At 53.8% G+C, this 113839-nt stretch carries 116 protein-coding genes, 2 riboswitches and 2 other annotated features (2 of these 120 cut by a window edge); of the genes, 39 read left to right on the top strand and 77 right to left on the bottom strand.

Translation table 11 applies throughout. The annotated features are described in order from the left end of the window. Positions 1-1279, top strand: the 3' portion of a protein-coding gene (locus KNP67_RS04985; RefSeq protein ID WP_214714464.1) for a methyl-accepting chemotaxis protein. The gene continues 20 nt to the left of window position 1, outside the view; 1279 of the gene's 1299 nt are visible here — the last part of the coding sequence; the start codon falls outside the window, past its left edge; the stop codon is at positions 1277-1279. A 38-nt stretch (positions 1280-1317) separates the two neighbouring features. On the opposite strand, the gene KNP67_RS04980 is transcribed toward KNP67_RS04985, so the two are convergent. The 7 genes from KNP67_RS04980 to KNP67_RS04950 form a co-directional block, all read right to left on the bottom strand. Continuing rightward, the gene (locus tag KNP67_RS04980) at positions 1318-3447 is read right to left on the bottom strand and encodes a (Fe-S)-binding protein (protein ID WP_021066085.1); all 2130 of its coding nucleotides are present in this window, start codon (positions 3445-3447) and stop codon (positions 1318-1320) included. Positions 3448-3537: 90 nt separating this feature from the next. Beyond that, entirely contained in the window at positions 3538-4254 is a 717-nt protein-coding gene (locus KNP67_RS04975; protein WP_131471467.1) for a hypothetical protein, read from the bottom strand. A 6-nt stretch (positions 4255-4260) separates the two neighbouring features. After that, entirely contained in the window at positions 4261-4776 is a 516-nt protein-coding gene (locus tag KNP67_RS04970; protein WP_029594648.1) for a GNAT family N-acetyltransferase, read from the bottom strand. Between the two features lie 133 nt (positions 4777-4909). Beyond that, on the bottom strand, positions 4910-5338 hold the full coding sequence (locus KNP67_RS04965) for a hypothetical protein (RefSeq protein ID WP_021066082.1): 429 nt from the start codon (positions 5336-5338) through the stop codon (positions 4910-4912). Further along, positions 5335-5754 carry a YwiB family protein gene (locus KNP67_RS04960; protein WP_021066081.1) on the bottom strand — a complete coding sequence of 140 codons (420 nt, stop codon included), beginning with the start codon at positions 5752-5754 and terminating at the stop codon, positions 5335-5337. The genes KNP67_RS04965 and KNP67_RS04960 overlap by 4 nt, the downstream gene beginning before the upstream one ends. Positions 5755-5940: 186 nt before the next feature. Continuing rightward, positions 5941-6600 (bottom strand): Type 1 glutamine amidotransferase-like domain-containing protein, encoded by a 660-nt coding sequence (locus KNP67_RS04955; RefSeq protein ID WP_021066080.1) that lies wholly within the window; start codon positions 6598-6600, stop codon positions 5941-5943. Between the two features lie 93 nt (positions 6601-6693). Continuing rightward, entirely contained in the window at positions 6694-8403 is a 1710-nt protein-coding gene (locus KNP67_RS04950; protein WP_285800917.1) for a glycoside hydrolase family 13 protein, read from the bottom strand. A gap of 213 nt (positions 8404-8616) precedes the next feature. Here KNP67_RS04950 and KNP67_RS04945 point away from each other — a divergent pair, with 213 nt between their 5' ends. Together KNP67_RS04945 and KNP67_RS04940 are read left to right on the top strand one after the other, a co-directional pair. After that, positions 8617-9081, top strand: a complete 465-nt coding sequence (locus tag KNP67_RS04945) for a GNAT family N-acetyltransferase (protein WP_029594645.1) — start codon at positions 8617-8619, stop codon at positions 9079-9081. A gap of 47 nt (positions 9082-9128) precedes the next feature. Next, entirely contained in the window at positions 9129-9893 is a 765-nt protein-coding gene (locus KNP67_RS04940) for a MerR family transcriptional regulator (RefSeq protein WP_029594644.1), read from the top strand. A 26-nt stretch (positions 9894-9919) separates the two neighbouring features. On the opposite strand, the gene KNP67_RS04935 is transcribed toward KNP67_RS04940, so the two are convergent. The 6 genes from KNP67_RS04935 to KNP67_RS04910 are packed head-to-tail and all read right to left on the bottom strand — an operon-like array spanning position 9920 to position 16157. Continuing rightward, a complete protein-coding gene (locus KNP67_RS04935; protein WP_029594643.1) occupies positions 9920-10573 on the bottom strand; it encodes a hypothetical protein in 654 nt (217 codons plus the stop codon). Between the two features lie 35 nt (positions 10574-10608). Then, positions 10609-11610 (bottom strand): polysaccharide deacetylase family protein, encoded by a 1002-nt coding sequence (locus KNP67_RS04930; protein WP_035385634.1) that lies wholly within the window; start codon positions 11608-11610, stop codon positions 10609-10611. A 19-nt stretch (positions 11611-11629) separates the two neighbouring features. Next, on the bottom strand, positions 11630-12214 hold the full coding sequence (locus KNP67_RS04925) for a hypothetical protein (protein ID WP_021066075.1): 585 nt from the start codon (positions 12212-12214) through the stop codon (positions 11630-11632). 12 nt (positions 12215-12226) lie between these two features. After that, positions 12227-13369 (bottom strand): DegT/DnrJ/EryC1/StrS family aminotransferase, encoded by a 1143-nt coding sequence (locus KNP67_RS04920; protein ID WP_131471479.1) that lies wholly within the window; start codon positions 13367-13369, stop codon positions 12227-12229. Beyond that, complete coding sequence (locus KNP67_RS04915) at positions 13366-14208, bottom strand: NAD-dependent epimerase/dehydratase family protein (protein ID WP_131471481.1); 843 nt, start codon at positions 14206-14208, stop codon at positions 13366-13368. Before KNP67_RS04915 ends, KNP67_RS04920 begins: the two co-directional genes overlap by 4 nt. Positions 14209-14237: 29 nt before the next feature. Then, complete coding sequence (locus KNP67_RS04910) at positions 14238-16157, bottom strand: polysaccharide biosynthesis protein (RefSeq protein ID WP_131471483.1); 1920 nt, start codon at positions 16155-16157, stop codon at positions 14238-14240. Between the two features lie 420 nt (positions 16158-16577). Here KNP67_RS04910 and KNP67_RS04905 point away from each other — a divergent pair, with 420 nt between their 5' ends. Next, positions 16578-17330 carry a homing endonuclease associated repeat-containing protein gene (locus tag KNP67_RS04905; protein WP_021066071.1) on the top strand — a complete coding sequence of 251 codons (753 nt, stop codon included), beginning with the start codon at positions 16578-16580 and terminating at the stop codon, positions 17328-17330. A gap of 37 nt (positions 17331-17367) precedes the next feature. Here KNP67_RS04905 and KNP67_RS04900 read toward each other — a convergent pair whose 3' ends face one another. The 4 genes from KNP67_RS04900 to speE all read right to left on the bottom strand — a co-directional run bounded on the left by KNP67_RS04900 (position 17368) and on the right by speE (position 20600). Next, positions 17368-18318 (bottom strand): sodium-dependent bicarbonate transport family permease, encoded by a 951-nt coding sequence (locus KNP67_RS04900; RefSeq protein ID WP_029594638.1) that lies wholly within the window; start codon positions 18316-18318, stop codon positions 17368-17370. Between the two features lie 193 nt (positions 18319-18511). Continuing rightward, positions 18512-18880, bottom strand: a complete 369-nt coding sequence (locus KNP67_RS04895) for a Na-translocating system protein MpsC family protein (protein ID WP_021066069.1) — start codon at positions 18878-18880, stop codon at positions 18512-18514. A gap of 2 nt (positions 18881-18882) precedes the next feature. Further along, on the bottom strand, positions 18883-19764 hold the full coding sequence (gene speB, locus KNP67_RS04890) for an agmatinase (protein WP_021066068.1): 882 nt from the start codon (positions 19762-19764) through the stop codon (positions 18883-18885). Continuing rightward, positions 19761-20600 carry a polyamine aminopropyltransferase gene (speE, locus tag KNP67_RS04885; RefSeq protein WP_029594637.1) on the bottom strand — a complete coding sequence of 280 codons (840 nt, stop codon included), beginning with the start codon at positions 20598-20600 and terminating at the stop codon, positions 19761-19763. The genes speB and speE overlap by 4 nt, the downstream gene beginning before the upstream one ends. A 206-nt stretch (positions 20601-20806) precedes the next feature. Between speE and KNP67_RS04880 the strand changes: the two genes are divergently transcribed. Next, a complete protein-coding gene (locus KNP67_RS04880; RefSeq protein ID WP_029594636.1) occupies positions 20807-21727 on the top strand; it encodes an EAL domain-containing protein in 921 nt (306 codons plus the stop codon). 39 nt (positions 21728-21766) lie between these two features. Here the strand turns inward: KNP67_RS04880 and KNP67_RS04875 are convergent, their stop codons facing one another. Further along, entirely contained in the window at positions 21767-21907 is a 141-nt protein-coding gene (locus KNP67_RS04875) for a hypothetical protein (protein ID WP_021066065.1), read from the bottom strand. Positions 21908-22045: 138 nt separating this feature from the next. Here KNP67_RS04875 and cls point away from each other — a divergent pair, with 138 nt between their 5' ends. Continuing rightward, positions 22046-23569 (top strand): cardiolipin synthase, encoded by a 1524-nt coding sequence (cls, locus tag KNP67_RS04870; protein WP_241764564.1) that lies wholly within the window; start codon positions 22046-22048, stop codon positions 23567-23569. Here the strand turns inward: cls and KNP67_RS04865 are convergent. From KNP67_RS04865 to ypfJ, 9 genes are all read right to left on the bottom strand, one after another. Next, positions 23545-24078, bottom strand: coding sequence for a TVP38/TMEM64 family protein (locus tag KNP67_RS04865; RefSeq protein WP_021066063.1), 534 nt, complete (start codon positions 24076-24078; stop codon positions 23545-23547). The genes cls and KNP67_RS04865 overlap by 25 nt on opposite strands. A 61-nt stretch (positions 24079-24139) precedes the next feature. Beyond that, the gene (locus tag KNP67_RS04860) at positions 24140-25402 is read right to left on the bottom strand and encodes a dicarboxylate/amino acid:cation symporter (protein ID WP_131471485.1); all 1263 of its coding nucleotides are present in this window, start codon (positions 25400-25402) and stop codon (positions 24140-24142) included. 158 nt (positions 25403-25560) lie between these two features. Further along, positions 25561-26064, bottom strand: a complete 504-nt coding sequence (locus tag KNP67_RS04855) for a YwhD family protein (RefSeq protein ID WP_021066061.1) — start codon at positions 26062-26064, stop codon at positions 25561-25563. 57 nt (positions 26065-26121) lie between these two features. After that, positions 26122-27174 carry a DUF871 domain-containing protein gene (locus KNP67_RS04850; protein WP_131471487.1) on the bottom strand — a complete coding sequence of 351 codons (1053 nt, stop codon included), beginning with the start codon at positions 27172-27174 and terminating at the stop codon, positions 26122-26124. 54 nt (positions 27175-27228) lie between these two features. Next, positions 27229-28602 carry a PTS transporter subunit EIIC gene (locus tag KNP67_RS04845; protein WP_131471489.1) on the bottom strand — a complete coding sequence of 458 codons (1374 nt, stop codon included), beginning with the start codon at positions 28600-28602 and terminating at the stop codon, positions 27229-27231. A 12-nt stretch (positions 28603-28614) separates the two neighbouring features. Continuing rightward, the gene (murQ, locus tag KNP67_RS04840; protein ID WP_256442315.1) at positions 28615-29508 is read right to left on the bottom strand and encodes an N-acetylmuramic acid 6-phosphate etherase; all 894 of its coding nucleotides are present in this window, start codon (positions 29506-29508) and stop codon (positions 28615-28617) included. Between the two features lie 163 nt (positions 29509-29671). Beyond that, entirely contained in the window at positions 29672-30127 is a 456-nt protein-coding gene (locus KNP67_RS04835; RefSeq protein ID WP_214756093.1) for a GNAT family N-acetyltransferase, read from the bottom strand. Further along, the gene (locus tag KNP67_RS04830; RefSeq protein ID WP_021066056.1) at positions 30124-30972 is read right to left on the bottom strand and encodes a MurR/RpiR family transcriptional regulator; all 849 of its coding nucleotides are present in this window, start codon (positions 30970-30972) and stop codon (positions 30124-30126) included. The genes KNP67_RS04835 and KNP67_RS04830 overlap by 4 nt, the downstream gene beginning before the upstream one ends. A gap of 108 nt (positions 30973-31080) precedes the next feature. Beyond that, entirely contained in the window at positions 31081-31938 is an 858-nt protein-coding gene (ypfJ, locus tag KNP67_RS04825) for a KPN_02809 family neutral zinc metallopeptidase (protein ID WP_029594630.1), read from the bottom strand. 164 nt (positions 31939-32102) lie between these two features. On the opposite strand from ypfJ, the gene KNP67_RS04820 reads away from it, so the two are divergent. Beyond that, positions 32103-32291 carry a 2-hydroxymuconate tautomerase gene (locus KNP67_RS04820; protein WP_012727443.1) on the top strand — a complete coding sequence of 63 codons (189 nt, stop codon included), beginning with the start codon at positions 32103-32105 and terminating at the stop codon, positions 32289-32291. Between the two features lie 40 nt (positions 32292-32331). Here KNP67_RS04820 and KNP67_RS04815 read toward each other — a convergent pair whose 3' ends face one another. Both KNP67_RS04815 and KNP67_RS04810 read right to left on the bottom strand, forming a co-directional pair. Continuing rightward, complete coding sequence (locus tag KNP67_RS04815; protein ID WP_214756091.1) at positions 32332-33918, bottom strand: Na/Pi cotransporter family protein; 1587 nt, start codon at positions 33916-33918, stop codon at positions 32332-32334. 23 nt (positions 33919-33941) lie between these two features. Then, complete coding sequence (locus tag KNP67_RS04810) at positions 33942-35237, bottom strand: HD domain-containing protein (protein WP_214756088.1); 1296 nt, start codon at positions 35235-35237, stop codon at positions 33942-33944. Positions 35238-35337: 100 nt separating this feature from the next. Between KNP67_RS04810 and KNP67_RS04805 the strand changes: the two genes are divergently transcribed. Continuing rightward, complete coding sequence (locus tag KNP67_RS04805) at positions 35338-36186, top strand: lipoate--protein ligase family protein (protein ID WP_214756086.1); 849 nt, start codon at positions 35338-35340, stop codon at positions 36184-36186. Between the two features lie 4 nt (positions 36187-36190). Next, entirely contained in the window at positions 36191-37036 is an 846-nt protein-coding gene (locus KNP67_RS04800) for a DegV family protein (protein WP_214756084.1), read from the top strand. Between the two features lie 51 nt (positions 37037-37087). Here KNP67_RS04800 and KNP67_RS04795 read toward each other — a convergent pair whose 3' ends face one another. Further along, entirely contained in the window at positions 37088-39037 is a 1950-nt protein-coding gene (locus KNP67_RS04795; RefSeq protein ID WP_214756082.1) for a glycoside hydrolase family 3 protein, read from the bottom strand. 325 nt (positions 39038-39362) lie between these two features. Here KNP67_RS04795 and lipA point away from each other — a divergent pair, with 325 nt between their 5' ends. Beyond that, positions 39363-40262 carry a lipoyl synthase gene (gene lipA / locus KNP67_RS04790; protein ID WP_353048252.1) on the top strand — a complete coding sequence of 300 codons (900 nt, stop codon included), beginning with the start codon at positions 39363-39365 and terminating at the stop codon, positions 40260-40262. Positions 40263-40280: 18 nt separating this feature from the next. Then, positions 40281-41111, top strand: a complete 831-nt coding sequence (locus KNP67_RS04785) for a lipoate--protein ligase family protein (RefSeq protein WP_214756080.1) — start codon at positions 40281-40283, stop codon at positions 41109-41111. Between the two features lie 27 nt (positions 41112-41138). Here the strand turns inward: KNP67_RS04785 and amyS are convergent, their stop codons facing one another. The 5 genes from amyS to KNP67_RS04760 all read right to left on the bottom strand — a co-directional run bounded on the left by amyS (position 41139) and on the right by KNP67_RS04760 (position 45984). Then, positions 41139-42656 (bottom strand): alpha-amylase, encoded by a 1518-nt coding sequence (amyS, locus tag KNP67_RS04780; RefSeq protein WP_251130813.1) that lies wholly within the window; start codon positions 42654-42656, stop codon positions 41139-41141. Positions 42657-42854: 198 nt separating this feature from the next. Then, a complete protein-coding gene (locus tag KNP67_RS04775) occupies positions 42855-43382 on the bottom strand; it encodes a DUF2812 domain-containing protein (protein WP_214756077.1) in 528 nt (175 codons plus the stop codon). Continuing rightward, a complete protein-coding gene (locus KNP67_RS04770; protein ID WP_214756075.1) occupies positions 43379-43711 on the bottom strand; it encodes a PadR family transcriptional regulator in 333 nt (110 codons plus the stop codon). The genes KNP67_RS04775 and KNP67_RS04770 overlap by 4 nt, the downstream gene beginning before the upstream one ends. Positions 43712-43825: 114 nt before the next feature. Next, entirely contained in the window at positions 43826-44953 is a 1128-nt protein-coding gene (locus KNP67_RS04765) for a YfbR-like 5'-deoxynucleotidase (protein ID WP_214756074.1), read from the bottom strand. After that, positions 44953-45984, bottom strand: coding sequence for an ion channel (locus KNP67_RS04760; protein ID WP_214756072.1), 1032 nt, complete (start codon positions 45982-45984; stop codon positions 44953-44955). Before KNP67_RS04760 ends, KNP67_RS04765 begins: the two co-directional genes overlap by 1 nt. A 103-nt stretch (positions 45985-46087) precedes the next feature. Here KNP67_RS04760 and KNP67_RS04755 point away from each other — a divergent pair, with 103 nt between their 5' ends. The 6 genes from KNP67_RS04755 to KNP67_RS04730 all read left to right on the top strand — a co-directional run bounded on the left by KNP67_RS04755 (position 46088) and on the right by KNP67_RS04730 (position 49680). Further along, positions 46088-46546, top strand: a complete 459-nt coding sequence (locus tag KNP67_RS04755) for a hypothetical protein (RefSeq protein ID WP_021066042.1) — start codon at positions 46088-46090, stop codon at positions 46544-46546. Further along, on the top strand, positions 46543-46908 hold the full coding sequence (locus tag KNP67_RS04750; protein ID WP_021066041.1) for a hypothetical protein: 366 nt from the start codon (positions 46543-46545) through the stop codon (positions 46906-46908). The genes KNP67_RS04755 and KNP67_RS04750 overlap by 4 nt, the downstream gene beginning before the upstream one ends. Then, a complete protein-coding gene (locus KNP67_RS04745) occupies positions 46905-48128 on the top strand; it encodes a glutathionylspermidine synthase family protein (protein ID WP_029594613.1) in 1224 nt (407 codons plus the stop codon). The genes KNP67_RS04750 and KNP67_RS04745 overlap by 4 nt, the downstream gene beginning before the upstream one ends. Continuing rightward, entirely contained in the window at positions 48125-48538 is a 414-nt protein-coding gene (locus KNP67_RS04740; protein ID WP_021066039.1) for a DUF350 domain-containing protein, read from the top strand. The genes KNP67_RS04745 and KNP67_RS04740 overlap by 4 nt, the downstream gene beginning before the upstream one ends. A gap of 61 nt (positions 48539-48599) precedes the next feature. Continuing rightward, positions 48600-49109 (top strand): hypothetical protein, encoded by a 510-nt coding sequence (locus KNP67_RS04735; protein WP_029594611.1) that lies wholly within the window; start codon positions 48600-48602, stop codon positions 49107-49109. A gap of 22 nt (positions 49110-49131) precedes the next feature. Next, positions 49132-49680, top strand: coding sequence for a hypothetical protein (locus tag KNP67_RS04730; protein WP_029594610.1), 549 nt, complete (start codon positions 49132-49134; stop codon positions 49678-49680). Between the two features lie 61 nt (positions 49681-49741). On the opposite strand, the gene KNP67_RS04725 is transcribed toward KNP67_RS04730, so the two are convergent. Further along, on the bottom strand, positions 49742-50842 hold the full coding sequence (locus KNP67_RS04725; RefSeq protein ID WP_058764904.1) for a globin domain-containing protein: 1101 nt from the start codon (positions 50840-50842) through the stop codon (positions 49742-49744). A 189-nt stretch (positions 50843-51031) separates the two neighbouring features. On the opposite strand from KNP67_RS04725, the gene KNP67_RS04720 reads away from it, so the two are divergent. Beyond that, positions 51032-51472 (top strand): RrF2 family transcriptional regulator, encoded by a 441-nt coding sequence (locus tag KNP67_RS04720; protein WP_021066036.1) that lies wholly within the window; start codon positions 51032-51034, stop codon positions 51470-51472. 42 nt (positions 51473-51514) lie between these two features. Here KNP67_RS04720 and KNP67_RS04715 read toward each other — a convergent pair whose 3' ends face one another. Both KNP67_RS04715 and KNP67_RS04710 read right to left on the bottom strand, forming a co-directional pair. Further along, on the bottom strand, positions 51515-52012 hold the full coding sequence (locus tag KNP67_RS04715) for a hypothetical protein (protein ID WP_214756069.1): 498 nt from the start codon (positions 52010-52012) through the stop codon (positions 51515-51517). 29 nt (positions 52013-52041) lie between these two features. Continuing rightward, positions 52042-52974: a ring-cleaving dioxygenase gene (locus KNP67_RS04710; protein ID WP_214756068.1), complete on the bottom strand. Its 933-nt coding sequence runs from the start codon at positions 52972-52974 to the stop codon at positions 52042-52044. A gap of 119 nt (positions 52975-53093) precedes the next feature. Between KNP67_RS04710 and KNP67_RS04705 the strand changes: the two genes are divergently transcribed. The 5 genes from KNP67_RS04705 to KNP67_RS04685 all read left to right on the top strand — a co-directional run bounded on the left by KNP67_RS04705 (position 53094) and on the right by KNP67_RS04685 (position 58079). Further along, positions 53094-53303 carry a helix-turn-helix transcriptional regulator gene (locus KNP67_RS04705; RefSeq protein ID WP_214756067.1) on the top strand — a complete coding sequence of 70 codons (210 nt, stop codon included), beginning with the start codon at positions 53094-53096 and terminating at the stop codon, positions 53301-53303. Then, a complete protein-coding gene (locus tag KNP67_RS04700; RefSeq protein WP_021066033.1) occupies positions 53300-53764 on the top strand; it encodes a hypothetical protein in 465 nt (154 codons plus the stop codon). Before KNP67_RS04705 ends, KNP67_RS04700 begins: the two co-directional genes overlap by 4 nt. 133 nt (positions 53765-53897) lie before the next feature. Next, positions 53898-55226, top strand: a complete 1329-nt coding sequence (locus KNP67_RS04695) for an MATE family efflux transporter (protein ID WP_214756066.1) — start codon at positions 53898-53900, stop codon at positions 55224-55226. After that, positions 55210-57501 carry a bifunctional glutamate--cysteine ligase GshA/glutathione synthetase GshB gene (gene gshAB, locus KNP67_RS04690; protein WP_029594606.1) on the top strand — a complete coding sequence of 764 codons (2292 nt, stop codon included), beginning with the start codon at positions 55210-55212 and terminating at the stop codon, positions 57499-57501. Before KNP67_RS04695 ends, gshAB begins: the two co-directional genes overlap by 17 nt. Positions 57502-57578: 77 nt before the next feature. Next, on the top strand, positions 57579-58079 hold the full coding sequence (locus tag KNP67_RS04685) for an SRPBCC family protein (RefSeq protein ID WP_029594605.1): 501 nt from the start codon (positions 57579-57581) through the stop codon (positions 58077-58079). Between the two features lie 85 nt (positions 58080-58164). Here the strand turns inward: KNP67_RS04685 and KNP67_RS04680 are convergent, their stop codons facing one another. From KNP67_RS04680 to KNP67_RS04660, 5 genes are all read right to left on the bottom strand, one after another. Continuing rightward, the gene (locus KNP67_RS04680) at positions 58165-59238 is read right to left on the bottom strand and encodes a threonine aldolase family protein (protein ID WP_029594604.1); all 1074 of its coding nucleotides are present in this window, start codon (positions 59236-59238) and stop codon (positions 58165-58167) included. A 49-nt stretch (positions 59239-59287) separates the two neighbouring features. Beyond that, positions 59288-60268, bottom strand: coding sequence for a zinc-binding dehydrogenase (locus KNP67_RS04675; protein ID WP_131471521.1), 981 nt, complete (start codon positions 60266-60268; stop codon positions 59288-59290). Positions 60269-60326: 58 nt separating this feature from the next. Further along, positions 60327-60584, bottom strand: a complete 258-nt coding sequence (locus KNP67_RS04670) for a hypothetical protein (protein WP_029594602.1) — start codon at positions 60582-60584, stop codon at positions 60327-60329. A gap of 29 nt (positions 60585-60613) precedes the next feature. Next, on the bottom strand, positions 60614-61504 hold the full coding sequence (locus tag KNP67_RS04665) for an acyl-ACP desaturase (RefSeq protein ID WP_029594601.1): 891 nt from the start codon (positions 61502-61504) through the stop codon (positions 60614-60616). Positions 61505-61657: 153 nt separating this feature from the next. Then, entirely contained in the window at positions 61658-62038 is a 381-nt protein-coding gene (locus tag KNP67_RS04660) for a VOC family protein (RefSeq protein WP_029594600.1), read from the bottom strand. 79 nt (positions 62039-62117) lie between these two features. On the opposite strand from KNP67_RS04660, the gene KNP67_RS04655 reads away from it, so the two are divergent. After that, a complete protein-coding gene (locus tag KNP67_RS04655; RefSeq protein WP_029594599.1) occupies positions 62118-62603 on the top strand; it encodes a GNAT family N-acetyltransferase in 486 nt (161 codons plus the stop codon). A gap of 9 nt (positions 62604-62612) precedes the next feature. Here the strand turns inward: KNP67_RS04655 and KNP67_RS04650 are convergent, their stop codons facing one another. The 5 genes from KNP67_RS04650 to mtnK are packed head-to-tail and all read right to left on the bottom strand — an operon-like array spanning position 62613 to position 68240. Then, complete coding sequence (locus KNP67_RS04650; RefSeq protein ID WP_051627667.1) at positions 62613-63614, bottom strand: ABC transporter permease; 1002 nt, start codon at positions 63612-63614, stop codon at positions 62613-62615. A gap of 1 nt (position 63615) precedes the next feature. Further along, positions 63616-64989, bottom strand: coding sequence for a sugar ABC transporter ATP-binding protein (locus KNP67_RS04645; RefSeq protein ID WP_051627666.1), 1374 nt, complete (start codon positions 64987-64989; stop codon positions 63616-63618). Then, on the bottom strand, positions 64989-66065 hold the full coding sequence (locus KNP67_RS04640) for a sugar ABC transporter substrate-binding protein (protein ID WP_029594596.1): 1077 nt from the start codon (positions 66063-66065) through the stop codon (positions 64989-64991). Before KNP67_RS04640 ends, KNP67_RS04645 begins: the two co-directional genes overlap by 1 nt. Further along, positions 66058-67092, bottom strand: coding sequence for an S-methyl-5-thioribose-1-phosphate isomerase (gene mtnA, locus KNP67_RS04635; RefSeq protein WP_029594595.1), 1035 nt, complete (start codon positions 67090-67092; stop codon positions 66058-66060). Before mtnA ends, KNP67_RS04640 begins: the two co-directional genes overlap by 8 nt. Beyond that, complete coding sequence (mtnK, locus tag KNP67_RS04630; RefSeq protein ID WP_029594594.1) at positions 67089-68240, bottom strand: S-methyl-5-thioribose kinase; 1152 nt, start codon at positions 68238-68240, stop codon at positions 67089-67091. The genes mtnA and mtnK overlap by 4 nt, the downstream gene beginning before the upstream one ends. Before the next feature lie 81 nt (positions 68241-68321). Beyond that, positions 68322-68424, bottom strand: a riboswitch (SAM riboswitch). A gap of 205 nt (positions 68425-68629) precedes the next feature. Then, positions 68630-68731: riboswitch (SAM riboswitch) on the top strand. Between the two features lie 69 nt (positions 68732-68800). Here mtnK and KNP67_RS04625 point away from each other — a divergent pair. The 4 genes from KNP67_RS04625 to KNP67_RS04610 are packed head-to-tail and all read left to right on the top strand — an operon-like array spanning position 68801 to position 71766. Further along, positions 68801-69958: a 2,3-diketo-5-methylthiopentyl-1-phosphate enolase gene (locus KNP67_RS04625; protein WP_029594593.1), complete on the top strand. Its 1158-nt coding sequence runs from the start codon at positions 68801-68803 to the stop codon at positions 69956-69958. Then, positions 69955-70605, top strand: coding sequence for a 2-hydroxy-3-keto-5-methylthiopentenyl-1-phosphate phosphatase (locus KNP67_RS04620; RefSeq protein WP_021066016.1), 651 nt, complete (start codon positions 69955-69957; stop codon positions 70603-70605). Before KNP67_RS04625 ends, KNP67_RS04620 begins: the two co-directional genes overlap by 4 nt. After that, positions 70602-71219, top strand: coding sequence for a methylthioribulose 1-phosphate dehydratase (locus KNP67_RS04615; protein WP_021066015.1), 618 nt, complete (start codon positions 70602-70604; stop codon positions 71217-71219). The genes KNP67_RS04620 and KNP67_RS04615 overlap by 4 nt, the downstream gene beginning before the upstream one ends. Before the next feature lie 13 nt (positions 71220-71232). Further along, a complete protein-coding gene (locus KNP67_RS04610; RefSeq protein WP_214756064.1) occupies positions 71233-71766 on the top strand; it encodes a cupin domain-containing protein in 534 nt (177 codons plus the stop codon). Positions 71767-71803: 37 nt separating this feature from the next. On the opposite strand, the gene KNP67_RS04605 is transcribed toward KNP67_RS04610, so the two are convergent. Beyond that, positions 71804-72637: a TerC family protein gene (locus KNP67_RS04605; protein ID WP_021066013.1), complete on the bottom strand. Its 834-nt coding sequence runs from the start codon at positions 72635-72637 to the stop codon at positions 71804-71806. A 267-nt stretch (positions 72638-72904) separates the two neighbouring features. Between KNP67_RS04605 and folE2 the strand changes: the two genes are divergently transcribed. Continuing rightward, positions 72905-73813, top strand: coding sequence for a GTP cyclohydrolase FolE2 (gene folE2 / locus KNP67_RS04600; RefSeq protein WP_021066012.1), 909 nt, complete (start codon positions 72905-72907; stop codon positions 73811-73813). Between the two features lie 36 nt (positions 73814-73849). Here folE2 and KNP67_RS04595 read toward each other — a convergent pair whose 3' ends face one another. From KNP67_RS04595 to pta, 4 genes are all read right to left on the bottom strand, one after another. Continuing rightward, positions 73850-74038: a hypothetical protein gene (locus KNP67_RS04595; protein ID WP_125317988.1), complete on the bottom strand. Its 189-nt coding sequence runs from the start codon at positions 74036-74038 to the stop codon at positions 73850-73852. Continuing rightward, positions 74014-74313 (bottom strand): rhodanese-like domain-containing protein, encoded by a 300-nt coding sequence (locus KNP67_RS04590; RefSeq protein ID WP_021066010.1) that lies wholly within the window; start codon positions 74311-74313, stop codon positions 74014-74016. Before KNP67_RS04590 ends, KNP67_RS04595 begins: the two co-directional genes overlap by 25 nt. 36 nt (positions 74314-74349) lie before the next feature. After that, complete coding sequence (locus KNP67_RS04585) at positions 74350-75069, bottom strand: DUF2711 family protein (protein ID WP_029594590.1); 720 nt, start codon at positions 75067-75069, stop codon at positions 74350-74352. A 76-nt stretch (positions 75070-75145) separates the two neighbouring features. Then, positions 75146-76135 carry a phosphate acetyltransferase gene (gene pta, locus KNP67_RS04580; protein WP_029594589.1) on the bottom strand — a complete coding sequence of 330 codons (990 nt, stop codon included), beginning with the start codon at positions 76133-76135 and terminating at the stop codon, positions 75146-75148. 338 nt (positions 76136-76473) lie between these two features. Here pta and hemQ point away from each other — a divergent pair, with 338 nt between their 5' ends. Beyond that, a complete protein-coding gene (gene hemQ / locus KNP67_RS04575) occupies positions 76474-77247 on the top strand; it encodes a hydrogen peroxide-dependent heme synthase (protein ID WP_021066007.1) in 774 nt (257 codons plus the stop codon). A 239-nt stretch (positions 77248-77486) separates the two neighbouring features. Here hemQ and KNP67_RS04570 read toward each other — a convergent pair whose 3' ends face one another. After that, the gene (locus KNP67_RS04570; RefSeq protein ID WP_029594588.1) at positions 77487-78422 is read right to left on the bottom strand and encodes an ATP-grasp domain-containing protein; all 936 of its coding nucleotides are present in this window, start codon (positions 78420-78422) and stop codon (positions 77487-77489) included. A 154-nt stretch (positions 78423-78576) separates the two neighbouring features. Here KNP67_RS04570 and KNP67_RS04565 point away from each other — a divergent pair, with 154 nt between their 5' ends. Further along, complete coding sequence (locus tag KNP67_RS04565) at positions 78577-80073, top strand: potassium/proton antiporter (RefSeq protein ID WP_029594587.1); 1497 nt, start codon at positions 78577-78579, stop codon at positions 80071-80073. Positions 80074-80186: 113 nt separating this feature from the next. Beyond that, a complete protein-coding gene (locus KNP67_RS04560) occupies positions 80187-80630 on the top strand; it encodes an Hsp20/alpha crystallin family protein (RefSeq protein ID WP_021066003.1) in 444 nt (147 codons plus the stop codon). Between the two features lie 26 nt (positions 80631-80656). On the opposite strand, the gene trpA is transcribed toward KNP67_RS04560, so the two are convergent. From trpA to trpD, 5 genes are read right to left on the bottom strand one after another with little or no spacing between them, the layout of a single operon-like run. After that, a complete protein-coding gene (trpA, locus tag KNP67_RS04555) occupies positions 80657-81433 on the bottom strand; it encodes a tryptophan synthase subunit alpha (RefSeq protein ID WP_029594586.1) in 777 nt (258 codons plus the stop codon). After that, positions 81433-82614 carry a tryptophan synthase subunit beta gene (gene trpB, locus KNP67_RS04550; RefSeq protein ID WP_021066001.1) on the bottom strand — a complete coding sequence of 394 codons (1182 nt, stop codon included), beginning with the start codon at positions 82612-82614 and terminating at the stop codon, positions 81433-81435. The genes trpA and trpB overlap by 1 nt, the downstream gene beginning before the upstream one ends. Next, complete coding sequence (locus tag KNP67_RS04545; protein WP_214756063.1) at positions 82596-83168, bottom strand: phosphoribosylanthranilate isomerase; 573 nt, start codon at positions 83166-83168, stop codon at positions 82596-82598. The genes trpB and KNP67_RS04545 overlap by 19 nt, the downstream gene beginning before the upstream one ends. Then, positions 83144-83905, bottom strand: coding sequence for an indole-3-glycerol phosphate synthase TrpC (gene trpC / locus KNP67_RS04540; protein WP_214756061.1), 762 nt, complete (start codon positions 83903-83905; stop codon positions 83144-83146). Before trpC ends, KNP67_RS04545 begins: the two co-directional genes overlap by 25 nt. After that, a complete protein-coding gene (gene trpD, locus KNP67_RS04535; RefSeq protein ID WP_214756057.1) occupies positions 83902-84891 on the bottom strand; it encodes an anthranilate phosphoribosyltransferase in 990 nt (329 codons plus the stop codon). The genes trpC and trpD overlap by 4 nt, the downstream gene beginning before the upstream one ends. Before the next feature lie 56 nt (positions 84892-84947). Further along, positions 84948-85172, bottom strand: a binding site (T-box leader). A gap of 50 nt (positions 85173-85222) precedes the next feature. Further along, positions 85223-85452 (bottom strand) — a binding site (T-box leader). 189 nt (positions 85453-85641) lie between these two features. Between trpD and KNP67_RS04530 the strand changes: the two genes are divergently transcribed. Next, on the top strand, positions 85642-87009 hold the full coding sequence (locus KNP67_RS04530) for an amino acid permease (protein ID WP_483298425.1): 1368 nt from the start codon (positions 85642-85644) through the stop codon (positions 87007-87009). A gap of 96 nt (positions 87010-87105) precedes the next feature. Here KNP67_RS04530 and KNP67_RS04525 read toward each other — a convergent pair whose 3' ends face one another. The 3 genes from KNP67_RS04525 to KNP67_RS04515 form a co-directional block, all read right to left on the bottom strand. Beyond that, the gene (locus KNP67_RS04525) at positions 87106-88641 is read right to left on the bottom strand and encodes a murein hydrolase activator EnvC family protein (RefSeq protein WP_029594579.1); all 1536 of its coding nucleotides are present in this window, start codon (positions 88639-88641) and stop codon (positions 87106-87108) included. Between the two features lie 459 nt (positions 88642-89100). After that, entirely contained in the window at positions 89101-89466 is a 366-nt protein-coding gene (locus tag KNP67_RS04520; RefSeq protein ID WP_029594578.1) for a DUF423 domain-containing protein, read from the bottom strand. 14 nt (positions 89467-89480) lie between these two features. Continuing rightward, a complete protein-coding gene (locus KNP67_RS04515; RefSeq protein WP_029594577.1) occupies positions 89481-90080 on the bottom strand; it encodes a trimeric intracellular cation channel family protein in 600 nt (199 codons plus the stop codon). Between the two features lie 100 nt (positions 90081-90180). Between KNP67_RS04515 and KNP67_RS04510 the strand changes: the two genes are divergently transcribed. Then, positions 90181-91818, top strand: coding sequence for an ABC1 kinase family protein (locus KNP67_RS04510; protein ID WP_214756052.1), 1638 nt, complete (start codon positions 90181-90183; stop codon positions 91816-91818). Here the strand turns inward: KNP67_RS04510 and KNP67_RS04505 are convergent. Both KNP67_RS04505 and KNP67_RS04500 read right to left on the bottom strand, forming a co-directional pair. After that, positions 91757-93349 carry a GNAT family N-acetyltransferase gene (locus tag KNP67_RS04505; RefSeq protein WP_051627664.1) on the bottom strand — a complete coding sequence of 531 codons (1593 nt, stop codon included), beginning with the start codon at positions 93347-93349 and terminating at the stop codon, positions 91757-91759. The two genes, KNP67_RS04510 and KNP67_RS04505, sit on opposite strands and share 62 nt — an antisense overlap. Further along, positions 93342-93857, bottom strand: a complete 516-nt coding sequence (locus tag KNP67_RS04500) for a glycerol-3-phosphate acyltransferase (protein WP_029594574.1) — start codon at positions 93855-93857, stop codon at positions 93342-93344. Before KNP67_RS04500 ends, KNP67_RS04505 begins: the two co-directional genes overlap by 8 nt. An 88-nt stretch (positions 93858-93945) precedes the next feature. Here KNP67_RS04500 and KNP67_RS04495 point away from each other — a divergent pair, with 88 nt between their 5' ends. After that, positions 93946-95358 (top strand): NAD-dependent succinate-semialdehyde dehydrogenase, encoded by a 1413-nt coding sequence (locus KNP67_RS04495; protein ID WP_131471525.1) that lies wholly within the window; start codon positions 93946-93948, stop codon positions 95356-95358. Between the two features lie 38 nt (positions 95359-95396). On the opposite strand, the gene KNP67_RS04490 is transcribed toward KNP67_RS04495, so the two are convergent. Further along, complete coding sequence (locus KNP67_RS04490) at positions 95397-96029, bottom strand: HAD family hydrolase (RefSeq protein WP_214756050.1); 633 nt, start codon at positions 96027-96029, stop codon at positions 95397-95399. 205 nt (positions 96030-96234) lie between these two features. Between KNP67_RS04490 and KNP67_RS04485 the strand changes: the two genes are divergently transcribed. Further along, entirely contained in the window at positions 96235-97563 is a 1329-nt protein-coding gene (locus KNP67_RS04485; protein ID WP_214756048.1) for an alkaline phosphatase, read from the top strand. 62 nt (positions 97564-97625) lie between these two features. On the opposite strand, the gene KNP67_RS04480 is transcribed toward KNP67_RS04485, so the two are convergent. The 5 genes from KNP67_RS04480 to KNP67_RS04460 all read right to left on the bottom strand — a co-directional run bounded on the left by KNP67_RS04480 (position 97626) and on the right by KNP67_RS04460 (position 100960). After that, positions 97626-97991, bottom strand: a complete 366-nt coding sequence (locus KNP67_RS04480; protein WP_214756046.1) for a rhodanese-like domain-containing protein — start codon at positions 97989-97991, stop codon at positions 97626-97628. Between the two features lie 105 nt (positions 97992-98096). Next, complete coding sequence (locus KNP67_RS04475; RefSeq protein WP_058764957.1) at positions 98097-98369, bottom strand: DUF5327 family protein; 273 nt, start codon at positions 98367-98369, stop codon at positions 98097-98099. Positions 98370-98438: 69 nt separating this feature from the next. After that, a complete protein-coding gene (locus tag KNP67_RS04470; RefSeq protein ID WP_214756045.1) occupies positions 98439-99734 on the bottom strand; it encodes a DUF2252 domain-containing protein in 1296 nt (431 codons plus the stop codon). A 13-nt stretch (positions 99735-99747) separates the two neighbouring features. After that, entirely contained in the window at positions 99748-100698 is a 951-nt protein-coding gene (gene msrA / locus KNP67_RS04465; RefSeq protein ID WP_214716380.1) for a peptide-methionine (S)-S-oxide reductase MsrA, read from the bottom strand. A 79-nt stretch (positions 100699-100777) separates the two neighbouring features. Beyond that, on the bottom strand, positions 100778-100960 hold the full coding sequence (locus KNP67_RS04460) for a hypothetical protein (protein WP_214716382.1): 183 nt from the start codon (positions 100958-100960) through the stop codon (positions 100778-100780). An 88-nt stretch (positions 100961-101048) separates the two neighbouring features. On the opposite strand from KNP67_RS04460, the gene KNP67_RS04455 reads away from it, so the two are divergent. The 3 genes from KNP67_RS04455 to KNP67_RS04445 all read left to right on the top strand — a co-directional run bounded on the left by KNP67_RS04455 (position 101049) and on the right by KNP67_RS04445 (position 103217). Next, positions 101049-101384, top strand: a complete 336-nt coding sequence (locus KNP67_RS04455; RefSeq protein ID WP_214716401.1) for a hypothetical protein — start codon at positions 101049-101051, stop codon at positions 101382-101384. Positions 101385-101474: 90 nt separating this feature from the next. Continuing rightward, positions 101475-102545 (top strand): diguanylate cyclase, encoded by a 1071-nt coding sequence (locus tag KNP67_RS04450; RefSeq protein ID WP_214716391.1) that lies wholly within the window; start codon positions 101475-101477, stop codon positions 102543-102545. Positions 102546-102692: 147 nt separating this feature from the next. After that, positions 102693-103217, top strand: a complete 525-nt coding sequence (locus tag KNP67_RS04445) for a hypothetical protein (protein ID WP_058764968.1) — start codon at positions 102693-102695, stop codon at positions 103215-103217. A 247-nt stretch (positions 103218-103464) separates the two neighbouring features. On the opposite strand, the gene cydC is transcribed toward KNP67_RS04445, so the two are convergent. The 7 genes from cydC to argF all read right to left on the bottom strand — a co-directional run. Further along, on the bottom strand, positions 103465-105180 hold the full coding sequence (gene cydC / locus KNP67_RS04440) for a thiol reductant ABC exporter subunit CydC (protein ID WP_214756043.1): 1716 nt from the start codon (positions 105178-105180) through the stop codon (positions 103465-103467). Further along, positions 105177-106901: a thiol reductant ABC exporter subunit CydD gene (gene cydD / locus KNP67_RS04435; protein WP_214716395.1), complete on the bottom strand. Its 1725-nt coding sequence runs from the start codon at positions 106899-106901 to the stop codon at positions 105177-105179. Before cydD ends, cydC begins: the two co-directional genes overlap by 4 nt. A gap of 128 nt (positions 106902-107029) precedes the next feature. Further along, the gene (locus KNP67_RS04430; protein WP_214716397.1) at positions 107030-107716 is read right to left on the bottom strand and encodes a Crp/Fnr family transcriptional regulator; all 687 of its coding nucleotides are present in this window, start codon (positions 107714-107716) and stop codon (positions 107030-107032) included. Positions 107717-107850: 134 nt separating this feature from the next. Continuing rightward, positions 107851-110193: a glycoside hydrolase family 31 protein gene (locus KNP67_RS04425; RefSeq protein ID WP_214756042.1), complete on the bottom strand. Its 2343-nt coding sequence runs from the start codon at positions 110191-110193 to the stop codon at positions 107851-107853. A gap of 179 nt (positions 110194-110372) precedes the next feature. Then, on the bottom strand, positions 110373-111335 hold the full coding sequence (gene arcC, locus KNP67_RS04420; RefSeq protein ID WP_029594557.1) for a carbamate kinase: 963 nt from the start codon (positions 111333-111335) through the stop codon (positions 110373-110375). Positions 111336-111350: 15 nt separating this feature from the next. Further along, a complete protein-coding gene (gene arcD, locus KNP67_RS04415; protein WP_214715650.1) occupies positions 111351-112826 on the bottom strand; it encodes an arginine-ornithine antiporter in 1476 nt (491 codons plus the stop codon). A gap of 53 nt (positions 112827-112879) precedes the next feature. Further along, positions 112880-113839, bottom strand: partial view of an ornithine carbamoyltransferase gene (gene argF, locus KNP67_RS04410; RefSeq protein WP_214715651.1) — the 3' portion only. It continues 69 nt past the right edge of the window; only the last 960 of its 1029 coding nucleotides appear in the window; its start codon lies beyond the right edge, outside the window; it ends in the stop codon at positions 112880-112882.

Here is a 113839-nt window from a genome sequence, read left to right as displayed (position 1 = left end):
AAAACCTACCGCTTACACCGCGTCGATCGGCTTCCCTGATGTGGCTAAGACCGCACGACCGACCGATCCAAATTTGAACGGGCGCACCCATTATATGGGTTATACGGCGTCGCAAGTGAAGCGACTCCAAGACATGGCCCCGCTCGTCGAGTCCGTGTTAGACGATGTCCTCGAAAACGTCCTTGACCACTTGATGTTGCAGCCTGAGATGGTCCAAATCGCCAACGCCTCGTCGACACGTGAGCGGCTTAAAAAAGTGTTCGCTGACTACTTCCGGAGCCTATTGACCGGGAACATCGATGACAAGTTTCTCGCGATGCGCAAACGGATGGGACAGACGCATCACCACTACGCGGTGCCAGTCGTCTGGTTCCTCGCGACGTATTCCGCCTTCAACACGTTGCTCGTCCCAAAAATCGTCGAGACGTATCAACACGACCCGGCCACATTGACCGAATCGCTCCTCGCATTGTCCCATGCGATGAACTTGGACGCCCAAATCGTCACTGAGCAGTACGTCGATGCGCGTCTCGATGAGATTGAATCGGCAAACGTCGCCCGAGCGACGCTATTGAACGATGTCAGTCGCGTCAGCACGGAAGTCGCGACGACGATGGAGCAGACCGGTCACGCCATGTCCGAGACGAGCAAGCGAGCCCATCAAGTGTTGTCCGAGACCGAGCAGACGGAGAAGATGAGCCGTCACTTGATGAGCTTGACGCATACGAACGGCGAGCAAATCGAACAGATGGAATCCGAGTTCAAACAGTCGGCGACGTACGTCGACGCCTCGCTCGATCGCATCACCGCGCTCAAGGACGGCTCGCAAGAAATCGTCAGCATGACCCGGAGCATCGAACAGATTGCCAACCAGACGAACTTGCTCGCCTTGAACGCATCAATCGAAGCGGCCCGAGCCGGTGAGCACGGCAAAGGCTTCGCCGTCGTCGCGACCGAAGTGCGGACGCTCGCCGAGAATGCGAAACAGCTGAGCAGTCAAATCAACGTCCTCATCCATGAGAATGAAGCGAACATCGCCGCCCTGCTCGATCAAATGGGACAGATGCATCGAACGAACGACGAGGCAATGCGTCAACTCGGTGCCGTCAAAGCTGGCTTCTCGACCGTCAAAGACGAGATGGGCAATTACGTCATGTCGTTCGAACGAAACAAGCAAGACCTCGGCCAAATGGTCGAGACGATTTCGGCCATCAATGAGACGACGCAAGGACTATCACACCTGACGTCTTCCTTATTGGCCACTTCCGAGATGCACTAACGACAAACAAGGCACGGTCCGCGGACCGTGCCTTGTTTTTATTGGACAATCGGTTCTGGTACTTCGATTGGAGCGAGGGAGCGATCAAGCAATTCGACGACGTCGAACGTACCGACCGTCTCATCGACTTCTTTCGCTTTCGTCCCGTCCGAGAGCATCGTCAAACAGTACGGACATGCCGACCCGATGACCGTCGGTTTCGTCTCGAGCAACTGCTCGGTCCGGGCCACGTTAACGCGCGTCCCGACTTTCTCTTCTTGCCACATGAGACCGCCACCGGCGCCGCAGCACATGCCGTTCTCACGGTTCCGCTCCGCCTCGACGAGTTCGACACCTGGGATGCGTTCCAAGACGAAACGTGGGGCGTCGTAAATACCGTTATAGCGTCCGAGATAACATGAGTCGTGATAGACGACACGCTCGTTCACGGAGAAGTCCGGTTTGACCCGGCCCGTATCGAGCAGCTCGGCGAGGAGCTCGGTATGGTGATACACTTTCACACCCGTGAGTCCAAAGTCCGGATACTCGTTTTTGAACGTGTTATACGCGTGTGGGTCGACCGTGACGATTTTCGTGACCCCATACTTCTCGAACAGTTTAATGTTCGCTTCGGCGAGCTCTTGGAACAACAGCTCGTTTCCGATACGGCGTGGCGTATCCCCTGAGTTCTTCTCTTCATTCCCGAGGATGGCGAACGAGACGCCGGCCTTGTTCAAGACGCTCGCAAAGCTTTGGGCGACTTTTTGGCTACGGCTGTCGTATGAGCCCATCGCTCCGACCCAGAAGAGGAATTCAAACTCTTCGCCGGCCTTTTTCTTCTCTTTCGCCGTCGGGATGACGAGTTCTTCCCGGTCTTTGCGCCAATTCTCACGCTCTTTCCGGTTCATCCCCCACGGGTTGCCTTGACGTTCGATATTGGCGACCGTACGCTGCGCTTCTGGATCCATCTTGCCTTCCATCATGACGAGGTAACGGCGCAAATCGATAATCTTGTCGACGTGCTCGTTCATGACCGGACATTGGTCCTCACAGTTGCGGCACGTCGTACATGCCCAAATCTCTTCTTCAGTGATGACGTTGCCGATCAACTCATCGGCGACGAGCATATGTCCGTCTTGGGCCGCGGCGGCAATCTCGGCCCCTTGCGTGTTTTGGAACAAGAGCGCCGGTGCCCACGGTGACTTCCGGGTGACGGCGGCCCCTTTCATGTTCATATGGTCGCGCAGCTTGACGATGAGGTCCATCGGCGACAGCATCTTACCGGTCCCGGTCGCCGGGCAGACGTTCGTACAGCGTCCGCACTCGACACAGGCATACAAATCGACGAGTTGTTTTTGGTTGAAGTCTTCGATTTTATTGACCCCGAAGACGACTTCTTCGTCCGACTCCTCGGCTTCTTCCATCGCCGAGAAATCGACCGGAGCGAGACGACCGACCTGGTGCGTCCGTCCGAGCCAGACGTTGAGCGTCCCGGCGATCAAGTGGGCGTGCTTGCCTTGCGGGATATAAATCATGAAGCTGAGCAAGAACAAGAGATGAAGCCACCAGAAGACGACGAACAAGGCGAAGGCGACCCCTCCCGGTACCCAAGCAAACGCCGAACCGATGAGCGTCGCGACCGGTTCACCCCACATCGGAAGTTCTTCCTTATAGACGAGGTAGAACCCGTTCCCGAACAAGACCGATACCATCAGCCCACCGATGAAGATGAGGGCGAGGCCGGCCAAGAAGTTTCGTTTCAAGCGCACGAGCTTCTCGATGTAACGGCGGTAGAATCCCCAAACGACCGCGACAAGAATCATGAGCATGACGATTTCTTGCATGAACGTGAAAATTGGATAGAGCGGACCGAGCGGGATGTGCGGGAAACGTGTCCCGACAGCAAGCCCTTTCCAGATGAAGTCGATGGCCCCGAACTGGACGAGGATGAACCCATAGAACATCATGACGTGAATGATGCCGCTCTTCTTGTCTTTTAACAATTTCTTTTGGCCGAACACATTGATCATGACCTGTTCGAGCCGTTCCTTATTCGTTTGGCTCCACTCTGCCTGCTTCCCGAGCTTGATGAACGTATAGCGCTGATAGACCAGCGAGGCGAACAAATACAGTCCATAGCCGAGGACGAGCAAGAATAGAATCCAGTTGACGATTAAAAATGTAGACATCCCCAAAACTCCCCCTTATGAAAACGGATTCAATCTTGAATTCAGTATATCAAACAATGAATGAACAGTCATTCATTTTTATCGAAGGGGTCAAAAATTGAGCACATGCTTCAAGAATAAGAGGATGCCGCCATACCCGACTACCGCGAGGACGAACGTCCGGAAGTGGAGGTTGCGGTCGGCTGGAAGTTCGAACTTGACGATATTCAGAATCATCGCCCCGGCGACAAACGCGAACAAGATGGCCTCGACGTGCGAGGCGAGATCGATGAAACGGGAAAATAAACCGCCGATGAGGATGCCGCCGCTCAACAAATAACGTCCTTGCCGAAGGTAGCGTTCCCCGTAATGGCGATACAAGTCGTGACCGACAGCGAGGAAGTGGACGCCGAGCGCCGTTGCGTAGAAGCTGCGGGCGACGAACGTGACGGATGATGCCGTAACGACGTAAGCCGAGAACGACATATATGCCGTCAACAGCGTCACTTGGAGCCAATACGACACGTTCTGATCAATCGTCTCGTCTTTGAAGTGTGGCGTTCGAACGACACGCATCGTCCCATAAAAGAAGGTGAAGCCGAGCAAGCTGATGACATAAATCTCCGACGGCAAGGCCAGGTCGAGCCATTCGACCCGGAGCGTGTCTTGCCGCTTATTCAAAGACGGCAAGAGATACATGAAAAAGTACGTGATGGCGATCCCGCTCGAAAACGAGAACCATTTTTGAGACGGTACCCGGTCTCGTGGAAACAGATAGATTCCCCAAAAATTGATCAGTGCTAAATAGACCACGATCCAATTCGCCATCTCACGTCATCCTTTCAGTTCAATCCAAAACCGCTCGACGATTTTCCCGCCTTCCGCTGTGAACGGTGTGTCCGGTATTCCTCCGTTATTCAAGATGACTTGGCGTGACGCCACGTTCGTCCGGTCACACGTAATCAACGCCCGCTCAATCCCGAGTTCTTTCGCTTTCTCGAGCGCGAGCTCGAGCTGTTTCGTTGCCAGACCGCGTCCACGTGCGCTCGGCTTGATGCCGTAACCGATGTGGCCCCCAAAGTTGAGGAGGTTGTCATTCAATTCGTGGCGGATATTCGCTGCCCCAAGCAACTCGTCCCCGTCCGTCAGCCAATACGTCGTGCTCGGCACCCAACTGACGTTGTTCACCCGTATCTCTTTATCACGAATCTGTTTGACGTACGACGCAAAGTCAGACGCGTCGCGGTCGACCGCGTTCGGGACGATCGTCTCTTCCCGCTCCCGCCACTCCTTTAAAAATTCGAGTACTTGCGCTTGTTGCGCCATCGTTGTTTTGACGAGCTGTAGCATCTGACGTCCCCCTAATTGATTGGTCTCTCTTCATCATAACGAAGCCGATTCACGTTGAAAACAGACGTTCCTGTGACGAGATGTCGCCTTTTTCATAGAATCATCTAGCAAAAAACCCGCAATCGATTGCGGGTCAGTCTTCTAATCCTAGTCGTTTTGGCATCTGTGGGGCGAGCGTACGGGCCTCGTCTAAACGGCCAGCCTCGACGAGCGTGTGGAACCGTAAAAATTCCTCATGTGTCGCGTCACCGATGGCCGCCAAATAATCGATATAGCGTTCGTACACCGACTTGTCTTCCGGCCGCGCCTCGATCAACGCGACGTAAAGCCGGACCGTATCTTCTCCATAAAGAAGCGGGAACTCATCGTTCAACTGGAGCAACTTGTCGACCGAGTCCATATCAACACCGGTCTCGTTGTCATAGTGCCCAACGACCTGCTCAGCATGGTCCTCGAGGCGGCCACGCCACTCTTCATACTCGTCCTCGTTCGTCTCGAGCATCTCGAACCAATCCTCGTTCAACATCTCTTCAATCTTTTTCACGCGTTCTGCAAAATTCATGCGAACTCTCCTCCTTCAAACGTCCATGTGACGTCGACGTCATAATTTCCCGCCACGTCTTCGTTCATCGATAATTCGTAGACGAAGCGGCAACGGCCGTCCGCGACATCGAGTCGCTCTGTCGTCGTCGCCATCGTCATCGACATATATGGGTTTTTATATAGGCTTTGCGTCAAACGTCCTTCAATAAAGGAATGATTCATCTCGATCGGTCCTTTACAGATGAGCGCGAGCCGGCCTGTCGTATATTTGATTGTCGTCGGAACGACACCGTCTTCCCGTTCTTGATCGAACGTCAAGATGAAGCCGGTCTTCAATTCATAATAGAGCCCCTCGGCTTGCAGCTCGATCGGTTCCGCGATCTCACTGATCGTCGTCTTTTGGCGCACACGTACGCGTTTCGGTTCAATTGCCATGGTGATTCCCCTTTCCGCTGTCCCATCGTACCATATCTCGCGAACGGTCCGGAATCGGTAACTTTTTCTTTCACGGTTCGCACGCGCTTCACACGTCGGGCCCGATCAATTTTATATTATGTGCGTGCAAGAAGTCCGCTTCAAGCAAAAGACCGCGGATGTGATCATCCGCGGCCGTTCGTTTCGTTAAAACTTCAGCCAATTCCCTTCCGAAATCACGTCTACACGACCGTCGACGACTCGAATCGCCGTCTCGTCATCGATGGCGTAGCTCGGCCCAGCCAACATGCCTGCCCATTCGGTCGCATGCTCGGACGTGTTCTCCGGCAACATCTCATGATCGAGGTGAGGGAAAATCGAGAAATCGACATACCCTAGTGTCTTATCGCCCTGCTCGCCTGGCGCCTGCCAACCGACAAACGCCTCCCCGATGCGCGGGGTCATGACCATGCTGCCGGCACTCAAACCGACATAGACGCCATTCCAATCCGGTAACAGCTGCGCGACACCGGACTGCTGCATCCAATAATGCAAGAACAGGGGGTCGCCTCCGTTGACCAACAACACATCCGCCTCGTCGAACGCCGGTCTCCACACCGTTTCATCAAGGCTTGGGAGGGCACTCAATTCGAGGACCCCGACCGACTTCCACCCTAACTCACACATCGGCGTCGAGAAATCACCGTTGAAAAAGTTCCACGCGTGATTCGTCCCACCCGGCAACGCGTAAATCGCGGTTGGGATACACAGGGCGGTACACTCCTCGATCGGTTTCCCTAACAACTCGAGTAACGCTTGTTTAATCCGGTCATTTTTAATCCCGGCCGATGTCAGTAACAGTCTCATTCCAACCCCTCCTCGTCTTGTCTATATATGAATTCGTGCTCTCTCGTCATTTCCCTGTACGCAAAAAAAGACAGGGAACGTCCCTGTCTTCGATTAACTCATTTTATAGACGCGCCCCTCGAACGGCTTCAAGTGGACGAGTGTCGTCTCATCATGCGGCTCGAGCGGCATATTTTGCAAGACGACGTCTTCCGAGCGAAGCGTGAGCTCCGTCGCAAAGATGGCTTCTTTGCCCGTCAAGTTCGTCATGACGAGGTATTGCGAGTCACCGAGCGTGCGCGTGTACGCGTAAATCTCCGGGTGTTCCGGCAAGACGATGTCATACGTCCCGTAAACAAACGTCTCGTCTTGCTTGCGAAGACGAATCATCTCTTTATAGAAATTGAGAATCGAGTCGTCGTCTTCGAGCTGGGCGTCGACGTTGATGTCCGTGTAGTTCGGGTTGATGCCGAACCAAGGCGTCTCGGCGAACGTGAAGCCCGCGTTCGGGGCATCGCTCCACTGCATCGGTGTGCGCGTGTTATCACGTGACGAGTTCCACGTGATGTCCATCATCTCCTCATGGCTCTTGCCATGTTCGAGACCGATGTAATAGCGGTTTCGTGTCGCGATATCATCGTACTGGTCGATCGAGTCGAACTTCACGTTCGTCATGCCGATCTCTTGGCCTTGATAGATGAACGGCGTCCCTTGCATGAGGAAATACATCATCGCAATCGATTTCGCGCTCTCTTTCCAATAGCGCTCGTCATCACCCCATGACGACACGGTCCGTGTCTGATCGTGGTTCTCGACATAGAGGGCGTTCCAGCCGTCTTCTTCGAGACCTTTTTGCCATTTCGTCAGGACGTTCTTCAAATGGACGACGTCGAGCTTCGACTCGGCGTCTTCGCGCCAAAGACCCATGTGTTCGAATTGGAACACCATGTTCATCTTGCCTTCCTTCTCGCCGACCCAAAGGTGAGCGTCGTCAGGCGACACGCCGTTCGCTTCCCCGACCGTCATGATGTCGTGCTTGTTGAACGTCTCGTCGCGAAGCTCTTCCAAATAACCGTGAATCCCATCGACGTTCATGTGCATCTCGAACGATGGCACGAAGTCGAGGCCTTCTGGGTTCGGCAAATCGCCGAACGATGGATGTTTGCGGATGTGGCTGATTGCATCGACACGGAAGCCGTCGATGCCTTTGTCGAGCCACCAGTTGATCATGTTATAGATCGTCTGGCGCATCTCGGCGTTCTCCCAGTTCAGGTCCGGTTGTTTCTTCGAGAAGACGTGCAAGAAATATTGCTCCGTCGTCTCATCGAACTCCCAGGCCGACCCGCCAAAGATTGACTCCCAGTTGTTCGGTTTCGAGCCGTCGGGTTTGCCGTCACGCCAAATGTACCAGTCACGCTTCGGATTGTCTTTCGAGCTCTTCGATTCGATGAACCATGGGTGCTCGTCCGACGTATGGTTGACGACGAGGTCGAGCAACAACTTCATGCCGCGTGCATGGACTTCCGTCAACAGTCGATCGAAGTCTTCCATCGATCCGAACTCGTCCATGATGTCCTGATAGTCGCTAATGTCATAGCCGTTGTCATCATTCGGCGACTTATACATCGGACAAATCCAGATGACGTCGACGCCGAGGTCTTTCAAATAGTCGAGCTTATCGATGATGCCTTGGATGTCGCCGATTCCATCGCCGTTCGCATCGTAGAAGCTGCGCGGGTAGATTTGATAAGCGACGGCTTCTTTCCACCAGTTTCGTTTCAGTGTTTTCGTTTGTGTGTGTTGGTCACGTTGTAAAAGTTGCATGTCTCAATGATACTCCCTTATCCCTAAACTCACTGCGCATCCTATATACTAATATCAGTGCTGTTCTCTCTATATCGCATTAGCGCAATCGTTTGCACGATGCACTACGTTTATCTTAACAAAAATTCGAAATCAATACAAAGAGTGTTTCAACAGCTTACTCACCGTGTACCCTACACGAATTTGAAATGAAATGAAAGTGAGGCGACTTATATGATTCGTTTGGCCACACAGGCCGATCTTTCGGCAATCGATCAACTAATTTTACAGAAAGCCCAAGCTTTTCAGGCAGCCGGAAAAACGCAATGGGTGAAATATTTGGAACCGAGCCGGACCGATTTTGTGACTCATGACGTCACGAACGGGACCGTGTATGTATATGAAACAAATGGAACCATCACCGGGTCGGTCAGTTTGATTCCGCCGACGGCTTGGGATGAGAATTTATGGGACGATTCCCGGGGGGCCGTCTATTTACATCGGCTCGTCGTCGACGACCGAATGAAAGGCCAACAAATCGGCGAACAGCTGATGCGTCATGCACTCGCAGCAACGTCGGACCGGATTCGCCTCGACTGCGTCGCCACGAACTCTTTTTTGAACGCCTATTATCCCCGCTTCGGCTTCCGGTACATCGGCGAACGGGATGGTTTTTCTTTGTTTGAAAAAGAGGCTTGACCTTGACGCGACGTCAACGTGTACGCTGAATCCAAGGAGGTGAGGACATGTATACGATTCAACAGCTCGCCACGCTCGCTGGCACGACCACACGGACGCTACGGCACTATGATGCGGTCGGTCTGCTTGTTGCCGAGCGTGACGCCAACGGGTATCGCCGTTACTCGTCACATGACGCCGAGCGTTTACAGTCGATTCTGCTATATCGCTCGCTCGACTTTCCACTCGAGACGATTCAGGCGTTGCTCGAAGCCGAACCGTTCGATCGGACCCGTGCCCTCGAGGAGCAGGTGACCGCCCTGCGCGCGAAGGCCGCCTATTTCGCGACACTCGCCGAGACGGCGGAATCGACGCTCACCTCACTTAGAGGAGGAATTTCAATGGAAGACAAATCGTTGTTCAACGGCCTGTCGTTTGACGAACTGAAAGCCCATGAAGCGAAACACGAACCCGAGGTCGTGGAGCGTTGGGGCGAGAGCGAGGCGTACAAGACGTCACGTACGCGCGCCGACAAGCGCTCGAAAGAAGACTGGGAAGCTCTCAGTCAACAGCAAGTCGATCTCGTCAAACCGCTCGTCGACTTGTTCACGGCCGGTGTCCCGGTCGAAGACCCACGTGTCCAAGCGGCCGTCCAGGCGAACCACATGTTCATCAACGACCAGTTCTATGACTGCTCGCTCGACATGTTCAGCGGACTCGGACAGATGTACGTCATGGACGAGCGTTTCACCGCGTTTTATGACAGGTACGCCCCAGGACTTGCCGTCTACTATAATGACGCCATCCAACACTATTGCATCACCCAAAGCTAAACGGCCAAAGCATCGCGCTTTGGCCGTTATTTCGCCGTTCGGCGGTCATAGACATCTTCCTTTAACAGCAACTCGATTTGCCGTCTCAGGAGCGGGAGCGCTGTCGTGAGCTGTAAATACGGGTACGTGGCAAAGTTATCCGTCCCACCGATATAGAGCACGGCCCGGTCGACCACAGACCAGCCCCGCTCGGTCCACTGTTCGATTCGTGCCTCACAGACGTCCGGTTTGGCCCGAAACGCCCAGTATGCCTCAATCTGCCCTTCGGCGATCGTCGGTTTGACCGTCAGCACCGGACAATCGAATCGAGCGAGGACACTCGGGTCAATCGGTCCCGTCTCATGGGTGACGATCAGTTGTGGGTCGAGACGATCGAGCCACATCGTCGTCTTCGCATCGTTTAACGAAGTGACTCGCAGGATGTGATGGAACGGAATCGGCTCGTCGTTCAACGGATAGCGACCTTTCAATTCTCGAATCCGGGCCCGGCTGGATACGCGCATGAGAGGCGCCATCGACCGGACATAAGCGTGTGTCAGCCAATGGTTGAGCGATTCGGGTCGATGCTCGCTCGGACCATCTTCTCGAATCACATGGGTCACCCCTAGATTGCGAATCGCCTGATAGACGTAGGCGGATGTGCGATGTTCCCCGACAAGTAACACGATTGGTCGGCCCATGGCGTTTCCCTCCTTCCATTTTCCTAAAACAACGCTCATCCGTGACGCTCCTGCGTCGAGACGACGACCGGGCGGCACCGGTCAGCCACTTCTTCCATCGATAAACTTTCGAATTGGTATGTCTGGTGGAGCTTCTCATAATGAGCGACGATTTCGCTCAACATCGCCATATTTTCCGATAAGTGCTTCCCGAAGTTATGCGGGTGCCACCAGAGATGGAACACTTGTCCGGTCTTGGCCGCATGCGTCATGCTGCGCTTGATACGACGCAATTTGAGACGGTCGAGGAAGCGGAGCGCCGACACGTACGGACGGAGGAAGCGGCTCGAAGGCACGTTATACGGAGACGACTGTCGAATGGATTCCCATGAGACGGTGTGATGCCCGGTCAAGTTCACGTAGGCGTCCAACAGTCGAAGGGCCCGTCGGCCTAACCCCTCATCCCCTCTCGCATCGGCCCGATAAATGTAATGGGTCTCATTGCCCCGATAGACATCGATTCCGACTTCTTGAGCTGCCTTGAAATGCGCCGGACTCGATTGATTACGTGGATAGACGATACTTTGAATCGGGACATCCCGCCGCGCCGCCACACGCTTCGCCGCCTCAAGGTCGGCCTTGAACGCCTCGATGGTCACACCTTCCTCGAGACAAGAGAGATGACAATACGTATGAGTTCCAATCGTTTGGCCAGGGGTAGCGATGATTTGATCGACGAGTGACTTACCGAAGTGATACGGATCGGTCGCCTCGTCCGCCCCGACGTGCTGCATCCAGTTGTACGAAGAATATTCGGGATGACGGTACGCCGGCTGAATCGTCGGCAAGTCTTTCAACAGTTCCGCTTTCGTCTCATAGAACAGGAAGCCGACGGTCGCCCACGTCACATGAATCTGATGCGCGGCGAACAAGTCGAGCAGGCTTGGAACGACTTGCCGTACCCCGAGTAGATTCTCGCCATACGCCTCGATCGTCGTGCCGTCAAACGTGCCCCAGTTCAATTCGAAATCTAACGAGATGACAAATGCTCCGTTCATCGCGATTCCTCCTCCATGTTCACTTCTTTCCATCACACGACTCACGAAGCTCCAACTCGGCGAGTGCCCGTTTCCAAGAGCCATACCGCCGCGATATTTTGGCAACACTCGGTCGTTTATGTTGTTTGGCCCATTTCTGATACGTGACGGCGTTGAATGGGACCACGACCCGGCTTGCTTCGAGTAACGATTGGACGATTTCTGCTTTTTCACGTTCTGGTTGGACGGTAAAATGGAGTTCTTCTAAACGCTCAACCGTTTTCACGGCCAGACTCCAAGACCCGAAGTGGGAAATAATATCACCTAGGGAAGGGGCAACTTGACCTTTGGCCCACTGTTGATAGTGGGTGCTCGTCAATCTCCCTTCCTGTTCAAGTGCGAGCCGAAGCGCAGCGATGAGTTCTTGTTGGGTATACTGTTTGCGGGATTCGACGAGCCCGGCCGCTTTTAACGCGCCGGTCCATGACCCATAAAAATTGAGAACGTCGAGGAACGTCGGGACGTCTCGGTCTCGGCTCCAGAGCTGATATTGTTTGACAGTGAGGGTCGGAGTCAGAGATGCAGCGGCTCGAAGCGACTGGATAATCTCTGCTTCCCGGTTCATCGTTCGTCCTCCTCAGACACTTTGTTCGGTCACGATTGTACGTGTATCGAGTACCGTCTGGATGACTTGCTGTTGTTCTCCGAGCGTCAAATCAGATCCCGACGGAAGACAGATGCCGTTTTCGAAGAGTCGGCGACTGACGTCTTCTCCGTCGACCGACACGTATTCCGCATCGCGGTAAACGGGCTGTAAGTGCATCGGCTTCCAGACGGGACGCGATTCAATCCCGGCCGTGGCGAGCCGCTGCATCAATGTGTCACGATGCAAGTCGGTTTGGTCCAATTGCATGGCCGTGAGCCAACGGTTGGCCCGTGAATATGGGACCTCTTGTTGATACGTCGTCCCAAGTTGCCGGAACATGCGCTCGTAGCGGGAAAAGACGCGACGTCTCGCTTGGACGCGCTGTTCAATCACTTCGAGCTGTCCCCGACCAATACCGGCCGAGACATTGCTCAATCGATAGTTGTACCCGACTTGTTCATGCTCATAATGCGGCGCGTCTTCCCGGGCTTGCGTGGCCAACTTGAGCGCTAACTGTTTCGTTTCCGCATTCGGCACCATGAGCATGCCGCCGCCTGAGGTCGTGATGATTTTGTTGCCGTTGAACGAATAGAAGCCGATGTCGCCGATCGTGCCCGTCATCTGCCCGTGCCATGTCGAACCTAGTGATTCGGCCGCATCTTCAATCAACGGGACACCATACTCGCGGCAAATGTGGCGAATCTCACCTATTTTCGCGACGACGCCATAGAGATGCACGACGATGACTGCTTTCGGAAGTTTCCCTTTCGTCGCCGCTTGGACGAACGCTTTCCGGAGCGCGTCCGGCGACATGTTCCACGTCGTCGTTTCCGAATCGATAAAGACCGGGATCGCCCCGACATAACGGATCGGGTTGACCGATGCCACGAACGTGAGCGATTGACAGAAGACTGTGTCATTCGTCCCGACACCGAGAGTAAGTAGCGCTAAATGGAGGGCGGCCGTGCCCGAACTTGTCGCCAAGGCGTGAGGATGGTCCGCATATGCAGCCACTTCCGCTTCAAACGCATTGACGTTCGGGCCGAGCGGCGCAATCCAATTGCTTGCGAACGCCTCTTCGATATAAGCCATCTCACGTCCGGACATATGCGGCTTTGATAATAAGATGTTCATTTGATGCCCTCCTTCATCATGTTTTTATACGAGATATACCAGTCGACGACTTGCTCGAGCCCTTCAAATAGCGATGTACTCGGGCTGAAACCGACTAAGGTATCGAGCGTCGGAATGTTCGACTGCCGGAGCACGGATGTTCGCATCGGCAACGACGTCTTGGCTGATTTGTTGAGGATGTGCCCGATATCGGACAGTAACGTTTGAACGGTCACGTAGTCCGAGGCTGGAATTTGAAAGTAGCCGACGGGCGACAGTCCCGTTTGAACCAAACGCAATAGCCGAACGACCGACTCGACGACGTCATCGATATAGGAGACGTTGATGATGTCCGTCGCATAATAACCGGAAAGACGGACGCCGCGATCGACCGCGACAATCGCTTTGGACACGAGTGTCGAGGCGTCATCCCAAGGTCCGAAGACGTCTTCCGTGAATAAGTGGATGGCAGGATCTTCTTCGCTCACTTCCTTTACCGGGAGGTCGAACGTGATGAACGACTCGAGCGAGACTCGTGTCGTATGCAGCGCGATATACCGCTTCATCAACTCATATCGTTCGAGCGGGTCGTCGACGGTACGGGTCGAACATAAGATGATGTGGCTTGGTTCATGTCGCTTCAAGATGCTGCGCATGACCGTCTTGTTCGCGAGTGTCGTACGAATCAACTGAAACTGCGGGTGCGTCAGGACGTAGAGACGTTGTTTGGCAATTCTCGTCTTATGCCGCCCTTCATCGTCGATTCCGACGACGTCAAACCCTTCCTGTAACAGTCGACGTGCCAGATGGAATCCTTGAAAGCTGGCGACGCCGACGATGAGCACTGTTTGATCGACCATCGTTCTCCCCTCCTCGCTCGTAGTGGCGTTCAGTTCCCATCGGCGAGACGTGATGCGGCGATATGAGGACGCATCCGTTTCACCCCGTGTGTGAACAGCCGTTCGACGTCTCGATCGAGGTCGTCGCTGTTGGCGATGAACAGCAACAGATACATCAACGCGTCACGGTCATCACGGAACGTTTCAATCAAATGCAAGACGGAGGAGACGGTCTTGAACGGCCGGGTCCGACCGACAAAGATTTTTGGGAAGACGTTCGCTTCCGGACCGAGCTCACTTTCGTCCAGCAGTTCTTCGTATAACTTCTCACCAGGACGAATCCCGGTGACCTCGATTCCAATCTGGTCGGTCGTGAAACCGCTCAACTCGATCATTTTCTTCGCCAAATCGATGATTTTGACCGGAGCACCCATATCGAGCACGAACACTTCACCACCTCGCGATAAGACGCTCGCTTGAATGACGAGACGACTCGCTTCCGGGATGGTCATGAAGTAACGGGTCATCTCGGGATCGGTGACGGTGATCGGACCTCCGCGTAGAATTTGTTCTTTAAACAGCGGGACGACCGAGCCACGGCTGCCGAGGACGTTACCGAAGCGGACGACCGCAAAAATCGTATCACTGGAACGAGCTTTCTCTTGGACGACCATTTCGGCGATTCGTTTCGTCGAACCCATCACGTTCGTCGGATTGACCGCCTTGTCCGTCGAGATCATGATGAAGCGATTCACTTTGTGACGGGCCGCGACGTCGACCATATGTTTCGTCCCGTAAATGTTGTTTTTAACGGCTTCGAGCGGATTGTCTTCCATGAGTGGAACGTGTTTGTGGGCAGCGGCGTGATAGACGATGTCCGGTTTATACATCCGGAACACTTCTTCAAGCCGGGCCTCATCCTGCACATCACCGATGACGGGATAAAGCACCGTGTCCGTCCCGAGTTCGCGCAGCTCTCGTTCAATCAAGTAAATACTGTTCTCGCCGTGACCGAGGAGAATCATTTCAGCCGGGGCGAATTTGATGAGCTGACGGCACAGTTCCGAACCGATGGATCCGCCGGCACCTGTGACGAGTACCGTCGCTCCTTCCACATGACTAGAAATTCCAGATATGTCCAACTGGACCGGTTCTCGGCCTAGCAAGTCTTCGATTTTCACTTCGCGGATTTCACTGATGGACACCTTCCCGGTCGCGAGCTCCGAGATCATCGGTAACGCATGGGACTCAGCACCCGTCTTCTCAATCCGTTTGAGCAAGGCAAGGCGTCGCGCATAGGACAGGCTTGGGATGGCCAAAATCACGACTTCAATCCCGTGCTCTTGGATGATGCGCTCTAAATCGTCCGTCACCCCGAGCACTGGAACACCGTGCACGTAAAGCGACTGTAGGTGTGGGTTGTCATCGAGTAGACCGACTACGCAGAGGACGGTCGTCCGATGTTCTTTCAACTCACGGACAATCAACTGGCCCGAATCACCAGCCCCGATGATGAGCGCTTTTCGTCCGGGATGATTGGAGTGCGGTTTGAACACATCGAATACGTGGTTGCGGGCCAAGAATCGCGTGAACAAAATCAAGTTGAAGGCGAGCAACCCTTGGACAGCGATGATCATGCCGAGCCCTGCCCCGAAGTGGAACTGGTTGTAGGCGTACAACACCAAGTCACTGCTCAGTAAGGCGATAGCGACTTGTTTCATCTCATGGACCGAAGCGTAACGCCAGTCGATACGATGGATTTTTAACACCGTCCCGACGAGACTGAAACTGATGATTTTGATACCGACCATCATCAACATTTCGCTCGATTCGAGCGCCGCGTACGACGTAATCGTCGAGAACAGCAATTCAAACGTCGCATAGAGCACAAATGAGACGATCAAGATGTCGAGACATAAGAACAGCAAATTCCGTTGATTCTTCCGATACACGTTCACAAGTGTTGCCATGGTAGTTCGCACCTCCAAGAGTCTGAGTTGTTCGTTCGTGGTGTGGGTTGGAATGCGCAAAAGATGCGTCGATGCTAGTAAACTACCCGACTCTTCTCGACAAATTTAAAGATAAAACAAGCTTTTTCTCATGAACGACACGGATGGCAACAAAGGAGTTCACGAAATTATTATCATGATTTCTTTCACATAATGAATAATTGTCGGACAAACGGGAAATGGGAATATACATAACCCGAATTGGGTATCGTTTACATTATTTTGCATCTCATCAAAACAGAGCATAAGGAGGTAAAAATCGATTTCAAGCATTCTTTTTGACTAGCTCGTTGACTCTTCCAACCAATACAAGCTGTTCATTCACACCAAGAGACCTTCCGAGACGCTCGCTGCGTCTCCCTCCAAAGGAGAGACACCAAGATGAAAAAATGGACACGCCCTCAAATCGTACAAGCATTGCAGTTAGCTGCTCAAGAACATGCCGAGCTCGATTCGAAACGGTACAGTGTTTGGTCGCAAACCAAAAACGTGCCGTCCCTTTCCACCGTCATCCACCAGTTCGGGTCTTGGCGCGAGGCACTCGTCGCCGCCCAAATTCAAATGTCGTTCCATTACTATTCCGATGAAGATATCCTTCGGGCATTGAATCAAGCCGCCGAAGAACTTTCGCTCTTCACGAGCCAAACGTATCGGGAGTGGTCGAAAGTGACCCGTTCCCCGTCGCTCACGTTAATCAGCAGCCGGTTCGGCTCTTGGTCGAACGCGCTCCGGGAAGCGAAACTTCAGACGACCGCGGCGAAAAATAATGAAGAACGGATTATTCAAGCGTTGATTGAAGCGTCAGAGGAACTCGAGCGTCTCACATCCCAGCATTACGCCATCTGGGCCCAAGAGCGCGGCTATCCAACGGTCGCGACGATTGCGCGGAAGTACGGATCGTGGAGCTACGCCTTGTTCGTCCTCGATATCGCCCCACCGAAGCGGAAATGGGATGAAGAAGATGTTATCGAGGCGCTTCGGGTCGCCAGACAAGAGTTGTCTCACTTCAGCATCCTCCATTATCGGAAATGGGCCGAAGGACGAAATGTGCCGAGCACATCGACCATCAACGCCTTATTCGGCAGTTGGACGGCGGCGTTAAAATGTATGGAAGAACAAAAAGTGAATCAATAAAAACAGGCCCGGTCTCCTCGTGAGAACGGGCCTGTTTTCAGGTGACGATTGAAATGAATAGCGGGATGCCGACGAGCAGATTGAACGGGAACGTGACGGCGAGGGCGAGCGTCAAATAAAACGACGGCTCCGCTTCTGGTACCGACGCCTGGAGCATGGCCGGGGCGGCGATATACGACCCACTCGCGGCGAGCGTCATGAAGAGAATCGTCCCCCCGTCCGACAGTCCGGCCATCCCGGCCGCGATGTAACCGATGACGGCCCCGACGAGAGGAAACGTCATGCCAATGACTAAAAACTTGAGGCCATAGGACGGCACCGCCTTCAACTGATGACCGACCTTGACGCCCAGGCTGAGCAGGAACAAGAGCAAGACGCCCGGGAACAAGTCGATGAAAAACGGTTCGAGCGCCGATGTATCCGGTGTGACGATTCCGACGACGAGACCGGCCAACAACAGCAGAATGCTCTTCGAAAGCAGACTGTCGCGGATGACCGTGAGCGATTGAGTCGGGGCCGCCGTAATCCCGAGGACACGGCTCTGATTGTAGAGCAACAGCGCGACGACGAGACCCGGAATCTCGAGCACGACGACGAGCGTCGTCATGAACGGTTCATAGACGATACCAAGACGTTCGAGCTGGGCCGTCGCGGCGACATATGTCACGAGCGAGACCGAGCCGAACGTGGCCGCCATGGCGATCCGTTCCGGGAACGTGAATTTGAGTAGCGAGCCGATTCCAAAGGCGACGAGCGGCAAGATGATGCCGACGACGAGCGTCACTGCCAGTGGGAGTGCCAACTCGTCCATCGACACCGAGGCGAGACCGATTCCCCCTTTCAACCCGATGGCGAGCAGTAAGTACAAGTTGAGCGTGATGCTGAGCGACTCCGGGATTCGTAAATTCGATTTTCCGAGAGCGGCAATCACACCGGTCACGAATAGGAGCACCGGGGCGCTCGTCAATAAAAACGTCAATAGTTCCATACATTTCCTCCTAGACGACAAAAGCGCACACCAAAGAAAGGTGTGCGCTGCATGCCGACGGCTCGAACACGTTCGCTCCGTCTAGCCGACAACTGTCGGATGTGTAGTTAGTCAGCTCCGGGTCAGGACGACGGGGATGTCTCGCGGACACCACCAATCCTGAACCGTCTCTGCTTCTAGTGTAAAAACGTCGTCACGGCTTGTCAATCCCATTCTCCCACGGCGCATCGAGGCGAAAGACGATAAGGCGTTCCCCTGTCTTCGTGCTGATGTCCGTGTGGAGCGAGACGAGTCGCCGCCCGAGTACGTCGTGCACGATGGCCTCGAGCTGAGGCCGACCGGATTCGACGAGGTTGTTGCGGTACTTCTTCAATTGCTCGCGTCCGGCCGATTTGGCGGCCAGTTCGTACTCGGCCGGGGTCAAGACGCCTTGGAGCGTCACGATCGCCAGGTCGCGGAGCAAATCTGCTTTACACGTCAAGGAACCGCGTCCGAGATACTCTTTCTCCCATTGGGTGATGCGAGCACTCAGCTCCATCTCGAGCTGACCTTTTTTCGGCATCGTTACTTCACGAACCCGATCATCATCTCGCGAAGAATCTTCGCGGCGGCGATGGCCGTCATGTCCGACTGATCGTACGCCGGTGACACTTCGACGAGGTCGGCCCCGATGACGTCGACGTCAGCGTTCGCGATGGCGTGGACCGCTTCAAGCAATTCTTTCGTCGTGATGCCACCGATCTCTTGCGTTCCCGTTCCCGGTGCAGCCGATGGGTCGAGGACGTCGATGTCGATCGTGACGTACACTTTCTTCCCGGCGAGCGTCGGCAACACGCGTTTGAGCGGTTCGATCACTTCATATTTATACATGTTATAGCCGACTTCTTTGACCCAGTCGAACTCTTCTTTCATCCCAGAACGAATTCCGAACGAGTAACAGTTCGATGGCCCAATTAAGTTGGCCGCTTTTTTGAGCGGTGTCGAGTGCGACAACGGCTCGCCTTCGTATTCGTCACGGAGGTCCGTGTGCGCATCGAAGTGAAGAATGACGAAATCGTCGCCGTATGCATCGTGCATCGCCTTGATGACCGGCCAAGTGACGAGGTGTTCCCCACCCATACCGAGCGGGAACTTGCCTGCTTGGATGACGTCCTTGACGAATGACTCGATCATGTCGAGCGACTTTTGTGCGTTCCCGAACGGAAGCGGGATGTCACCGGCGTCATAGACGGCGGCTTCACTCAAGTCCCCATCCAAGTACGGGCTGTACTCTTCAAGCCCGATTGAGACTTCACGGATCCGGTTCGGGCCGAAACGTGAACCCGGACGGAAACTGACCGTCCAGTCCATCGGCATCCCGTAAAGGACCGTCTTCGCGTCTGCGACTTCTGGCAGGCTCGCGATGAACACTTTGCCTGAATAGGCTTCATCGAAACGTTTAATCATTTCGTCAAGTCCTCCACGAATTTAGGCAGGACGAAGGCCGCATTGTGAAGCTTCGGCGTGTAGTACTTCGTCTCGATGTCATGGAAACGCTCCGGAGCCACTGCTTCCGGATCATACTGCTTCGAACCGATTGTGAACGTCCACATGCCGCTCGGGTACGTCGGTACGTTCGCAGTGTAGAGCTTCGTGATCGGGAAGATTTCTTTCACGTCACGTTGGACTGTCTGGATGAGCTCTGGCGTGAACCATGGGTTGTCCGTCTGCGCGACGAAGATTCCATCGGCTTTGAGCGCTCTCGAGATTCCGGCGTAGAATCCTTTCGTGAACAAGTTGGCCGCTGGGCCGACTGGTTCTGTCGAGTCGACCATGATGACGTCGTACTCGTTCTCAGACTCAGCGATATGCATGAAGCCGTCGCCGACGATGACTTCAACGCGTGGGTTGTCGAGTTCGCCTGCGATGTTTGGTAAGTATTTCTTCGAATATTCAATGACTTTCCCGTCGATGTCGACGAGAACTGCTTTTTCGACTGATGGGTGTTTCATAATCTCACGGATGACGCCGCCGTCTCCGCCGCCGACTACGAGCACATGCTTCGGATTCGGGTGCGTAAAGAGTGGGACGTGAGCCACCATCTCGTGATAGACGAATTCGTCCTTATCCGTCGTCATGACCATTCCGTCAAGTAACAACATTGTTCCGAACTCGTCCGTTTCGACCATTTCTAGTCGTTGAAACTCCGTTTGTTCGCTCTCATAAACGTGGTTTACACGGAACGTGATTCCGTAATCTTCTGTCTGGTGCTCCGTAAACCATAATTTTAATTTTTGGTCCATCGATAGAACCCCTTTCTGATTAAAAAGTTGTTCGTATGCGAGTGGCGTTTTGAGGCGCTTCTTATTCATACGATAGGAAGTATACAAAAACTACCCGCAATTTGCACGATTTTTTTATTTATTTGTCCTACCATGTGAGTTTTATGTGAGTTTTATCCGATAAACTAAATAGAACCAACTTTATCTCTTGGAAAGGAGGAATGTACATGTGGTCTCCCTGTACCGCCTGCTCCACGAACATCCCGTTCTTTGAGCGCGGCCTTGTCGTCGTCAACGACACGTTCCATCCGTATGAATCGTTAGATGAATTAAGCGCACACCTCTCTACCGTCGAGGAGGACGTCTATTGCGTCGATCAAGTGACGAAACGTCAAACCGCAATCATCTCGGCGAGTAACCTACTCGAACAAATCGCCAACCGTGATACGATCGAACTCATTCAACACGGTGAATTCGAGAGCCATCTGCAACCAATCGTCCATCTCGATACCGGTGAACGATTCGGTTACGAAGCGTTACTCCGCAGTCGCAATAACGTCTCTCCCGGAGAACTGTTCCGCGCGGCCAACCGTTTCGGCCTGCATTCCAAGCTTGACCAGCGCGCTCGCGCCGAGGCGATTAAAGCGACCTATCATGCCGTCGCCCCGCACGAAAAGACGTTCATCAACTTCTTGCCGTCGACGATTTATAACCCGGACTATTGTCTTCAACACACGTTCGAGATTATCGATCAATACGGGCTTAGTCCCGACCGTTTCATCTTTGAAGTCGTCGAGACGGAGAAAGTGCAAGACGTGGCCCACTTGCAGCACGTGTTCTCTACATATAAGAAGCGCGGCATGAAAGTCGCCCTCGACGATGTCGGGGCCGGCTTCTCGACGCTCAATATGTTGAAACGCCTCGAACCAGACTATGTCAAAATCGACCGGTCGTACATCTCGTTTTGCGATCAAGACGCCGAAAAACGGACATTCTTGAAAAATGTACGTCAATTGACCAAATCGATGGACATCACGATTCTGGCCGAAGGCATCGAACGCGCCGAAGAAGTCGACGTCTGTCGTGAACTCGGATTCGACCTCGCCCAAGGCTATTACTTTGGCAAACCGTCCCCGTATTCGCTTTGACGCAACGAAGGCCTAGAGCATCCGCTCTAGGCCGTTTTTTTAATCGTCTTCTTCTTCATCCATATCTTCTTGCATTTCTGTATCTTCATTGTTCATCGGTTCTTCGTCTGCTCCCCCGCAAGCCCCGAGAATGATGCCTGTCGCCAAGAGCGACGCGGCCAATGCACCTTTCTTCTTCATCGCTAACACCCCTTTTAAGTTGTGTCGTACAGTTACGATAATTCCCTTCGCCCATATCGTGAAACGTAATTTTAGATTAACAATGTGTAAACGGTGGAATGAATTCAGTGATGACAACTGAACAGAAAGAAGGTGTACGTGTTGAAACGACGCGTCTGGCAACTCCTCACCATGATTGTACTCGGCCTCCTCCTTCTCCTCGTCCTCTACTCCGTGGACGGATTGATCCCATTCCTGATTGGTCTCGCGATCGTGGCGCCGCTCCTCGTCGGCTGGCATATTTTATTCGACCAGGTTCAACCGCAGGCCAAGCTCGCTTGGCTACTCGCCGTCCTGTTCATCCCGTTCCTCGGCGCCCTCGCCTGGGTACTATTCGGACGGACACCGCGACGCCACCGTCGGATTAAACGGACTTCGACCGAGATTCGTATGTTCCGCCAAGCGATTGAAGAGGAACGCGTCGAGACGTCCAATGACGTATCCGATTGTTATCCGCTCACGCGCACGCTCGAAAAACTCGGGGCGACCGGCGCGGACGGCCACACGTCGACGAAACTACTCGTCAATGGCGAGGAAAAATTCGATGCAGTGATTAAAGATATCGAGCAAGCGACCCATCATATCCACGTCCAGTATTATCTGTTCCGGACCGATGAAATCTCGCTCAAGATTCGTGACGCTCTCATCAAGCGATCCAACGAGAACGTCACCGTCCGCTTCTTGTATGACGGCCTCGGCAGTCAAGAGATTAGCGAAGTGTTTCTCGAACCACTCCGCGAGTCCCGTGTCCACGTCGAGGCGTTCGACCCGGTCGTCCACCCGCTCCTCGTCTTTAATGCCAACTTCCGCAATCATCAGAAGTTGATCGTCATCGATGGACGAATCGCTTACACGGGTGGCCTGAACGTCGGAGATGAATATTTGGGCAAACATAAAAAGCTCGGATTTTGGCGCGATACCCATCTGCGTCTCGAAGGGCCGCTCGTCCGGGAATTGCAGCGCCTGTTCGTCGAGAATTGGCTGTATGCCGGTCATGAGGAAGACAAAGAGACGTGGGACTTGTTTGCCGACAGCAAACACTTACCGGAATACTTTATCGATGAGCCGCAACAAGAAAACGGGGCGACGCAACTGCTCGTCACATCACCAGGGAAAGATGTGACGATTCGAGACGGGCTCATGGCTCTGTTGATGCAGGCGAAAGAATCGATTTGGATGACGACCCCTTACTTGATTCCGCCTCCCGAAATGCTCGCGCTGTTAGAAGTCGCCGGCAAGCGAGGCATCGACGTCCGAATCGTCGTCCCCGGAAAAGGAGACGAATGGTTCAGTTTCCATGCGACCGAGTATTATTTTGAGCAATTGCTCAAACGGAACATCCGGATTTATAAATACAATCGTCATTTTATCCACGCAAAAACCGTCCTCATCGATGGCAAGATTGCGCTCGTCGGGACGGCTAACTTTGATTTTCGGAGCATGTATTTGAACCATGAGATGACCATCGCCCAGTTCGAGACGTCATCCATTCAAGAGTTGCACGAAGCGTTCTTGAACGACTTCGATGAATCGATTCTCGTCGACTGGTCGATGATGCGTAAGAAATCGAACGGCAAACGCTTCGTCGAAGCGTTCTGTCATATCTTCTCGCCGCTTCTCTGAGACAAACGCCACACGGCGTACAGCACGGCGAGAACGGCGACGAGAACGAGTTGCCACCCGCTCGCCACGGTCAGGACGGCCGTGACGGCAAGCGCCTCAATCAATAGCGCCGGGACTTTTCCAATCGTGCTCGCTACAGCGAACGAGGGGAGCGACATCCTGCTGAAGGCGGCCGACAGCGTGACGAGACCAGACGGCACGAACGGTAACAGCCGGAGCCCGAGGACGAGGAACCAAGCCTCGACCCCTTCGGCTTCACGGAGACGCCGCAGCCGCTTTCCGTCCGGTGATGTGTAGCGATGGAGTGCCTGCCGATACAGGATAAAGCTGAGCACGGCGCCGACGGCCTCACCGACGATGGAGACGGCGACCCCTGGTCCAAATCCTAGCAGTTGAACGTTCAGTGCCGTCAAAAAGGCGCTCGGCAACACGCCCGCGATGGCGATGATGCTGTTTAAGATGATGCTGACCACGACAAACAGCGGAATCGGCAGAACTTCCCATTCCATGTATGAAAACCTCACTTCATTTGAAAAGGCTGGCCCGGTATGAACCGGGTCAGCCTTTAGGTTATTTTGCGTCCACTTCATCCCACGAGTCTTCGTCGACTGCAGGAAGATGTTTCTCTTCGAGTTTCGAGACGACGACCGCACACGCGGCGTCACCTGTAATGTTGACCGACGTCCGGAGCATATCGAGGATCCGGTCGACACCGATGATCAGGGCAATCCCTTCGACCGGTAAGTTGACTGATTGTAAGACGAGCGCGAGCATGACAAGTCCGACACCTGGTACGCCCGCCGTCCCGATTGAGGCGAGTACCGCTGTGATGACGACCGTTGCGAGCTCCGTGATTGTCAAATCAGCATTAAACACTTGCGCGATGAAAATCGTTGCGACCCCTTGCATGATGGCTGTTCCGTCCATGTTGACCGTCGCACCGAGCGGTTGGACGAACGACGAAATCGAGCGCGGGACACCGAGTTTCGTTTGAGCCACTTCCATCGACACGGGGAGCGTCGCGTTCGACGACGATGTCGAGAATGCGAACGTCATCGCCTCATAGAAGTTTTTAAAGAAGAAGACGGGATTCATTTTCCCGAGGATGGCAACTGCCCCCCCATAGATTAAAATTGAATGTAGTGCCAGTGTAAATACGACCGCAAACATGTACCATGCCATCGCTTGGACAGCCTCTAATCCAATGCCACCGATGGCTGAGGCGATCAAAGCGAACGCACCGTACGGCGCAAGTTTCATGACCAAATGAATCAAGTACATCATGATGCGGTCACCTTGTTTGACGAATCGGCGCCATGTGCGCGCTTTTTCACCGAGTGCGATCATCGCGAATCCGATGAGTGCCGCAAACACGATAATTTGAAGCATATTGCCTTCGGCAAGTGCTTGGACCGGGTTCGTTGGAATCATGTTGACGAACGTCTGCACGATATTCGACGATTCTTCCGAACCTGACGCATCAAACTCTAATCCCGTCGTCGGGAAATCTCCACGTTCTCCTGGTTGGATGACATAAGCGACACCCATCGCCAAGACGATGGCGAGCGCCGTCGTCGTCAAGAAGAAGAGCAATGATTTCGTTCCGACACGACCGAGTTCTTTCGGGTCACCGAGACCCATGACACCAAGAATGATCGAGAAGAAGACGATCGGGACGACTAACATTTTAATTAAGTTCAAAAATACGGTTCCGACTGGCGAGAGGACATACGTATTGGCCATATCATAAATATTGCCCGGTAATCCTGCTAATGCTAAACCGACGGCTACCCCCAACAGTAGCCCAATCATAATTTTCTTAGTTTCACTCATCGTGTCACCCTTTCTCTTTTACACAAGTGCGTTTAGTATAGCATAATGCTGAATATTCATACAATTACGGTGAAATCACAACATCATAACAAATTCATGTTCCCAAATCGGGGCACATGAAAACAAAAAAGATTGGAGACCGAAACGGTCCAATCTTTTCACTCGGCGCTCAAACGCTCAAGCTCGGTTTGAAGTTCGGTCGATTGTTCCCAGATTTCAGGACGATGTTCTTTCAAAAAGGCAGCGAGCACGTCGCGTGACGGTGCATCCATCATGTCAATCAAGATGCGGCCTTTGAGCGACTTGTCCATCTGGTTGACGTGATACGGCAACAGTTTATAGCCGCGCCGTGCCTCGAGGTCGATCGACATGTCACAAGCTGCGACACCGCCGTAATAGAATCCTTCTGGCTTTCGTCCGACCGTGACCCAGACGATCCAATACGGTTTTCCGTTCGGCACCGCTTCTGGATCCGTCAAAAATTTGATGCGTTTCTCGATCGCCGATTTGGCATGCATGGCCCCCATATCGATGACCGCGGTCCCCGCCTCGACATCGATGATGACGGGAGACATATTGTTCAAACTGAGCGAACCGACCCCAAAACCGCCGTGGCCATCGGTCGAATCGTCAGCGACGATGTTAAAATTAATCTCTTTCATGGCATTCCCTCCCTCTCTACTGTACACAAAGACGAGGGAATGTGGCAATCCGGAACGTCAGCACCACTCGATTCGAAACTTCGTGCCCGGTCCGATCGATTGGATGAGCGGCCGGTCTGCCTCGATGACGCGCCCAAGGACGTTGACCCGTTCGTCCGCCAATAAATCGCGTTTCGTCACTTGCAGCTCACCGGCATAGCGCCCGTATTTCGCATTATCGACCGTGATCGTTCCGAGCGGACGCGGTCTTGCTGCCATCGGCTCGAGCAAGCGGTCCCCCGGACGTCCATAGCCCCTCGATTCGACCGAGCGGACGACGTCACGTGCCGGGTCCATCCGGTTCGTCTGGACACGATAGAAGGCGGCCTCAATCGTCGTCTCCGCTTCGGCCCGAAGGACGAGCATTTTGTCGGCGTGTGAGGCGAACTGTTCAATCGTCTCATCAGTGAGTCCCGGGTCGCCGATTAAGATGCGATCGACCGAATCCATGAGGTCCATGTAGCAGGCGAACGTCGACAACAGGCGATGGTCCTCGAGCGTCGGCAGCCGTTCGAACAGCGGTCCTCGGAGTGTCCCGTCACCAGGGATGAACGCCTGGACGCTCAACCCTTGCCGCTTCAGCCAATCGTTCTTGGCATCGAACCAGTTACGATCGAGCCCCGTCTCCGGGCGCGGATAGAAGTTGTGCCACGCCTCGACGTTGTCCGTCACGAGGCCGTGTTGCTTCATCTCTATGAGTTCCGCTTCAGACAGCGTACTCGCGTTCAAGGCGACTGTCATTCGGGTCGACAAGTCGGCGACTTGTTTCGGCGTCACGCCGTAATCGACGCGCAGCCCCGTCACGCCCCAATCGAGAAGTGTATGGGCATCGTCCCACGTCTTGCCGAGCGCGGCGAGCGACGTCGGTGCGATATCCGCAAACAGTTCCATGTCGAGTTCTCGTGCGAGCGTCCCGAGGTCACGAAGCCGTTCCGTATACACCGACGTGTCGTCCTCGGGGATATGCAGTGACGTGAACATCGAGGTGAAGCCAATCTCGCGCATGCGTCCGACCCATATCTTGAACTGCGGTGTGAGCGGTTCGCTCAAATAAACCGATAATCCCTTCATCAGAAATTCCTCCTCATCAAATGAAAAGGCGACTCCAAAGAGCCGCCTCAGTTGTTAAATCCCGTCTGCCATTTCTTCTTTGAAGCCGAAGAAATATGTGAAGATGAAGCCAGCCGTATACGAAATGACAAGACCTGCGATGTACGTCAAGTACATGCCGTTATCGATGAGCGGCGTAAGCGAGAGACCCGAGACCCCAATCCCGAGTGCTGCCGTCTTCATCGTCGCTTGGAAGGCACCGCCGACCGCGGCCCCCATACAAGCCGTCAGGAACGGACGGCCAAGCGGGAGTGTGACCCCGTAAAGGAGCGGCTCGCCGATTCCAAGGAATCCGACCGGGATGGCCCCTTTGATGATGTTACGGAGACGTTGGTTGCGCGTCTTCACGAAAATCGCGAGCGCCGCCCCGACTTGTCCAGCCCCTGCCATCGCCAGGATTGGCAAGAGTGCCGTGTTACCGACCGTGTTCAAGAGTTCCAAGTGAATCGGTGTGAGTCCGTGGTGCAACCCGACCATGACGAGCGGAAGGAAGAATCCAGCAAGGACAGCCCCTGCTACCGGTCCACCGACTTCAAGCACGGCGTTCAATCCTTGCATGATCCCGTCTGACAAGATGCCTGCGACCGGCATGATCGCATAGAGCGCCGTGAAACCGACGACGAGGACCGTGAGAAGCGGTGTAAAGATGATATCGACCGCCGTCGGCATGAAGCGACGAACGTGTTTCTCGATGTACGTCATGAGCCAAGCGGCAAAGATGACCCCGAACAGTCCACCCCGCCCGACAACGAGCGGTTCCCCATAAATGGTGATGTCCGCGAGCACCGGGTTGAAGAGAATCCCCCCGGCGATGGCACCGAGTACCGGCGTCCCGCCGAACTCTTTGGCCGTGTTCCAACCGACGAGGATGGCGAGATACGCGAACACTGTGCTACCGAGCAATAAGAGGATTTGCATCCACGTTTCGGTCGGGTCAACGCCGGCGTTCTTCGCGAAGTTGGCTCCCCCGTTAATGATACCTGAAGCGACAAGCCCTGGAATGAGCGGAATAAAGATGTTCCCTAAGCGACGCAAGAAGCGCTTGAACGGCGACTTCTGTTTGTCTTTCACTTTTTGACGTTCGATGGCCGCCCGTTCGTCCGGCGTCAAATTCGCATCGACCGACTCTTCCCCGATGGCGAGCCCCGTCTCACGACTGAGATGGTCCGCCACGCGGTTGACCGTCCCCGGGCCAACGACGATTTGCAACGTCTCGTCATCGATGACACCCATGACACCATCGATTTGTTTCAATGCGGCGAGATCCGCTTTCGTCGGATCTTTGAGCGCTAAACGCACACGTGTCATACAGTGCGCGAGTTGACGAATGTTATCTTTCCCCCCGACATGCTCTAATATCGCATGTGCAAGAACCTCTTCTTTCTTCATCTCGAATCCCCCTTATAATGCGTCACGGACGAATCCGTTCGCACGCTCTAATCGCTCGACTGCCTCCGCATGCGGGACGTCGGCTAAAATCATGACAATCGCCGTCTTGACGTGACCACCGGATGAATCGAAATAACGCGCGGCCGTCTGTTCGTCGACCCCTGTCGCTTCCGCAATCATCCGTTTGGCCCGCACTTCCAACTTTTCGTTCGTCGGCTGCACGTCGACCATCAAGTTTTGATACACTTTCCCTACCCCAATCATCGACGCCGTCGAGATCATGTTGAGGACGAGTTTTTGCGCCGTCCCTGCTTTCAATCGGGTCGATCCGGTCAATACTTCTGGTCCCGTCTCGACTTCGATTTTGAACTCGGCGTGTTCGCTGATTTTTGAACCTTTGTTACACGATAGCGCGGCTGTCGTCGCGCCGACCTCGCGGGCGTAATCGAGTCCGCCGATGACGTACGGTGTCCGTCCGCTCGCGGCAATCCCGATGACGGTGTCGAACGCATTCAAGTGAAGCGCTTTCAAATCATTGACCGCCAAATCCTTGCTATCCTCTGCTCCCTCGACCGCTTTAATCAACGCCCGTTCGCCACCTGCGATAAGTCCGACGACCATGTCCGGTGACACGCCAAACGTCGGCACACATTCCGCCGCGTCTAAGATTCCGAGCCGTCCGCTCGTCCCTGCGCCGATGTAAATCAAACGTCCGCCTTGTTTGAAGGATGCGATGGCACGCTTCGTCACTTCGGCAATGACCGACAGTTCTTCTTGAATGACGTGTGGGACCGATTGATCTTCCTCATTCATCACTGCAAGGAACTCCTCGACCGCCATCTCGTCCAAGTGCATCGTTCGTTCATTTCGTCTTTCAGTAGCCAGTTTATCTAACATCGCCACCATCCTTTCTTCTCTCTAATTTTATTGTACTAACTTGAAATTAAAAGTCAAACTTATTTAAAAAAATAAGGAAATAAAATTTCATTGCAGGTCAGGCGTATACATGTAGATTTGTATACGTGTATACATCTATAGAAAAACGCCCGGCCCTATTGGACCGAGCGCTTTAGCTGATGACTTTTTTCAACACGTGGACGTGATCGCCGCGTGCCGTGATGGAATCTTTTTCATAGACGTAGCCTTGCCGTTCCCAAAAGCGGCGCGCCCGCTCATTGTGAGGTAACACCCCGAGTCGGAACACCGTCTGGAACGGACGCATATACGTCTGTTCGAGCTGTTCATACAATCGCGTCGCAATCCCGGTGCCGTGCAGCCGTTCATCGACGATGAACAGACCGAGCCAAAGCGAGCCGTCGACCGGGTGTTGCTTCAACAAGTCGGCGACGGCGATGACGTCCCCGTCCTCAAAGACGAGGCTGACGGTCTCCTCCGTCTCAAAATCGGCCACGTTTTCATCGCGGAACGTTTCGGGCGCCTGTCCGTTCAATTCCGCGAACGACCGTTGTTGTAAGAGGAACGCCGCCACCGCATCGCGCCACGTTGGGTCATAGACGTGAATCATCGGCGCAACTTCACCATCTCGTCACGTGCCTCGGCGTAGCGATCAATCAATCCCTCGCCTTTTCGGTGCAACAGCCCCATATAAAGTGTGTCGATAATCGTCAACTGTGTCATCCGTGAAGCGATGCTCGCAATCCGGAAATCACGTTCGACGCTCGGCGTGCATAGTCGGACATCCGCTTCTCGATAGAGCGGAGATTTATCGAGGTCCGTGATGGCGACGACCGGCACCCCTTTTTTCTTGGCGAAGCGGACGAGTTCGAGTACGTCTTTCGTCCGACCCGACGTACTGATGGCGACGAAAACGTCGTTCGGGCCGAGATGCGGAATGAGAGACAACATGTAATGGAAATCTTGCGATGTCTGGGCCGCATAGCCGAGCTTTGTGAATTTATATTGCGCGTCATAGGCGGCCGTCGACGAACCGCCGACCCCATAAAACACGACCCGGTTCGCTCGGGCGAACGTATCGATCGCATGCTCGAGCTCACGCTTGTCCATCGCCTCGGCACATGCCTCGATGGCCATTTTGTTCACATGGATGACTTTTTGAAACGAATCGTAAGGTGTGTCTTTCTGCTGCAACACGTTGAAATCGGTGAGCGTCGTCTCGGTGATCGCCAAGTCTTTGACGAGGGCGAGTTTGAACGCCTTGAAGCTATCGATTCCGACGACACGCGCAAAGCGAACGATACTCGCCTCGGACACGTCCGTCTTTTGAGCAAGCTCTTTCGTCGTCATATTCGGAACGAGCGTCGAGTGGGATAAAATATAGTCGGCGATTTTTTTCTCCACGGACGTCATCTCGCTTTTGGCGAATTCGATTTTTTTGAGTAAGGATTCCATCGGGTCATCCCCTTCCTACTTCTAGTTTCTGTTTCCATGATAGCGGATTCTTTCTGCACAAGCCAACTTGGACATGGAAAAAGGTCAAGCCATCGCTTGACCTCATGGTTATAAGTTTTTGGCGTTGAACGTATCGCCGCCTTGAATCGTCCCGTTTTGAAACCCTTTATCGAACCAACGTTTCCGTTGTTCGGACGTCCCGTGCGTGAACGAATCCGGTGTCACATAGCCGCGCGCCTGTTTCTGAAGGGTGTCATCCCCGATTTGGTGCGCCGCATTCATCGCTTCTTCGACGTCGCCAGCCTCGAGGTAACCCATCCCTTGAGCGTGGTGGGCCCAAACGCCTGCATAATAATCGGCCTGGAGTTCGAAGCGGACCAAATATTTGTTGAACTGTGTCTCACTCAGCTCGTTGCGGAGTGGCATAATCTCGTCCGTCGTGCCGAGCAACGTCTGGACGTGGTGACCGACCTCGTGGGCGACGACGTACGCCATCGCGAAGTCACCCGGTGCGTTAAACTGTTGACTCAGGTCATCATAGAAACTCAAATCGATATACAACTTCTGATCACCCGGACAGTAGAACGGTCCGACAGCCGATCCCGCAATCCCGCACGCCGATTCGACTTGATCTTTATAGATGACGAGCGTCGGCTCCCGATACGTCAATCCGTTCTCCGCAAAAATATCGGTCCACACTTCTTCGGTATCCCTTAGCACGACCGACACGAAGTCGGCCATCTCTTCTTCCCGCGCCGAGCCTTCATACGTTCCAGAGGACTGTTCCGGTTCCCCGAGTCCGATGTTGTTGACGATATCGCCCGGATTGCCCCCGTTGAGCAGTGTGAAGACGATGACCAAGATGAGACCAAAGCCCCCACCGATCCCTGCGATGCCTTTCCCTCCGACACGTTGCCCCCGTCGATCCTCGACGTTTCGACTTGCTTGTCTACCCTTCCATTTCATCCGCCTGTTCCTCCTACGACTAGTCTGTCTTGTTCCTTACCCCGTTTTCACATATTTCGCACCTGCATTTTTTATTTGTACCGTCCGCCCAATCGATTTTCTGCTTTCCACTTGCCTCACCTTTCACTAGAATGAAAGGGAACGAACTAAAAGGAGGAAATGTGATGCCATACGTAACGGTTAAAATGCTCCCAGGTCGCACGGTCGAACAAAAACGTGCGTTGATTGAAAAAGTGACAGACGCCGTCTCCGAGACGACGAACGCCCCGAAAGAAAACATCACCGTCTTCATCGAAGAGATGGACGCGACGCACTACGGCCAAGCCGGCGTCATGCACGCAGATAAGAAGTAAACACAACGACCGCCCTTCCATCTTGGAGGGCGGTCGTTGTTTAGTCTTCCAGATTCACTTCAAACCGCTCGCTCGGGACGGTCGGTTTAATCAGATGACGCGTCGCACGCCAAATGTGATAGCCGATTCGGTCGAGCCAGAGGAGGGCCTGCACCTTTTGAATCGTCTGATCCATCTCGAGTTGATTGGCCGCCGTCTCCTCGAGCAGTTCGGCCCGGTGCGCTTTTCGATATTCAGCGAGCTGTTTCGAGGCCGTCTTCCACTGCCGCGACTCTTCCGGGGGCGTGTGATGATTGAGCGTCTCGACCATGTCGAGTTCATGCAAGACGAGCTGACGCGCGACCAGGAAGTCCGTATCGCGGAGCGCGTCGACCGGGTCGACTTCACGCATGACGAACAGCCACCGCTCCAAGTGGTCGATTGTATGGAGCAGCGACAGATGTTGGCCATAGTCGTTGCGTCCCCGCCCTTCTTCCAATTGAATCGTGCTCAAAAAGACACGGACGTCGCCGAGCGTCTTCTCGACGAGTTGGAGCTCGTCGTCGCGTTTACGTGCCTCGGTCAGCAACAGTTGCGTCTCTTTGGCCAAATAGCGCTCAATCTCAATCAACGAGCGCCGGGCCGCCTCGAGCGCGACCGTCGGGATGCGGGCCATATTCGGGTCGAGGAACCGGGTCAGCTTTTCCGCCCGGCTCGGGATCCACTTGAGCAACTGACGACTGAACGCCTGATGGAACGGCAGGAACGTGAACACCCCGAGCAAATGGAACGAGGTGTGGAACAAGGCGAGCCGCAACAGTTCGTTCCAATTGAGGCGATCGGCCACACCGTTCACGACACCGAACAAGAGCGGGAACATCAGCCAGCCGATGAGTAAAATCGAGCCGTGGACGAGCACGTGCGCCAAGACGATGCGGCGGGCCGACTTCCAACCTCCGATCGACCCGAGCGCGACGACGAGACTTGTCCCGGCACTTTGCCCTAAGACGAGCAGACACGCTTGGGCAAGGGTGACCGTATCGGTCGCGAGCGCCGTCATCGTCAAGACGAGACCGATGCTTGAAGACTGCAATAAAACAGTCATCCACAGGCCCGTACCGAGAAGCGCAAGTTGGTGGAGCGGTGTGTCCGCTTCCCAACTGGCGAACGAGAACGTGACAACTTCCCGCATCGCCTCTTGGAGCGTTCCGATGCCGACAAAAATGAGGCCAAGTCCGACCATGAGCATGCCGATGCGTTTGACGCGCCGCCCAATCAAGCGCAGCGCCATGCCGACCCCGATGAGCGGGAGCAACAGCTCGCGGATATCGACGTTATAACCTAAGAGCGCCACGATCCATCCGGTCGTCGCGCTACCCGCGTTCGCTCCGATGACGAGTGTGAGCGCTTGGGTGAACGTCAGCAGGCCGGCACTGACAAAACTGATTGTCATGAGCGTCGTCACGGTCGAGGACTGAAACAACGTCGTCATCGTCGCTCCGAGAAAGGCACCCGAAACAGGTCCTTCAGCCAAGCGATTCAATCGTTGCCGGAGGCGTTCCCCGGCCATGCTTTTTAACGTATCCGTCAACAGCATCATCCCGAGTAGGAAGATGCCGACTCCCCCGACCAATGTGCCGATTCCCATGGTGTCACTTCCTTTTCAACGATTCAATCGCCTCGTAACGTTGACAACATCCATGTTTTTTCTGATGCGTGATCTTTCAAGTTGAGCAGTACGTCCTCCGGATAATAGATTTTCTCGTCGGACTGTCGTGAGTTTAAAATCGATTGGACGAGCATCGACACTTCCGAAATTTCCCGGCGGTCGCCATCATTCATCTTGAGATAGATGCCTTCGTATGTCCCGTGCCCTTTATACAAATCGTATGGCAATTGGCTGAGCTGATCCTCGAGCAAGTAGTAGCGCGTCGGTAAACCGATTGCCTCCATCGTTGAACGCAAGCGGTCCATATAGCGGACGCGGTTCGCTTCCGGGAAGTTCTTATATTTCAACAAACGACGGTTGACGAAGCGGCTCGCAAGGTCGGCCAAAATCGGGTCCGCCTCATCCATCCATTCCTGAAAATAGAAATAGACGATCGTCTCATCGAGCTTCAAATAATGCTCGAGCGTCATGTCTTCATGGTTAAAAATCGGCAAGAAATGCTTTGGAGTCATCTCGAAAGAATAACCCGATTCGTATAGTTCTTGCGCCCGTTCGAGCACGGCTTTGAGTAATAAATCGCTCGATCGCGTCGCCGGATGCAAGTAAACTTGCCAATACATTTGATAGCGCCGCATGATATAGTCCTCAATCGTATGCATGCCCGACTGTTTGACGACGACTTGGTCCTCATCGGGACGCAACACCCGAAGCATGCGCTCAAGGTCGAACTTACCGTAACTGACACCGGCGAAATGGGCGTCACGGAGCAGATAGTCCATCCGATCGACGTCGAGTTGCGAACTGAGGATATTGACGAGCAGTCGGTTCGGGTGTGTCTTATTGATGATGGCCGCCACTTCTTCCGGGAAGCCGACCCCCATCTCGGACAGCACTTTGTTCACTTCCGTGGCCCCGAGGATGATGCGTTCGGTCCACACCTCGTGACGGACGGCGAAGACGTGCTCGAACGCGTGCGAGAACGGACCGTGTCCGACATCGTGCAGCAGCGCCGCCGCGAGCAACAACTCCCGGTTGCGGTCATCCCACTCCGGATACTCATGGAACTGATCGATTAGCTGTCGGGCGATTTCGTAGACGCCGAGCGAATGATGGAAACGCGTATGCTCGGCCCCGTGGAACGTCAAAAACGACGTCCCGAGCTGTTTGATGCGACGTAACCGTTGAAACTCTTTCGTATTGATCAATTCCCAGACGAGATGATCATAGACGTATATATAACGGTGAACCGGATCTTTAAATACTTTCGACCCCGATAATTGACCTCGTGACGTATACATGACGTTGCCCCCTACGTTTCATTAATGATTGGATTCGACTTCTAGCGCGTGGTTCCTCCCATGTTATAATGGGAAGGAAATTATTTATTGAAAAGGAATTATGTATATGACCCATCCATTATTACGACAACCGACCTACCGTGTCATTGACCAGTCTTCGCTCGGTCCGGCGTTCCAAGCCGAGCAATCGTTCGCGACGGACGATACGCTCTGTGCCTCGACCGCGACGTCAGGTGCCGTCCTGCGGGCCTGGGTTCATCTAAACACGGTCGTGCTCGGGATTCAAGACGCCCGTCTGCCCCACTTGGCAGATGGCATCCGTTTGCTTCATGAACACGGCTTCCGTCCTGTCGTCCGCAATTCAGGAGGACTGGCCGTCGTCTTAGACGCGGACGTGTTGAACTTATCTTTGATTTTACCCGAGAAAGACGGGATTCAAATCGATAGCGGCTACGAGGCGATGACGTCACTCATCCAACTCATGTTCCAAGATGTGACGAACGAGATCGTGCCTGGCGAAATCGTCGGCTCATACTGCCCGGGCAGCTTCGATTTGTCGATTGACGGCAAGAAGTTCGCCGGCATTTCCCAGCGCCGCGTCCGTGGCGGCGTCGCCGTCCAGATTTACTTGAGCGTCCGCAAGAGCGGAAGTGAACGGGCCGCGCTCATCCGTGATTTTTATGCGCAAGCCATCCAAGGTGAAGCGACGCGCTTTACCTATCCGGCCATTGTCCCTGAGACGATGGCGTCACTCGAGGACTTGCTTGGTATCCCGCTCACCGTCGATGACGTGTTGCGCCGCGCCTACACCGTCCTTAGTGACGTGAGCCGGCTCATACCTGGCACTCTCGATGCGGAAGAGCAGGCGACGCTCGTGACCCAGCTCGACCGGATGTGGAAGCGCAATGAACCGATCCGTGAGATTGAACAACAATTAATAGAGGAGTGACCGCATGTTTAAAATCATAACCGATACCGGCGCCGATTTGACCCAAGACCAGATCGTCGAGTACGGTCTCGAAATGCTACCGCTCGGTGTCGTCATCGACAACGACGAATTTTTAGACGGTGAGACGATTCAACCAAAAGACGTGTACGACGCGATGCGTGCCGGGAAGACGCCGAAGACGTTCCAAATCGAGGCGGCCCGCCTCGAACAATGTTTCCGTCAACATCTCGAATCGGAAATCCCGTTCCTGTACCTCGCCTTCTCCGGTGAGCTTTCAGGCACCTATCAGACGGCCGTCATGGTCGGCAACCTACTTAAAGAAGAATACCCGAACAGCACGTTCCATATTCTCGATACACGTGCCGCGTCCGTCGGCCAAGGGCTGTTCGTCAAGACGGTCGCCGAGTATGGCCAAGACCATACGTATGAAGAGACGGTCGCCTACGCGACGTCGCTCGTCGGCAAAATCCGGCATTTGTTCACGGTCGAATCGCTCGAGTATTTGATGCGCGGCGGCCGTGTCTCGAAAGCGAGCGCATTCATCGGGGATTTGTTGACAATTTTACCGCTTTTGACAGTCGAAGACGGCAAACTCGTCCCAATCGAGAAGGTGCGCGGTCACAAGAAAGTGTTACGCCGCATCGTCGAATGGATGACCGAGTCGAAACCGCTCGTCGAGGGTGGGCACGTCTTCATCGGCCACGGCGATGATCCAGTCAAAGCCGACCAATTCGAGGCGTTGTTACGGGAACATGCGAACCCGGCGAGCGTCACGAAGACGATCGTCGGTTCGGCCATCGGTGCACACACAGGCCCGGGCCTTCTCGTCGTCGGCTATTTCGAGGCGTGACAATCAAACGAAAAACCGCGAGTACCCTCATGGGGCACTCGCGGTTTTAGTTTACTTGTTCCAGTTGCGGAATCCGTCACCAAACTCGAGGTGCAAGTCGTCTCCGAACACGCCGTTCTCAAACGTCGGTACGTCGACCGGGAGTTTGCCCGTCGGTTTCACTTCACCGAAGATAGCGCGAATGCCGGCCGGGAGGTTCGGTCCTGCCGATTTGGCATTGCCCGCCTCTGAATCCGGTCCGTTCGGGTCACCTTTGAAGCCGTAGATGATGAGCTGGGCCGGTGCGTCCGGCTGAACCGCCACATCGTACGGGTTACGCAGGCTGAGCAAGACTGACTTCTTGCCCGTCTCGTTGGCGTAACGGAACACTTCGGCCGGCACGTAGTTGTCAGCCGACGTCGATTTCAGCTTGGCGCTGTTGTTCACGTTCGAGCCGACGATGATATAGTCGGCCGCGTCGATTTTTTCTTTCAATGCCGGGTTTTGATCCAAGTGCTTCGTCGATGCCGTATAGTTCGCGGCGATGACGTTCACGTCTTTCATGTTGCCGGCGTTCTTCTCGAGCGACTTGATCGTCTTGATCATGCTGTCCGTCTGGTCTTTCGCCGGTGACAAGACGAGGACCGTCTCACCCTTTTTCGGTTTGAACGGAAGCGTCTTGTCGTCATTTTTCACGAGCGTGACGGCCGCCTCGGCGATTTCACGTTCTTTCGCTTTATGCTCGGCACTGCCAACGACCGCATTCGCCTCAGCGAGTTTCGCCTCGAGCGTCGTCGTGTCGACCGATTCTTGCCAAATGCCGCGTTCCGCTTTGAGCGTCAAAATCCGCTCGACCGCTGCATCAATCTTCTCTTCTGACAGGCGTCCATCCTCGACGGCCGCCATGACGTCTTCAAAGATCGTCTCGAGCTTCACGACGTCCGCGTTCGACCGTAAAATCGTCGGCATGAGCGCGATATCCACGCCCGCATCGAACGTCTTGATGACCGCTTCGGCTTCCGTGAAGTTATCGGCAATCGCCTGCATGTTCAAAGCGTCCGTGATGACGATCCCGTCATATCCCATGTCTTCCCGTAACACGCCCGTGATGACGTCGTCCGAGAGCGTCGCCGGGAGCGGGAATGTGCCGCGCGGCGAGTTGACGACCTCATCCTCGATTTGTGGCATCCCGATGTGTGCCGTCATGATCATATCGATGCCTTCGGTGATGGCTCGTTTGAACGGCAACAGTTCGAGACCGCGCAAATCTTCGAGCGATTTGTCGACGATCGGAAGTCCGTAATGCGAGTCGACCGCCGTGTCACCATGACCTGGGAAATGCTTCGCCGTCGCGGCGACGCCCTGGTCTTGGATCCCTTGTGTCATCGCCGAGCCGAGCTCGCCGACGAGTTCTGGGTCGCTCGAGAACGAGCGTACGCCGATGACCGGGTTGGCCGGGTTGTTGTTGACGTCTAGCACCGGACCGAAGTTGACGTTCACCCCGAGAGCGTTCAACTCCGAACCGATAATATTCCCCGCGTCGTATGCGTACTGGCTGCTCCGTGTCGCCCCGAGCGCCATGTTACCCGGCAAGTTCGTGCCCGTTCCGAGACGTGTCACGATTCCACCCTCTTGGTCAATCGTGATGAAGAGCGGTACGTCGTTGCTTTCGTCTTGTTTGACGACTTCTTGGAGGTCGTGGACGAGTTTCGTCGTCTGTTCGGTCTCGGTCACGTTTTCCGCGAACAAGATGACACCCCCGAGGTCAAACCGATCGACGACGCGCGCCACATCTGTCGCGAGTGCCGTATGGTTCGCCCCGTTCCATAATCGGAAGTCTGGCATGATCATTTGACCGAGCTTTTGTTCAAGCGTCATCGACGCGAGCTTGGCGTCCACACGCTGCTCAATCGACGTTGCTGGCGTCTCCTCCGCTACGACCGCAGTCGCCATCGGGACCGATGAGACGAGTAGCGCAGTCGTTAGCCCCAGTGTCGCCGTCCAGTTCAATGCTTTGTTCATGTTCCCCACTCCTTTTTGAAAGTTTCCCCGACCCCCAAACAAAAAGGCATGGAGGAAGAAGCGTTGCCTCACCAACGCTCGTTCACCCCATGCCTGATCGTATCAGTTACATATGGTCCTTATTCAGGTGGTCAACGTCAGTATAGCAATTCAAAAAATGGGAAACAATACTTCACATGAAAGCGTAACCATTTTGAAATATATGTTCTGTTTTGACACACATCCAAGCTGTATTGGCAAAGCTAATAATTTCGCTGGTTCGAATTCGTCCTCATCTTTGGTAAACTCTTTTTGTTAGGGGTTAACTTTCAAAAAGGGGGAAATCATCTTGGCACGAGGGGAACTGAAACGAAAACCGGAATGGTTAAAGATTAAACTGAACACGAACGAGACCTACACCGGTCTCAAAAAGATGATGCGCGAGAAAAATCTACATACGGTCTGCGAGGAAGCGAAATGTCCGAACATCCATGAATGTTGGGCCGTCCGCCGCACCGCGACGTTCATGATTCTTGGAAGCATCTGCACCCGCGCCTGCCGCTTCTGCGCGGTCACGACGGGCAAGCCGAACGAGCTCGACTGGGAAGAACCGAAACGCGTCGCCGAGTCGGTCCGCCTCATGAACTTGAAGCACGTCGTCATCACGGCCGTCGCCCGCGACGATTTGAACGACTACGGCGCGACGGTATTCGCCGAGACGGTCCTCGCTGTCCGTGCCATGAACCCGGAGACGTCGATCGAGGTGCTCCCGTCCGATATGATGGGTGATTTCTCGGCGCTCCAGACGCTCATCGATGCCGGACCGGACATCATGAACCATAACTTGGAGACGGTCCGCCGCTTGACGCCGAGAGTCCGCGCCAAGGCGACGTACGACCGGACGCTCGAATTTTTAAAACGGTCCAAAGAACTGAACCCGGACATCCCGACGAAGTCGTCCATCATGGTCGGACTCGGCGAGACGAAGGAAGAGTTGATTCAAGCGATGGACGACCTCCGGGCCCATCACGTCGACATTCTCACGCTCGGCCAATACTTGCAGCCGACGAAGAAGCACCTCGACGTCGAGCGTTACTATCATCCGGACGAGTTCGCCGAGCTGAAAGAGATCGCCTTAGCGAAAGGCTTCTCCCACTGCGAGGCCGGACCGCTCGTGCGCTCCTCGTATCACGCGGACGAACAAGTCCACAAGGCGCGTCGTCATACGATGCTGCCAATCGACTAAGAGAAAGAAGAGACATATATGATTGGAACGACATGGCATCTGCTTCACACCGCCCCGCTGTCCCCGGCCGAGAACATGGCCATCGACGAGGCCATCGCCGGCTGGGTTGCGCGCGGTGACTTGAAACCGACACTCCGTTTTTACGCCTGGGCCCCGCACGCCATCAGCGTCGGGCGCTTCCAACGGGCGACGCGCGATCTCGACCGCGACGCGCTCACCTCGAACGGCATCCCGGTCGTCCGTCGTTTGACCGGGGGACGGGCCGTCCTGCACGCGGACGAGCTGACGTATAGCGTCAGTCTCCCGGAGACGATGCCGTCTTTGCCGACGAACGTCATCGAGAGCTATCGCCTCCTGACCGAAGGGGTGCGCCGCGGCTATCACGCGCTCGGCGTCCCGGCCGAGTTCTCGGTGCCGCTGACCGAGGCCGACCGCGAGGCACTCCGAAAACCGAAATCGGCCGTCTGTTTCGACGCCGCCTCGTACTATGAGCTCGCCGTCGACGGCAAGAAGATCGCCGGCAGCGCCCAAGTGCGCCACCAAGGCGCCGTCCTGCAGCACGGGTCGATTCCGTTATCGATTGACGATGACGTCTTGTTCGACTGCTTCAATCTCGCGGCCGATGAGAAGGCGGAGGCGAAAGCCCGCTTCGGTGACAAGGCCGTCTCCTTGAACGAGACGCTCGGCCGACCGGTCGCCTTCGACGAGGTCGCCGTGGCGTTCACGGACGGATTCCGCGACGCGTTCGATTTGACGTTCGAACCGCTGACGTTCACCGAGGCGCAACAACAAGAGATTCAGCAACTCGTCGCCAAGTATGAGAGTGACGACTGGGTCTGGAAACGCTAAAAAACGAGTCTCGCGACTCGTTTTTTCTTATTGTTGCGTATAGATGGAGACCGAACCACCATTGACAAAGAACTGGCCCCAGCCGTCGGCGTTGATCGTGACGAGACGGGAGTTGTTGTTCGTCATATCTTTCCATACCTCGCCGGCGTTCTGTTTGCCGACGTACATCCACTTCGAACCGCCCGGACCGTCCGATAGAATCGTCGCGAGACCCGATTTGGCACGGTCGGTCACACCTTCACGTGTCCAGCCGATGACGTCCTGATGATCGAGGTAGTCATGCTGCGTCCCGTAGGCGAAGTCTTTTCGTGCCTTCAAAATCGGTTGGAGCGTGCCCGACATGTTCGGGATTTCGCGGTTCGTCGTCCCTTTCGTGCCGTAATAGTCTCCATAGAAGAGGGCCGGATAACCCTGACCGCGCGTCATGATCGTCGCGTAGGCGAGCGGTTTGAACCAGTTGGCGACCGTCGACTCGAGCGACTGGCCCGGCTGTGAGTCGTGGTTATCGACAATCGTCACGGACAGCGACGGATGCTGTTCGGTGACGGTGCCTTTCAAGATGTTGCGCATATCATAATACCCGCCGCCGTTACCGGCCGCTTGGAAGTTGTAATGGAGCGGCACATCGAAGACGGAGTGCGTGTAGCCCGTCTTATACAGATAGTCGTTGATGGCACCGAGATCGTTCTTCCAATACTCGGCGACCGTGAACATCTCTTTCCCGGTCGTCTGGCGCACGCTCGTCACCCACTCCTTCAAGTACGAGTGGCTGATATGTTTGACCGCATCCAACCGGAAACCGTCGAGCCCGAGCGAGTCGGCGTACCATTTGCCCCAGTTCTTCATCTCTTGGCGGACCTCGGGATGCTCGAAATCGACGTCGGCATACATAAGATAATCATAGTTGCCGTTCTCGTTCGACACGTCCGTGTCCCACGCCTTGCCCGTGCTCTTGAACTTATAGATGCGGCTCAAGCTGCGTGACTGATCCCAATCGGTACCGTCAAAATGGTACCAGCGCCATTTGAACGGCGAGTATGTATTGTTGCGCCCCGCGAAGTTGAACCCGGTCCAGGCCGAGATGCCATACTCACCGGACGTTTCTTGGTTCCGGTTCGACGGATTGACCTCGATCGCCTGAACGGATTCGGTATAATCGGCCCCGCCCTTGTGATTCATGACGACGTCGCCGTACACACCGATCCCTTTACCGCGCAAGTTCAAGATGGCGGTCTGGAGCTGCGCTTTCGTCCCGTACTTCGTCCGGGTCGTCCCTTTTTGGTTGAATTCGCCGAGATCGTATAAATCGTACGCCCCATACCCGACATCGTTCTGTGACGTGCCTTTGTACGCCGGCGGAATCCACACCGTCGTCACCCCGATGTCTTTCAAGTGCTGCGAGTCGTTCGATAGTCGGTTCCAATGCAGCCCGTCGTTCGGGACGTACCATTCAAAGTACTGCATCATCGTACCGTTTTGCGGCGTCGCCGCCTGTGCGACCGGTTGCCCGGCGAGCAGTGCAATCGCGGTGACACCAGCCGTCATCGCTAACCCTTTCCGTCTTTTATCCATGCCCGTTCCTCCTCTTCAAAATGAATGCAAGCGCTTTCATTAATTATCATGCCCGATTCTATTTTGGTTGAATAGAGGATTTCCATAAAACAGTTCTCTGCGCCTAACTATTTTTTTCTTGAATAGTTCAGTCGACCAAAACAAAACGGATGGCTTGTGCCATCCGCCTAGTCATTCATTCCGTTCCAAACGTTTTCGCTTCACGAGGAAACCGAGATACGGGAGTCCTGTGAAGACGAGCCCGATGACGACAAGCGTCTGTAGCACCAAAATGATGGCTTCCGCCGTCTGCGGCCAATCCAATTGGAGCATGAACACAAATCCAAGTGATAACAGCAAGCAGATGAGCGCACCCCGCCCCATCGCACGCTCGACTTGCCCATATTTCTCTTGGGTCGTCTGGCGATCCGTATAAAGAGGCGTCGCGTCCGGACTGCCTTTGAATACATGAATCTCATCGCCGGTCGACGTGACATGTTCCCATCCGCTCGCGGCGAACAGCTCGAAGTAATCTTCGTCCGGCTGTTTGCGATAATCGAGACTGTAGCGTACATCCATCGGTTCCCCTTCGACGAGCGTATAGCCGAGCGGTGCGAACTTCTCTAAATGCCAGCCTCGGGCTGCCATCTGTTCCAGTTTTTTCATTTCGCGCTCCTCAGCGAACGCCAGTCCCCAACTCGACATATATTTCCGTTTCATCGGTGTCCCTCCCCGTCTAAAATGAAGCGTGCATCATCAACGATTGCTTGCCGTCGTTTTACGTCTTCCTCCACGAGCGCTCGTCCTTGGCCCGTGATCACATAGCGCTTCTGCTTCCCGTCCCCGTCGATCGGCGCGATCAACTGGGCGTTCACGAGCTTCTTGATGATCGTGTACATCGACGCCGGACCGATTTTGATCCGTCCGTTCGTCAATTCCTCAACGAACTGCATAATCAAATAGCCGTGACGTGCCTCGGTCAAGGCGAGCAGGATATAGAGCATGCTGTCGGTCAATTCTCCGAGCTCGATTGTGTCATTGCGTGGCATCCCGCCACCTCCTATATCATTCATTGATATATCTTACCGTTAGTATATATCGTTGAATGATATATGTCAATAAATGATACAAAAAAAGCCGCAGACAATTTGTCTGCGACCTTCTTAACTGGTGACGTAATCTAAATCGTGCAAGATGTACGCCAAGAAGAACAACATGCTCGGGTTCTCATAGCGCATCTGCACTTTCCGGAGTTGCTCTCGATACGTGACTTCATATTCGGCCCCGTTCATTTTTCGCTCCATGTTCATCTTGATAAGCGCGTCGAGCTTGTCCATCATATCGACGAGCATGCCTTCATACGTGTCATCTTTCGAGTCGGCCATATAGCGGCGGAATGCCGGCTGCATATAGTCCGGGAGGAGCGACAACAGCGCCTCGCTCTCGGCCCGTTCGTATGCCTCGAACGCCGCCCCGGTCTCGGCGGTCGAATGCTTCACCGGTCCGAGCACGTCCCCGGTCACCCCTTCTACGAGGTCGTGACAGAGAAGTCGGGCCGTCAGTTCGGCGACATCGACGTCGACATCATACTTCTCACGCTCCAACAAGCCGCTGAACATCCCGAGCGCAGCCGCCCGGAAACCATGGATGGCGTCATTGTCGTCAATCGTATTGAAACGGCCTTTCCACCGTCTGACACTGTCCATCCGCATGACGTTCTCAATGAACGTCGCCACGTCGGTCTCTGCCTCGACTTGTTCGTGTAGCCAGCGGACCGATTCGAGCGGATGTTCGCGCAATGCCGCTTTCATCTCCTCCAACTTCGCGACGAAATGGGGCGAGCCGTGTCCGACTTCTCGCCGGACGAACAGCATCGCGTCGAACGAGTCGATTCCATCGACGAGACGCCCTTCGAACGAGTCGTCTTCTGCCTCGACGAGGAAACGATAGAAGTGTGGCCGCAGTGACTGCGACAACAACTCCACAAGACCGAGACTCGCCGTCCGCTCCATCCGTTCGATATGTTCTTTGAGCGTCGGTTCTTTTTTCGTCCGGTGCATGATCGGGCCGGTCTGCACTTCGTTCATATCATGGAACAGCGCCTTGCCGAGCACGTCGAGCAAGTTGACGTCCTGTCCCCGGTTCTCTTCGTAGTATGCCGCGATCAAGCTGAAAACAGCGACGCGGAAACTATGGCTTGCCGCATTGTCGTGATAGTGCGGCGCATACTCGTCCCAACGTTGCACGTTCTGCATGCGTGTCATCTTGCGGATAAACGTTCCGTTATACATCAAATTCCTCCTTGGTTCAGTCGCTCCCACGAGTCATCGTGACAGACGACGTACAACATATCGTTCGCTTGAAGCGGTGTATCGAGCACCGTCGCGTAATCGAGACGGTCGTTGACGGCGATTAACGTGACGCCTTGATGCAACAAGCTTTCCGCTGCATCCCGAATCGTCGTCCATCCTGGTTTCGGCGCGAGCGCCTGGATGTTGCCCCCCGACTGTTTACTGAGCAGTTGACGGAAGATCGACGTCGTCCCCGGCTGCAGCGTCGCTTTCGCCATGAGCAGTGAGACTGAGTCGTTCGCGAGAATGAAGTCGTCAATCCGGACGTGCTTGAATTTCGAGATGTTCCGCTCCTCGCAAACTTCAACGACCGTATGCAAATCGATACCTCGTTCGGACGAAAGCGCTTCGACCGCTGACGCGATTAAGAGCGACTTCCCGTCGGCGAGGAGCGTCTCCGTGATGCGGGCATCCGCGAAGATACCGACCCGGCGTGCCTTTAAAATGTTGGCCTGCAAGAGCACGGCCTCGTCCGACGCGTCACCCTGGACGAAATGGACGTTATCATGGTCGTACGGTTCTTCTTTCAACTGATCGATTAAGACGATCTCGGCCTTCGGCTCATAGACGAGCACCTCATCGATGGCCTTCTTTGTCTTCGGTGACCAGCCGATATAGACGTAATGCCCTTCTCCTCGATACATGAGCTTTCCCTCCCGTTTTAACCGTTGAAACGTCGCACCGACTTCAACGAGTTTTCCAATCAACGCCCCGATAATCCCAATCCCGAACAGGAACAAGAATATCCCGAGCCAGCGTCCTGCGACCGATGTCGGGAAAAAGTCACCGTATCCGACGGTCGTGAGCGTCGTCATCGTCCACCAAAACGAGTCGAACATCGACGGGAACGTCTCGGGCTCGAGCACAAACCCGAGGACGGTACCGGTCAAGATGATGCCGAGCGATGCCAGGACGACGTTCAAAAACGATAATTTCGATAATCCGCGCCAGACACGAAAAAAGATATGCACAGAAAATCCCCTCCTTTTCCTATATACTAGAGACAACTTACTTGATTTACGAAACCACGTTACGTTCGGTTCCGTATAGAAAGAAAAAAGAAAGGACGACGTCATGAACTCAATCGTTTTAGAATATCGACTTTATAAAAATGAGCTTTCCTTCGAGCCACTCTACCATTATACATCGCTCGGCCTCGATGAAGTACTCGCCCGCCGCGAATGCGAATTTTTCGTCAAGGACGGCATGACCTACAAACAGCGCTCATCGGCGCTCGAAGGCGAACAATACTTCTTGATTTACGTCGACCGCTACACGGAAGGCCCCGTCGACAAGCACGAGACGACCGACATTAAAGTCGAGATCCGGACGCTCGACGACCGGTTCGACAACCCGATGCTCGAGGCGTATTACGTCGATCGGCATCTCGACGCACTCGCCATGCTCGGCAGTCAGTATTTGTACGTCGCCGGCAAAGAATATGAGCGCGACTCGGCCGAGACGGACGAAGATCGTGGCGTCTATGTCATTTACGTCACCCCTACAGGTTATACATTGGAGGAATCAACATGAAGACAAGCAAAAAAATCTTGAGCGGTCTGTCGGCTGCTGTCTTGACCGCATCGTTAGCCGCTTGTGGCACCGACGAAACAGAACAAGCGACGTTACCGGAAGAACCGACCGGCTATGAATGCGACGATTGGGACTGGGATGATGAGACGGAGTCATATTACTGTGACGATGATCGCTCCCCTCACTTCGGGAGCTTCTTCTTGCTCGGTAGCCTATTCAATTCAAAGAGTGCATTGAAGAACTCCTCGGCATATAAAAATTACCGCTCGAACGGTGGCGCCAGCAGCATCACCCCGAACAAATCAAACTCAGGCTCCAACTCGGGACTCGGTAGCGGTTCAAAAGGCGGCTTTGGGGGATGAAGCGAGACGCACTGTTTGGCCAAATCCCTTTCTTTTGGTCTGACTTGAACGACGAGGAGTACGCTCTTTACGACTGTCTTACCATGTCTACGGACGCGGTGGGGCAGATTCGGAAAGCGACGCGTGACGTCGATGCGATTTTCCGTAAGACGAACCGCCTATTGCGCACCCTCCCGGACGATACACTCCGCTTGCTCGGTTATCCTGAGGCGAGCCTACCGTTCCTGCGCGACAAGGCGCTGCCGCAAGAGACGATTATCGGTCGCTATGACTGGATCGTCAAAGACGGCACCCTCAAGTTGATGGAATTCAATGCCGATACACCGACGTTCATCAAAGAACTGTTCGACGTGAACGGCTATGTGACGACAGAATTCGGGCTCGACGACCCGAACGCGGCGTCGACCGAAGAGCTCAAGGCCGAACTTCGAAAAGCCGTCATCGCAGCGTGGCAACGACTCGACCGGGATGGGACACCGAAAATCGTCTTCACGGCCCATGACGACAACATCGAGGACAAATGGACGACGCGCTTCCTTCAAGAGACGCTCGATTTACCGTCCGAATTCGTCCCGCTCGACCGATTGCTCGTCAATGCGGACGGCGTCTTCACACCGTCCGGGGAAAAAGTCGACGTGTTATATCGTCAGACGTACCCGATCGAGCATCTGGTCGACGACCGGGCACCCAATGGTGATTTGATTGGCATCCGCCTGCTCGAACTGAACGCAGCCAAACACGTCTCGGTACTCAATCCGCTCTCGGCGTTTCTCATGCAGTCCAAAGGCGTCCAAGCGCTCATTTGGGAACTGTATGAGGCCGATACATATTTCGACGAAGCGGAACGTTCCATCATCGAGACATATTTTTTACCGACGTATCTCGAGCCTGATCCGTTTATCGGCCAGAGCGCGTACGTGCAAAAGCCCGCCTTCGGCCGGGAAGGCGACTCGGTCATCCTCTACGACCAAGCCGGCGTCCCGTTTCATAAAGAGACACTCCAGACGTACGCGGACGAGACGGCGGTGTATCAACAGTTCATCGAGCTGCCGACCCGTCTGACGAACACGGTCAACGGTCCGTTCGAGACGCACTACATGGTCGGCTGTTTTTGCTTGAACGGCCATCCGTCCGCCCTCGGCGTCCGCGCCGGCAGCATGATTACGAATAACCAGTCTTACTACTTAGCCATCGGCACAACAAAGGAGAATAACTTATGACGTTCATCACGCTCGATTCCATCTTGAGCTTCCTCGCTCACCTCGGCACAGGGTTTGGCCTGATTTTAGCCGGACTCGTCGTCTTCGCCCTTACGACGAAGTATTCGGAACGTAAATTGATTAAAGAAGGTAACGTCGCCGTCGCCTTGAAACTTTGGGGGAAAGCAATCGGACTCGCCATCGTCATCTACACGGTGTGGGCGAACAGCGTCAACCTGCTCGACGCCTTCATCTGGGGACTCGTCGGGATTCTTGCCCAAGTGCTCGCCTTCTGGACATTTGAATACGTCCTGACACCAGGCGTGAACTTAGAGAAAGAAGTCGAGAACGGCAACCTCGCCATCGGGATCAGCCTTTTCTCCGCCTCACTCGTCGTCGGCATCATCGTCGCCGCGAGCTTGACGTACTAATCAAACAGCCCATGCGCTCAGGATTGAGGCATGGGCTGTTGCTATAGAAAGGAAGAGACAAATGTTCAAACGAAAAATTATCGGAGTGTTGCTAGCTTGTATCGCACTTATCGCCTTGATACAAAACGGACCTACATTTTTAGAGAATCGAAAGCTTGATCGCTATTTGGCTGATGACGGGTTTCACGCCTATACATACGATCAATTTGATGAATCAAACCTCGCCCTGTTCACAAATGAGGACGAGACAATGCTTGGACTCGCCGAAATGAGTGGTGACGGGTATAGTGCCACAACTGTCGAGACAGTCGATGCAGCTCCGTTCGACTATATCGAGCTTGAACATGAAGGCACTTATTATTGGGGGGTGCGTCTCCACAACAACCCTCAAAAAGTGGCTTCTCTCCGCATCATCGGAGAGCGTATGCAAGGAGAACACGTCCTCAATCGTCCCGAAGAGGATACATTTTCTAAATATCATATCTTGAAATTACATAACGTCCCTCAAGAAGATTGGACGATTCAAACGTTAGACCAAAATGAGCAAGTCATTGACTCGATCGATTTCTGAAAACTGAACAAGGAGAGGCAAAATGTCAAAACGTGGACTCGCATTATTCCTTACAGGTATGATCATCATCATCGCCATTTCAGTCACGGCCGGTATCCGGTCTTATAACGACGAACAACGAAAACAAGCATCCGAACAGGTACAACAAGAATTGAACGACCAGATGACTGCCCAAGGGTGGTCTGCTTACGAATACCATAAATTAGAAGGATCGACCGTCACGCTATTCACGAACGCAGACGACACGATTCTCGGTCTAGGCATCATGAAAACGAACGGTGAGTTTAGTAGCTCGACCCGTGACACAATTGAAGAAACACCATTCGACTGGGCTCATCTTGGCAATGGAACAGACGAATACCTTGGGGTTCGGTTGAACAATCAACCCGAAGACGTCGTGTACTTGCGGTTACAGAATTCCGATTGGAGTAAAACCTACATGGTCAACGATCCTCGAGACGAAGGATATATCAGGACTTACTTGATTACTCTAGAGAAGACGCTACTTGGCGACTGGACAATCGAAACGCTCGACCGCGACAAAAACGTGATCCACGCTGAGCAACTATAAAAACCGCAAACCGATAACCGGTCTGCGGTGATACGACGACTGTTTTCGCAGTCGTCCTTTCTTATGCTCTAGCGAGTACGGCTGATGGACCGAAGAACTCGTAACGGGCTTGTGGAATCGTTTGGACGACCGTCTCCATCATCGCGGTCGGACCGCACGTGTAGACGTCGTGTCCCTCGACATCAAGTGCTTCGAGTTGTGTCGCACTCATGCAACCTGATACGTCATCGACGTGTGTGATGAGCTGGAGACCAGCGTTCACAAGTTCATCGAGCTCTTCACCGAGCGGACGGAGGTTCGTGCTGCGGACAGCATGGAGCAACGTGACCGAACGGCCTTGACCGAGTGCCGTTTTCGCCATGTTGAAGAGCGGTGTGATGCCAATCCCGCCAGCGACGAGTGTGAGCGGACGATCCGATGCTTCGAGCACGAATTCGCCAGCTGGGGCACTCACTGGAATCTCCGTACCGACCGTCTGCTCGTGGAGCCAGTTTGAGACGAGCCCTTCCGCTTTCGGCGCGATCCAGTAACCGTCTTCTGTCGTCTCGACGACGCTATATTGACGGTGGTGCAAGATGTCTTCCCCAGCGATACGGGCTTGAACCGAGATGTATTGACCTGGGATGGCCGTCCCGACGACGCCGTCGTTCGCTTTGATGTGGAATCGTTTCACTTCCGGTGTGTCTTCAATCACTTCAGCAACCGTGAACGGTTTGAAACCGATCCATGGTGCATCATCGTACATCTGTTTCTCGAGCGAGATGAAGACGTCGGCGATGACACCATATGCTTTCGCCCAAGCGTCGATGATATCCGGCGTCGCTGCTTCACCGAGCACGTCTTGAATCGCGCCGAGTAAGTTTTGTCCGACAATCGGATAATGTTCTGGCCGGATGTTCAAGCTCTTATGTTTATGAAGTGCCGGTTGGATGGCCGGAAGGATCGCTTCGAGACGATCGATATGGACGGCTGCCGCATAGACGGCGTTGGCGAGCGCCTCTGGCTGACGACCGCGTTTTTGGTTCGTATGGTTGAAGAATTGACGGACTTCTGGGTTGTTTTCGAACATGCGCTTATAGAAGTGACTCGTGATGGCGACACCATGGTCTTTCAAGACCGGTGCGGTTGCTTTGACGATATCCATGGTTTGTTGATCTAACATTTTGTTTCCCCCTTTTTGAAAGTTCATGTTCATTATGTGAGGTAAGTCACTTCAAAAGCAATATATAAAATACTTGTTTAGATACAAGTTCAAATTTCCGCCTTGAATCCGCCACGCTTTTTTCACATCTTCCATCATCGCGCTTTCAGACGATGTCTTGTACAATGAACGGATAAGAGGTGAAACAACATGCGGCTCACGCAAACGTGCGATTACGCACTCCGAACACTCATGTATAGCGCCACGTTCTCCCATCGTCTCGTAACGATTCAAGAAGTGGCGGACCAATATCAGATTTCAAAGAATCACGTCATGAAAGTCGTCTATGAGCTTGGCAAGCATGGGTATCTCGAATCGGTGCGCGGCCGTGGTGGCGGCTTCCGGCTCGCCCGACCGATGGAGGACATCAACGTCGGCGACGTCGTCCGGACGATGGAACCGTTCGAGCTCGTCGAATGTTTCGGCGAAGGACGATGTGTCATCGCACCCGCATGCGATTTGCGGAGCGTCTTGAACGAGGCGATGCTCGCGTTCCTGCATGTGCTCGACCGCTATACGATTGCCGACCTCGTCGCCAACCGGACGAACGAACTGGCTATGTTGCTAGGCATACAAAACCCGACGGACTGAAATAGTCCGTCGGGTTTTGTATGCCTACATGGTGTTTACGATTTATCCCCACCAACGCTTCATAATTTTCTTCACGTATAACTCAGGAGAAGTATATTCCAGGAAATGATATAAACAATTGTTCAAATCAATCTCGAGGCTTTCATCAAGTTCATTCCCGTCCTCATCGTACAACTCGAAGTGTCCATACTTCCAGTCATCATATGCGTCTTGAAGCAAATCGTGATAAGATATCCAATCCCTTCCGAAATTTGAGATGAAAGTCGGTTTCCATTGATTAATATGGATGTTGTGCAACAACTCCTCAAATGGAGACGAGTACCATTCTTTTTCTCCAAGGTTTTTTACGATGGTTTGAAACACTTCCTTCGTCATCGGCTCAACGTCCCCAGAATAGTCATAGCTGACTTTATTGAATTGGTAGGGGTGTGGAAACGACTCTACTGTTTTAACCCATTGATACGGAGGATATTTCTCGATGATGTCCCCTAACAGTTTAGAAATGACCAAATTGACCTCCTGCTCGTCCAATCGTTTCATCCTCTCACTTATGTTAGCCGTGTAACCAATTATAGCGGTTTCAACTTCGCCTCGATTTCAGCTCGTCGCAGCTCGAGAAACGGCGGCAGCGCCAAGCGTTCCCCGAGTGACTCGACCGGCTCATCGGTCGCAAAGCCCGGCCCGTCCGTCGCGAGTTCCACTAAAATCCCGCTCGGTTCGCGGAAATAAATTGATTTAAAATAATAACGATCGATTAGGCCCGAATGACTGATGCCGAATGAATCGAGCCGCTCGACCCAACGCGCCATCTCGTCATCATCCTCGACGCGAATCGCGACGTGGTGGACACTGCCTCGTCCTGGACGCTCCGACGGTAAATCGGGACGGTCGACGAGATGAATCTCTGTCGCCACACCGCCATCCCCCGTCTCGAACACACGAACCGATTGACCGTTCCGTTCGAACTCAGACGCGAAGCGATAACCGAGCACGTCCGTCAGCACCCGCTCCGTCTTCTCAATTCGCCGCACCGTCCACTCGCTAAATCCGAGGCCGAAGACGGCGACGTCTGCCGGCACCGGTCCGTTTTTCCGCGGCGTCCCTGATCCGCCCTCGACGAGACAGAGCCGTTGCCCCTCCTCGTCCTCGAAGTAAAGCGTCGGACGACCGAGCACATCCTCTAACGGATCATGGAGTACACCGAATTCGGAAAATCGCTCAAGCCAGTACGACAATGCCCCATCCGGCACCCGAAGCGCCGTCCGCGAGATGCTGCTCGACCCTTTATACGTTTGCCCGAGAAAAGGCAGCTCGAAGAACGTCAAATCCGTCCCCGGTGTCCCCGATTCATCTGCGTAAAACAAGTGATACATCGATGGATCGTCTTGGTTGACCGTCTTTTTGACGAGTCGCATCCCGAGTACCTCCGTATAGAATCGCAAGTTCTTCAACGCGTCCCCTGTCATCGCCGACACGTGATGTTGTCCAAAAATCGCCTTCATCCGACTTCTCCCCTTTCGACTTTGATTATATTGTACCATCCACAAATAAGTAAAGTTAGCTTTACATTAAGTAAAGTTTACTTTACAATAAGGGTAGAAACAAGAAATGAGGTGGCGGCATGCCATTAATCAATCGCGTCAAAGAGTTGCGGGCCCGGCATCAATTGACCCAAGGTGACTTAGCGGCCAAAGTCGGTGTGACGAGACAGACGATCATCTCGCTCGAAAAAGGGAGCTACACGCCGTCGCTTCTGCTGGCGATGCAAATCGCGCGCATATTCGAGGAACCGGTCGAATCTATTTTCACAATCGAGGAGGAAACAAATTGAAACACGTCGTCATCCAATCCATCTCCAGCATCATCTTGTACGTCCTGATGGCATTTCTGTTCAGTTCGTTCTTGTCTGACGTGTCGACCGTCATCGAGACCGACCGATTTGAAATTGAGTTTAACTTATTGCCGCTCTTGCTGTTAGTCGGCTTCTTTATCATTTGGACAATCTATTCGTTCAAGACACGCCCGAACCAAAACTTAAGCTTTGGCCAATGGTCGGTCCGGATGACAGAATTTAGCGAAGTCGACGAACGCGAGCAGATCATCACGGCGAAAGCGACGAAAGCCGCCTACGTCTCGTTCGGGATTACTGTGCCGCTCCTCATGGCGTCATTCATGTTTTATCCGCTGTTCGAGAACGCGCTCCCCGCTTATCCGATTTACGCACTCGCCTCGACACTCATCATCTCGACACTCGTTTATATGACGACTTGGATCCGCGCCTATACCCATTAAGGAATTCACATCGAATTCCTTTTTTTGTGTCGATTTTTCGTCGAGTCGTTCCCTACGATTGCGAATTCAGTCACGTCGTGCTTATATATAACTAAACGGTTATATACTAAATGTATTGAAGGGGTCTTTCATCGTGAAAACCATCGATTTGACGACCGGTCAAGTTCAGCGCGTCATCGTGGCGCTTGCCCTCCCGCTCGTCGGCAGTTCGCTTTTACAATTCACCTATAGTCTCGTCGATATGTTCTGGGTCGGTGCGCTCGGTAGCGACGCCGTCGCCAGCATCGGCGCGGCCAGCTTTTATATCATGCTCGGTCAGGCGATTCAATCCCTTATCGTCGTCGGCGCCGGCATCAAAGTGTCGCAAGCCGTCGGACGGCGGGATCAGGCGTTGATTCAGCGCTACGTCCGGGCCGGGAGGCGGATGAACCTTGGTCTCGGCCTGTTATTCGTCACCGTCCTCGCCGCGTTCGGCCAGGCGCTTATCGGCTTTTTGAACATGGACGCACCGGCTGTCGAGCAGTTGGCGTACAGTTATTTGCTCGTCAGTGCACCGATGCTCATCTTTTCGTTCTTCAACTTGTTGTTCGCCCGACTGTTCAGCGCTTATGGCAATACGACGACGGCGATGCGCATCAACGCGACCGGGGTCACGCTCAATATGATTCTGTCGCCGCTCTTCATCTATCCACTCGGACTCGGCGTCGTCGGAGCCGGTCTGGCGACGCTCGTCGCGAACGTCGTCATGTTCGGCTTCTTCTGGCACCGGGCCCGCGTCTTGTTCGATTGGGAGGAGACGGTTGAACCGAATCGCACAGACTATAGAGAAATTCTTCGCCTCGGCTTCCCGATGGCGACCCAGCGCGTCTTGTTCACCGTCATCAGTATTTTCCTCGCCCGCATGATCGGTTCATACGGGACCGAGGCAATCGCGGCCCAGCGCATCGGGCTTCAAGTCGAGTCGGTCGCCTATATGATGATCGGCGGATTGAACGGTGCCATCGCGAGTTACACGGGGCAAAATCTCGGCGCCCGCAAAGTGGACCGGGTCCATGAGGGGTATCGGGTGACGACGCGTCTCGGTATCCTGTATACCGGGCTGATCACCCTCGTCTTTCTGTTCGTTCCGGACGTCCTCATCGGGCTATTCGTCGATGACCCGACAACGATTGACATCGGCGCGAGCTATTTACGTATCATCGGGATTTCGCTCATCTTCGCCTCATTTGAGATGATCGGGAACGGCTACTTCTCGGGACTCGGCCTGCCAAAAATCCCGGCAACGATCTCCATCGTCTTCACCGTTGCCCGCATCCCGCTCGCGCTTGCCCTCGAACCCTATCTCGGTCTCGATGCCATTTGGTGGAGCATCGCCATCTCAAGCATCATCAAAGGGCTCGTCTCCGTCCTCTATGTCCGACTAATGAAAAAGGAAGTGACTTCCCTTGCAGAAGCGATTTAATGACCTTACTAACCAGTTGTTGCGTGGCCGGTTCGCCATCGAGCGTGAGATGCTCCGCGTGACCCCTGAAGGGACGCTCGCCGTCACGAAACATCCGACAGCACTCGGTGACAAAGCGACGCACCCGTATATCACGACCGACTTCTCAGAAAGTCAGATTGAACTGATTACCCCTACGTTTCCGACCGTCGAAGCCGCGCACAACTTCTTACAGACGCTGTACGATGTCACGGCACTGAACATCGGCGATGAACGGCTCTGGCCACAGTCGATGCCGTGCGCGCTTCCGGACGGCGGCGTCATCCCGCTCGCCGACTTTGGCAGCTCTGGGATCGAGGCCGGACGCTATCGGGAGCACCTGCTCCAAAAATACGGGGCGAAAAAACAGCTCATCTCAGGCATCCATTTCAACTTCTCGTTCGCAGACGAGCTGATTGAGGCGCTCTATGAAGGATCATCCGAGCACTACGAAGGCTTCAAGAACAATTTGTATTTAAAACTCGTCCGCAACTATTTACGGACACGTTGGCTCGTCGTCTATCTGTTAGGCGGGACACCAGCTGTCCATACGAGCTATGAAGAACGTTGCGTCAGTCAGATGCAGGCGCTCAGCGAGGACGTGTATTCGAATACGACGGCGTTGTCATACCGGAATAGCGATTGCGGCTATACGAACGTCGAGCCGCTCTATCCGGACTATTCAACGCTCTCAGACTACACCGCGAGCGTGCGCCGCTTCATCGCCCAAGGTGACATCGCCAACCCGAACGAGCTCTACTCTCCGATTCGACTGAAGACGTCACAGGGCGGCAATGACTTGGAACGACTCGAGACGAACGGCATCGATTACATCGAGATTCGCAACATCGACCTCAACCCGTTCGAGAAGACCGGGATCGCCCTGTCCGATTTGAAGTTCCTGCACGTCTTCCTGCTCTACTTGACGTTGAAAGACGAGACACGGTTCGCGGACTGGCAGGCCGAGGCGTTCCACAACCAGCAACGCGTGGCGAAAGAAGGGCTATCCCCTACGCTCTTGCTGCATCGGGACGGCGAGGCGGTGGCGCTTCAGACGTACGCACGCGATTTGCTCGACGAAGTCGAAGCGTTCAATGAACGGTACACTCTGGGATTCGATGACGTCTTCGCCTCTGTCCGGAAGCGGGTTAACCATGTCGAGTCGACGTATGCGGCTCAATTGACGAATATCATGACAACCGAAGGCTACACGGCCTGGTCGCTCCAGCAAGCGGAACTATTCTATCAAGATGCGTACGCCAACCGGTTCCGGGTGCACGGCTACACGGACATGGAGCTATCGACGCAGATTTTGATAAAGGCGGCGCTGAAACGCGGCTATGCCGTCGACGTGATCGACCGTGACGACCAATTTCTCCGCATCCGCCACGGTAACCAGACCGAATATGTCAAACAGGCGACGAAGACGTCGAAAGACAATTACGTGTCGATACTTATGATGGAGAACAAGACAGTGACAAAACACGTACTCGCCGAACATGGCATCCGCGTGCCGGGCGGGGTCGAGCTGCGCACTGAAGCTGATTTACAGGAAGCCTGGTCTACATTTGCGGACGAGCCGATCGTTTTGAAACCGAAATCGACAAACTTCGGAATCGGCATCCACATCTTCAAAGACGGCACGACGTTCGAGGAGGCGCGCGGGGCGTTCCGTCATGCCCGTTCGTTCGACGACGTCGTCCTGCTCGAGACGTTCCTGCCCGGGAAAGAGTATCGTTTCCTCGTTATCGGTGACGAGGTCGCGGGCATTTTGCACCGCGTCCCGGCGAACGTGACCGGGGACGGCGTGTCGACGATCCGTGAGCTCGTCGACAAGAAGAATGAAGACCCGCTCCGTGGCAAAGGCTATAAGACACCGCTCGAGAAAATCGACATCGATGACATCGTCGTGGCGTTCCTCCGTCCACAAGACAAGACACCGGACAGTGTCCTCGCCGATGGTGAGCTCGTCTTCTTGCGTGAGAACTCGAACATCAGCACGGGCGGGGACAGTATCGACTATACAGACCGGATTGCCGATTCCTACAAACGAATTGCGGTCGAGTCCGCCCGAGCCATCGGCGCGACGATTTGCGGGGTCGATATGATGATTCCGTCGCTCGAGCGTGAAGATGACTATGGCATCATCGAGCTGAACTTCAATCCGGCCATCCATATCCATTCCTTCCCGTACGAAGGCAAGGAGCGGCCGATCGGCGAGACCGTGCTCGATTTGATATTTGACGGAAAAGGTTGAAGAGGTCCATGAATCGGGAATAGAGACTACATTGATTAGACATATGCATTTTCTTTCTCGAGAATGGGGGCTTTCCAATGGAAAAAGTGAAATCTCAAGTCGAAGGCAACACGTTAGTTGTCGAACGAAGTTTCAACGCACCGCGTGAGCTCGTGTTCGAGGCTTTCTCGACACCGGCCCACCTCGAAACCTGGTGGGGACCAACTGGATGGAAGACAGAGATTCGCACGTTCGAGTTCGAACCTGGGGGCACGTGGCATTATTGCATGACGTGTGTCGATAAAGGTCAAGGTGATTATTACGGCATGGAGTCATGGGGCAAATCGACGTTCCTCGAGATCGACCCGCATCGGAAAATCGTCTATACGGACGCATTCTCGGACGCGGACGGCCACGTCAATCCCGAGCTTCCCGTCATGACAATTACCAATGAGTTCATCGATATTCCGAACGGCACGCTGTTCATTAGCCGCTCCGAATTCACGGACGCCGAGTCGCTCCGACAAGTCGTCGACATGGGAGCCGTCGAAGGTTTCACCTCACAGCTCGACCGTCTCGACGCCATCGTCTCCAGATAACAGCAAGCACCGCGCCTCGAATGAGGCGCGGTGCTTTTTCGTAAATCTGAAAAGTAACGACACGAATTAACGATACTCTCAATACTCACCGAAGTTCCGCCGGGTCTTCTAATAACGTGAACAAGCGTATAAGTTGGTTAGACTCAATCTCTCCGTACGCATCCCCGATACTGATTTCGGTCGAACAATAGCCGTCCTGCGGTACGAGATAGCCAGTGATACCGATTCCAGTCGCATCTTGAACGGCACGAATCCGGGCCGCGACCTCATCCACTTTTCCTTTAACATGAAGGTGGAACATATTCGTCACCGGGACGTTCGGTGTCGTCCATACCCCATCGAGCGCGTTGAAGCGACGCGCCAGTTCCTTCGCCTGTTCATAGTACGTCCCCATCTTGTCTTTCCGCAATTCATAGTAATAGTCGGCAGGGATGATGTACGGATACAATCCAATCAAATCCCCACCGTACCGCCGTTTCCAAACTCTCGCCTCGGTACAGAACGGTTTCGGTCCGGCCAAGATGGCGCCGGCGATGCCGCCGATGCCTTTGTAGAACGAGACGTAGACGCTGTCGAACAGCGCGCATATTTCTTCCGCGGTCTTCTCATAATAGGGGAGTGTCTCGAGCAAGCGTGCTCCATCGAGATGCAGACGAATCCCCCGCTCCCGACACAAGTGACTGATCGCCTCAAGTTCATCGAATGGTGGCAAGTAGCCCCCGAGTTCCCGTTGTGGCAACTCGATCAACAGGCAGGCGACGTCCGGCAACGCCTGTACTTCCTTGAGCGTCATCAACCGCTTGTTATCTCCGATTAAGATTGGCTCAAGGTGATGTAACTCCTTCAACCCCTCCTGTTCATGAATCTCTAAGTGACAGAGCGGATGATAGGCGACGTTTCGATTACCGGTCTCGTCCGCCCAAATCCGTAACGCAATCTGTTGTGCCATCGTGCCGCTCGGAAAGAATATCGCGTCTTCCATGCCGAGTTCTTGCGCCATTTTTTGCTCGAAGCGTTCGATGACCTCGCCCGTCCCGTAGTGGTCGCTCGCTTGATTCGGATCGACTTCGGCGAACGACTGTTGCAAGACGCCGACGTTCCGTCGGCCGTGACCGCTCAGTTGATGCGACGTTTGTTGATACGATGTCCGTAAATCCATGTCATTCCCTCCACAACAAGCCCCCTGTCCATAGACAGGAGGCCATCAGTTAGTCGCGCATGCGGACGATTAATTTACCGCGTACTTTGCGTGTTTGCAGTTGGTCAAGACCGTCTTTCAGTCGTTCGAACGGCAAGACGTCCGTGACGAGGTCGTTCAACTCGCCCGCCTCGAGCAACTTCATCAATTCTTCGGCCATATACGCCAAGTTGCGGATGGCGCGCTCATCCTCACTCGCATGGGCCGCGCCGAGAGCGACTTCATGGATGGATGGTGACAACGTAAACCCTTTCACGTCCGACGTATCCGGCGGACCGGCGATATAGGCGAGCTGTCCGCTGAACGCGAGCCGATCGAGGTCCGCCGTCGCCACATCACGTCCGACCGTATTCAAGATGAGGTCGACCCCGCGGCCGTCAGTTTCTTCTAAAATCCGTGCCGTCACATCTTCCGTGTTATAGTCGATGGCGACATCGGCACCAAGTTCTTTCACCCAGTCAAAATTATCCGGCGACGCCGTCGTGAACACCTTGAGACCGAGCTTCTTCGCAAGTTGAATCGCATAGCCACCGACTCCGCCCGCACCAGCATGGACGAGAATCGTCTCCTTGTCGCGCGTGTTCAGTTTCTGCATGATGGCCTCATATGCCGTCATCCCGGCACAAAGGATGGCCGCTGCTGCCTCGTCGCTCACTTCCGATGGCACGACGGCACAAGCACGCGCATCGACGACCGCGTACTCGGCAAAGCCGCCGTGGTTTCCGAGACTCGTATGGACGGCGACTCGTGAACCGGTAATGATATTGGCGAGGCTCGAACCGACTTCGACGACTTCCCCGACGAGGTCGACCCCGAGAATATGTGGGTACGACCAATTTGGGTTGCCGTTCGTACCGACTTTATAGTCGACCGGGTTCAATGCGACCGCTTCGACTTTGATGAGTAGTTCGCCCGCACCTGGTGTCGGACGTTCTATCTCACCGACGTGGAGATGTTCAAGTCCTGGTTGATCGAGTAACCATGCTTTCATGCTCAATACGCTCCTTCCGAAGACATCAGCTCATGACGTCTTCATAAATAGTGTTGAGTCATTTAATTTCGATTTCAAGAATAGCCTCGATTTCTTGTTCAATCTCTTTATTCACTAATTGGGAACGTTTTTTTCTCAATTCAAGATCCATTTCTTTATCAATGAAATGATTCGTATGGGTGTCAAAACAATTAAAACAAATCGAGTAAAAGTCTTTTTTCTCTTGTTTTAAGAAATCAAATTCCCACGTTTCAAGTTCTAAATAACTCACTTGATCATTCGTTTCTTTTCCACATAATTCGCAATTCGTCTTCATGATAAAAACCCCCTTTCGCATATCTACTTTTATTTATTTCTTAGCTGACGGTCTTTAATTCTTTTTAGACGTCCATGATATTTCATGATATTCGCTTGTGATTGTTTAGCTTCTTCGCTCGTAGGTTGTAGGTTGGCGATATCCCAGTATTTAACGACCACATCCAATACTTGATCAAAGTATTGTAACGGTCCATAGTTCGCATCAATGGCAATCGTTTTCATTCTCTCGTTAAAGTCTGGCATGACGGCACCCGGCATCGAGAAATTTATAATTACGTTTTCAAAATAAACAATGAAATTCGGGTCTAGTTCAAGGTGTGCTTTCACTGTATCGCGATAGAAAGCATAATGAAGCGCTTCATCTTTCGCTAAACGTCGAAGTAACGTTGCTAAATCTTTGTCATGGGCACCCGCAATTCTAGCTACATTGTTATAAAAAACTAAGGTAGCTAACTCTTGTAAAGAAGTATAAGCCATTGTTGCGAGAGGATTGGTGAAATCTGGGAACCATCCGCTTTCAACGACTCGTTTTCTCAATTCATGCAATCTCGTGGGATTTACGTTTCGTGTCACCAACAAATACGTTTCAAGCAAATTAGAATGTTGGTCTTCTTCAGCCGTCCATGTACGTACGAAATCATTTATTACTTCCATTGAATTTTTAAATGTATAATCCAAATGCGAAGTATACCAAGGTAAATTTACTTCTGTAAGCAATGCTGTTTCTACGGCAATGATGACGCCTTCTGGAAGAGTTACTTGACTCTCGTCCCATGGGACTCGTTTAAAGGACATGGCCTTGTCCCAGGGAATAAATTCGTGATAACTCCAATCAATATTTGCAGATCGTTCCTTATGTAATTGATATAATTCTTTAATACGCGGTTCTAATCGCAAATCCAAATCTGAATTTAACATGATTTTTTCCCCTTTAGTCGTTTTTTTAACTTTAAATCATTTAAATTTTTTTAACAAAGAATATGGCGTGGTCATCAAGTGGGAAAAATTAATTTTAATTAAAAACAGCACCACCGATTGCTCAATATATCTAACAATCGGAGTGCCGTTCGATCAGGCTGCGAATAGACTGATGAGGTTTCCGTCCGGGTCGATGACGATGGCGTAACGTTGCCCCCAAAACGCATCCCACGGTTCCCGATGCGAGGCATAGCCGTGCTCGACGATTGCCTCATAGCGCGCATCTAGCTCCTCCCGACTGTCGCATAAGAAGGCGAGTTCGACCCGATGCCCCGTCGCCGGTCTCCATTCCCCATACACCGATTCGGCCACTTCGACCGTGTCGAAGGCGAGTCGGACACCGCCGTCATCGACCTCGACGTGCGCTTCCCCATCCATCGCTTTCGGGATCGATAGACCGAGCATCCGATAAAAGTCGAGCGCCCGCGTCATGTCTTCGACGACGATGCCAATCATATCTAACTTGATTCCCATAAGATCACCCCAGTTTCCAAGTTGATGGTACTATGATGAGTGTAGCACTACATCCTGCTCGTGAAACGGGGAAATTCACATGACTCATCAATTCACTGTCTTGACCCAGCCACAGGCCGAAACGATTGCCTATGCGTGGCACTATGAAGGCGATTATGCGTTCTATAACATGGAAGCTGACGAGGAAGACTTAGCCGAATTTTTAGACGCCGCACAGCGTGGACAGTCCGTGTTCGCCGTCGCGTCTGATGGTGAATTGGTCGGTTTCGTGAGCGTCGCGCAAACAGATGCCGAGACGGTCGATCTCGGCCTCGGCATGAAGCCTGATTTGACCGGGAATGGGAGCGGACGAGCGTTCGTCACATCGATTCTCGACTTCGTCAACACAACATACTCGCCTCATCGCATCACCTTGTCCGTCGCCGCCTTCAACGTACGGGCGATCCGTGTCTATGAGACGTGCGGTTTCAAACAGACCGGTTCGTTTCAACAATCGACGAACGGGAGCACGTTCGCCTTCATCCAGATGGAACGTCAAGAAAGTCCTCAGAACCAACCGTTCTGAGGACTTTTCCTATGTGAGCTGTTTCTTTTGGATGTATGACAAACCGAGCGCCGCAATCAAAATCGCCCCTTTGACGATATCTTGGGCATAATACGGCACGTCCCACATCGTCAGTCCGTTCAACAAAATCCCAATCAAGATGGCACCAATCAACGTACCGACGACGTTCGGTCGTCCGGTCCCGAAGACGGCGTAGCCGATGTAGGCGGCTGCGACGGCGTCCATCAAGAGTGGTGCGCCGGCCGATACTTGTCCGGTGCCGATGCGCGACGCCAAAATGATGCCGCCGATGGCCGCAAAGAGACCACTCAACACGTAAGCGTACAGCTTAATCCGTGTGACGGCGATGCCGGAGCGGCGGGCCGCCTCGACGTTCGAGCCGACGTAATAAAACTCACGTCCCGTCTTCGAATACGTCAAAAACAGATGGGCCCCGGCGAAGAAAAGAATCATCAAAATGGCGACGAATGGGATTGGGCCGATCGAGCCTTGGCCGATGAAGAGGAACGACGGGATGAACCGTCCGGGTGCCGTCCCTCCTTCAATCGGCATGTTGTCGTAAATCGAGAATCCTTTCGTATACGTCAATTGGACCCCGTTGATGACGTACATGATGGCGAGCGTCGCGAGCAAGTCCGGTAACCGGAACTTGATCGTCACGAGTGCGTTCAAGAGCCCGACGAGCACACCGAGCGCAATCGGGACGAGCAAAGCGACGAGCAGTTCTTGACTATGTAACACGAGGCTTGACGCCGCCCCAATTGTCGCTAGGCTCGCCGTTGAGCCGACCGATAAGTCGAACCCGCCGACGATGAGCGAGAACGTCACCCCGAGGGCGAGCAGCGAGACGATTGACACGGACTTGATGATGTCGCTGAAGTTCGCGTACGTCAAAAACTGGTCGTTCGTCACACCGAAGACGGCGATGAGTGCGAGAATCGCGAACAGTGTCCCATATTGACCGATGCCACTGAAGCGTTTCGTGCGTTGTTTTAAGACGAGTTGGGCCATGTTAGACGCCTCCTTTCTGTTGCCAACGGCCGCGGTCGAGCCAAAGCGTCCGGTTGGCGACCAATTCTAATTCATGCGGTTCGCTCGATGTGAAGATGACGGTTTTCCCGTCTTTGGCGAGGCGGGTGACGAGTTCATAAATGTCCCGTTTCGCCGTCACGTCGACGCCTTTCGTCGGTTCGTCGAGCAGATAGACGTCCCGGTCCTCGAGAAGCCATTTGCTGAGGACAACTTTTTGTTGATTCCCCCCGCTCAGCTCCCGGACCGGTTGCCCGACCTGGTCGTATTTCACTCGCAGCGAGGCCAATACGCGTGTGATTGCGTTCGCCTTCCCTTCAATCGCGAGGACGTTCCGTTCAATCGAATCGTCGAGGAAAAGCCCCTGTTTCCGGCGTTCTTCTGGTACGAGGGCAAATCCGGACCGGACCGCCTGACGCGGTTCACGAATCTTGAGCGGTTTCCCGTCCAACGTCACTTGTTGTTCGACGCCAGAGAGACCGAATAGCGCCTCAATCAACTCCGTCTTCCCGCTCCCGGTGACGCCGCCGATGCCGACGACTTCGCCTTTATACGCCGTGAACGAAAGCCTCGTCCCGAACGTCGGTAACGTGAGGTCTGCCTGAATCCGGATCTCGGTTTCAGGAACGGCTTTCTCTACCGCCTCTGCCATGTCAGATCCGCTCAAATACGTATGGATATCCCGTTCTGACAACGCCTGAAACGGCCCTTCGTAAGCGATGCGCCCATCCCGGAGGAACGTCGTCGTCGTGGTGATGCGCGACAGTTCGTCCGATCGATGGGTGATGAGAAGAATGCCGACGTCCTCTGCTGCGAGCGACTGCAGTAATGTGAGCAGTGCCGCCGCATCATCCGTCGACAAGGCGGCCGTCGGTTCGTCGAGCAAGAGGTAGGCCGCATCACTCGCGAGCGAACGGGCAATCAAGACACGTTGTTTGACACTGAGCGGGAAACGCCCGACCGGTTCGGTCACGTCAATCTCTAGCCCGACACGTTCCAAGTAGGCAGCCGCTCGCTGTTTTAGTTCGCGAGGACGAATCCGCTCGACCGCCTGCCACGGCACGACGTTCTCATAAATCGGTAAATCGAGATAGAGCGCGTCATCGACTTCTTGCGACACCGTGATGACCCCGCGGCGAATCGCCTCGGCCGGTGTGAATGTGACCGCCGTTTCGTCGAGTTCGACCGTCCCGGACGTCGGGATGATGGCGCCACTCAACAGCTTCACGAGCGTACTCTTTCCGGCCCCGTTCAATCCAAGCAATCCATGAATCTCGCCACGTCGGAGCGTGAAGCTGACATCGTCGAGCACGGTGACGTCGCCATAGCGTTTCGTGACGCGTTCGAGCCGTAACATCAGTCCGTCCCTTTCATCCAGTCCGACCAGGCCGCGTCTGATGCGCCCCAGTTCGGGACGTATTGGCCGAGGTCGTCCATCGTCACTTTCTCGTCCGGCAAGACGTCACGGTCGACGAGATATGGGTCGACCGAATGAATCGACGGCGTCTCTTCACCCGCTAATTTTTGATACGCGTAACGGACTTGGATCCGTCCGATTTCAGCCGGATCGGTCGCCGCCGTCACTTTCCACGGGCTGCCGTCCTCTTGCATGAGTTGAAGGTCTTCGTCACTCAAATCGATGCCATAGACCGAAATTTCATCGCGTCCGGCCTGTTTGATGGCACGGCTCGCCCCTTTGGCGAACTCGTCCCACATTGCGAATACGGCATCAATCTCGCCTTCCGGATACTTCTTCAAAATCGCTTCCATCTGGCTCTGTGTGTCGAGCGCCGTATTGTTCGTCGCCGAACCGAACTTGGCGACTTCCGTAATGCCTGGGTAGCGTTTCAAGAACGCATCATAAATCGTGTGGCGTCGTTCCATCGGTGTGAAGCCACCGACCCAAATCGTGACGATTTTGCCTTCGCCGTCCAAATCTTCAGCGAGTGCCTTGAGCGAACGCCAGGCGAGCGAATAGTCGTCCTGGTCGATGACCGTCACCCCGTCGTTCGTCAAATCGTTGTCGAACGCGACGACTTTGATGCCTTTGTCGAGTGCGCGTTGGACTGGTTCTTTCAATGCATCGGCGCGGCCATGGTCAATCAAGATGACATCGACGCCTTGCGTCGTCGCCGTGTCGACATAGCTCGCCATCTTCGATAGGTCGTTGTCGGCGTTGTACACTTTCACGTTGCCGCCGAACGATTCGACTTGTTCCGTCACCCCGTTGATATACTGCGACGAGAACGTCCCGATCGACATCTGCATGATCAGGGCGACATCGATCTCTTTCGGCAACGTCCCGTTCGAGACCGAGACGGGTTTCGTCTCCGGCGTCTTCTCGGCCGGCTTCGATGGGGCCGCTTGCTCGTTCGTGCAACCGACGAGCGCCAAGACGAATGTGAATAACAAAATCAATAGTTTTTTAGACATGAATCGTTCCCCCTACATGATATGTGATGGCGGTCTCTGTCGGCTCGAACACACCCGCCTCGGTGATGAGTCCGGTGATGAGGTCGGGCGTGGTGACGTCGAACGCCGGATTGAAGACGGTGATGCCGACGGGTGCCGTCGGTTGACCGCCGATATGTGTCACTTCTGACGGGTTCCGCTCCTCGATCTCAATCGTGTCGTCCGCCGTCAAATCGAACGTCGAATGCGGCGCCGCGACATAGAACGGAATGCCGTAATGTTTGGCGAGGACGGCGAGTTGCAACGTGCCGATTTTATTGGCGACGTGCCCCGTCCGTGTGATGCGGTCGGCTCCGACGATGATGGCGTCGACTCGTTTCGACTGAATCGTCCAAGCCGCCATATTGTCCGTGATGAGCGTCACGTCGATATCGGCCCGATCGAGCTCCCAGACAGTGAGGCGTGCCCCTTGCAGGAGCGGTCGCGTCTCACAGGCGAAGACGTTGAAGGATACACCTCGTTCTTTTCCGACGTAAAACGGTGCGAGCGCCGTACCGTAACGCGATGTCGCGATGGCACCGGCGTTGCAAATCGTTAACACGTTCCCCCCGGCCGGCAACACCGTCAGTGCATGCTCGCCGATGGCCCGGTACGTATCGACGTCCCGGTCGTACAAAGCGATGGCGCGGCGTTTGATTTCCTCGGCAATCGCCTCAAAATCATCCCCGACATTTAAATCAAGGAGCGATTCAATCACGTTTTGCAGATTGACCGCTGTCGGCCGGGTCGCAATCAAGCGGCGTCCGACGAGGTCGAGCCGACGCGTGAAGTCCGGGTCATCGACTAACCGTCCCGCTTCTTTGGCGAGGACGAACGCCCCGAAGTAAGCGATGGCCGGTGCGCCGCGGACTTGGAGCGTCTCGATGGCATGTTCGGCCTGTTCAAGCGTCTCGATTGTCACGTAACGCTCTTCATGCGGCAACAACGTCTGGTCCAATACGATGAGTTCGTCTGTCTGTGAATGGAAACGGATGTTTTGGACCGTCATACGCGCACCCCCGACAGGAGTGTCACCAAGTCGTCAATCGATTCGACGCTGTGGCGTTCTTTAATGAGCGCTGTCCCGAGGGCGAGCGCGTCACGTTTTCGTTCGAGCCGCGTCGCTTCCGGCAATGTCTCGAGATCGGCGACACCGGCCAGTCCGACGGCACGGCGAATGAGTTCGCAACCGGCGTAGCCAATCGTGTCGCTGAAGACCGTCCGCAACAACTCGTCGACGAAACCATCCGTATTGAATGGCTCGACGGCGCGCTCAAAATTAGCCCGAAACGTCTTCTCGAACGTCTCCCACACCGTCAAGACGTCCGTGAAACGCTCGAAGCGTTTGAGCGGGTCATGGAACGTCGACAGCGTCAAATGGGCGATGATTTGGCCGAGGTCGAAGCCGAACGGTCCGTAAAATGCGAACTCTGGATCGATGATTTTCGTCTCTTGTTGAGTCGCGAAGATGCTGCCCGTATGTAAGTCTCCATGCAGGAGTGCCTCATGTTTCGTGACAAACCCGACTTTCAATTTCGTCACCTCGACCTTGAGCGCCTGGTCTTGCCAAAGGCGTTCGACATCTGCTCGCAGCGCCGTCTCGATGTTGTTCGACTCCGCGTCTTTGAACGGATCGGTGAAGATGAGCTTCTCGGTGATGTCACACAGTTCCGGGTTGTAATAGTCACGTTCAATCCGCTTCTTCGCGATCGGTCCAGCTGCGTAATCCGACGTCGCAAACAGCGTCTCGCCCAAAAATTCACCGACATGACGGGCGAGTTCCGGGTAGCTCTCCCCGTTCAAATAGCCGGTGCGGACAATCTCATAATCAGATAGATCTTCTATAATCGTGTAAGCGAGTGTCCGGTCGCTGCCAAGGACAGCCGGGACGAACCGAGGCGCGACAGTCGCAAACTCACGGAGTGCCAACTGTTCAATCCATGCCCGCTCGAGCGTGAGCGGCCAGCTCTCACCGACGACTTTGGCGTATGGGAGCGCTTGTTTGACGATCAGGCGCTGTTCGCCTTGGCGAATCCGAAACACGAGATTCAAGTTGCCGTCCCCGATCTCCTCGCACTCGGCGATTCCTTCTTGCAAGTATCCTAATTGACGGACGTGCTCGACGACGGTCTGTTCTGTAAATGGTTGATATGACATGATGTTTTCCCCTTCCTGTACGTTGCCCACAAAAAAAGCCCCTTTCTCCGCGAGAAAGAGGCACAGCCAAAATGGTTGTTCCTCTCATCTGTCAGACATTCGTCTGGTGGATGTAGCACCGTGCCTAGTGGTCGGTTGCTGCGGCGTCATCGGGCCAATTCCCTCTGCCAACTCGCGATAAGAGTGTGTTATTCGATTCGGTGAACTTATGTGATGAATATTACGGACTCGACGTCACGATTGTCAACGTCATTTTCTCGACGCAACTCCGTCTTTTTTTGTGCATATATGGAAACAACTTCCCAAAATATTTTTTTTGGAAAAAAAGGAATTGACGACATGATGATTCTGTGCAAAAATTCAATTAAATTTCACAACTTCAAATCACATTCTTATCAAGAGCAGACGGAGGGACGAGCCCGATGATGTCGCAGCAACCGACCAGAGATGGCACGGTGCTAATTCTTGCAGCGAAAGCTGAGAGATAAGAGTTCATTTTTTATGATGACCTCTTGCCTCGGCATGGGGTCATTTTTTGTTTGCCTGGAAGGAGGAACCATATGAGTATCACTGCCACATATGAAATCAAACGAACGGACGCGGTCGCGACCGTCGCCGACAAAATCGCCCTCGAGCTGACGGTCGGTACTTGGACGGAGCTGCCTCACTTAGAGCAAGAGCAGTTACAGGCGTATCGCGGTGAGGTCGTGTCGACCATACATACGGATACGACGAGCCGCTTCACAATCCGCTACCCGTTACATAATGTCAGCCCTGACTTTTCATCCATCTTGACGACGACGTTCGGGAAACTGTCCCTCGACGATTCGATTCGGTTAATCGATTTGACGTTGCCCGAGACGCTCGCCCCTCATTTCAAAGGCGCCAAGTTCGGGGTCACTGGAATTCGCGAGTTACTCGGTGTTCATGATCGCCCGCTCGTCATGAGCATCTTCAAAGGTGTCATCGGCCGTGACCTCGCGTTTCTCGAGCAGCAACTCCGCGATCAGTTCGCCGGAGGCATCGATATCGTCAAAGACGACGAGATTTTATACGACAACCCGCTCACCCCATCGCTCGAACGGGCCCGGATCGGAGCGGACGTCATTCAAGCCCACTTCGAGGCGACCGGGAAACGTGTCCTCTACGCCATCACGCTGAGCGGCCCCGTGTTCGGTCTACGTGACCAGGCGCTCCGTCTCATCGAGGCAGGTGCGACAGCGCTCCTGTTCAACGTCTATACGTACGGTCTCGACGCACTGCGCGAACTTGCGAACGATTCAGACATACGCGTCCCCATCTTGGCACATCCGGCCTTTGCCGGCGCCTTGACCGGATCAATCAGTCATTCGCTCTTACTCGGTAAACTCCCACGCCTCGCCGGGGCCGATTTAACGCTCTTCCCGTCTCCGTACGGCTCCCTCGCGACACCGCGTGACGAGGCGTTCACGATTCGTGACCAGAGCGCCGAACCGCATTGGTCGAAACCGATTTTACCGGTCCCGTCAGCCGGGATTCATCCAGGACTCGTCGCCGATATCATTCGTGATTTCGGGACGGATGTCGTCATCAACGCCGGCGGTGGCATTCACGGACACCCGGACGGCGCAGCCGCCGGGGCTCGTGCTTTCCGACAAGCGATCGCTCACGTTCTCGGCCAAACCGAAGGACAGACGGACGAGCTCGATACCGCGTTGAAGGCGTGGGCGTCACGATGACGGTCCATATCCTCTGCGACTTCGACGGGACGATCACGGCGGAAGACAATATTATCGCGTTGATGAAGGCGTTCGCCCCGCCGGCTTGGGTCGAGTTGAAAGATGCGGTCCTCGAGCAACGGATTTCGATTCGCTCCGGTGTCGGTCAACTGTTTCAACTATTGCCGAGCGCAGATGCCCCGGCCTACCGTGATTATTTGTTGGAGCGCATCACGCTCCGCCAAGGGTTCCCGGCATTTTTAGAAGAAGTTCGGGCCCATGGCTGGAAGTTTGACGTCGTCAGCGGCGGGATGGACTTCTTCGTGCAGCCGGTCTTGGACGGGCATGTCGCCCCCGAGCATATCTACTGCAACGTCGCCGACTTCTCCGCTGAGACGGTAACCGTCGCTTGGCCACACGCTTGCGATGAACAATGTACGAACGATTGCGGCTGTTGCAAGCCGACGCTCGCTCGTCGCATCGTCAATCCCGCCGACCGCTTGATCGTCATCGGCGACTCAGTGACCGACTTCGAGGTCGCGAAGCGTGCCGACTTCGTCTACGCACGAGGTCAACTCATCACGCTCTGCGAAGCGGCAGGCATCCGTTACGCACCGTTCGAGACGTTTGACGACATCACCCATCACTTGAAGGAGGTGGTCGTATGAGCCTTGCGACACGTTGGCTTGAACTCGCCGACATTAAAGACGAACTCGCCGCCCGCGACTGGTTCCCCGGAACGAGTGGGAATTTGGCGATTCGCGTTTCCGACGATCCGCTCGAATTTCTCGTCACGGCGAGCGGACGCGATAAACGAAAACGAACACCGGAAGACTTTGTTCACGTCGATGCGGCCGGACGCTTGATCGGCGAACAGACAGGAAAACCATCCGCCGAGACGCTGCTCCACGTTGAAGTGTTCAATCGGACGGACGCGACGTGTTCGCTCCATGTCCATACGGTCGACAATAACGTCATCTCCGAGCTCCATGCTGCCACCGGCGAAGTCGTCTTCACCGGCCAAGAGATCATCAAGGCGCTCGGCTACTGGGACGAGGACGCGGTCGTTCGCGTGCCAATCATCGAGAACCATGCGGACATCCCGACGCTCGCGGCCGCCTTCGCCCCTCACATCCACGCAAGCGCCGGTGCCGTTCTCATCCGCAATCATGGTATCACCGTCTGGGGCGAGACCCCGGACGCGGCCAAACGCTATTTAGAGGCTTACGAATTTTTGTTCAGCTATACATTAAAACTACGCGCCCTAGGCGTCCATTCATAAGGAGGAACCAACCATGGCAACTGTCTATTTCCAACAAACCGAAGAGCGTTACGTCAATCAAACTGAAGTGAGTGCCTTTTTAGAGTCTCGCGGGATTCTGTACGAACAGTGGGACATCACAAAGCTCCCGGAAAACCTGCAAGAGAACTATCAGTTGACGGACGAGGACAAACAAGCGATTTTGTCGACGTTCCGTGACGAGATTCGCGACGTGTCGGAGCGACGTGGCTATGAGACGGCAGACGTCATCTCGTTGTCGGATGCGACGCCGAACTTGGACGAACTGCTCGTCAACTTCCAAAAGGAACATCACCACACAGATGACGAGGTCCGCTTCATCGTCGGCGGCCATGGCATCTTCGCCATCGATGACGCCGAACGTGGCTATTTCAACATCGAGCTCAACCCAGGCGACCTCATCTCGGTGCCGGTGAACACACGCCACTACTTCACGCTCCAAGACGACCGCAAAGTCGTCGCCGTCCGGATTTTCGTGACGACCGAAGGCTGGGTGCCGATTTACGAGAAGCAAGACGTGACAGCATGAAAAATGGTCTCTCGCCCAAAGGTGAGAGACCATTTTTTTAATGTTTGGCAGCGGCTGTCGGTTTTGAAGAGAACCAACCCCATACCGCGATACCGACCATGACCGACCAGAAGAACACGGTCCACGCCGTCGAGTGGACGAATCCGTCCGGAAGACCCATGAATTCGAACGGTGTGCCGGCAATCAATTTCTTGAAGCCAGGGTGTTCAAGCACGAGCACCGTCAACTTCACACCGACCCAGCCGACGATGATGAAAGCAGCTGTTTCGAGTGATGGGCGTTGATGCAACAGTTTGACGAAAATTCGAGCAGCGAAACGCATCAAGATGACCCCGATGAGTCCACCTGTCAAGACGACGAAGAACTGACCAGAGTCGATCCCACCGATTTCACCGAGACCGAGTGGCGGCAAGCTGACCGCGAGCGCGACCGCTGCGAGAATCGAATCGACCGCGAAGGCGATGTCGGCAAACTCGACTTTAGCAACCGTCCACCAGAATTCTTTCTTCGTGACCGGCTTCTCTGTGACAGCCGTCTCTTCTTTCGCCTCAGCAGCGAGATCTTGTTTCGGCTCTAGCTTGCGGGCCTTATAGGTCATATACAGATGTCGTGCACTCATTCCGATCAAGTAAAGCGCACCGAGCGCCTGGACTTGCCAGACGTTGATCAAGAATGAGATTAGGAACAATGCGATGAAGCGGAAAACGAACGCTCCAAGCAAGCCGTAAAATAGTGCCTTCTTCTGTTCCGTCCGCGGCAAGTGCTTGACCATAACCGCCAAGACGAGTGCGTTGTCTGCAGAAAGTAGCCCTTCTAGACCGACGAGTACGACAATGATCCAGGCGTACTGCAGGATTAACTGCCAATCCATTAAAACATCCCCTTTTTCTGTTGTGTTCCTTCATATTTAACAGTGATCTATTTTTTAAATTCACAGGAACATTTTATTCCCGATTTAACACGAAATCAATCTTCTTTTCTTCAATTGCTGAAGTTTTTTTATTTGTGAGGACATGCAAAGCACGTTCAAAGCATGTTCAGAGAGCAAAATGGTACCCGGTCGATGTACATTTCGTGATAAAATCCTAACAAGAACGAGTGGCAGTCATTTGCCCTCTCAAAAAAGGAGAATCCGATTATGTCTACAAGCCATGTCGCTTTACCTACTAAAGCAGAACGACATAAATTATTCGGTTCGGTCCCGCCCATCAAAGGCACGAAACCAACTGAAAAAGATAAAATGGTCGATCTACAAAACACACCAAAAAACTTCTTGTTCGCGCTTGACAGCGTCGGCATCTCAAACGTCAAACACCCAGTCAACATCGAGACGCCAGACGGCATCCAAGCGACGGTCGCCACGTTCGAGTTGACGACTTCGCTCGTCCAAGACCGTAAAGGCATCAACATGTCACGTCTGACAGAACAGCTCGACGCGTACCACACGCAAGGCTGGACGTTATCGAACCGCTCGCTCATCGAGTTCGCGCAAGAACTCGCCGAGCGCATGGAACAGACGGAAGGTCAATTGACGGTCCGTTACCCATGGTTCTTTAGCCGTAAAGCCCCGGCCACAGGTCTCAGCGGTCTCATGAATGCGGACGTCATGCACAACGTGACATATAACTTAGAGACTGGTATGGCGAGCGTGACGGTCGGTCTCGTCATCAACGTGACGACGCTCTGCCCATGCTCGAAAGAAATCAGCGAATACAGCGCCCACAACCAACGCGGCTACATCACGATCGAAGCCGGTCTCGATGAAGCATCGCTCGACGGTTTCGACTGGCGTCTCGCATTGCTCGAGGCGGCCGAGTCGAACGCATCGGCCCCGCTTCACCCTGTCTTGAAACGTCCGGATGAGAAGCGTGCCACGGAAATCGCCTACGAAAACCCACGTTTCGTTGAAGACATGGTCCGCTTGATCGCGGCTGACTTGTACGAAATGAAACAAGTCGTCAATTTCTTCGTCGAATGCCGCAACGAAGAGTCGATTCACCAACACGATGCGATTGCTTCAATCACATTCGATAAGCGCGATAACTAAAAACGAGTGAAGCCTGTGCGGGCTTCACTCGTTTTTTTATAGACTTTGGACGAGCCGAATCGTCAACATCATGACGATGACGATGAGCCAGACAGCCCAGACGAGCCGCCACTTGTCCCCATCGACTCGTTTGACGAACGTATAGACGGTCAAATAGAGTGCGATTAACAGCGGGATGACGACCCATGGATTGTCGAGCATCACGCCTCGATATCGCCGTCCCATGCGAGCATGCCGCCTTCGACGTTGACGACCTTATAGCCTTCCGACTCCAAATAGTCGCATGCCGTCACACTGCGGCCGCCTGAGCGGCAGATGACGTGATAAACGTTATCTTTCGCGAGCTTGTCCGTGACGCCAGGAAATTCAGACAGCGGATAGAGCGGCACGTGCGGGATATGGCCCGCGTCGTACTCGTCTTGTTCGCGCACGTCAATGATATGGAGCGTTTCGCCGTTCTCAAGCTTTTCACGTAATTCAGTTGCATGGATGTTTTGCATGGTAGTTCCCCCTTAATAGTGTTGTCCCCTACTAGTTTACCTCAGTTTTCGATCAAGCAAACTCCAATTGATTGTCGTGTTTTCATCACAATAGAAGCCTTCGAGTTCGCACCGCTCGACCACCTGCTCGACCCAAGCTCGGCTGCCACAAATCAACGTGAAATGGCTATCCCAAGGCGGTACGATGAGCCAATCATGTTGATGTCCGAAGAACGTCCGATGCCGCATCCCCCACGTATCGGAGGTTAGCGTCTCCCGAATGTTGATGAGATGCCGTTCCGTGCAGAACTCGTCTCCGCTCCACATCCACTCTTCTCCCATCCCAAGAAGTGCTCGTAACACCTGATTCTCTAAAAGATTCGACAGCTCCCCTTCGCCTGGTGGAAGTACGTTCTCGCGATTGCAAAATTCGATGATTCGATTCGCACCTTCTTGATCTTCGGCGTGCGGTTTCAGCGCCGCAATCATCGTCCGGAGTGCGTGATCGATGCGTTTGATGTCATCGAAATCAAGTCGGCGGCGCATATCTGCCCATGTTATGGCCCGAAATTGCTGTTCGACCTCGTTTTTATCCAACTCGACATAACGGTCAACCGCGGTCGGGTCGTCTTGCGGGACCAGAAACGGATGAAACACGACGAATACTGTTTCGAACACCCCTTTGTAATACGTTTTAATTGGATAATCATCCCCGCCACCGAACATGGCGTACCGATGCCCTTCCGGCAATGTGATGATGCCTTCCTCTTCATCCATTTCCTCGCCCCCTTTTCCAATAGTTTACAATGTGACCACAAAAAAAGCATCCTCCGCTCAGGAAGGATGCTGCGACTTACGCTTCGTTGCGCTCGTCGATGGCTTGTGCCGCTGTGATGAGCGTCAATTTATAGACGTCCTCTTCGTTACAGCCACGCGACAAGTCGTTGACCGGCTTGTTGAGACCTTGAAGGATTGGTCCGATCGCTTCGAATCCGCCGAAACGTTGAACCATCTTGTAGCCAATGTTTCCGGCTTCGAGGCTTGGGAAGACGAAGACGTTCGCATTTCCGGCTACTTCAGAGCCTGGTGCTTTCTTCGCCGCCACGCTCGGTACGAACGCCGCATCGAATTGAAGTTCGCCGTCGATTGGAAGGTTTGGCGCCTTCTCTTTGGCGAGACGTGTCGCTTCGATGACTTTTTCTGTCTCTGGCGACTTCGCTGATCCTTTTGTCGAGAAGCTGAGGAGCGCGACTTGCGGCTCGATGCCGAACGTCTTCGCTGTCAACGCTGACAAGTAGGCGTTCTCGGCGAGGTCAGCCGCATCCGGTGCGATGTTGATGGCGCAGTCCGAGAAGACGTACTGCTCGTCGTCACGTACCATGATGAAGACGCCTGACGTCTTTTTGATGCCTGTTTGCATCTTGATGATTTGAAGGGCCGGACGGACCGTATCGGCAGTCGCATGCATCGCACCTGAGACGAGACCTTCTGCTTTTCCTGTGTGGACGAGCATCGTACCGAAGTAGTTCACGTCTGACGACAACAATTCACGTGCCTGTTCCGGTGTCGCTTTACCTTTGCGGCGCTCAACGAACGATTCGACGAGTGTATCGATGTCTTCGTACGTCGCTGGGTCGTATTGCGTCAAACCTGAGATGTCAAAGCCGTGCTTCGAAGCGACCGCTTCGAGTTCAGCTTTTGGTCCGATGACGATCGGTTCAACCATGCCATCATTTTTCAAACGGACAGCGGCACCGAGGACGCGCTCATCGATCCCTTCTGGGAAGACGATGGTCGGGCGAATCGGGCTGACTTTTTGTTTCAACGTGTCAAATAGTTTCATAGTGAATGAACTCCTTTTCGATTAGAAGAAATCGGATTTTTTCTCTCTCGGACGCTCTCGTCCATATGCGAGTTTTATTATACACAGTACGATTTTTAAAATAAACTATTCTGCCCATTTCGTCATAAATCGCTTGAAATCAATCATTATATGAATAGAACAGTTTACCGTTTCCGACTGATACAGCCCATTGTGAAGCCGTTTTCAAAAATCTTGCTCCCTATCTCTTTACCCCGCCCGGAGTGTGACTATCCTCACGGCGGCGTCAAATTTGCCAGACGGTCAAACGTGTATGGTAAAATAGTCAGCGAAGCCTAGTCTCGAAAGGAGTTTTTTTAATGTCAGAACGTCCAGCACCGACAACCGAAACGCAACACGCAGCCGCCACGTTAGACGGTTGGTATACGCTCCATGATTTCCGCTCCATCGATTGGACTCGTTTAAAAGCAGTCGACCCAACCGCCCGTCAAGAGATGATTGACGAGTTCGTCGCCTTCCTCGGCTCACTCGAAGAGGTCGAGACACGCGGTGAAGGAAGCCATGCCTTTTACTCGATCCTTGGTCAAAAGGCGGACGTCGTCTTGATGGTCCTTCGTCCGACGTTCAAAGAGCTCGAGCAAGTCGAACTCGCTCTTCGGAAGACGAAATTGTACGATTACATGATTCCAAGCTATTCATACGTGTCTGTCATCGAACTCGGCATGTACCGAGGTTCTGGAGACGGTGACCCGTACGAGAACCCTCACATTCGGGCCCGCCTCTATCCGACACTCCCGAAAGCGGCCCACATCTGCTTCTACCCGATGAGCAAGGCTCGTCGCGACGGGGACAACTGGTACACGTTGTCGATGGATGAGCGCAAAGACCTCATGTATCGCCACAGCATGATCGGCCGCAGCTACGCCGGCAAGATTCAACAGTTCATCGGCGGTTCGACCGGTTTTGACGGTTGGGAGTGGGGCGTCACCTTGTTTGCGGAAGACTCGCTCCAATTCAAAAAGATCGTCTATGAGATGCGTTTTGATGAAGTCAGTGCCAAATATGGCGAGTTCGGCGACTTTTATGTCGGGAACATCCTTCCAAAAGAAGAACTCGGCACATTCCTCGGGTAATCGAGGTTTACGCTATCATGCCCTCGGGAATCATTGTTGTAGAAGCAACATAACAATGATCAATGAGGTGAACAACGATGCGCGTGTTCAAGGAATCAGATCGAGACACTGCGAAACGTTTAGATTCGTTCATCGAACGAATGGCACCGACAGCAGAACTAGTCCAACTTCGATTTGAACAACAATTACAACATACACAGCGAAAGGGTCAGGCAAAAGCCTGACCCTTTCTTCTGTCTTTATTTCGTCGTGACCGCCAAGGCGTCCCCAAGGAACGTCGCAAGTTCGAGCATACCGTACTGCCCCGCTTTCGCTTCGGCGTCAGAATTATAGTTCGTGTTCGTGTTGACGTCATACGCGTAGACGTTCCCGTCCGCGTCTTCGATGATTTCAATCCCGGCGACCGCAATCTCGTTCTTCTGGAGGAACGTTTCCAACTGTCCGATGATTGGGTCATTGAATCCTTCGACGATTTCAAACTTCGCCGGTGGTGTCTCGCCGACCGGGCAAAACTGGTCTTCAATCGAGCAGGCGTCGGCCGGACAGAGTTCGAAACCGTCTGACGTATCGACACGCACCGCGTAAACGAATTTACCACCGATGAACTCACAGCGTGTGATGTACGGTTTGGGCGCCTCGATATATTGTTGGATGAGCGTTATCCCGTCAATCGATTCCTCGAACGTCGGACCCTCGACGTATGCCTTCAACGCATCGATCGAATGGAACAGTTGAACACCGAGTCCTTTGCCGGCTCGGTTATGTTTCGTGATGAACGGCGTCATCCCGAGCTTCTCGGCCGCCTCGATGATTTGCTTCTTCCCGACGGCTGCCACTGTCTTCGGTACACGAATGCCTTCTCGTTGAAGCGCCGTATACTGATTGACCTTGCTCACTTCGAGCCGAATCGCCCGCGTCCCGTTGAAGACGGTCCGTCCGTTCGCTTCGAGCCATGCGAGCACCCCTTCCGTCAGTTCCGGCGCGTAGCGGTGACCCCGCGTATGCGACGACGCGCTCATCCGGTTGTAAAACACACCTTCCGGCGGTTCGCTCGCCAAGTCGATCGTCCCTTGATCGAGGTGCCACAGTTCATACGGCAATGATAATTCTTCGAGTCGTCGGACGAGATGGTTCGTCCATTCGTTGTTTTCATGGAGCACGTGAATTTTAGTCATGTGAATCCCCCTTTTTGATGCCCCTACTGTACCACATCTATATCCGATTATTCCAATGTGCATAATTCTCGATGCGTCATTTCTTAATTCATAACCATTTCATGGTATAATGAACTTAATAATACATGTAAATATCAACGTGAAAAAGGAAGTGATGTGTTTGACCGCACCGATTTTGAGTACTGATATTTTGATTTTATTATTCGGTCTGCTACTTGTCGCCGGCGTGTTGGCCACTCGCGTATCGACGCGTTTCGGCTTACCTGCCCTGATTTTGTTTATGGGCATCGGCATGCTGATGGGCAGCGATATTACTGGGCTGATTTTCTTCGATGACACCAACCTCGCTCAAATGATTGGGGTCGCGGCCCTCGTCGTCATCTTGTTCGAAGGTGGCTTACAGACGAAATGGTCGTCAATCCGGAGCGTGCTCGCCCCGTCCGCTTCACTCGCCACGATTGGCGTGCTGTTGACGACCGGGCTCATCGCTGTGGCCGTTCGTTTCGTATTTGGCTTCGACTGGGTGGAATCTTTCCTATTTGGCGCCATTATCGGCTCTACTGACGCGGCTGCTGTTTTCGCCGCCTTCAAAGGAAAGAATATCTCACCGAAAGTTGGTTCGACACTCGAAGCCGAGTCCGGCACGAATGACCCGATGGCGATGTTCTTGACGATTCTCGCCCTCGACTTCATGTTAAAACCCGACACGACGATTTGGGACGGTATTTGGATGTTCATCCTGCAAATCATTGTCGGCGCGTTCGTCGGTTACATGCTCGGAAACTTGTCCCGACTCATGCTCAACCATTTGCGTCTCGAGTCGAGTGGTCTGCACGCCGTCCTCATGATTTCGATGGCCTTTATGACGTATGGGGTCGCTGCTTACTTTGCCGGTAGCGGACTACTTGCCGTCTATCTCGCCGCGATGATTGTTGGGAATGCGCACACGGCCCATGAAGTGACAATCGTTCAATTCTCTAAGGCTTTGGCCTGGATCATGCAAATCATCATGTTCGTCATCCTCGGTCTGCTTGTCTTCCCGAGACAGTTGCTTGACCCCGAGCTCATCTGGAAAGGGTTATTGATTTCATTCATCCTGATGTTCATCGCCCGGCCGATTGCCGTCTATTTATCGACAATTAAGATGCAGTTTACCCACAAAGAAAAACTGTTTATCTCGTGGGCCGGACTGAAAGGCGCCGTGCCGATTGTCCTCGCTACGTTCCCGCTCATCGCAGGCATCGACAACGCCCAATTGATTTTCAACGCCGTCTTCTTCGTCGTCGTGACGAGTGCCTTGATTCAAGGAACGACATTAACACCGCTCGCGGCGAAACTCGATTTGCTCGGACCGGATAAAATTCGATCGCCCTATACGATCGCACTCGTCTCGAGCAAGCAATCGCAACATCAGCTCGTCCCTTACGTGGCGACCGAAGAATCATCAATGATTGGAAAAACGCTCGCCGATATCACCTTGCCACCGAACACGGTCGTGAATGCAATCGTCCGTCAAGACTATCTCATCCCGCCGACGGGCCAGACAAAAATCGAGCCAGGCGACTTGTTATACGTCCTCGCCTCGACGTATCGCCATGACCAACTCGATCGCAAGTTCGGGGAAGACGGGTTAGAGCGCGTCGAATTGTGATCCTCTTTTCTTCATCGAACTGTCACGTCGATTACGTTTATCCTTAGCTAAAAACGGACAGAGTAAAAGTGACAACACTTCTACTCTGTCCGTTTTTTGAAGGGGGAATTTGTATGTTCGATTTGACGCCATTCCGGAAGAATGAGCTCGAGCGATTGCGCAAAGATTTGTTCGGCGACGTCTTTGATCGGATGAATCAACTGTTCGATCCGAAAGACGGCGCGACGTCGTTCCTCGACTCGTTCAAACTCGACGTCCGGGACCAGGACGGCCAATACGTCATCGAGGCCGAGATGCCAGGTATCAAAAAAGATAACATTCACATCCGCTACGACAAAGACTATCTCATCCTCTCGGTCGACCAACGTGAAGAGAGGGAAGAAGACAAAGACTACGTCTATCGGGAACGCCGCGTCACATCGATGCAACGTTCACTCTATCTACCGAACGTGAAAGAAGATGCCATCAAAGCGAAACTGTCAGACGGCGTGCTCCACTTGACCGTACCGAAAGCCGATGACGGCTCGAGCACCCGCACCATTGAAATCGAAGAATAAATAAGGATCGTGCCGAGGCACGACCCTTATTTTTTTGCGTTGACCGTCCGCGCCGATGCAATCAACGTGGCCACGTCCTGTTCACGTCCCGCATGGAGCGCCTCGACGATGAAACTACCGACGACGACCCCGTCACAGGCTGACCCGAGCGTCCGGACCTGATCGGTGCGATGGACACCAAAACCGGCGAGCACCGGTACGGGTGAACGTGCCGTCAACGAACGCAAGTGCTCGAGTAACTCATCCGGGAACACGTCCGTCTTCCCGGTCGTCCCTTTGAGCGTCACCGCATAGACGAATCCTTCCGCCTGATCCAGAATCGTGTCGATGCGGGTCTGACTGCTCGTCAACGTGACGAGCGGTACGACCGCGACTCCGTGACGATCGATGCCAGCGAACAAATCGAGGCTCTCTTCAAACGGCAAATCGGGAATGATGACGCCGCTGACCCCAGACGCTGCCGCCCGCTCGAAGAAACACTCGACCCCGAACCGGAACACCGGATTCAAGTACGTCATCAAGACGATCGGCACCGAAAAACGACCCGTTCCTTCTATTAAACGGTCCAACACGTCCGTCAACGTCACACCTTGTTCGAGGGCGCGCATTCCAGCCGCCTCGATGATGGGACCGTCTGCCACCGGATCCGAGAATGGAATTCCGAGTTCGATGGCCGTCGCTCCCATCGCTTCTAGCCGTTCAATCGTCGGAATCAAGTGATCGAGTCCGCCGTCCCCGGCCATGATGTACGGGACGAACGCCGTCCCTTCACTCCGCTGTCGAATCGCTTCATCTAATCTCATCATTGAGTCACCCTTTCTCGAATCGTATGAACATCCTTATCCCCGCGACCAGATAGACAGATGACGAGCACGTCGTCCTCGTCCATCGTTTGGGCGAGCGTTTCCGCATAAGCGAGCGCATGCGATGACTCAAGTGCCGGAATAATCCCTTCTTGGCGGCTGAGCGACATGCAGGCTGCGAGTGCGTCCTCGTCCGTGACCGCCGCGTAGCGGACCCGTTCGATATCTTTCAAGAAGCTGTGTTCTGGTCCGACACCCGGATAGTCGAGTCCGGCCGAAATCGAGTGTGCTTCCTGGATTTGCCCGGCTGCGTCCTGGAGCACATACATGAGCGACCCGTGAAGCACCCCGACCTCGCCCTTCGTGAGCGTTGCCGCATGCTTGTCCGTGTCGACACCGCTCCCTGCTGCCTCGACACCGTATAAGGCGACTGTTTCGTCATTCAAGAACGGATAGAACATGCCCATCGCATTGCTACCGCCGCCTACACAGGCAACGACCGCGTCAGGGAGACGCCCTGTCTTCTCGAGCACTTGACGACGTGTCTCTGTCCCGATAACGCTTTGGAAATCGCGGACCATCGTCGGGAACGGGTGCGGTCCGAGCACCGACCCCATCACGTAATGCGTGTCATCGACATGTTTGACCCAGTAACGGAGCGCCTCGTTGACGGCATCTTTTAACGTTCGACTCCCCGACTTAACGGGAACGACTTTCGCACCGAGTAACTCCATTCGAAATACGTTCAATTCTTGACGTTCGACGTCGACCTCACCCATGAAAATCGTACATTCGAGATTGAGCAGCGCACATACCGTCGCCGTAGCGACCCCGTGCTGTCCGGCGCCTGTTTCGGCGACGACTTTTTGTTTGCCCATTCGTTTGGCGAGGAGCGCCTGGCCGATCGTGTTGTTGATTTTGTGGGCACCGGTATGGTTCAAATCTTCTCGTTTTAAATAGACATTCGTCCCGAGGCGGCGGCTCATGTTCTCCGCATAATAGAGTGGCGTTTCTCGACCGACGTATTCGCTGAGGAGATCGTTGAAGCGTTCCTGGAATTCAGGGTCTTGTTTCGCTTCCTCGTAAGCCACTTCGAGCTCTTCGACTGCTTGCATGAGCGTCTCCGGTATATATTTTCCTCCATACGGGCCAAATTTCCCGTTCACTGGTTGTGTGTACATGATGTTTCCTCCTTGGCACGTGTGATGAACGTGCGAATTTTATCGATATCTTTTTCTCCATCTGTCTCGACACCGCTTGAGACGTCGACTCCATCCGGTTGAACGTGGCGAATCGCGTCTTTTACATTACCTGCTGTCAAACCACCTGCAAGCCAAAACGGTCGCTCCGGGCGTTTTAATCGTAACCAATCGAGCGTTTCCCCGCTCCCGGGTACCGGTGCATCTAATAAAATGAGATCGGCCTCGGTGTCGGTGCTTGCTTCGATAATCGGAAGCCCGAACTGCCGAAACATCTCGAGCGGTAACGTGCGGTGATGCAGTTGGATATCGGTCAACCCACAGGTGATTGCCGTCTCCACCTCGTCAAGCGTCGGGTCGAGAAATACCCCGACGACACGAACGCGAGGCGGAATCAACTGCCGTAACCGCTTCGCCGTTGTCACATCAACTTGGCGCGAGCTGTTCGCGAACACGAAGCCGATTGCATCGGCGCCCGCTTCAACCGCAGCTGTCACACTTTCCTCTGTTTTCAATCCACATATTTTAACGAACACGTTTTCAACTCCTCAATCAACGCCGTCGGGTCGTCTTGCCGCATAAGCGCTTCTCCGACGAGAATGGCTTTAGCACCCGCTGCCTGCAATCGGCTTGCGGCTTCGCCAGTGCTGACTCCGCTCTCACTGACGAAGGCGACGTCTGGGTATTTAGTCATCAAGTCGATTGACGTATCAAGCGACACCTCGAACGTTTTCAAGTTGCGGTTATTGATACCGATTAAGACGTCCCCGATTTCAAGTGCTGTTTGGAGTTCTGCTTCATCATGTACTTCGACGAGGACATCAAGTCCAATTGTTCGCGCGTATTGCTTCAACGCGTACAGGCGTGTCGGATGTAACGCCGCGACGATCAACAAGGCTACACTCGCTCCTGCCACTTTCGCCCGGTCGAGCTGTCGTTCATCGATGATAAAGTCTTTGCAGAGGACCGGGATATCAACAGCGGCAGCGACTTGGCGTAAATCTTCGAATGAACCGTTAAAGTACGTCGTATCCGTCAATACCGATATCATCGTCGCACCGGCCCGTTCGTAAGCACGAGCCCGTTCGACCACATCGAGATCGGCCCGGATCACACCTTTTGACGGGGATGCTCGCTTGATTTCAGCGATGATATGGAACCCGTCAGCGACAAGTTCTTGTAACGAAATCGGTGTTGTCGCCGTAACCGCAATGTCCTGCATTTGGTTAACTTCTTCTATTTTCGTTCCAATGATTTTCGTCAAGTAGCTCATGCGCCCACCTCCGTTTTTTGTAATTGCTTCAAGACGTGGGAAGCATGGCCCTCATCGATGCTTCGGCTCGCTTCGGCCACCCCTTCACGTAACGTCTTAGTCGCGCCATATGTGCATAACGCGAGCGCCGCATTCAATAGGACGACGTCTCGGGCTGGTCCTGCCTCTCCGTTCAAGACAGCGACGAGCGTAGCGGCGTTCTCTTCTGGCGTACCACCTCGCAGCGCCGACAGCGGCGCCCGCATCAAGCCGACGTCTCGTGGGTCAACTTGGTAACGCGCCGTCTGATCACCGTCAAAGAAGAACACCTCGTTCGCACCAGCTAAGCTCGCCTCATCGAGTCCGCCGGCCCCATGGACGACCATTCCGCGCTCGACGCCGAGGTGGCGCATCGCCGTCGCCATCTTCTCGATGAGCGATGGATGGTACACGCCGATCAATTGCCGCTTCGGCTTGAGCGGGTTCGTCAACGGGCCGATTTGATTGAAGATGGTCGCCGTTGCGAGTCGTTTCCGGACCGGCATGACGTGTTTCATGACCGGATGGATGTGTTGGGCGAACAAGAAACTCAAGTTCGTCCGCTCAAGGTCGGCGAGCATCGCCTCATGACTTTGGACGATCGGGATATTCAATGACTCGAGGACGTCGGCACTGCCTGACCGGCTCGACACGCTGCGATTCCCATGTTTGGCGACCGGGATGTTGAGCCCCGCTAAGACGAACGCGACCGTCGAGCTGATGTTGAACGTGTTCGCCCCGTCACCGCCTGTGCCACAGACGTCGAGCACAGGGAGCGTCGTCTCGGGGAACGTTGCCGCCTCACGAATATAGTCAGCGAGTCCGGCCATCTCCTCAGCCGTCTCACCGCGCGCTTTCATGGCGAGTAACACCTCGGCGATTTGCGCTTCATCGGCTTGGAACAGCTCGGCCGCTGCCAGTTTCATTTCATTCGTCGTCAATGGGTTCGTCAATAGTCGTGTTAACATGTCCGTTCCTCCTCAAGCATTTTGGGTATAAAAAAACTCCATACGACGTCTGTCGTATGGAGGACGGTATGGACCGCGGTGCCACCTCTCGTTGGATCGATTGATCCCACTTTCCGATGCTATCACATCGTATCCCGATAACGGAGGAAACCGTCATGACCTACTTGATTCAGCCATGCTCTCATGAGCCCATTCACGTGATGGCCTCGGCCGGGATCCCACCACCCCCGGCTCTCTGAACGAGACTTGTTCACGCTACTCTTCTCAATCACTGATTTATGATGTGTTGAAACGAAAAAGGGTCACCCGCCCGACTCATAGCTTGCGCTATGAGAAGGACGAGTAACCCCGTGGTGCCACCTTCGTTGGTTCCGTAGAACCCACTTCACGGACAAACATCCGCTTTCCCATGGTAACGGTGGGTGACCCGCTAAAGCCTACTAAAAGTTTCGGTTTAGAGCTCGGAAGTCCATTCGCGACGTCCCGCATACTGATTCACACCAACCATCAGCTCTCTGTCATACGGGGACCGTCGTTACTTCTCTTCGTCGACGCCTTTATTCGTTTCAATTAAGTTAACTCGTACTATACAGGTCGAGAAACCTCCTGTCAAACAAAAGCATGTAAAAAAACTTTGCTTCTATAGGTGCGGCCGAATCGATACCGTCTTTTGCGATTTCGCGAGTTGACACTTGATTTTTTTGTCTGCTATAGTCGTCCCCAACAACACTTCACTCAACTAAAGGAGAATTGACTTTGGAAACTAGCAAATTAAAACGTGAACTGTCCACGCGGCAGTTGACGATGATTTCGCTCGGTAGCGCCATCGGGACGGGCCTCTTCCTCGGAAGCGGGCTCGCTATCCAAACGGCAGGACCGAGTGTGCTCGTCAGTTACGCCATCGGAGCCTTCATCGTCCTGTTATTGATGGGCTGTCTCGCTGAGATGACCGTCGCCCATCCGACCTCGGGCTCGTTCGGCACAATCGCCGAACGCTATGTCCATCCGCTCGCCGGCTTTTTGGTCCGTTACTCGTACTGGGTCGCCAACGTCCTCGCCATCGGCGTCGAAGTGAGCGCAATCGCCATCTATATGCGGTACTGGTTCCCCGACGTGAACGGATTCGTCTGGGTCGCCGTATTCGGCGGGTTGCTCATCTACGTCAACGCCCGGCACGTCCATACGTTCGGGACGACCGAATACTGGTTATCGTTCATCAAAGTGACGGCCATCATTCTGTTTATCGTCCTCGGTGCCGCCACGCTGTTCGGTCAACCCGGTTCACCAATCGAATCGATCACGACCGGCGATGAAGGTTTCTTCGCCTTCGGGTTTTACGGGATGTGGGTGACGATTTTCATCTCGCTCTTCAGTTTCCTCGGGACCGAGCTCGTCGCCGTCACGGCCGGCGAAGCGAAAGACCCGGACCGCGCCGTACCGAAAGCGTTGCGCGCGACTGTGTTCCGTCTGACGTTCTTTTATCTCATCACGATTGGGATCATGCTCATGCTCATCCCATGGCAGCAAGCCGGCATCGATCAAAGCCCGTTCGTTCTCGTCATGCAACAGTTCGACGTGCCTGGCGCTGCTGGCATTTTGAACTTCGTCATCTTAATCGCTGCCTTGTCGGCGATGAATGCACAGCTCTATGCGTCAACGCGAATGATGTATTCCCTCGCCGAGGCCGGTGATGCTCCGCGTCTCTTTAAAAAAGTCAGCACTAGCGGGATTCCAATGCCCGCCTTGCTCGTCTCTACAGGCGGAATCATTCTCGCGGCGCTGCTTCAAGTGTTCATGGAATCGTCGTATCCGTTCCTCATGGGGATCTCGATGTTCGGAGCCATCTTCACATGGTTCATGGTATTCGTCTCGCACCTGTTCTTCCGCAAAAAGTGGACAGGACGCAAATTACCGGTCCGCATGATCGGTTACCCGTTCTTGCCGTTACTCGGTGCCGGACTATTGCTCAGCCTCATGATCACGACATGGTTCACCGACTTCAATATTCTGCTCAAGTTCGGGATTCCGTGGTTGGTCGGATTGACCGTCATCTATCTCGTGCGTGAGCACTTCCGCAAAGCGAACGAACAATTAAACGACATCGAACAAGCCAACTGAAACAAGCGCCTGTCCGCAACGGATAGGCGCTTGTTTTTTGGTTTTGATGGGACACAAAACGAGAACCTGTCACGATTGACGGGTCCTCGTTGATCATTAGAAGAACTGACGTGGGTTGACTGTGCTACCCGCGCTCGTTCCTGAGTACGAGTAGCTGCCTTGATGAACCTCGAAGTGAAGGTGCGGGCCTGAAGAATTACCCGTGTTCCCAAGTGTCCCGATGTTCGAGCCTTGTGTCACACGTTGACCGGCGCTTACTGAGACCGAGTTCATGTGGGCATAGACCGTCGTCCAAACTTGTCCGTTGATGACGTGGGCAATCATGACGTGATTCCCGTATGCGCCACCCCAGCCGGCACGGATGACCGTTCCCGTTGCCGAGGCACGGATTGGTGTTCCGACAGGTCCAGCGATATCGACGCCGTTATGGAACGAGTAGCCGAATTGACCGCTTGCCGGTCCCCATCCTTGTGAGAAACGTCCCGTTGTCGGTTGAATGAACATTGCGCCCGATGGTGCCGGTGCCGATGTGGTCGGTGCCATCGGAGCTGGTTTAGGCGCTGGTGCCGGCGCCGGCTTTGGTGCTGGCGCAGCCGGTTTCGGTGCCGGTGTGCTATTTTGTGTCGTCTGGTTTGAAGATGAAGACGACTGGGTATTATTGTTATTGTTCTGCTGTTTTTGAGCTGCTGCTCGTTCTGCCTCGGCTTTAGCCGCTGCCGCTCTTGCTTCTTCTGCTTGACGGGCCGCTGCTGCTGCTTGCGCCGCTTCTGCTTGGCGAGCTTCTTCAGCTTTACGGGCTGCTTCTTGACGAGCCGCCTCTTCAGCACGACGACGCGCTTCTTCTTCCTCACGACGTTGCGCTTCAATCTCAGCCGCAATCGCTTCTTCTTGCGCGATTAACGTCGCTTCGATTTCTTGAAGGTCGAAGATTTGCGATTCGAATTTGATATTCTTGTCCTCGAGCTCTTTGATGCGAGCTTCGCGCTGTTTCATCTTCTTCTCGAGTTGAGCTTGACGTACTTCTAGCGCTTTTTGTTGCTTCAAGAGCGATGTGCGTTCTTCTTTAAGTGATGCTTGCGCTTCTTGTAACGATTGACGCGTCGCTTCATAGTCTTCAAACAACTCTTGGTCGCTTCGTTGAATCGTTCCGGCCGTGATCATCCGTGTGATCAAGTCCGAGAAGTTTTTCGAACCGAAGATGAACTCAGCCCAATTGATTGAGCCGCCGCCATTCGTTTGCATCGTGGCCATACGCTCTTTCATCATTGCTTCTTGAGCCTTCATCTTCTTCTCATAGCCTTTAATGTCAGCTTCGAGGTCTTCAATTTTCAACTCAGTACGCTTGATTTCTTGGCGTTTCGCTGCGACATCATTGATGATGTCTTGAAGTTGGGCATCCATCTTGTTGACTTCAGCTTGAACTTTCGAGATTTCATTTTTATTTTGCTTAATTTTCGAAGACGTATTCGATTGGTTCTGTTTGACGTTATTCCGTTGCTCTTGCACTTTCTTCTGCTGCTCTTGTTTCTCCTTGATTGACGTCGAGGCATCAGCCACCGAGTGCGTCCCAAGAAGAAGCGCGCTAAGCGTGAGTGTCGAGACGGTGCGTTTCCAATTGATCAATGGGGACATCCTTTCTATTGACGGGGTTAGGGTTCACGTACTATTTAAAGGTCAGTCGTTTTGCTATGTAACAAAAACGATTATTTTTTTAGTTTCAACACGACTAATTATATCGAAGTGTCGAATGTTTTCCTGTTAAAGTTATATTTCACTTTTATTACGACGAAGGGGTGGGAAACCTTATACGGCTCCCCACCCCTTTATATTTCAACATTTTTTCACTTTTCTTTTCTCGAAACATAGTTGTAATAATAGATGAAAATAGGAAATTATTGACCTTATATTAAAAAAGTATAATCCAGGTATTTTTCTAAGTCTAACCATTTCCAAAAAACGTAAAAAGGGCCTATTTAGTCTCTCGCTCCAGGCGAAAAAGGCTAAACGGGCCAATTGTTCGTCGGTGTGGAGACAAGGGGTCTCACACCTTGAATGATACAGGAAGACTGTTAATCAGACGTTAACGTTTGATTACAATTTGAATGCGCCGATGATGACGAACACCCATGCGGCGATAAACAGCACGCCACCAATTGGTGTGACCGCTCCAAGCTTCGTGATTCCGGTCAATGCCATGACATACAGGCTGCCTGAGAAAAAGAGAATCCCGGCAAACATGAGCCATCCTGCTGTGTTGAACTGGCTAATGCTCACTTTCATCAAAATGCTCGCTAAAGCGATGATGCCGATAGCGTGAATCATATGATAGAGCACACCGGTCTGCCAATTCGCAAGCATATTCGGTGCCAGACGTTCTTTCAACGCATGGGCCCCGAACGCACCGAACGCGACGCCGAGCGCCATTAAAGCGGCGCCAATAATAAGTAAAGCTTTCATCACTAATTTCCCCCTTATCGCACTTTACGTGCAGGTAAATTCCACTTTCGATAGTAGGATATCACTCGAAGCGCCGCAACGACAACAAGTAACGTATAGACAGGAAGTCCTCCTTCAAGACGGAAATAATATGTGACGACCGCGATAATGATCGCCCAAATCGCATATACTTCCGATTGTAGGACGAGAGGCTTTCGGCCGGCCAACAAATCACGGACGACCCCGCCACCGACACCCGTCAAAACGGCCGCTGCAATCGCGGCCGATAATGGTAAATCAAGCTTGATGGCGACCTGTGCTCCTTGAAACGCGAAGGCGACGAGACCGATTGCGTCCACGATGACGCCCCAGCGTTCCCAATGCGGCAAAACAACGTTTGGCAGCAGGAAGATGAGCAATGCGACAAGAAAACAAAGGATGAAGAGATCGTTTTGTTGCCAAATCAAACTGACCGGGTTTCCGAGCAAGACGTTTCGGATGGCCCCGCCACCGAAAGCTGTTGTGAAAGCGAGCAACCATACCCCAAAAATATCATATTTCTCGTCCATCGCGATGATGGCACCGCTCGCCGCAAACGCAATCGTTCCGACGACGTTGAGTAATTCCCACTCCATAAATATCCCTTGCCCTTTCTTTAAAGCATTCTGTGGTAAAGTTAAGATATAAAAAATCAGATCAGTCGAGCGACTGCTTGTAAAGGATGTCGGTACTTTTATGAAACGAATCGCCTTGTTCCGCATATGGATTATCGTCACGATGTTCGCCCGATTCATCATTAAAATTTATGCATTCTCCCGCAAACAGCAACAAGGTCTCGCGTCAACCGAAGAGTATGAGACGCTCATGTTGAACCTTGCCCGCGAGTATAAGCGGAACGCACTCCGGCTCGAAGGGCTGCTCATCAAGCTCGGGCAGTTTCTATCGATTCGGGCCGACTTGTTGCCTCCTTCTGTATTGAACGAGTTATCCGAGCTCGTCGACCGTGTCCCTACATCAGGCTGGGACAAGTCCCGCGCCATCCTGGAAGCAGAATGGGGCGTCCCGTATACACAAGTTGTGAAAGACGTCGGAATCGACGCCGTCGCCTCTGCCTCAATCGGGGAAGTGTATGGCGCGACGTTGCTTGAGAACGGGAAGCGCGTCGCCTTGAAAATCCAGCGTCCAGACATTGAAAAGATCATTCGGACCGACTTCAAAGCGATGCGAATCGTCACGACGATGCTCAAGCGGACATCGCTGGCAAAATCGACCGACTTAGATAGCTTATATCGCCAAATGATTTTTGTCATCGGGGACGAGTTAAATTTCCAAACCGAATTGAAAAACGCCCATTATTTCAAAGCGAAATACGCCGATAACCCCGACGTGTACATCCCGGACTATTATGACCACCTTTGTACGAATCGGGTGTTGACGATGGATTGGGTCGAAGCCCGCCGCATCACCGACCTCGCTTTCTTAAAAGAAAATAATATCGACCGCTCCGCACTTGCCAAACGGTTGTTCACGATGGCAGCCGAGCAACTGTTGTTCGGCGGACAATTCCACGCCGACCCCCACCCAGGAAACGTCCAAATCCGGGCCGACGGGACGATCATCCTGCTCGACTTCGGAATGGTCGGGTCATCGACTGCCCAAGACATGGCGACGATCCGTAAAATCTTGCAGGCGTTCATCTCGCTTGATTATGACGGTGTCGTCGACGGACTTGAGGACTTGCGTTTCCTGTTGCCGACGGCGAACAAGCATAACATTCGTCAAGCGCTTGAAAAAGCGGTCACGTTCTATTTAGAGACCGATATCGATACGGTCGATACGAAGCTGATCGAAAAAGTGTTGCAAGATATCCAACTGCTCGTCAAGAACGAGCCGATCCAACTGCCGGCCGAGTTCGCCTTCTTCGGTCGGGCCGCTTCGACGCTGCTCGGGATTCTGCAAATCCTTGATTCAAAAATCGATTTGTTTACGCTCGGTAAACCGATTGTCATTCAATGGCTCGAGTCCGATGGGACGACGATTCAGAACCGTTACGTCATGACGGCGCTCAACTACGGCAAGAAGTTGCTGAACGTCCCGCCACTCCTCGATAACTATTTGAAAGAGCCGACCCGGAAGCGCCTGTCCGAACAAGCGATGTTCCAACGTGAGCTCGAGTCGAAAGAACTGCTCCATCGTCAAACGTTCAACGCTGGCTTGATTATCCTCGGCCTTGTCGTCGGGCTATTCGGCTATCTCCGACCGGATGAGTGGCTGTTCTGGTCAGGTGGCGTCGTCTCGGTCATCGCTTATTTCAACTCAAGACGCCTCGGTCGAAAGATTCGTCATTTGGCCCGCCAAGATTTCCGCGTCTGAACCCGTCACTCCCTGGAGTGGCGGTTTTTTTCTGGAGCCACGTACCGATATAGGCGGCGACTTGCTGCAAATCCCGGTCGGTCGTCCATCCCATCGTGGAGACTTGGAGACAGTTCGCACGCCGCAAATAAACGCTCTCGTACTGCACTTGATAGCCATGGAACGCCAATTGATATCCTAGCTCAATCGAGGACAGTGTGTCTGGCAGCGCGAGCGAAAAAATGCCGGGCGCTTGATCGTCCCCGAGTTCAACCGATATACCGCGGCGCACCAGTTCATGTACGAACGCATCAAGTTTGGATTGATGGGTCGCAATCTCCGCGTCCGTCAGTTCGCGCAAGGCGACGTCCATCGCTTGAATGAGCGGGACCGATTGCGTGAAGGCGATTGGGTCATAGCCTGCCAAGTCTAAATAACGCGGAATCGACGGGTTCGGGACAGCTCGTTCTCGCATGGCGACAAACGCCAATCCAGGGGCATTTCGGAGCGCTTTGCCCGAGACGAACGTCACCAGATGCGCGAACGAATAGTCGGTCACTTTCGTCCCAACCACACTGATGGCATCAATCGCAATCTTCGTCGGATGTGTGTGTGCATACTTACGCAACTGGTCCAAATCGACCAGCTTCCCCGTCGACGTCTCGCAATGGACCGTCCAAATCCAATCTGGTGCATGTTGTCCGATTCGCTTTAAGTCGAGACGACGCCCAGCCGAAAGCGGGACGACATCAAATTCAAGACCAGCCCGATTGGCATGGTCAATCAGCCGCCGTCCGAACTCCCCTGTGTCGATGATCACGCCACGTCCGTGCAACTGGGCAGCGACGGCATCGTTCGCAATCGTCCCGCTCCCGAGTAATGTGTAAACATGAGGCAACTTGACGAGATGGCTCAGCCTCGACTGGACCGAATGGAGCAAACGGCTGGCCTCAGTCGACCGATGTGATACCGGCTGAGCGGCAAGCGCAGCGCGCACTTGATTCGACAGTTCGACGGGACCGGCGAGGAGTAACTTTGGCCGCAACGTTCGAGCGGTCTCTGACTGCATGAACCCAGAGCGCGTCAACTGCATCGGCACGTATAACGCCTCCGCCGTCCCGACCGGTTCTGCGAACGGGATAAACCCGAACCGTCGATATAGCTTCTGTTCGCGTACGGTTCCGCTGATGACAATCCCTTCCACACCCCGGTCTGTCGCTTCCATGAGCATCGCTCGCATAAGTCCGGCAAACGTCCTTGTGTTCCGATAGGAAGGCGTCACGGCCAATAGCCGGACTTCAATCCACTCTCCCGGCGGCAGCGTCACACCTTTTTGTTCAAGTGAAAACGGGTGTTCGTCACGGATGGCACACATGGCGACAAGCTGCCCGTCTGCCAATCCAATCCAGTATGTATTCGTATCATGGAAGCGATCGACGAGTCGTCGCTCCTCGTTCGGATGGTGTTGCGGGATTTCTTCGACAAACGTCTCATAGTTCAATCGATGAATCGCTTCCGCATCCCCCGGCGTCGCTCTTCGAAATTCAAGCACGTTGTTTCCCCCTTATATGATGGTACATGATCAAAATCATCGTCAAACTGGCCACACTGACATCTGTTGCGTCCCCCCAGGCCGCGAGCGGCAAGAGCATGAGCATGACAAGCCCCGTCTCGCGCGAGTTACGCGTCAGTTTGATGAGAATGAGCAACATGGCAAGTCCTGCTAAAAACCATAACGGGCTGTACGCTAATATAATTCCAGAAAATACGGCGTACCCCTTCCCACCGGTGCGAATATGCCACATCGGATAAATGTGCCCGAGCGTCAAGGCGAGTCCGGTCTCAAAAAAATATGGACCGCTGATTGACAACACGAGTACCGTCTTCAAGACGTCGAATCCGTAAACGAACAAGAACGCTCGCTTCCCGCCAATCCGTAACGCATTGCGGGCACCGGTGTTTCCCGACCCACTCGTTGCCAAGTCTTGACCGCTCCACCTGCCGTATAAGCGCCCGCCAAGTATACTGCCGACGACATAGCCCAAGATGATGACCCACATAGCGACCCCTCCCCCGTTGTAAAATTGTGTATGATTTTTGAAATCGGGTACCTTCTTAATGTGCACCTAGACGAAAGGGGAAATCAAGATGCGAGTGGAGAACAATTTCATCAACGGAGAATGGATTGATACATCGGACACGATCGTGGTGCGGAATCCCGCGACCGGCAACATTATGGCCACGGTGACAAAGAGCGACACCGCCGAAGCGAAACAGGCTGTCGATGCCGCCCACGACGCCTTGAAGGACTGGCAAGAGAAAACGGCAGAAGAACGAGGCGCCCTCCTGCTCGAATGGAATCGACTGATCGATGAACATACGGAAGCCATCGCTCGGACGATGGTCGAAGAGCAAGGCAAGCCGCTCCAAGAAGCCATCGGCGAAGTCCGCTATGCGAACGGCTTTATCGAGTGGTACGCCGCGGAAGGTCGGCGCGTGTACGGCGAGACGATTCCGGCATCGTCAAACAAGAAACGCATCTTTGCCATTAAACAACCGGTCGGCGTCGTCGCCGCCATCACCCCATGGAACTTCCCGGCCGCCATGATCACCCGAAAATTGGCGCCGGCGCTTGCCGCAGGTTGTACCGTCGTATTGAAACCGGCATCAGCGACACCATTGACGGCGATCGAACTCGTCAAACTGGCTGAGAAAGCAGGCTTCCCACCCGGTGTCATCAATCTTGTCACCGGGAAAGCTTCTGACATCGTGAACACGTGGCAACACGACCCCCGTGTCCGCAAATTGACGTTCACCGGTTCGACCGAGGTCGGCAAGACCCTCATGCGCGGCGCCGCCGATACGATGAAGAAAATCTCGCTCGAGCTCGGTGGTCACGCCCCACTCATCGTCACGGCACAGGCAGATCTCGACAAGGCTGTACTGCAAGCGGTCGCGACGAAATTCCGTAACGGCGGACAGACGTGTGTCTGCGCCAACCGGATTTATGTCGAGCAGTCCATCGTCGATGCGTTCTCCGAAAAATTCATCGAGGCCGTCGCAGCGCTCGAAGTCGGCAACGGGCTCGACGAAGGGACGGATATCGGTCCGCTCATCGACGAGGCCGCGGTCGAGAAAGTGATGAAGCACTTGGAGGACGCTCAAATCCGCGGAGGCGAGATCACGGGCGGGGAGCAGCTCGACGGCCTATTCGTCCGGCCGGCCGTCGTCCGCTATGCGAATGAGGATATGCTGTGCATGAACGAGGAGACATTCGGCCCCGTCGCACCGATTGCGTCGTTCGATACGCTCGAGGAAGTAATTGAGCGGGCGAATGCGACCCCGTTCGGTCTCGCCGCTTATGTGTTCACGCAAGACATCAACGAGGCCCTCTATTTGGCCGAAGCGCTCGAATACGGCATCGTCGGCGTCAATGACGGTCTCCCGTCGACGCCGCAAGCACCGTTCGGCGGGTGGAAGCAGAGCGGTCTCGGCCGTGAAGGTGGTCACCATGGCATCGAAGAATTTTTAGAAATCAAATATATCTCGCTTGGACTTTAAAAAAATTCCGGTTGAACATCGCGTTCAACCGGAACTTTTTATGATTCGATATACGTAATCAAGTCGTTCGGCGTCGCAATTACATGATCCGCGAGCGCCCATTCGTCCTCGTTTCCAAACCCAAATCCAGTCAAGACGACCGGGAAGTCATGGGCCCGAGCCGCTTCGACATCCGATTTCCGGTCCCCGACCATCACATAGTCGTTCTCGCCGTGACGGAGGCGATGCGCCGTCAAAATGTCGGCTTTTTTCTCACCACTTACGGATTCGAGGCATTCTGGCGCCGTCATGAACTGGCGAATGTTTTGCGAGTCGAGAATCAAGTTCAAATAATGGACACCGCAGTTGCTCGCGGTCGTCAACGTGTGCCCTTTTTTATGAAGCGCCTCGAGCATCTCGTAAATCCCGTCGAACAAGACGTGTTGGCCTTCCATCGCTCGTTCGAGCGTCTCATGACGAAGTTTGCGAATTTGGCGGATCTCCTCGATTGTCGCCTCCGGGATGACGTGCTCCCAAAATGCGTTACCGGCCAATCCGTAACCGGAACGGACCGCGTCCTCGCTCGGTTTCGGTAAATGTGGAAGTTGTTTTAACGCCTCGTGGATTGCTTGCGTCATCGGTCCGGTCGTGTCGACGAGCGTCCCATCGATATCAAATAAAATGACTGCCATTGTCTGGTCCCCTCTCTCTTTCCTATGTTCCTACCGTAGCAGAATCCCCTGAAAACCGAAAGCGGAAACGTCACTAGGCATAAAGTCTGGTGCTTACAAGTGGTCCCATCTTTTTTTACAGATTCTAAAAAAAAGGGAAATGGAACATTTACATTTGTTTTTTATAGTGAGGACTGTAGTGATTACATATGCAGGAGGCAGACAAATGAGCAAACAAAAATGGATGATTGGGACGCTCGCTTTCGGCTTAACGGTCGGCGCGGTCGTTGGCGGAAGCGGGATTCAACCAGAAGCTGGCGCGAACGCCAAACATAACCAGAAGCAAGTGAAAAATGTGATTTTTATGATTCCGGACGGATACTCCGCATCTTACGCCACCAACTATCGATGGTATGCGGACGAGGAAGAGACTACACTCGATCAACATTTGACCGGGATGATGCGGACGTATTCCGCGAACTCGAAAGTGACCGATTCGGCAGCCGCCGGGACAGCGATGGCGACCGGCGTGAAGACGAACAACGGCACAATCAGCATGGACCCGAACGGCAAGGAACTGACGTCAGTGCTCGAAAAAGCGAATCAGATTGGAAAAGCGACCGGACTCGTAGCCACGTCGACCATCACCCATGCGACGCCGGCCGTTTTCGCCTCACACGTCGCGTCGCGCGCGAGCGAGGCCGAGATCGCCAAACAATATATGGATGAGCTCGAGGTGGACGTCTTGCTCGGTGGCGGTCAAAACTATTTCACTACTGAACAAGACGGCGGCTTGCAAAAAGAAGATTTGATTGCTCGAGCGGAGGCAGCTGGGTATACGTATGCAACGAATGCAGACGAGCTTGAAACTGCGAACGCTTCGAAGTTGCTCGGTCTGTTCGCACCAGAGGCGATGGCACCAGAACTCGACCGTGAGATGACCGAGGAGCCGAGCCTTGCCGAGATGACCACGGCCGCTTTGACATCCCTTAACCAAGACAAAGATGGCTTCTTCCTAATGGTTGAGGGCAGTCAAATCGATTGGGCCGGTCACGCCCACGATGCCGCTTGGGCGATGAAAGATTCTGAAGCGTTCCATGACGCTTTCCAGAAAGCCATCCAATTCGCCATGAAGGACAAACAGACACTTGTCGTCGTCGCAGGCGATCACGATACGGGAGGCATGTCGGTCGGCGGTTATAATGAGTACGTGGCCAAACCAGAAGTGCTTCGTTCGGTCACGGCGACGGGCGATTTTATGGTCGATTCGTTTGATGAGTCGCTGACGAATGTTCGGGACGTCGTCGAACGATATACGTCACTCACGCTGACGGAAGCAGAAGTGAAGGCAATCCAAGCGGCCGAATCGCCAAGACGCACGCTCGTACTGAATGAAATCATTAGCAAACGCGCTTACGTTGGTTGGACGACGTCACAACACACGGGTGTGGACGTCCCACTGTATGCCTATGGTCCTCAGCACGACCGCTTCACTGGCGTTCTGGATAACACTGACGTGCCGAAGCAAATTATGCAGGCCCTCAAACTGAAATGATGTGGATGCGTACCAAAAAAACAGCTCTAGTTGAACATATTGTTCGGCTAGAGCTGTTCTCATTATCCACGCCAGAAATTCATACCACCTTTGACCGAATAGACGTCCGTATAACCTGCGCTCTTCAACATGGCGGCGGCTCGTTGGCTTCGCATCCCGCTCTGACAGATGACATAGACCGGACGGGCTTGATCTTTTGGATACTGGGCACTCGCATTGCCGAAGCCAGAGAGTGGCACGTTCTTCGCTTGCTTGATATGCCCACCTCGGTATTCGTGCGGTTCTCGGACATCGAGCAATTGAATGTTCCGCTCTTCGGCAATCTTTCGTTTCAACTCATCCGTCGAGACTGTTTTCGTGCCGTTCCGCTTCGTCCACCAAAAATAAATCAATCCGATCACTACTGCAACAAACAAGAAGTCAAGCATAGTCACGCCTCCGTTAGGTATATTTTAGTCAACCCCATTATACCCCCTACGGTATATAAGTCAACGCGAACGCCTCACAAAAAAAGCTGTGCCACGGGGCACAGCTTAAAAGTCGAGCAATGAATCAGTTTTCGGTTTGTCCTCTTCTTCAAGCGGAATTCCAAGGAACGCCGCCATCTGACGATCGAGCGGCGGCTTCGACTCGACCGGTTGGGCCACGGGAACCACTGCTTGTTGCGTCGGAGCCGAATCGGCGAGCAGTAGCTCGCAATACCCCATCAGCTTGGCCAAATGGCGCTTCTGGGCCTCTCCGCTCGACTGTTCGATTTGTGTCATCACTTGCTTCATCTGCAAGATGACCTGTTGTTCCGTAATCATCTATCGCACACATCCTTTACCGTTCCATTCTGAAGCAAACGAGGGGCTGGCCGCAAGTCCGATGCTCGTTCAGACGTGAGTCTCCGAGCGCGTCGTGAGCCATGTCTGGAACGCTTCAAAATCAAACCGGACTTGATTGGCGTAAAATTGGGACCAACGTGTGATTTGACGGATAAACAGCGGGCGCGACACACCGATGGCCGCCGCGATGCGTTCACTCGCCTCATAATCGAGCACGTTCGCATCCGCATCCGCCCGGGCATGAATCTTGGCGGTGATTTCCGCCTGCACTTTCAACGTCTCGATGAGCGATTCCTCATTCTTGATGTGCTTCGCTTTCACTTTTCGCTTATACGGTGACCGTTGACGGACGTAGTATTCATTCCCATCAATCGTCAAGTAGCCGAGATACGGGTCACGACTGTGCACCATGGCACGCTGAGCCGCGATGACACGGGCCCCTTGATGGGACAGCCCGTCCTCAAACAATGGATGCGTCGGCAAGAAGAGAGACGGGACGGCCGATTGGGCTTGTTTCATTTCAAGGATGATATCCTCGTCATGCTCCTCGTCCGCGCCTTCAATCAAAATATAATATCGTTCGAGTCCAATCGAAGCGGTGCCACTCTCACGTTTAATGGCGATATCTTTAATCTTGTAATGGTCGGCGTGATGGCGATGTTTCTCCGATAACGACGACAAATAGTCCGGCCATGCCTGCTTGATTTGCTTCGCCGTCTTCGGACTGACCGGCACGAGGTCGTCACTCGTCGCAAAGTAGCGCTCCTCGTCCCGCACTTCCGTCCGCTCGGCCATGAACGCGTCTTTCTTCTTCTCGACCTTTTTAATCACTTTCTTGATCGCTTTGCACGTGTTCGCTTTCGTGAACTGGACATCTTCGTCTTTCCCGTTCGCGTAACGCTCAATCGCACGTGCATACGTGTCAGCATATGTCTCGATGGCCCGAGTCGCATCAAAACCTGACTCGGCGGCAAACAAGTCAACTGAGATGGCCATGCGCAGGACGTCAAACAAATAAGAGCCGAGATACGCCTCATCAAAATCGTTCACATCGTAAATGATCGTCCCGGCGCCATCTTCGAACACACCGAAATTCTCAAAATGGAGATCTCCTTGAATGAACGTCGGATGGGACGCATCCGTATCAAACGCGAGCGGCACTTTCGCAAAGTCGTAATAGAACAAGTGCGAACTCCCACGGAAAAACGAGAACGGCGTCGCGCTCATCTTGTTATACTTCTCATCTCTGGCGGCTTCCGATAGATTCCGAATCGATTTGTCGTAGTAGTCCAATACGGTCGCGAGCGTCTCACGACGGATCTGTTGTTTGACGGATGTGAACATGGCCTTCTCTCCTTCACGCATCGAATAGGTGCTTGTACTCTCCATAACCTGCAGACTCGAGTTCTTCTTTTGGAATGAAACGGAGCGCTGCCGAGTTGATGCAGTAGCGCAAGCCACCGAGCTCTTTCGGACCGTCATCGAACAAGTGGCCGAGGTGGCTGTCGGCTCCCTTCGAACGGACCTCCGTCCGGACCATATGGTGCGTCGTGTCCATGTTCATGTCGATGCGCTTCTCTTCGATTGGACGCGCGAAGCTCGGCCAACCGCAATTCGATTGGAATTTATCGCGCGACGTGAAGAGCGGTGTCCCATCGATGACATCGACATACAGCCCTTCCCGCTCCTCATCCCAATATTCGTTTTGGAACGGAGGCTCGGTGCCGTTCTCTTGCGTGACTTTATATTGCATCGGCGTCAGACGATCTTTCAATTCTTTCTGAATCTTCTTGTCACTCCACGCCTCTTTCACGAACTTGGCCCGGCCAGAACCGACCCGGTACATCTCATAACGGAATGGGTTTTTCTTGTAATAGTCCTGATGGTAGTCTTCTGCTTCCCAGAACGTCTTCGCTGGGCGAATCTCCACTTCGATTGGTCGATCGAAGCGGCCTGAGTCTTCGATTTCTTGTTTGGAGCGTTCAGCCGCCGCACGCTGTTCTTCTGAATGATAGAAAATCGCCGGTCGATACGATTCACCCCGATCGTTAAACTGTCCGCCACCATCGGTCGGGTCGATTTGACGCCAATAGATGCGCAACAGTTCCTCGTACGAGATGACTTCCGGATCGAACGTGACCTCGATCGCCTCTAGGTGACCTGTCGTCTCTGAACAGACTTGTTGGTAGGTCGGGTTGTCGACATGTCCGCCCGTATAGCCGGAAATGACGCGCTCGACCCCCTCATATTTATGAAACGGTTTGACCATACACCAAAAACAGCCTCCCGCAAATGTAGCTTTTGTCATAATAAATCCCTCCTTACTATGTAGTGTACCCAAAAAATCTCACAGACAACAAAAAACGAGAACCCCGAACGTGTTCTCGTTAGTCTTCTTCGACCCGATTCATATGTCGCATCACTAAAAATAAGATGACGCCGACGATGGCCGCTCCGAGAGCAGTCAATGCCAGATTGCCTCGAGCCGATAATGTATAAAAGATGGCTAACCCGATCAAGATGAGCGCAATCGGAATGAAGGCTCGTTTGAAATGGTCCCAATACCGCACGGACAGTCCCCCTTTTTCTCTATCATACCAAACTTATTTGCTAAGATAGAGTGGAAGATGATGTTCCATTTCGAAGGAGGCACCTAATATGGAAGTTGAACGATTATGGGCCAATCGCCCGACACTGATGTGGGAAGACCGAATGAACGAGGGAGATGACGTGTATACCGTCGAGATCATCTTTGCCGTCGATGCCGCGCTTCGGCGGTACGTGACCGCCTTGACACAGGCAGACGGCACGGAAGCAAACGTGTTAGCGGCCGTCCGCGACGTCGTATTGCGTTTAAACGAAATTGACGAAGAACACGACCATTTCATCGAGACGGTCGAGCGTGAGGAATTGTACGACTTCATTCAAGCCGGTGCCATTTTAGCCGGTTATGAGACGACAGAAGACGTGACGGAAGAATGGCGAGAATGGTGAACACATTATCCCCATCCATCAAGCGTCAACCTGGTTGTAATGTGCTAAACTGAAACTAATTATTTCCATTTCACGTTAGGGGATGCGTTCATGCTCACAATCATCAACTCATTTTTTCTAAATCTGTGTATCCTATTCACGCTATTCACGATTTCGTTTCTCCCTTTCCGAAACCGTCCACGGCTCACACCGAAATCACCTTTAAAAAGCAGAATTCTGCTCGGCGTTCAAACCGGGCTCGTCGCCTTGATTTTACTAGCGAACGCACTGCCACTTGAAGGGATCCTAATTGATTTGCGCTCCATCCCAATCTCACTCGCCGTCCTGTTCGGTGGATGGGTCAGCGGAACGGTTGCCGCCGTTATCTTTTTGACTGCTCGTTTTTTGATGGTCACCGACGGGGCGTACATCGGCTTTTATCTGGCCGTTTTGAGCATGATTGGGCTCGTCCTTCCCATCAGTCTATTGCGCCTCAAACTCGATAATACCCGCAATACGCTACTCATTTTCACGACAATCAGTATCGCTGTTTTCGGTGCCGCCATCTATTACGCGTTACCGCTTCAATTGTTCTACCCTATCATTTTTGCCTACGTCGTGATGGCATACGGCGGTGCCTGTGCTTCTTACCGGTTGCTCCAAGAGTTGCGACGTCACTTTGAGAACGTCCAGCACCAGCAACAACTTGCTCGGACGGATGCATTGACCGGCATCGCCAACCGACGTCTATTGAATGAAGCCATGGCCAACCTGAACGTCGAGGCGAAAGAGTACGCGTTGATTCTCGTCGACATCGACCACTTTAAACGCGTGAACGACACGTACGGCCATGACGTCGGGGACGATGTATTGCGTGAGCTCGGCATGTTACTCGTCGCCGAGAGCGACGAACGGCATCTTGTCGGTCGTTTCGGCGGAGAAGAATTTTTAATCATCATGCCGAACGCCAATCGAGAGGACGTGACTCGCCTCGCCGAATCTATACGAGAAAAAGTCTCGACGTTCCCGTTCGAGACGAGCGCCGGGACGTTACATATCACGGTCTCGCTCGGCGCCTGCCATTCAAACGACATCGAAGTCGACAGCGTGTTGAAGCATGCCGACGAAGCGTTATACCACGCTAAGGAATCTGGTCGCAATCGCTTCATCTTGGCGTCGTAATCGGCGAATCGTTCGCTAAAGATTGCGGTTTTACGCAGTTTTCCCGCTTTACTTTCAACTAGTGAATCGGTACACTAGGCTAGACTTTGATTCGATGATTCTTACAGTTGATCATAGATTTGGACAGAAAAAGGGGAAACACATTTCATGACAGTATTGTTATCACTATTCGGTTTGATGTTTGTGGGATCGTTCATCCTCGACTATCAACGTGGCAAGACGTTCCGCCAGTCGCTCTTCGGGGGAGTCGACACGATGAAACGGAACTTACTGATCTTTTTACGCACGTCACTCTCAATGATGATTTTCATCGGCCCGCTCTTGCTCATCTCGATGTTTGCGTTCTCAGAGCTCGTCTCGTTCGAAACGGTCGCTGCGTTCATGATTTCCGTGCTTAGCATCGGTTTCGCGGAACGCATCATCGGGATGATCGTCGCTCCGCTCGTCCGGACGTTCTGGCATCAACGTGGCAAATTGATGCCACTCTATCTCGACGCTGGCCTCTACATCTTCTTGCTGTCGATTCTCATCCTCGAGTTCTTGATGAACATTCCAGGTGTTGAACTCGGCGCATCAGCCATCGCTGTATTTTATGCGTTCGCGCTCTTCTATATCCGCTATTTGTTCAGCTTGATTCGCTTCACGTTCCGCAAGGGCGTGCCATCAAGCTGACGATTGACCGCAACCCGAACCGGTTGTGGTTTTTTTATATCATTTTCTAATTGACAATGAGAATCGTTATCATCTATACTCAAGATGTAGCTCCCAAAAGCTTGACGTAACCGTTCCCCAAACTATTGCGTCACGTGGATTCCCCTCCACGACACTCTTTTTGAAAGCAATGCGACAACCCCCATTTGTTGCACCCAAATTTGCCATCCAAAAAACGAGCGGCTCTCCGACGGAGCCGCTCGTTTTTTCATGCGAAAATATCTTGCTCGATCTGTTTCAAGCCATAGAAGACACCGCGGGACCGCATCAGTTCATCATACGTTCCCGTCTCTACGACGCTACCGCCTTCCATGACGATGATGTGATCGAAGCGCTCGAGCCCGGTCAGGCGATGGCTGACCATGACGAGTGTCGATGACTCGGCACGGCGGAAGACTTCGGCGAACACGTCCGCCTCGGTCCGCGCATCGAGGGCCGACGTCGCTTCATCGAGAATCCAGAGCACCCCGTTCTTCAAGAGCGCCCGGGCGATGGCGAGCCGTTGCCGTTCTCCGCCCGACAAGTTCGCCCCTTTCTCGAGGACAGGCTCATCGAGTGAGAAACCGAGCCGGACGCTCGTGAGCGCCGCTTCCATCTCAGCGTCGGTGAACTCTCCGGCGAGCGCCAAGTTCTCGCGCACCGTCCCGAAGAAGAAGTGATTCTCTTGAAGGACGACGCTGGCTTCACGCCAAACCGATGCTTGGGTCACATCATCCAAGCGTTGCCCATTCAATCGGATCTCACCGGAATCAGGTCTGACGAAAGCGAGCAACAGTTGCAGGAGCGTCGATTTCCCTGAGCCGCTCGGCCCGACGATGACCGTCTTCGTTCCGCTTCGTAACGTCACATCCACGTCGCTCAGGACGTCGCGGTACGTATCCGGATAGCGATAGGTCACGCGCTCGAACGATACGTCTGGAGCGGATTCGAGTACCATGTCCGTCCGGGTGGCCTCGGCCGCGACGATTGCTTCACTCGGCTCGACGACTTCGAGCAGTCGATCGGCCGCTTGCTTGCTGTCGGCAAAGTGGCCTGGGAAGACCGCCATCGGTGTCGCGTTCTCAAACGCGGTGAGCGACATCATGATGAGCATGGCCAAAAATAGGCCGTTCAACTCGCCGTCGACGACGAGATACGCCCCGATGGCAAGAACACCCCACGAGACGAGCAGGGATGCCGCCACGACGAGTGACGAGTTGAAGAACTGATTCGTCACATCCCGCTTCTGCGCTTCGGCGTAACGGTCACTCTGTTCGAGCAGCTCGCCGCGTGTCCGTCCAAGTTGATGATGAAGCAACAAATCGCGATATCCGTACATCATCTCTGTCATCCCACTCGACAGGTCACCCCGTAAGGCGCGAAGCTCGCGGTCGTGCTTGGCACAGATTCGGGCGAAGAACGCCGGAATCAAAAAGCCGGTCACGAACACACCGAACAAAATCCAGAGGCTGACCCACATCGAGAAATACGTGACGAAAAAAATCGTACTCAAGAAGACGAGCACCAAGATAATCGGCGGATAGAATACCCGTAAAAAGTAGTTTTGCAAGCTCTCGACGTCACCGACGACGCGAGCGAGCAAATCTCCGCTCCGATACTTGGCAAAGATGCTCGGCACGAGCGGTTCGAGCTGGCGGTAAAACCGGACCCGCAACTCGCTCAAAATCGTGAACGTCGCCCGGTGCGAGGCAAGGCGCTCTTGATAACGCGCACTCGCCCGAATCACACCGAACAATTTAATCAAAACGACAGGCACCATGAGCGCATAGAGCGGCGGTACGAGACCGGCCCGTGAGACGAGGTAACCGCTCGCCGCGAACAAGGCGACGGCCGCGATGCCGGCCACGTACCCAAAGAAGATCGAGAGGACGATATCCTTCTTCTCGCGCATCATCCATTTCGTGATCGTCCAAAGTGAGTTCATCCTCTCACCCCTTTCTGTAGCGTGAACAAGTCAGCGTATTGCGGAACGCTGAGCAATTCGTCATGCGTACCTTGGGCGAGGAGCTTCCCATCGTCCATGAACCAAATCGCGTCCGCCTGCTTGATCGTATGCAAGCGATGCGCGACCGTGACAAGCGTCGCCTCGCGCGACAACTCCTCAATCGAGCGCCGAACGATTTGCTCCGTCACTAAATCGAGCCCTGTCGTCGGTTCATCGAACAAGATGATGCCCGGTCGTTTCAAGAAGGCGCGGGCCAAGGCGAGCCGTTGCCGTTCGCCTCCAGACAATCCATAACCGCCTTCACCGAGTTCGGTATGAATGCCGTTCGGCAATTGCGCGATGACATCGTTCAATCCGGCTGCATTCGCGGCTTCAAGGATGTTTATCTCGTCGGCCGTTTCCCCGAGGGCGATATTATCGGCGACGGTACCGGCGAACAAATACGGATTTTGTGAGATGTAGCCAATCGTGTCATACCATGACGAATCGGTGTATGTCTCGAGCGGTTCTCCGTCGACGAGGACACGTCCACTGTCCGGTTTCACGAGCCCGGACAACACGTTCAATACGGTCGTCTTACCGGACCCGCTCGCCCCGACGAGCGCCACGTGGGCACCGGCAGGAATCACACCGCTTAATGGATGCAGCGTAAAGCGTCCACCTTCATAGGCGAACGAGACGGCGTCGAGCTCGAGGTCGGGTGTCGGGCTCGTCAACGTCCGGTCGCCCCAGGTCAAGCGTTCATCCGGTGCATCGAGCGCCTCGAAAATACGGTCGGCCGCCCCCATGCTGCCTCGTCCGGTGTGGAACGCACCGCCGAGGTCTTTGATGGCCAAATAGTATTCCGGGGCCAAGACGAGAATCAAAAAGCCGGAGAAGAACGTCAAGTTCTCCCAGACGACCATTTGGAGCGCCACTTCGAGTGCGACGACGCCCGTGCTGAGCATCGAGATGAACTCGAGCATGAGACCCGACAGGAACGCCGTCTTCAAGACGACCATCGTCGCGTCGCGGAAATCGAGACTGCTCTTTTCAATCGCTTGCGCCTCACGCTCGGTCCGACCGTATAGTTTGAGCGTCGTTAATCCTTGCAACACGTCCAAGAACTTGCCGGAGAACTGATTCATTTTCTCCATCTGCTGTTCTGACTTCTTCTGGGTCGCAATCCCGATGATGATGAAGAAAATTGGGATGAATGGAGCCGTCACCATCATGATGACGCCTGAAATCCAATGTTGGCTGAAGACGACGACGAGAATGAGTAGTGGAATAATCGACGTTTGAATGACTTGCGGCCAATATTGGCTAAAGTAGGCATCGACTTCGTCGACCGCGTCCATGAACACGCTCACCTTTTTACCGGATTGACCGGATAGTGACGTCTCAATCGGATTCGACGTATAGCGGTCGAGCAATTGCAATCGGAGTGTTCGTTTCGCCTTTTCTGACAGGCTCGCTCCAATCCTCCCCGACATATAGCCGAAACCAGCTCGTGTGACGAGCGCGAGGATGAGCCACCCGAGCGTCGGAACGATGCTTTCAAACGATGCATTTTTTAAAAAGACTTGATCGACAATGTCGACAATCAAATAGGCTTGAGCTAAAATCGACAACCCGATCATCACTGCCGCGATGATGAGTCCGACGATATGGCGTTTTTCTGCTAAAGCGAGAGCTTGCAGTCGTTTCACTGCGTTCATCCTTTCTATCAATCAGGAGACTTTTTCTTTGTGAGGATTCTCACTAATTATACCTGATGCACCCTTGCAAGGCGAACGCTTCGCTTCCTCAGACATGCAAAAAACGCCACGTCCCACACGCGGCGCCATCACAGCGACTGTTCAAAATATTCAGGATGACCGATCATCAATTCCCGCGCATCAAATTGAAGCACGTCTTCTTTTCGCAACCGCGACAAGATGTTCGATACGGTCTCTCGTGACGTGCCCGACAAGCGCGAAATCTCAATCGTCGTGAACGGGCAGCGGACACGAACGCCCGTCGCTTCCGCCTCCCCGAGGTCTTCAATCAAGTAATGAATCGTGTTGAGCACCCGGTCGGTCGCACTCGGTGTGATGATGTCCTGGACACGGCGCTCGTGCAAATCGAGAATCCGGTTCATCTGTCCGACGATGTGGAGCAACATCGATGCGTTCCGCGAGACGAGTTGTTCGAATCGATCGGTCGGCATATAGATGACCTCGATATCGGTCAACGCCTCGGCTGAATGTTGATAGTACGGTTCCGTCAGCAAGCCGCGATACGGGAACAACTGCTTCGGTTTCAAGTAGTCCGTATATTGATGTGTCGCCGTCTCGTTGCAACGTTCAAGCTTCACATAACCGCTAATCAAGAAATAGACCCGTTCCCGGGGATCGCCCTCTATGAACAAGAGTTGACCTTTCCGATACGTGCGGCAATAGACATGCGGCAACAGCGCCTCGAGCTCTCGTGTGGCACATTTGGCGAACACATCAAGCTGTCTCAAATCGTCCACCGTCCATTTTGGTTTCATGTCGCATCCTCCAATCCATCTTGCCTCTCTTTTAAGTATAAAGCGACCTCTTATTGAAAACGCTTACAAAATCCGACGATTTTCTGACAAAAAAAGAAGGGCATGAACCGCCCCTCTTCGTCACAATAAAGTATTCAGTCGAGCATCAATTCCATGATCGCGTCTTGCAGGTCGCGATCGAGTTCGAGCGCATGTAAATCGAACAGCCATGCTTCGAGTCGCGTCTTCGCCGCCGCTGACCGGTATAACCGGTCTTTTAAATCGTATGAGATTTCCGCACGGTCCAAGAAGCGATACAACCGATCGAGACGATGGTCGTTCGCCGTCACATCGACCGGGAGTTCCACGGTCAGCTCGTCTCTGATCGGTCCGAGCTCGAGGCGAAGCGTCTGTGTCTCCCGTTTGTATTCACCAGACCCGGTCACCCCTCGAAGGAGCAACGTGACATGGCGGTCCACCGGTAACACAGACCGGTCACCTGTCACTTGGATATGAAGGCTCCGTTCCTCCCAATCGAGCGTGAACGTCGTCTCGGCGTAGGCTCCCGTCTCATAGCCACGGTCCTTCCCATTGTCTTCATAGAGCGTGAACGTGTTCGAGGCGCCTGGGAAGATGAGCACTTCCAAATCGGCCGGGTTGTCGGTATCGTTTCGACCCGAATGGTGTGGTGCCATCGGGATAATCGCCCCGGCTTTGGCGAACACCGCCTGATCTTCGAGCCCACGGAACATGCGAACCGATTTGTCTCCGCTGTAGCGATGACCCGTGAAGAAGTCGAACCAGTCGCCTTTCGGTAGCCAGACGTTCGTCGCCGCCACGTGGAGCTGTCGATTCATCGGTTCGACGATTGGGGAGACGATGAGTTCACTGCCGAAGTAATACTCATTCGGCACCTCATATGCCGCGTCTTCGTCCGGGTGCTCGTAATACATCGGTAAGACGAGCGGCAAGGCGCCGACATGATTTCGCCAGTTCATCGTATAGGTATATGGAATCAATTGATGGCGCAGACGCAGGAACGTCTTCATCGACCGTTCCGCCTCGAGACCGAAGCGCCACGGCTCCTTGCCGTTGAACGTACTCAATGTCGAGTGCAGTCGCATAATCGGGCTGAATACACCGAATGCGACCCAGCGCGCGGCGAGTTCATCATCTTTCGACCCACGATAATGGCCGCCGATGTCATGACTCCACCAGCCATAGCCGATATTGGCCGCCGTCGCTGTAAAGTATGGTTGGAAGGCCAGGGACGCCCACGAAATCAACGTGTCGCCCGAAAAACCGACCGGATACCGATGGCTGCCCGGCCCGGCGTAACGGGAGAAGATGAGCGGACGGTTGCCGTCACGGGCGATGTCGGCCGCATGATAGTGATTTAACATCCAGAGCGGGTCGAGCCCCTCCATTTTCGAGGTCGAGCCTTGTTGCCAGTCAATCCACCAAAAATCGACGCCGTCGACTTCATGCGGATGGTGCATCTGCTCGAAATAAGCTTGAATGAAGCGCTTATCAGAGAAGTCGAACGGAATGCGGTCACCCTGGGACGGGTCGATGCCCATCGCCTCGGCCATCGCCGTATACTGATCTTCGAAGGCACGCACGCCGTCCGCCGGGTGCAAGTTCAACGTGACGAGCAGACTCTCTTGTTTGAGCCACGTCAAGAAGCCTTTCGGGTCCGGGAACAGGTTTTTATTCCATGAATAACCCGTCCATCCGCTCCCGTATTCTTCGGGGACATCGGTGACGTGCCAATCCATGTCGATGACGCTGACCGAGAACGGGATGTCTTCTGTCTTAAACCGACGCATGAGTTCTTTATATTCCGTCTCGTCGTAGCGCCAATAGCGGCTCCACCAGTTGCCGAGCGCTTTTCGTGGCAACAGCGGCGTCGGGCCTGTCAGTTGATAGAAGTCACGCAGCGCCCGCTTATATTCATGTCCATAACCGAAATAGTACAAGTCATGGATATGCTTCCGTCTCGGTTCCACAAAACGATCCTCGGTCATGATGAACGAATCGGAGTCATCGATGACGGCATATCCTTGTTTTGAGGCGATGCCCTCACCGAGTTCCGTCGCCCCGTCGACATGGTCGAGCGTTCGCGCCGTCCCTTTCAACGTCCGCTCCGGTCCGTTAAATGTATAGCGGCTATAGTACGTACTGAAGTTCCCTTTCACATCGACGTAGAGCGTGTTCGGCGCGAACGGCCCTTTCGTGTAATAGAGGTGGACGTGCTCCGTGATGATTTGCAGTTCCGTCTCATCCTCGATCACGCGAAACTCCGGGACTGCGAACGCCCGGTTAAAGACGACTTGGGTCGGCCGGTCCTCGAACACTCCATCTTCCGCGTATTCCATCCGAATCAGTTGGCTCGTCAGTACCGTGAAGCGATAGCAGCTCCCTTGGACGATTGCTCGATTATCTGCCTGTGGTTTCATTTGTTGCGTATAGACGTTCTCCTCTTCAAATAGACGCATAAGCTCGAGCGTTACCGCTCTTCGTCACTCCCCTTCTAATTTGTGCAAACGTTTACACTCAAAATGATAGCAATGTCTAAATCGACATACAACATTCCTTCCCCATGTCGGACCATAAAAAACGACGAGCTACCAATTCAGAAAAAAAGCCACAGACGCTGTTGTCTGTGGCGTTGAGTTTATTGTTGGAGCGTCGCGGCGAGTCGGACGCGCGTCCCGACTTCGCCTCGGACCGCCGCAAGGGCTTGTTCGAGCGACGTGATGACGGCGACCCGGTCGTGGCCTGACTCGGCGAACTGAAGGGCGGCCCGAACTTTCGGCAACATACTGCCCGGTGCGAACTGGCCTTCGGCGATATACGTCTCGAGCTGTTCTTTCGTCGTCTCCTCGAGCGCCCGAGCCGACGGGGTCCCGAAATCGACGAACACGTGCTCGACGGCCGTCAAAATGAGGAGCATGTCGGCGTCGACGAGATCGGCGAGTTTCGCAGCGGCGAAATCTTTATCGATGACCGCCTCGACACCGACATAACCATCTGGTGTATCGATAACGGGAATCCCGCCGCCGCCAGAGGCGACGACGATGTGCTCATGGGCGACAAGGTCACGGATGACCGCGTGCTCGAGAATCGCCACTGGAAACGGACTCGGGACGACGCGGCGATAGCCGCGACCGGCGTCTTCTTTGAACACATAACCGGTCGTCCGTTCCATCTGCTGCGCTTCCGCCTCGTCGTAGAAGGGACCAATCGGCTTCGTCGGGTGACTGAAGGCACTATCGTTCGGGTCGACGACCGACCGCGTGACGATTGGCGCGACCGAACGTTCCAAACCGCGCGATCTCAGAGCTTTCGTGAGGGCATTCTCGAACCAATAGCCAATCATCCCTTGTGTCATCGCCCCGCAAACGTCGAGTGGCAAGGCAGGCGTCGCCGGACTATCTGACGCAGCCTGTTGCAACATCAAATTCCCGACTTGCGGCCCGTTCCCGTGGGTGATGATGACCTCAATCCCTTCGGCGACAAGCGCGGCCAGAGATTCAGCCGTCGCCTCGACGGCTCGAATTTGAGCCTCGGCCGTCGCATCTTTTCCTTGTTGAATCGCATTTCCACCTAGTGCGATGACTACTCGTTTATTCCGCATATTGGTTTCCCCCGATCAAAAGACTGAGATATTTCCTGAGACGATGCGCACGACGGCCAAGATGGCGAGCGCGGTCAAGACCCCGGCCACAATCCATTCCGTCTTCGTCAACGTCTTGATGCCGTTCTCACGCTGTGCCTTGATATAGAGCAACGTACCTGGTGCGTACAGTAAGGTCGTCAAGAGCAGATAGTCGATTCCAGCCGCATAGATGAGCCAAATCCCGTAAATCGAGGCGACGGCTCCGATGATGAGGTCGCGAGTCCGGCGTTCACCGGCGTTATAGCCGATGCCGTTCTTCGCGACTTTGACTTGATAGAAGGCCGAGAAGACGTACGGAATCAAGATGGCGCTCGAAGCGAGCGAGAAAGCGAAATTATACGCCGCATCCGAGAACAGGAACGTGAAGAGGAACAATTGAATCAATCCGTTCGTGAGCCAGAGCGCGTTGGCCGGCGCGCTGTTCTTATTCTCTTTCGTGAACCATTTCGGGAACACGCCGTCTTTCCCGGCCACGAATGGAATCTCGGCGGCAAGTAACGTCCACCCGAGCCACGCCCCGAGGACAGAGATGACGAGACCGCCGTTGATGAGCATCGCGCCCCACGGTCCGACCGCCGACTCGAGCAAGTACGCCATCGCCGGTTGCGAGGCGTTCGCCACGTTCTCTGGATTCATGAGACCGAGCGACATGACCGAGATGAGCAGATAGATGACGAGTGTCCCGAGCAACCCGATGACCGTCGCTTTCCCGACGTCCGAGCGCTTGCGGGCCCGTCCGGATAAGACGACCGCCCCTTCGACACCGATGAACACCCATAGTGTGACGAGCATCGTCGAGACGACCTGGTCTCTCACACTACCCCATGAGAAACCACCCTGGCCCCAGAAATCGAACGTGAAATTATCGAGGTTGAAGAAGAATAAGGTGATGGTGATAAAAGCAAAAATCGGTACGAGTTTCGCAATCGTCGTGATGATGTTGATCATGGATGCTTCATGAATGCCTCGTAAAATGAGCGAATGAACGAGCCACAGCATAATCGAGGCGCCGATGATGGAGGCGATGTTTTGACCGCCTTCGAAGATTGGGAAGAAATAACCGACCGAACTGAACAGGAGCGTCGCATAGGCGACGTTACCAAGCCATGCGGAGAGCCAGTAGCCCCACGCCGAGTTGAACCCCATGAACTGACCGAAGCCGGCCCGGGCGTAACTGTACACCCCTCCGTCGAGGTCTGGACGACGCATCGTCAAATTTTGAAAACTGAGACCGAGTGCGATAATCCCGATTCCGGTGATGACCCACCCAATCAAAATCGCCCCCGCGTTCGCACCTTGGGCCAAATCGGCCGCCAAGTTGAAGGCTCCCCCGCCAATCATCGAACCGACGACGAGTGCCGTCAACGCCCCGAGCCCTAATCGTCGATCCTTTTTCTCCGGTTGTACGCCAGCCGTTCCACTTGAGTCATGCGCTATTTTCGTAGACATTGAACTCATCCCTTTCGTTTAGTACGAACCGGAGGGGAAACCCCTCCCGTCCGTCAGCGTTCAAGCCATTCGTTCGTGTCGGTGAGCGTCGCCGCCATCACAGCTTTAATCGTGTGCATCCGATTCTCCGCCTGATCAAAGACGAAGGAATGACGACTCCGGAACACCTCGTCCGTGACTTCCATCTCGGTCAGACCGTATTCGGCATGGATGGCTCGGCCAACCTCGGTCTCCAAGTCGTGGAAGGCTGGCAGACAGTGAAGGAACATGACGTCTGGATTATTCGTCTTCGTGAGCATGTCCATGTTCACTTGGTAAGGATGGAGCAACTTGATCCGCTCGGCGAATTCCGCCTCTTCGCCCATCGACACCCACACATCGGTGTAAATCACGTCGGCGTCGGCGACCGCTTCATCGATACTCTCGGTCAACGTAATTTTCGCTCCCGTCTCGGCAGCGACCGAGCGGGCAAAATCGACGACCTCATCTGACGGCCAGAGCGATTTCGGCGCGCAGATGCGCATGTCCATCCCGACTTTGGCCCCACCAATCAAGAGCGTGTTGCCCATATTGTTGCGTCCATCGCCGACATAGACGAAGCGAATGCCAGACAACTCGCCTTTCTGTTCTTTGACGGTCAAGAAGTCGGCCAAGATTTGAGTCGGATGATATAAGTCCGTCAACCCGTTCCATACCGGGACACCAGCATCTTTGGCCAAACCTTCGACCGTCTCATGGGCGAACCCACGGAACTGGATGCCGTCGAACATACGTCCGAGCACGATGGCCGTGTCTCGAACCGATTCTTTTTTGCCGAACTGGATATCCGATTTCCCGAGGTATTCCGGATGCATGCCGAGATCGATGGCCGCCACAGTAAACGCACAACGCGTCCGTGTCGATGGTTTTTCAAACAAGAGCGCCACGTTCTTCCCTTCACAGATGCGGTGCGGGACGCCTTGTTGCTTTTGACGCTTGAAGGCGGCCGATAAATCGATCAAATAGTTCAACTC

It is taken from the genome of Exiguobacterium sp. s157, from assembly GCF_018618205.1.
Classification (GTDB): Bacteria; Bacillota; Bacilli; order Exiguobacteriales; family Exiguobacteriaceae; genus Exiguobacterium; species Exiguobacterium chiriqhucha.
This window is presented reverse-complemented; position numbering and strand designations above follow the sequence as displayed.

What these genes read in the sequence shown, in the direction of transcription:
- KNP67_RS04980 (WP_021066085.1), bottom strand. Translation starts at nt 3,447, where the DNA reads ATGTCTACATTTTTAATCGTCAACTGGATTCTATTCTTGCTCGTCCTC.
- KNP67_RS04975 (WP_131471467.1), bottom strand. Translation starts at nt 4,254, where the DNA reads ATGGCGAATTGGATCGTGGTCTATTTAGCACTGATCAATTTTTGGGGA.
- KNP67_RS04970 (WP_029594648.1), bottom strand. Translation starts at nt 4,776, where the DNA reads ATGCTACAGCTCGTCAAAACAACGATGGCGCAACAAGCGCAAGTACTC.
- KNP67_RS04965 (WP_021066082.1), bottom strand. Translation starts at nt 5,338, where the DNA reads ATGAATTTTGCAGAACGCGTGAAAAAGATTGAAGAGATGTTGAACGAG.
- KNP67_RS04960 (WP_021066081.1), bottom strand. Translation starts at nt 5,754, where the DNA reads ATGGCAATTGAACCGAAACGCGTACGTGTGCGCCAAAAGACGACGATC.
- KNP67_RS04955 (WP_021066080.1), bottom strand. Translation starts at nt 6,600, where the DNA reads ATGAGACTGTTACTGACATCGGCCGGGATTAAAAATGACCGGATTAAA.
- KNP67_RS04950 (WP_285800917.1), bottom strand. Translation starts at nt 8,403, where the DNA reads ATGCAACTTTTACAACGTGACCAACACACACAAACGAAAACACTGAAA.
- KNP67_RS04945 (WP_029594645.1), top strand. Translation starts at nt 8,617, where the DNA reads ATGATTCGTTTGGCCACACAGGCCGATCTTTCGGCAATCGATCAACTA.
- KNP67_RS04940 (WP_029594644.1), top strand. Translation starts at nt 9,129, where the DNA reads ATGTATACGATTCAACAGCTCGCCACGCTCGCTGGCACGACCACACGG.
- KNP67_RS04935 (WP_029594643.1), bottom strand. Translation starts at nt 10,573, where the DNA reads ATGGGCCGACCAATCGTGTTACTTGTCGGGGAACATCGCACATCCGCC.
- KNP67_RS04930 (WP_035385634.1), bottom strand. Translation starts at nt 11,610, where the DNA reads ATGAACGGAGCATTTGTCATCTCGTTAGATTTCGAATTGAACTGGGGC.
- KNP67_RS04925 (WP_021066075.1), bottom strand. Translation starts at nt 12,214, where the DNA reads ATGAACCGGGAAGCAGAGATTATCCAGTCGCTTCGAGCCGCTGCATCT.
- KNP67_RS04920 (WP_131471479.1), bottom strand. Translation starts at nt 13,369, where the DNA reads ATGAACATCTTATTATCAAAGCCGCATATGTCCGGACGTGAGATGGCT.
- KNP67_RS04915 (WP_131471481.1), bottom strand. Translation starts at nt 14,208, where the DNA reads ATGGTCGATCAAACAGTGCTCATCGTCGGCGTCGCCAGCTTTCAAGGA.
- KNP67_RS04910 (WP_131471483.1), bottom strand. Translation starts at nt 16,157, where the DNA reads ATGGCAACACTTGTGAACGTGTATCGGAAGAATCAACGGAATTTGCTG.
- KNP67_RS04905 (WP_021066071.1), top strand. Translation starts at nt 16,578, where the DNA reads ATGAAAAAATGGACACGCCCTCAAATCGTACAAGCATTGCAGTTAGCT.
- KNP67_RS04900 (WP_029594638.1), bottom strand. Translation starts at nt 18,318, where the DNA reads ATGGAACTATTGACGTTTTTATTGACGAGCGCCCCGGTGCTCCTATTC.
- KNP67_RS04895 (WP_021066069.1), bottom strand. Translation starts at nt 18,880, where the DNA reads ATGCCGAAAAAAGGTCAGCTCGAGATGGAGCTGAGTGCTCGCATCACC.
- speB (WP_021066068.1), bottom strand. Translation starts at nt 19,764, where the DNA reads ATGATTAAACGTTTCGATGAAGCCTATTCAGGCAAAGTGTTCATCGCG.
- speE (WP_029594637.1), bottom strand. Translation starts at nt 20,600, where the DNA reads ATGGACCAAAAATTAAAATTATGGTTTACGGAGCACCAGACAGAAGAT.
- KNP67_RS04880 (WP_029594636.1), top strand. Translation starts at nt 20,807, where the DNA reads ATGTGGTCTCCCTGTACCGCCTGCTCCACGAACATCCCGTTCTTTGAG.
- KNP67_RS04875 (WP_021066065.1), bottom strand. Translation starts at nt 21,907, where the DNA reads ATGAAGAAGAAAGGTGCATTGGCCGCGTCGCTCTTGGCGACAGGCATC.
- KNP67_RS04865 (WP_021066063.1), bottom strand. Translation starts at nt 24,078, where the DNA reads ATGGAATGGGAAGTTCTGCCGATTCCGCTGTTTGTCGTGGTCAGCATC.
- KNP67_RS04860 (WP_131471485.1), bottom strand. Translation starts at nt 25,402, where the DNA reads ATGAGTGAAACTAAGAAAATTATGATTGGGCTACTGTTGGGGGTAGCC.
- KNP67_RS04855 (WP_021066061.1), bottom strand. Translation starts at nt 26,064, where the DNA reads ATGAAAGAGATTAATTTTAACATCGTCGCTGACGATTCGACCGATGGC.
- KNP67_RS04850 (WP_131471487.1), bottom strand. Translation starts at nt 27,174, where the DNA reads ATGAAGGGATTATCGGTTTATTTGAGCGAACCGCTCACACCGCAGTTC.
- KNP67_RS04845 (WP_131471489.1), bottom strand. Translation starts at nt 28,602, where the DNA reads ATGAAGAAAGAAGAGGTTCTTGCACATGCGATATTAGAGCATGTCGGG.
- murQ (WP_256442315.1), bottom strand. Translation starts at nt 29,508, where the DNA reads ATGGTGGCGATGTTAGATAAACTGGCTACTGAAAGACGAAATGAACGA.
- KNP67_RS04835 (WP_214756093.1), bottom strand. Translation starts at nt 30,127, where the DNA reads ATGATTCACGTCTATGACCCAACGTGGCGCGATGCGGTGGCGGCGTTC.
- KNP67_RS04830 (WP_021066056.1), bottom strand. Translation starts at nt 30,972, where the DNA reads ATGGAATCCTTACTCAAAAAAATCGAATTCGCCAAAAGCGAGATGACG.
- ypfJ (WP_029594630.1), bottom strand. Translation starts at nt 31,938, where the DNA reads ATGAAATGGAAGGGTAGACAAGCAAGTCGAAACGTCGAGGATCGACGG.
- KNP67_RS04820 (WP_012727443.1), top strand. Translation starts at nt 32,103, where the DNA reads ATGCCATACGTAACGGTTAAAATGCTCCCAGGTCGCACGGTCGAACAA.
- KNP67_RS04815 (WP_214756091.1), bottom strand. Translation starts at nt 33,918, where the DNA reads ATGGGAATCGGCACATTGGTCGGGGGAGTCGGCATCTTCCTACTCGGG.
- KNP67_RS04810 (WP_214756088.1), bottom strand. Translation starts at nt 35,237, where the DNA reads ATGTATACGTCACGAGGTCAATTATCGGGGTCGAAAGTATTTAAAGAT.
- KNP67_RS04805 (WP_214756086.1), top strand. Translation starts at nt 35,338, where the DNA reads ATGTATATGACCCATCCATTATTACGACAACCGACCTACCGTGTCATT.
- KNP67_RS04800 (WP_214756084.1), top strand. Translation starts at nt 36,191, where the DNA reads ATGTTTAAAATCATAACCGATACCGGCGCCGATTTGACCCAAGACCAG.
- KNP67_RS04795 (WP_214756082.1), bottom strand. Translation starts at nt 39,037, where the DNA reads ATGAACAAAGCATTGAACTGGACGGCGACACTGGGGCTAACGACTGCG.
- KNP67_RS04785 (WP_214756080.1), top strand. Translation starts at nt 40,281, where the DNA reads ATGATTGGAACGACATGGCATCTGCTTCACACCGCCCCGCTGTCCCCG.
- amyS (WP_251130813.1), bottom strand. Translation starts at nt 42,656, where the DNA reads ATGACGGCTGGTGTCACCGCGATTGCACTGCTCGCCGGGCAACCGGTC.
- KNP67_RS04775 (WP_214756077.1), bottom strand. Translation starts at nt 43,382, where the DNA reads ATGAAACGGAAATATATGTCGAGTTGGGGACTGGCGTTCGCTGAGGAG.
- KNP67_RS04770 (WP_214756075.1), bottom strand. Translation starts at nt 43,711, where the DNA reads ATGCCACGCAATGACACAATCGAGCTCGGAGAATTGACCGACAGCATG.
- KNP67_RS04765 (WP_214756074.1), bottom strand. Translation starts at nt 44,953, where the DNA reads ATGTATAACGGAACGTTTATCCGCAAGATGACACGCATGCAGAACGTG.
- KNP67_RS04755 (WP_021066042.1), top strand. Translation starts at nt 46,088, where the DNA reads ATGAACTCAATCGTTTTAGAATATCGACTTTATAAAAATGAGCTTTCC.
- KNP67_RS04750 (WP_021066041.1), top strand. Translation starts at nt 46,543, where the DNA reads ATGAAGACAAGCAAAAAAATCTTGAGCGGTCTGTCGGCTGCTGTCTTG.
- KNP67_RS04745 (WP_029594613.1), top strand. Translation starts at nt 46,905, where the DNA reads ATGAAGCGAGACGCACTGTTTGGCCAAATCCCTTTCTTTTGGTCTGAC.
- KNP67_RS04740 (WP_021066039.1), top strand. Translation starts at nt 48,125, where the DNA reads ATGACGTTCATCACGCTCGATTCCATCTTGAGCTTCCTCGCTCACCTC.
- KNP67_RS04735 (WP_029594611.1), top strand. Translation starts at nt 48,600, where the DNA reads ATGTTCAAACGAAAAATTATCGGAGTGTTGCTAGCTTGTATCGCACTT.
- KNP67_RS04730 (WP_029594610.1), top strand. Translation starts at nt 49,132, where the DNA reads ATGTCAAAACGTGGACTCGCATTATTCCTTACAGGTATGATCATCATC.
- KNP67_RS04725 (WP_058764904.1), bottom strand. Translation starts at nt 50,842, where the DNA reads ATGTTAGATCAACAAACCATGGATATCGTCAAAGCAACCGCACCGGTC.
- KNP67_RS04720 (WP_021066036.1), top strand. Translation starts at nt 51,032, where the DNA reads ATGCGGCTCACGCAAACGTGCGATTACGCACTCCGAACACTCATGTAT.
- KNP67_RS04715 (WP_214756069.1), bottom strand. Translation starts at nt 52,012, where the DNA reads ATGAAACGATTGGACGAGCAGGAGGTCAATTTGGTCATTTCTAAACTG.
- KNP67_RS04710 (WP_214756068.1), bottom strand. Translation starts at nt 52,974, where the DNA reads ATGAAGGCGATTTTTGGACAACATCACGTGTCGGCGATGACAGGGGAC.
- KNP67_RS04705 (WP_214756067.1), top strand. Translation starts at nt 53,094, where the DNA reads ATGCCATTAATCAATCGCGTCAAAGAGTTGCGGGCCCGGCATCAATTG.
- KNP67_RS04685 (WP_029594605.1), top strand. Translation starts at nt 57,579, where the DNA reads ATGGAAAAAGTGAAATCTCAAGTCGAAGGCAACACGTTAGTTGTCGAA.
- KNP67_RS04680 (WP_029594604.1), bottom strand. Translation starts at nt 59,238, where the DNA reads ATGGATTTACGGACATCGTATCAACAAACGTCGCATCAACTGAGCGGT.
- KNP67_RS04675 (WP_131471521.1), bottom strand. Translation starts at nt 60,268, where the DNA reads ATGAAAGCATGGTTACTCGATCAACCAGGACTTGAACATCTCCACGTC.
- KNP67_RS04670 (WP_029594602.1), bottom strand. Translation starts at nt 60,584, where the DNA reads ATGAAGACGAATTGCGAATTATGTGGAAAAGAAACGAATGATCAAGTG.
- KNP67_RS04665 (WP_029594601.1), bottom strand. Translation starts at nt 61,504, where the DNA reads ATGTTAAATTCAGATTTGGATTTGCGATTAGAACCGCGTATTAAAGAA.
- KNP67_RS04660 (WP_029594600.1), bottom strand. Translation starts at nt 62,038, where the DNA reads ATGGGAATCAAGTTAGATATGATTGGCATCGTCGTCGAAGACATGACG.
- KNP67_RS04655 (WP_029594599.1), top strand. Translation starts at nt 62,118, where the DNA reads ATGACTCATCAATTCACTGTCTTGACCCAGCCACAGGCCGAAACGATT.
- KNP67_RS04650 (WP_051627667.1), bottom strand. Translation starts at nt 63,614, where the DNA reads ATGGCCCAACTCGTCTTAAAACAACGCACGAAACGCTTCAGTGGCATC.
- KNP67_RS04645 (WP_051627666.1), bottom strand. Translation starts at nt 64,989, where the DNA reads ATGTTACGGCTCGAACGCGTCACGAAACGCTATGGCGACGTCACCGTG.
- KNP67_RS04640 (WP_029594596.1), bottom strand. Translation starts at nt 66,065, where the DNA reads ATGTCTAAAAAACTATTGATTTTGTTATTCACATTCGTCTTGGCGCTC.
- mtnA (WP_029594595.1), bottom strand. Translation starts at nt 67,092, where the DNA reads ATGACGGTCCAAAACATCCGTTTCCATTCACAGACAGACGAACTCATC.
- mtnK (WP_029594594.1), bottom strand. Translation starts at nt 68,240, where the DNA reads ATGTCATATCAACCATTTACAGAACAGACCGTCGTCGAGCACGTCCGT.
- KNP67_RS04625 (WP_029594593.1), top strand. Translation starts at nt 68,801, where the DNA reads ATGAGTATCACTGCCACATATGAAATCAAACGAACGGACGCGGTCGCG.
- KNP67_RS04620 (WP_021066016.1), top strand. Translation starts at nt 69,955, where the DNA reads ATGACGGTCCATATCCTCTGCGACTTCGACGGGACGATCACGGCGGAA.
- KNP67_RS04615 (WP_021066015.1), top strand. Translation starts at nt 70,602, where the DNA reads ATGAGCCTTGCGACACGTTGGCTTGAACTCGCCGACATTAAAGACGAA.
- KNP67_RS04610 (WP_214756064.1), top strand. Translation starts at nt 71,233, where the DNA reads ATGGCAACTGTCTATTTCCAACAAACCGAAGAGCGTTACGTCAATCAA.
- KNP67_RS04605 (WP_021066013.1), bottom strand. Translation starts at nt 72,637, where the DNA reads ATGGATTGGCAGTTAATCCTGCAGTACGCCTGGATCATTGTCGTACTC.
- folE2 (WP_021066012.1), top strand. Translation starts at nt 72,905, where the DNA reads ATGTCTACAAGCCATGTCGCTTTACCTACTAAAGCAGAACGACATAAA.
- KNP67_RS04595 (WP_125317988.1), bottom strand. Translation starts at nt 74,038, where the DNA reads ATGGGACGGCGATATCGAGGCGTGATGCTCGACAATCCATGGGTCGTC.
- KNP67_RS04590 (WP_021066010.1), bottom strand. Translation starts at nt 74,313, where the DNA reads ATGCAAAACATCCATGCAACTGAATTACGTGAAAAGCTTGAGAACGGC.
- KNP67_RS04585 (WP_029594590.1), bottom strand. Translation starts at nt 75,069, where the DNA reads ATGGATGAAGAGGAAGGCATCATCACATTGCCGGAAGGGCATCGGTAC.
- pta (WP_029594589.1), bottom strand. Translation starts at nt 76,135, where the DNA reads ATGAAACTATTTGACACGTTGAAACAAAAAGTCAGCCCGATTCGCCCG.
- hemQ (WP_021066007.1), top strand. Translation starts at nt 76,474, where the DNA reads ATGTCAGAACGTCCAGCACCGACAACCGAAACGCAACACGCAGCCGCC.
- KNP67_RS04570 (WP_029594588.1), bottom strand. Translation starts at nt 78,422, where the DNA reads ATGACTAAAATTCACGTGCTCCATGAAAACAACGAATGGACGAACCAT.
- KNP67_RS04565 (WP_029594587.1), top strand. Translation starts at nt 78,577, where the DNA reads ATGTGTTTGACCGCACCGATTTTGAGTACTGATATTTTGATTTTATTA.
- KNP67_RS04560 (WP_021066003.1), top strand. Translation starts at nt 80,187, where the DNA reads ATGTTCGATTTGACGCCATTCCGGAAGAATGAGCTCGAGCGATTGCGC.
- trpA (WP_029594586.1), bottom strand. Translation starts at nt 81,433, where the DNA reads ATGAGATTAGATGAAGCGATTCGACAGCGGAGTGAAGGGACGGCGTTC.
- trpB (WP_021066001.1), bottom strand. Translation starts at nt 82,614, where the DNA reads ATGTACACACAACCAGTGAACGGGAAATTTGGCCCGTATGGAGGAAAA.
- trpC (WP_214756061.1), bottom strand. Translation starts at nt 83,905, where the DNA reads ATGAGCTACTTGACGAAAATCATTGGAACGAAAATAGAAGAAGTTAAC.
- trpD (WP_214756057.1), bottom strand. Translation starts at nt 84,891, where the DNA reads ATGTTAACACGACTATTGACGAACCCATTGACGACGAATGAAATGAAA.
- KNP67_RS04525 (WP_029594579.1), bottom strand. Translation starts at nt 88,641, where the DNA reads ATGTCCCCATTGATCAATTGGAAACGCACCGTCTCGACACTCACGCTT.
- KNP67_RS04520 (WP_029594578.1), bottom strand. Translation starts at nt 89,466, where the DNA reads ATGAAAGCTTTACTTATTATTGGCGCCGCTTTAATGGCGCTCGGCGTC.
- KNP67_RS04515 (WP_029594577.1), bottom strand. Translation starts at nt 90,080, where the DNA reads ATGGAGTGGGAATTACTCAACGTCGTCGGAACGATTGCGTTTGCGGCG.
- KNP67_RS04510 (WP_214756052.1), top strand. Translation starts at nt 90,181, where the DNA reads ATGAAACGAATCGCCTTGTTCCGCATATGGATTATCGTCACGATGTTC.
- KNP67_RS04500 (WP_029594574.1), bottom strand. Translation starts at nt 93,857, where the DNA reads ATGTGGGTCATCATCTTGGGCTATGTCGTCGGCAGTATACTTGGCGGG.
- KNP67_RS04495 (WP_131471525.1), top strand. Translation starts at nt 93,946, where the DNA reads ATGCGAGTGGAGAACAATTTCATCAACGGAGAATGGATTGATACATCG.
- KNP67_RS04490 (WP_214756050.1), bottom strand. Translation starts at nt 96,029, where the DNA reads ATGGCAGTCATTTTATTTGATATCGATGGGACGCTCGTCGACACGACC.
- KNP67_RS04485 (WP_214756048.1), top strand. Translation starts at nt 96,235, where the DNA reads ATGAGCAAACAAAAATGGATGATTGGGACGCTCGCTTTCGGCTTAACG.
- KNP67_RS04480 (WP_214756046.1), bottom strand. Translation starts at nt 97,991, where the DNA reads ATGCTTGACTTCTTGTTTGTTGCAGTAGTGATCGGATTGATTTATTTT.
- KNP67_RS04475 (WP_058764957.1), bottom strand. Translation starts at nt 98,369, where the DNA reads ATGATTACGGAACAACAGGTCATCTTGCAGATGAAGCAAGTGATGACA.
- KNP67_RS04470 (WP_214756045.1), bottom strand. Translation starts at nt 99,734, where the DNA reads ATGTTCACATCCGTCAAACAACAGATCCGTCGTGAGACGCTCGCGACC.
- msrA (WP_214716380.1), bottom strand. Translation starts at nt 100,698, where the DNA reads ATGACAAAAGCTACATTTGCGGGAGGCTGTTTTTGGTGTATGGTCAAA.
- KNP67_RS04455 (WP_214716401.1), top strand. Translation starts at nt 101,049, where the DNA reads ATGGAAGTTGAACGATTATGGGCCAATCGCCCGACACTGATGTGGGAA.
- KNP67_RS04450 (WP_214716391.1), top strand. Translation starts at nt 101,475, where the DNA reads ATGCTCACAATCATCAACTCATTTTTTCTAAATCTGTGTATCCTATTC.
- KNP67_RS04445 (WP_058764968.1), top strand. Translation starts at nt 102,693, where the DNA reads ATGACAGTATTGTTATCACTATTCGGTTTGATGTTTGTGGGATCGTTC.
- cydC (WP_214756043.1), bottom strand. Translation starts at nt 105,180, where the DNA reads ATGAACTCACTTTGGACGATCACGAAATGGATGATGCGCGAGAAGAAG.
- cydD (WP_214716395.1), bottom strand. Translation starts at nt 106,901, where the DNA reads ATGAACGCAGTGAAACGACTGCAAGCTCTCGCTTTAGCAGAAAAACGC.
- KNP67_RS04430 (WP_214716397.1), bottom strand. Translation starts at nt 107,716, where the DNA reads ATGAAACCAAAATGGACGGTGGACGATTTGAGACAGCTTGATGTGTTC.
- KNP67_RS04425 (WP_214756042.1), bottom strand. Translation starts at nt 110,193, where the DNA reads ATGCGTCTATTTGAAGAGGAGAACGTCTATACGCAACAAATGAAACCA.
- arcC (WP_029594557.1), bottom strand. Translation starts at nt 111,335, where the DNA reads ATGCGGAATAAACGAGTAGTCATCGCACTAGGTGGAAATGCGATTCAA.
- arcD (WP_214715650.1), bottom strand. Translation starts at nt 112,826, where the DNA reads ATGTCTACGAAAATAGCGCATGACTCAAGTGGAACGGCTGGCGTACAA.